Here is a 100048-nt window from a genome sequence, read left to right as displayed (position 1 = left end):
GGCTTGCCCCGCGTTGGGCTGCGCAGCAGCCCCAATAAGACCGCTGCGGTCTTTCAGGTAGATCCGGTACTCAGGTTTTAGGGGGGCTTCGCCCCCCAACGCGGGGCAAGCCCGCTCACCACAAAAAAGCCCGCTTGCCACAATAAGCTCGGCCTCATCCCGCGATTCAGCCCAGTTCTGCCAACCACGCCTCACTCAACCCATGAGGCTCGCCCTCGAACAAAATTTCCCACGGCCTGCGTGCTTGTTTATGGCAGCAGCAATTTTTTGTGGCGAGCGGGCTTGCCCCGCGTTGGGCTGCGCAGCAGCCCCAATAAGACCGCTGCGGTCTCTCAGGTAGATCCGGTACTCAGGTTTTAGGGGGGCTTCGCCCCCCAACGCGGGGCAAGCCCGCTCACCACAAAAAAGCCCGCTTGCCACAATAGGCTCGGCCTCATACCGCGATTCAGCCCAGTTCTGCCAACAACGCCTCACTCAACGCATGAGGCTCGCCCTTGAACAGAATCTCCAGCGGCGCGCTGGTGTCCAGGTGCCGATACAGCGCGCTGCGCTCGGCGAAGTCGCCTGCCAGGCGCACAGCGGCCGCTATGTACTCTTCATGGGTCTGTGCGATGCACCACGGCGCAAGGCCGACTCGGCGAAACAGCCCTTCGTCGATATGCTCGAACACTTGCGGGCCGGTCTTGCAGACGCCCGGCAGGCCGACGGTCAGCGCGTCGATGATGCCGTTGGTGTTACCAAACGGAAATGGGCTAAGGAACAGGTCGCAGCGGTTCAACGTGGCCATGTAATCGGCATAGGGCTGATGCGGGTACACCGTGGCATCGCCGACATATCGCTCGATCAGCCGCACCAGTTGCGGGAACAGCAGCCCTTGCGCCTGCCCCACCAGGAAGTGAAAACGCACGCGCTTGCCGCAGGTGTGCAACGTGCGCACGGCAATCGCCTCGCACGCGCGCAGGAAGGTCGGGTTGAGTTTCATGGTGGTGGCGGCGATGGCGACGTTGACCCACGGCGCATCCTCGCGCGGCAGCCGTGGCAACTGCACCGGAATTGCCGAGGGCCGATACGGCTGCCCGTTCGCCGGCAGTTGCAGCAGGCGTTCGGTAAAGCACGCGGGGTCGCCGACAAAATCCGCTTCGACGCTGATCAGGTCGATATGCCGCGACGCCGTGGTCGCCGGGTGCCCGAGGGCGGCCACCTGCAGCGGCGCGAAGCGCAGGTTGCTGGCGAACAGGGTGATCTGGAACATGCCGACACTGGGCATGTAGAACACCTCGGGCCGGCGTGCACCAGCGATGGCCGAGATCTGCCGCAGGCAGGCAAACAGGTCATCCGGCTCCGACAGCTCGATAAACTCATCGAACACTGCCCGTCCGAGCTCGTCCACGTTCGCCGCATACCCCAGCGCCACCACGTGGAAATCCCGCCGCGCCGCCTGCAACGTCAGCGAGTGCGTGCGGTAGATCGAATGCCCGCCGGAGAACCATTCGAGCAGCACCAGCATCAGCGGTTTGTCACGCACCGGCGCGGCAGCCGGGGGCACGCTGGTGATGCCCACGCTGGCGAGCTTGCGTTCGATCAACGTATTGATCGAGGCCTTGATGCGATGGCGCTCGGGCAAGTCGGCGTAGCTGCAGTGCATGTACACGTCGTGCAGTACGTTGAGCGGCAGCGTGTCCAGGCTGTCCAGTTGCTCCAGGCGCCCCGGCAGCCAGGTCAGCAAGGCCTCGCGCTTGGAGTGCGCGGCCGGGGTGCCGAGAAAGCGCGGCGACAGCAGCGCCATGCACAGCGCCGCCGCCAGCGTCGGGTTCTGCGCCCACAGCAGGTCCACGTCCAGCGGCAACTGGGATTCCGGCGAATACAACAGGCAGAACTTCACCAGGTCCTGCTCGGCCAGGCGGTAGTCACCATCGTCGGGCCCCAGCAGGTTCAGCGCGCGCAGGATGTGATCCGCATTGATAAAGGCACTCGCGGCAAACAGCGAGGACAGCCAGCGCTGCAGGTTGATCAACTGGCCAAAGCCCCCCGGGCTGAGGCTGAAACCGGGGTCGGAAAACAGTGCGGTGATCGCGCAGGTAATGCGCGTCAGCACGTGACTTTCCAGCTCGCCAGGACTGATTCCCGGCGACACACTGAGGGAAAACTGCTCGGACAATTTGCCGTAGTTGCGGTCGATCAGTTGCAGCAAACGCACCAGTTCACGCGCGCCGCCTTCATGGTCGCGGGTGTAGCACAGGTATTCGAAGCCCTCCAGGGAGAACAGCGGCTCGGTCATAGCGGTCGCTCCACGTCGATCTGCACCTCATCGGCGTCCCGGCTGCGAGCGGTGAGCGGCTGGCTCCAGGCGCCGCCGACCATCTGGCTCTGATGGTATTGGCGCGTCGGTTCGGTACGGGTCTCCAGCAGGTTGTTGTGGATCAAGCCGCCGCGACTGATCAGCACCGCGCCGTTGCCGGTGGCGGTGATCGACGCGGTGCCGTTGCCTTGGTTGAGGTAGTTGCCTGACGGCGTATCGAGGTCCAGGCGCAGGGTGCCGTCCACCACTTGCAGGGTGTTGGTGCCGTTGTCGAAGCTCAAGGCGGCGCCACTGGCACTGCGCGCGGTGACGGTAAGGTTGCCGCTGCCGCCGGTCATCACGTTGTTGAAGCCGCGCGCGTTAGTGGCGTTGAACGACAGCCCCGGCCCCGACCCTTGTGCGGTGCCTTGCAGGCGAATATCGCCGCTGCTGGAAAGCACATTGACGCCATTGCCCGCACCCGAGGCGCCGCTGCGAATGCTCAGGCCCGGTGCGCTGGAGGCCGGTCCCGAGTTGCCGTTCAAGGTCAGGTCGCCGTCCTGGGTGATCAGGTTGATCACCGAGCCGGTTCCGGTGGAGTTGACCACCGTGCCGGAGTCACCGGCACTGCGGCCCTCGATGAAGATATCGCCGCCCGCGCCCGCGTTCAGCGTCACTACGCCGGTGGTCGAAGCCGCGAGGAACACACCTCGGCCCGAATCCGCCGCGCCCTGCACCGTCAAGGTGCCGCTGCCGACGCTCAGGGTTTGCGTCGACGTTGTCGCCGTCGAGCACACCAGCACGCCGCTGCCCGACACGGCGCTGCCACGCAAGGTGAGGTTGCCACTGCCGGTGGTGGCGATGGTGTTGCTGGTGCTGAAGATGCGCGTGCCATTGCCGCTGCCGAGGTTGCTGCTGTCGATGTTGATGTTGCCGACACCCGAGGTCTGGAGTGTGCTGCCGCCAGTGAGCACGAAGGCATCGCCGGTGCCGGTGGTGCTGGCCTGCAGCGCAGTGATACTGATATTGCCGCCACCGGCATCCAGGGTGCTGCGGCTGATATTGATCGCGGTCGCCGTGGAGCCTGCGGCCAGGCTCGACGAGGTGGCGCCGCGCAAGGTGATGTCGCCGCCGCTGGTGCTGATGCGCGTACCGTTGGTCAAGGAAATACCCACGCCATTGCTGACGTTGGTGCTGGCCCAGGACGTCGCCGGGTCGACCGCGCCACTGATGGTGAGGTTGCCGCCGTTGGTGCTGATGCTCGCGTTGCTCAAGGCCACCGAGCCGTTGCCGCTGTTGTTGAAGTTGGACACCAGCGACACATTCAGGGTCTTGCCGGTGCCATTGCTGATGCTGGTGTTGGTCATCACGATATTGCGGTGGGCCTGCAGGGTCAGGGTCGCGTTGCCCACGCCCTTGACGTTGGACAGCACGTTGATGTCCCCCGAGGTGCCGGCGCCCGATGAGGTGGTCACCAGGATATTCGCGCCCTCGGACAACGACGCATTGAGCGTTGCCGAACTCAGGTTGGAACTGGCGCCGGCATTCGGCGTGAACGGGGAGCTGGACGACGTGCCGCTGCTGGCGCCGCTGGTGATGTTGATGTTGAACGGGTCGATCAGCCACGTACCGCCCTGCCCCGACACCGCACTCAGGTCGACGATGCCGGCGATGTCCAGCGCGTGCCCGGAGGTTTCCACCAGCCCGCCACGGCCCTGGCGGCCGGCGCCGCGCACGCTGATGTCGCCGTAAAATTGAGTGTTGTCCTTGGACCACAGGATGACTTTGCCACCGTCGCCGCTGCTCAAGGCATTCGCACTGATGCGCGCGTCACTGCCCATGAAGGTGCTGTCGGCCTGGTGCAGGTTGCCGCTACCCTGGTAATCACCGCCCATCAACACCGTGCCGCCGCCGAGGTCGCCGTCGGCATCGATGCGGCCGCTGTCGAACAGGCCGACATACTGCCCGGTCATGGTCACGTTGCCGCCGCGTTCACCCACCTGCTTGCCCGAGACATCGAGCACGCCGCCGTTGACCACCACGCCACTGTCGCCGCCATCGAGGATGATCCTGCCGTTGCGCTGTTGCAGGCTGCGCGCCTCGATCACGCCCTGGTTGTTCACCACATTGCTGAGCATGGCCTGGGAGTCGCGGGCGGTCATGGTCACCGCACCGCCGTTGGCGCTGAGCAGACCGCGATTGATCACGCTGGCGCCGATGGCCGGGTCGTTGACCTCGACATTAATCAAGCCGTCGCCGGTGAAATCCAGGGTGATTTTTTCACCGCCGCCGAGCACCACCGAACCCAGCCGCGCAACCACCGTGCCTTCGTTGCGCACCTGGCTGCCGAGCAGCGCCACGCTGCCGCCGTCCCGCGCGCGGATAGTGCCCTGGTTGACCACTGCACCGCCGCCCTGGCCGGCAAACACCTGCTTGCCGGCCATGAAATCGCTGTTGGAAATATTCAGCGAACTGGCGACCAGCCCACCGACATCCACCATGGAGCCAGCGCCAAACAGCACGCCCTGGGGGTTGATCAAGAACACCTGGCCGTTGGCATTCAGGTGGCCGAGGATCTGCGAGCCGTCGCTGCCGGTCACCCGGTTGAGCGCCACTGACGACGCGCCAGGCTGGAGGAAATTGACCTGGGCGTTCTTGCCGATATTGAACGTGTCCCACGTGGCGATCAGGCGGTCGCTGCCCTGGTTAACCGTAAGGACATTGCCGTTGCTGGTGATGGTGCCGCTGCCCGCGACCACCTGGCCGTTGGTGGGCAAGGCATTGTTGTCCAGGGCCAGCGCAGGCATCGGCACCAGGCCGTACAAGGCGCAGAGCACGGCAAAACTCAGGGGCTTGAGTACAGGCAGTGCGGTGTGACGGTGTTGTTTGCTCATGGCCTGCTCCTCAGAACGAATAGTTGATGCCAGTGCCGATGGCGCTGATGGTGGTGCCCACGCCCGGCGAGTAACCGCTGGCCGCGTAGACCCCGGTCAAGGCGAAGTTGTAGTTGGCCAGGGAGTTGTTTTTCAGCAGCACGTACTGGCTGAACACATCGATGTTCTTGGTCAGCTTGTAGTTGGCGCCGATGGCGTACTGGGTGGCGCCCATGCCATGGGTGTCGCAGTCGACGGCGGTGGCGCGGATCATTTCGCATTTGCCGGCCAGCGCCTTGCCGTAGCTGGCCTTCAGGCGCCAGGCGCCGATCTTGTGCGACACGCCGAGCAGGTAGGCACGGCGCCGGTACTCGGAGAGATCGCTGGAGGTGGTGCTGTTATTGATCACGCCGTCTTCGGAGTACGACAGGTCATCGGCAATCGCCGACACCGTGGTGTTGCCGAAGGTATAGGCCAGGCCGTAGCGGAAGCTGAAGTCATCCGAGGAGGTACCGTCGGTGACATGCGTGCTGCTGCCCACGCCCCGCGCGTTGCGGGCCAGGTTGGTGATGCCGAAGTAGTTGATGTGCCGTTCGGCCGCCACCACGGCGGTGAAACCCCGGTAGTTCCAGACCAGGCTGCTGCCGTAGATGTAGCCCTTGTCGACGTCGCTGGCAGCGCTCATGCCGTTGTTCGAGTAGGCCAGCTTGAGCTGCAGGCCGTTCCACTCCGGTGTCCAGTACTGCACCACGCCGGCCTGGCGCCGGTTGAACGCAGCGTCGCCATTCACCGAGGTGTCGTTGTAGCTTTGCGGGCCGTTGACGTTGGTGGACAAGCCGGCGCTGAAGCCCGGCGAGCCGATGATGTTGAAGTACGCGGCGCTGGTCTTGCCGTTGAACGGATCGAGGCTGGTGGTGGCTTCTTTCATCGGCATGTCCCACACGCCGTAGAGCAAGGTGCCGTAGTCGCCGTTATTGAAGGCCGCGCCGGTGTTGCGCAACTTGGTGCTGGGGGACGCGGATTTCACCACCGAGTCATCGTTGCTCTCGGTGTAGTTCATCGAGATGCCGTATTCGAGCTGCCACAGCAGCTTCCAGTCTTCGCTCAGGCCATAGCCGCCGTGCACACCGATGGCCGACACGTTGTCGCGGGCGCGCCAGAAGCTCGCCATGTTGCGCCCGTTGGGCGTAGCCAGGCGGCTTTGGTCGTTCGGCCCGGCCGAGGTCGCGCCACGCCGGTCGACGTATTCGGGGACAATGCCGATGCTGCCGTAGAACACCGTGTCGGTCTCGGCCACCTCGAAGTCTTCGCCCTTGGAGCCGATGTCGCTGGCCAAGCCGGCAAACGCCTGCGGCGAACCGGAGATCGAGAACCACAGGCGCTTGGCCGCGCGGTCGTCGCTGGTGGGGTCTTCACCCGGCGAAAACGCCAGGCTGGCGTTCATCACCAGGTCGCGGTGATAGAGGTTCAGGCCCACGCCATAGCCGTAGCGCGTGAGGGTATTTTCGCTGTTGTCCCACGGGTTCTTGTTGACCGTGACCTTGCCCGCATCGGCAAACAGCGTGCCCTCGGCAATCGCCCCGGACACACGCCCCAGGTACTTGCGCAGCTCCAGGCGGCCCAGCAGCCCTTCGTCGCCCGCCACTTCTCCGACCGGATACGCGCGCACGCCGTTGGGGCCACCGAGGCTGAGTTTTTCCGAAGAATCGAGGTTCTTGTCGGCCCACTGGCCGGTCAACGAACCGAACAGCGAGTAGCCGTTGCCCAGGTACTGCAGGCGGCTGAAATTCGCATTGGCCTTCTTGTAGCGTCCGGCAGCATTGGCGGTGAGCGCATCCAGCGCGGCGTCGGCAGGGGTGTTTTTATCCAGGTCGCCAATGCCATACGCCAGGCTCCAGGCATTGTTGCCCTGCCAGTCATCGCGCCAGTTGCCGTACAGCGTGGCACTGCGAAACACCGCAGATTTGTTCACGGTAAAACCGCCGGCCGAGTCTTCGAAACGCCGGTGATCCTCGGCCAGGTTGAAGCTGATGTTGCTGTCGCGCGAGCGCAGCAGCGCGCTGTTGATAAACACCGAGGACACCTCGGCGGTGCCGTCCGCATCCAGGCCCTTGAGGTTCTTGCCGATGCTGTATTCCAGCTCGGCGTAGTTGGCGCCCACCGAAATCCCGGTGGCACCGAGCGGCTGCTGGTAGCCGACGCCCTTGATGTCCAGGCCTTCGAAGGAGTTCTGCGAGGTGACGGTAAAACTGTCGCCAATCCCCAGTGCATCGTTGAGGCTGACGCTCGACGTGAGGCGGTTGGTGCCGGTGTAGTAGTTGCCGTAGTTGTCGATGGCGGCGCGGGCGGTCCAGGCGGTCATTTCGCTGAGCTTGAGCACGATGTCGGCCGCACCCGGCTGTTGCGAGGGACGCAGGATGGCGTGCACCGACACTCCGGTGATGTCGGACAGGCGCAGCAGCACGCGCTCCAGGTCCTGCTCGCGGATGATCGTGCCGGTCGGCAATGCGTTGACGAACTGCTGCTGCACACCGGGGCGCAGGCGCACATTCGCGTCCGGCAAGGCGCTGACCTGGCCGATCACTCCTTCGGAAACGCCCACGATGACCTGGCCGTCCTGGATGTCCTGGGCCGGCAGATACGCCCGCGCCACCAGGTAACCCCGCGCCCGATACAGCGCGGTGACTTGCGCCGCGGCTTCGCGCAGGCCGTCGAGGCCGAGGGTCTTGCCCACATAGGGTTGCAGCACGGCCTGCAACTGGGCATCGCTGAGTTCGCGATTGCCGTTCACCACGAAGCGCTTGACCTGCAGCTGCAAGGTCGAGGCGCTGGCAGTGGGCGCCGGCTCATCGCGCTGGCTTTCGATGTGTACACTACCGGGCGCTGCCGGCTGCGCGTTGTCCGTGGGACGCAGCACCGAGCGGCTGTTATCGAACAGGGTGCCGGACGATGGCAGCGTATCGGCCTGGGCATGGGCAGCGATCAGGGCAGCGGCCAGCAGCGACAACGCGCCAGGCCCCCAGGCGCGGGGCGCCCGGGTATACGGGAGAGGTTGGCTCATACAATGCTCTTATTGTTTTTATCGAGACGCGGCGTCAGGCAGCAGCGTTGAACTCAGGGAAACAGCATCCGCGCGACGGCTTTGTCACCCAGCAGGCGTGCCGCGTTGTGGCCGATCCCCGGGATCGTGTGCTGGGGATGGCGCAGGGGAATCTGCCATTGGCTGGCCAGGAACTGCTCGTAGCTCACGTAGTTCAACTGGCGATCCAGCCGTGTCGCGCCCTGGTAGCTGGCCCCGCAGGAGCTGTCCAGCACACGGCTGGTGGGGTTGTTGTCCTGGGCGCCGACCAGATAGGTGATGTCGCGCGCGGCATAGCGGGCAAACACCTGGCGGCTGGTCAGGTGCTGCTTGAGCAGGTACGCCGGCGCGCCGTCGAGGCCATAGCGGTAGCGGCTGTAGCTGGGGCACATGATGGTCACGACCGGCTTGAACGCGCCGTCCTGCAGGCGGCTGTCTTCGAAATACACGTAGCTCGACGGGCTGGCGACCACGTAGCGAATGCTCAGGCCATGGGCCTTGAGGCCGCTGTCGAGGTCATTCATCACCGCGTAGCGCTGCATCAACTGCGCGCCCGCCGAGTGGCTGACCATCACGATTTCCTTGAGCGCAGGATAACGCTGGCGATCGGACAAATAGGCGACCAGATCGTCCAGCACATGGAACGCCGGGATGCCCTTGTGGCCGTACTGCGATTCGATGCCGTGCATCCACTTGTCGCGTGGCCACAGCGGCATGTCATCGCTGATGCCCGAGTCGGTCGGCGTGAGGAAATTCGGCGCCAGCAGCAACGTGCTGGTGTTCTGCAGGCGCGCATTGCCGAGCAGCTTGCGGCCGGTCTTGAAGTACTCGTCGCCGTCACGCTGCACGCCATGCAGGATCACCACGGCGCGTTCGATGGAACTGGGCGGGTTGTACAGGTCGGCGTTGGCGTAGACCAGGAACGGGTAGGCATTGCCGTCATGGCCCAGGCGCAGCACCTGGCGCGCATCGGCCTCGGGCTTGTCGACGCTTTCGGTGTGCACATCGACCTTGGCGCAGCTGGTCAGCGTGCCCATCAGGGCCAGGGTGCCCAGCAGGGTGGTAAAGGGTTTCATGGAGGTGGACAGGCGTATGAACATGACCGGGCACTTCTCTTGTTTTTTTACGAGCCTATCAGTGCCGTCCACCTATGAAAAATATCTAAATAACGGGGTTTGGATACTTTAAAAATATGGCAGTCATTCGCTCACCGGCACCGGCTCGGCGATGGTCAGCAGCACCAGGAAGCTGGCGAACGAGCCGATGGCCATGAACAGGAACACCTGGGACCAGCCATAGCTGTCGAGCAGCAAACCCACCAGGAACGGTGCTGCCGCGCCGCCCAACTGCCCGCCCATGTTGACGATGGAGCTGGCAATCGGGAAGGTCTTCTTGGTCGCCAGGCCCATCGGGTAAACCATGTAGGAGGAGTAGCCGATGCTGATCAGCGTACCGGTGAGGAACAACAGCGCGGCATACAGCGTGGGGTCATTCGGTGAATTGATCAGGGCGTACATGGTGCCGACCGTGGCCAGCGCCGAAAGCATCATCCCCGGCTTGCGCCGCTTGCCCAGCACGCGGTCGGACAGGATCCCGCCGAGCAGGTTGCCGCAAATGGCGCCCACCCACGGCGCGGCCGAAACGAAGCCCATGTGCATGATCGAGAACTGCTTGACCGTCATCAGGTAGGTGGGAATCCACGACAACAGCACCATGGTGATGCCCACCTGGAAGCTGTAGCTCAGCGCGCAACCGACCACGTTCCAGGAGCGAAACAGGCCACGACTGGTGGCGATCGGCGCCACCGGCCGGACCCGGATAAACGTATCCAGGCGCTTGAAGTGGCGTTGGGCGCCTGCGGTTTTCTGGGTGATGACGTTGTTGCTTTCATCGGTGATATACGCCAGCTCGCCGGCGTTCACGAAACGGCTTTGCGCGGGCTGGTTGGCCACCAGGAAATACCAGGCGATGGACAGCAAAATCCCCGGTACGGCGAAGATGTAGAAAATTTCGCGCCAGCCCCACATCGCCACGATCGCCACGCACAACGGCGGTACGATCACCGGGCCGAACTTGACCGCCGCAAGGAAGATACCGGTGGCCGTGCCCTTCTCTTTCGCCGGGAACCACTGGTTGATCGTCGAGGCGATGCCAATCGGCAGCGGGCCTTCGGCAACGCCGAGGGCAAAGCGATAGATCTTCAGCGCCAGCACCGAATTGACCGTGCCCATCAGCGCAGTGAACACCGACGTCGCAATCATCGAAAACGAGAAAATCCTGCGCACCCCGAAGCGGCTGGAGGCAAAGCCCGAGGGAATCTGCGCCAGGGCGTAGGCCAGCAGAAACACACTCAGCAGCGCCCCGGCCTCGGCGTTGGTCATGGGGTATTCCTCGCGGATAAACGGCAAGGCCACGCCGAGGTTGGCGCGGTCGGCCGACGCCACGGTGTACACGAGGAAAAACAGCCCAGCGACGATCCAGCGAAAACGCGACGGTTTTTCAGTGGTGGAGTCCTGAATACTCATACGGAATACCTGATTTTATTATTGGAATGTGCCGTGTGTGCCGAATCCGGGGTGCAGGCTCCCGCTGAGGCGTGTTGAAAGCCTCACGTCAGGTGTTTCTTCGGGTCCTTGTGAATCTCAGGCAGGAGTCATTGCCCGGTCTCGTGGCGCCGACTCTAACGCATATTGTTTTAGTTTTGTATTTTTTTATCGACGAACGGGCGACTCGCTGCGGCGTGCCATAAAGCGCAGGTAGGCCATGCGAATATGGGTCTGCATGGCGTGCCGGGCCAGCTCGCCGTCGTTCTGCTCGATGGCGTAGGTGATGTCCAGGTGCTGCTGCAGGCTGCGCTCCAGGTCCGCCGGACGGTAGAGGAAAAACGAGCGGGTGATCACCGGCATGTCGATCAGCGTGGCGAGCATCGACTTGAGCCGTTGCGAGCGGGCGATCTCCAGCACCTGGCCATGAAACGCCCGATTGGCTTCCTGCACACGCAGGGTCACATCCGCACCTTTGCCGGCGATGGCAGCTGCCATCTGCTCGTTGATACGCTGCAACTCGGCCACGTCCTGTGGCGTCGCACGCTGGGCCGCGAGCATTGCCGCATGGGGCTCGAGCAGCTCGCGAAAGCTGAACATCTCTTCCAGATCCCATTGGGTCCAGCCGGCCACGAACACACCACGATTGGCCTCGATCACGGCCAGCCCGTCGTCCACCAGCTTCTTCAGCGACGCGCGCACCGGCGTGCGGCTCAGGCCGAACTCCTTGCCCAGCGGTTCTTCCTTGAGCTGCGTGCCGGGCTCGTACTGGCCGGCAATGATGCGGTTGCGCAAGGTCTCGTAGATGAGATCGTTGGCCATTTTTCCCTTCTGATCATTTGAATTTCAGCGGTTCTACCGTGGACGCCCCTGCCATGCAAGCAGTCGATTTCGTCACCTGCGCCTGGGCACCCTTCTGGCACTTTGTACAAAAATCGTTTGCAATCGGCCAAATTGTATTTTAATTGTATTGCCACCTGAATCCGGAGGCGACATGAAAATAACAATCGTAGGGCTCGGCGAAGTGGGCCGTTGCTATGCCCAGGCCCTGGCCAATACCACCACGGCGCAATTGCTGCTGTGTGAGCAACGCATTGCCCCGGCAGCGCAGACACTGGCGGATAACATCGGCGTGCCGATCCACTCATCCATCGGCGCGTGGCTGGCTGACTCGGACTGCGTGCTGTCCTGCGTGGTGGGCACCCAGTCGCTGGAGGTCACCCGCGAATGCCTGGCGCACCTCAAGCCCGGCGCCCTGTTCGCCGACCTCACCACCGCCGCGCCCGAACGCAAACGGATCGCTGCAGAGCAAGCCGCACAGCAACAGATCGATTACGTCGACGTGGCGATCATGGGCGCCATTGCCTACCTGCGCGAACAGACCCCGCTGCTGTGTGCGGGCGCCAAGGCCGATGCGCTGGTCGAATTGTTGAACGCGGCCGGTGCCCGCGCACGCGCCCTGCCGGCCAGCCAGCCGGGGGATGCGATCACCCTGAAGATCCTGCGCAGCGTGTTCACCAAAGGCATGGAGGCGCTGGCCGTGGAAGTGCTGCTGGCCGCCGAGCGCCAGCAATTGCGGGGGGCGCTGTACGAAGTGCTGGCCGATATCGACCAGGCGCCCCTGCCCGCCTTCCTCGAAATGCTCGTGTCGACCCATGTGGTGCATGCCACGCGGCGCCTGCACGAAGTCGAAGACGCCGAGCGCCAGCTCGCCTCGCTGGGCATCGCCAGCAGCGTGCTCGGTGGCGTGCGCCAGCGCTTCAGCCACAGCAGCCAGGGCCTGGCGGTTGAGCCGATCAGCGAAGAAAAACCCAGCCTCGACCAGGCACTCGCCTGGCTGGGCCGCCACACCCCTGCCGCCTGAAAAACCGACCTTCAATAAAAACGGAAAGCATCATGCCTATCACCCAAGACCAACTCGACACCCTCAAGCAATTGGGCACCGCCACCATCCACGAAGCCCAGGGCCAGACAGGCGCGCTGGACAGCGGACTGCGCCCGGTCGACCCGAGCCTGCGCCTGGCCGGCCCAGCCCTGACGGTGGACTGCCGCCCCGACGACAACCTGGCCATCCACTACGCCCTGACCAAGGCCAAGCCCGGCGACGTGCTGGTGGTGGACGCGAAGGGCTTCATGGAAGCCGGGCCCTGGGGCGATCTGTTGACCCTGGCCTCGCAGAAACTCGGGATCGTCGGCCTGGTGATGAACGGCGCCGTGCGTGACGCCAACGCCATCATCGAGATGGGCTTCCCGACCTTCTCGCGCGGCCTGAGCATCAAGGGCACCAACAAGTGCCAACCGGGCAAGGTCAACGTACCTATCGTGATCGGCGGCGTGCACATCAACCCAGGCGACATTATTGTCGGCGACCGCGACGGCCTGGTGGTGGTGGAGCAGTCTCGGGTCGAGGAAGTGATTCGCCTGAGCCGCAATCGCGAGGACAAGGAAGAGGGCATTCGTGCGGGGCTGGAAGCCGGCAAAAGCACCGTGGATCTGCTGGGGCTGGCGCCGACGCTGGAAAAATTCGGCATGCGTTGAGGTCGGCCGATTCGCCGCTAATGACGGTCAATCGCCAGGCAGAATAAAGGCGCTCCAAGGAGCGCCTTTATTCATTTCACCTTACTGCTCGCCGATGGATTTCACATCGGCCTTGGCAGCACCGCCAATCGCGATGCGTTTCGGCTTGGCCTCCTCCGGCACCACCCTGAGCAGGTCGATGCTCAGCAGGCCATTGGCGAGCTGTGCGCCCTGCACTTCGATGTGGTCGACCAGGCGGAACGACAAGCGGAATGCCCGCTGGGCAATACCCTGGTGCAGGTAAGTGATGCCCTCATTGTGTTCGCGCTTGCCGCCGGCGACGGTCAACACACCTTTTTCCACCTGGATGTCCAGGTCGTCCTCCACCAGGCCGGCAGCCGCGATGACAATCCGGTAGTGATCATCACCGTGCTTTTCGACGTTATGCGGTGGATAGGTCGTACCGGCCTCGCTGCGAAGCGCCGATTCAAAAAGGTCGTTGAAACGATCAAAGCCAACGGAGTGGCGGAACAGTGGGGCCAACGAAAGCGTAGTAGCCATTGCAAAATCTCCTGAGTTTTCTCCAAGTGATTTGAGCCGCGACCCGTCTTCGGCATCGCGTAAGACCTAAATAGGTTCAGGGGGAAAAATTTCAAGCGGCGAAACGATACTTTTTTTAGCGTGATTGCAGGGGGGGTTCATAACGTTAACGCCGACACGCCAAGCCGACGCCATTCAAAAGATTTTCTCCCTCGGAACAGGCACACGACACTGCCTGTCGCTTCACCTATAGAGGATGGCTTCAACGTCTATTTTCCAGCGTGGGGTGTCATCTATGAAGGCTCTAGCCTGCTTTGCCATCGGCGTAGTTGTCGGTGTGGTCGTGATGAAAAATAACCAAGCGTTTGAGGAATTGAAGAAAGAACTTGAGCGCGAAAAGCATCGCAACCCTCCCTCAGGCGTCGCGTGATGCAAACACAGTGATGGCAGACTGCCCTTGGCTAGACAGGCGGTTAGTGTTAAAACGCCATCAATGGAAATGCTTGCAAGTCGCCCAGCGCCTGCGAGCCATCAAGGTTGATTCGAGCATTGTCGTCCTATGTCAGATCCAAAAGACCGGCTGTTCAGGCACTTGGCCCTGCTACGCCTGATCCCACGCGAACCGCGCAGTATCTCCACAGCGCAGCTGTTGCAAAAACTCAAGGCCGAACAATTCGACCTCGACCTGCGCACCCTGCAACGTGACCTGACCGGGCGGCTAGGCCTGGACTTTCCTTTGCTCTGTGACGAAAGCCAACGTCCTTATCGCTGGAGTTTTCCCAAGGATACGCCGCAATTCGATCTGCCAGCTCTCGATACGCCAACAGCACTGGCGTTCGCCCTGGCCGAAAGCCACTTGGGCAAACTACTGCCACCCTGTGTATTGAAATTGCTAGCCCCCCATTTCGAGTTGGCACAACGTCAACTTCAGAGCTTGCAGCACAACACCCTGGCGCACTGGGCAAAGCGCGTACGTGCCCTGCCCAATGGTAAAGCACTGCAACCGGCAGCAGTGAACGATGCCGTGTGGTCCCAGGTCGCCACAGCGCTGCTCGAAGCACGACAACTTGAAATCGTGTACCAGAGCCGCAGCAAGGGCAATGACAAATGTTTGCGCATCCATCCCGCCGGGATGGTTTCACGACATTCGGTGAGCTATCTCCTGGGCACGGTCGTGGGTTACAGCGACGTGCGCCAATTTGCCTTGCATCGCATCCAACAAGCGACGTGCCTGGAAGTAGCGGCACAAGATCAGCCTGGCTTCGAAATCGATCATTACCTCCACGGCGGCGGCTTTAACAGCACCGGCCCGGTCGCGCAACACTCAATGATTGCCGACGTAGCCCCGACAATTGCCTGGCTGCTGAAAGAGACGCCGCTGAGCGCCGAACAAACTCTTACACCCCTGCCAGGAACTGATTGGCAACGGCTGCAGGCCCGCGTACCGGATGACCAGGAGACCTTCTGGTGGGTCTTCGGCCTCGGCGAAAGTATTCATCTTCACCAACCGACCTGCTGGACCCAGTCCATCACTGAAAAACTCAACAAGATGGTCGAGCTTTACACCCCGACTTATGCCTGCCAGGAGTCTAAATGAAACCCTACAACCCAGATGCCCATCATGACTTGACTCAAACGGATATCGCCCAGACCGCCACGGCCTTGGCCACTAGTGAGGTGGTCAGCCGTTTTGGCAGTGCCAATGCCGAGTACATCAAGGGGTTCACCGGCGTCGACAATGAAGTTGGGAAAACCCTGAGCAAAGGCCTCAAGGGCATCAGCACCGAGGGCACTGGCATCAAACATCGTGCAGGTTGGGCCGCAGAAGTGGCCAGCACCAGCCGCGACAACGCTGAAGCCATCATCAACAAGTCCGGTGAGCGCACGATTCGCAGCGATGACTTGAACCGCTACGGTATCCACACCGACGGCAAGTACCGCGAAGCGGTCGACCGCGTACGAGTGGATGCCAAGGGCAACATCATCTACGAAGCACAGACCAAGCTGGAGGCCAATGGCAACCGCGTAGCCAATCAGGTCAGCCACGAGGACCACAAGTACAGCAAGTATTTTGGAAAGAAACTCGAACTGCCCAGCGAGCAGGTAGACGACGCTCGAATCTACTGCCGCAGACGTGCCGCTGGCCTGCGCAAGCATGCTGAAACAGCTGAGCGGGAAGGCAAGACCGAGCTCGCCGAAAAATTCCGTGAGCGCGCCAGCAAATTCGACAAGCTGGAGCGTGAAGATATCGTCGACCTGGGTATCAGCACCGAGCAGGCCGTCGATTACGTGAAAAATCCAAAGGGCGAGACCCTTAAGGATATCGGCCGCACCAGTCACCGTGCGGGTGTCGAGGGCGCGAAAGTCGGCGCGGTTATCGGCGGCTCCATTTCTCTCATGGCTAACATCTTCAGTGTCGCCCTGGACAAGAAACAGCTGGGTGAAGCCGTGCAGGACCTGGCCGTAGATACCACCAAAGCCGCCGCTCTCGGCTACGGTACGGCTTTTGTTGGTGCTGCTATCAAAGGTGGTCTGCAGCAATCCAGCAGTCAGACCATGCGCACGCTGTCGAAGACCAATGCTCCAGCGATGGTCGTCGATATCTGCCTGTCTCTAGGCGACTCGATCAAGCGCTACGTCAATGACGAAATCAGCGAAGCTCAGTTACTGCACGAGGTGGGCGAAAAAGGCGCAGGCATGCTCTCCAGCAGCATGATGGCTGCGCTCGGCCAGGTGGCGATTCCGATCCCCTTCGTCGGCGCCGCGATTGGCGGGATGATCGGCTACACCTTGTCATCGATGTTCTATCACGTCGCCTTGGAAGCCGCCCAAGGTGTGGAACGCTCCCGCATGCACCTGGCGCGCGTACAGGCCATCGAGGCCGCTGCCCGCGAGCAGATCGCAGAGGAACAAGCTCGGCTGGAAGCTTTTACTCAAAGCGAAATCCCGCAACTGCAAAAGGCGACCCAACAGCTGTTTTCCACCACTGGCATTGCCAGCAGCAACGTCAACGACGTAGCGGCAGCTATCAATCTGTACGCCGGATTGCTCGGACAACAGCTGCATTTCCAATCGATCACCGAGTTCGACGACTTCATGGACTCGGACAGCCCCCTGACTCTTTAATCACCTTGCGTGCTTCAAAAAGGACGACTCACCGATGTTGATCAAACTGCTGTCCGACGCGGACAAACATCATTTACTGGACCTGGCCAGGTTGCTGTCAATTGCCGATAAACCTCTACTGTGGGACGGCAAGAGTGCGGAAGCACTTACCTCCGGTACCAATCTGGATGCACTGACAATCCAGGAAGGCGAGCAAGAATGCGAATTGATCGCCGACCTTGAAAAGTCGGTTGGCAAACGCTCGGACCTGACGGATTTCATGGCGTTCTTTGGCGACTCGATCAGCGTAAAAAGCCGCTTGATCGACGTACTGAAAACGTACCCCGTAACCAAGGCCGGCAATCCAGAAACACGTGTGCAAGCCGCGACCACCGTGCTTAAGGAAATATTGAAAGGCAAGTCATTCGAGTTGCCCTCAGCCCCCAAAGTGATTCTATTCGAGTTGCTGCTGGTGTCACTGCGCGACGGGCATATTTCCAGCATTGAATGGGCGCTGCTCAAGGAATTTCAACAGCACCATCGTTTGGAAGACTTCATTTTTGACGACCTGCTCGAGCGTGCTGAAACGCTGAATCAGGAAGTCAGCAAAACCATTTCGATCATCCTCGAGTAAGGAAACAGAGCATGCCAATTCCACTGATCATTGGTGCAGTTGCAGCCGCCGCCGGATTGTACGGTGCCGCGAAAGGCGTCAGCGGCGCCATGGACCATAGCAGCGCCAAAGACCTGAACAACGATGCCCGCACACTGGTGAATGACGCCAACCAGAAAGTGGAAGATCAACGCCAGAAAACCAATACCACCCTGGAAGATTATGGTCAGCGCAAACTGCGCGCGTTCAATGGGGTGGTTGCAGAGTTCATCGACACTTTTGAGCGGCTGAAAAACGTCGAGCTGTCGCAAAGCCCCGAATTGGACAAACTCAACGCTGGCGACTTCACCGGCAAGACCTTTACTGGGCTGCGTCAGGACTACCAGGCCCTTAAGGATGCCGGACTCGGACTGGGTGCAGGCATGGGCGGTGGTGCAGCGCTTGCTTTCGGTGCCTACAACGGCACCATGCTCTTGGCCACTGCCAGTACTGGCACTGCGATTTCCTCCCTGGGCGGTGTAGCCGCCACAAACGCAACACTGGCCTGGCTGGGTGGCGGCTCACTGGCAGCCGGTGGCTATGGTATGGCTGGTGGCATGATGGTGCTGGGCGGCATCGTGGCGGGTCCGGCGTTGGCGATCTTCGGCCATGTTCTGGGCAATAAGGGCGAAGAGGCGCTGAACACCGCTCGCGGCAATATGGAACAGGCTCGCACCTTGCGCGACCAGGCCGAATTGATGGCCAGCAAGCTCACCGCAATCGAGAAAGTGACGTCACTGGCAAACAGCACCTTTTCAAAAATCAGCTCGCAATTACGCCGAAGCGTAGGCGAGCTGAAAAAGGTCATTGAACAGGAAGGGGTGGATTACCGCAGTTTCTCCAAAGAGAGCAAAGAAGCAGTATTTGCCTCAGTAAAATTTGCACAATTAATCAAAGCGATGATCGACACCGCGATCCTCGACAAGGATGGCAACCTGGTCCTGTCGACCAAGAAGCGCATCCAGGATGTCGCTGCTGTGGCGAGCGGACAAAAACCCAGCCTGGACACTCCGGTAGCATAAACTCCACCACGCCCGCGCACTGGCGCGGGCGTTTCTCCAGGTACAAGGTATTGCTCACCGTGGACGCCTTCCCCTGCACCCAATGTGGCCTGTGTTGTCAGCACGTCAATATGGCACCGGAAACCCAATTTCTCGACCGCGGCGATGGCACGTGCCGGCATTATGAAGCAACGGACAAACGTTGCAGTATCTACAACGAACGCCCCTCCATCTGCCGTGTGGACCGGCAATACGGCGAACGTTACGCCCAACTCTACAGTTGGGAGGAGTTCGTGCACCTGAATCTTGTAGTGTGCGCCTCGTTGCAAGCCAATGAACAACAACTCATTGCGACCTTCCCAGTGAATTGAAGCCTGCCAGTTCAACGCGTCCACTGGGGGGCGCCCTCCTGGGCCAAAGGCAAACGTCCTGATCCGATCAACGCCAGGGTTGAAACAGTGACCACCGGCAAGTTCTTCAAGCAGCTCTGGCCAAATGGCCGGGCACTTGTTGTAGCAGAGGGTTGGTATGAGTGGGTCAAGGATCCTGATAATCCGAAGAAAAAGCAGCCTTACTTCATTCGCCTGAAAAGCTCTTTGCTCTGTGATTGAAGGCCTGCTTCCGTGCACGTAACGATGGCACAAAAAAAGCTCACACAATGTGTCCACTCCCGAGCTTGCAGCCCTTTGAATGACTGAGCGCATTGCACTGATCGCAGAAATAATCCACATGTATCTATTGACTACAAAATGATTCAGATGAATTATTAGGTCAACCCTTCACCCCAAGTCGCCGTGCCGGCAGGCACTCGAGGAAAATAATAATGAGCGATTTCAAGCTGACCTATTCCACGATGTTCAACCCGCCCTCTGAGTTGCACGATCAATTCGAGCGGGCGCTGGCTGCGCTCAAACACGACCTCGGACGCGATTACGGGCTGTTCATCGACGGCAAGCAGGTGTTCAGCCCGCAGAAGATCGAAAAACGCAGTCCGATCGACCAATACTGGTTGTTGGGGCGATTCCACATGGCACGGGAAGAGGACGTCGACACCGCCATGAAAGCGGCCCATAACGCCTTTCCGGCCTGGCGTGCCACACCCTGGAAAACCCGGATCGAACTGTTGCGCAAGGTAGCGCGACTGATCGAAGACCGGGTTTACCGGATCGCCGCTGCTGTCAGCCTTGAGACCGGCAAGAACCGTATGGAAGCCTTGGGTGAAGTGCAGGAAACCGCAGTGTTCTTCGACCATTACTGCGACTTGATGGAGCAAAATAACGGCTTCGATCACACCCTGCCCAACGACCCGCTGGACGACTTCACCAGCACCAATCGCAGCGTGCTCAAACCCTACGGTGTATGGGCCGTGATTGCGCCTTACAACTTCCCGTTTGCCCTCGCCGGCGGCCCCACCAGTGCCGCGCTGGTGACGGGCAATACCGTGGTGCTCAAGGGCGCCAGTGAAACGCCGTGGTCCGGCATCCTGCTGGCTGAATGCATTCGCGACGCCGGCATTCCCGACGGTGTTTTCAACTACCTCAACGGCAGCGGCAGCCTCGCCGGGCAAGCCTTGGTCGAGCATTCGCGCACGGCCGGTATCACCTTCACCGGCTCCTATGAGGTGGGCATGCGGATTACGCGGGCTCAACTCGACAAAGCCCATCCACGGCCCTGCATTGCTGAAATGGGCGGCAAGAATGCGGTCATCGTCAGTCGCCACGGCGATCTCGAACGGGCAGCGTTGGGCATCCTTCGTTCAGCCTTCGGCATGCAAGGGCAAAAGTGCTCGGCATTGTCACGCATCTACGTCGAAGAACAGGTCGCGGACTCATTGATCGCGCTGCTCACGGAGAAAATCCACGCCATCCAGATCGGCGACCCGGCTGTGCCCGGGAACTGGATGGGCCCGGTTTCCACTCGCAAGGCCTATGACGATTTCGCCGCCTACAGCACGCAACTGCAAGAGCACGGCGCACGCTTGATCACCGGCGGCGAACAGCTCAAGAGTGAGTCGTACGTCGCCGGTTTCTATTGCGCACCAACGCTGGCAGAAGCACCGCTTGATCACCCGCTGTGGACCGTCGAAATGTTCCTGCCGATTGTGATGCTCGCCCGCGTTAAAAACCTTGATACCGCCCTTCAACTGGCCAACGCAAGCCAGTACGGACTGACCGCAGGCTTCTACGGCAACGAAAAGGAAACCGACCTGTTCTTCGACACTATCGAGGCTGGCGTCACTTACGCCAATCGTCCGCAAGGGGCCACGACCGGTGCCTGGCCTGGCTATCAGCCATTTGGTGGCTGGAAGGGATCGGGCAACACCGGGAAAGCCATTGCATCGTTTTACTACTTGCCACAGTACCTGCGAGAACAATCCCAGACTCGTGTCGAGTAACCCCCCGCTCCATAGTATTTACAGAGGACAACGCACGTGCATAACAACCACAACAAGCATCTGCTCACCGCACTTCCCGGCCCCAACTCCCTCGCTATGATCGAGCGGGACAGCGCCGTCGTCTCACCGTCCTATCCGCGCGATTACCCATTCGTGATGAGCCATGGCAAAGGCGCCGAGGTCTGGGATGTGGACGGTAATCGCTTTATCGATTTCGCCAGCGGCATCGCAGTGTGCTCCACCGGCCACAGCCACCCGAAAGTGGTCCAGGCCGTGAAGGATGCAGCGGACAAATTCCTGCACATTTCCTCCGATTACTGGCACGAAGAACAGGTGCACCTGGCAGAGACCCTCAATCGCCTGTCGCCTTTCGGTGAGCCGGCCATGACGTTCTTCTGCAACTCCGGCACCGAGGCCGTTGAGGGCGCGATCAAGCTGGCCCGCTACGTCACCGGGCGTTCGCGGTTCATCGGTTTCATCGGCGGGTTCCACGGCCGCACCATGGGTTCACTGGCGTTCACGGCAAGCAAGTACACGCAACAGGCGGGGTTCTTTCCGAGCATGCCGGGCGTCACGCACATTCCTTATCCGAACAACTACCGACCGCTGCTGGCGGGTGAGGATCAGGGTGCGGCCGTGCTCAACTACCTGGAAAACGTGTTGTTCCAGAGCAACGTTCCGGCCAATGAAGTGGCAGCGATTCTGCTGGAACCGATTCAGGGTGAAGGCGGATACCTGGTACCGCCGGACGGGTTTCTTGAAGGCTTGCGCGCGTTATGTGATCGCCACGGCATCCTGCTGATTGCCGATGAAGTGCAATCGGGTGCAGGGCGCACCGGCAAGATGTTCGCCTGCGAGCATTGGGGCCTGAAGCCAGACATCATCACCCTCGCCAAAGGCCTCGGCTCGGGGCTGCCGATCGGCCTGGTCACGGCGAAAAAAACCATCATGCAACAGTGGAAGCGCGGCGCCCACGGCAACACCTACGGCGGCAACCCACTGTGCTGTGCTGCGGCGTCGGCGACGCTGGAGCTGGTCGAAAACGGTTTCATGGAGAACGCCGCGCAGATGGGCGAGTACTTGATGGGCCGTCTCGGCGAATTGCAACAACGCTACCCGGACCTGATCGGCCAGGTGCGTGGCAAGGGCCTGATGATCGGTATCGAGCTGATTACCGACCGCACCACCCGCAAGCCGGCCAAGGCTTTCGCCGACCGTTTGCTGCATACCGCCTACCGCAAGGGCTTGCTGCTATTGACCTGCGGTGTCAGCACCGTGCGCTTGATGCCGCCCTTGATGATCAACAAAAACCTGTGTGACGAAGCCATTGAATTACTCGACGCGGCACTGGCTGAAACCCTGAACGACTGACCACCATCACTCTCCGAGGAACGTAGACATGAAGAAGCTGCACGGTGTATTGGCTGTTGTGTTGAGTCTCGCGGCACTGACCGCCCAGGCCAGGGATTGGCAGGACATTCGCCTGGCGACGGAGGGCGCCTACAGTCCGTTCAATGAAATCGGACCGGACGGCAAACCGAGGGGCTTCGACGTCGACATCGCCAACGCTCTTTGTGAGCAAATGAAGGCCCGCTGTACGTGGGCGATTCAGGATTGGGACGGGATGATCCCGGCGCTGCTGGCCAACAAGTACGACGCGATTGTCGCCTCGATGACGATCACGCCGGAACGCAAACAAAAAATCGGTTTCACCGACAAGTACTACACCTCCTGGGTGCAACTGATCGCCAAGGCCGGGGCGCATTTTGACGCGGCGCAACCCGCGACACTCAAAGGCATACGCATCGGCGTGCAGCGCGAAACCACCCACGAAAAATTCGCCAATGAAGTACTCGCCAAGGGCGGGGCCGAGATCGTCAGCTACCCGTCGCTGGAAGAAGCCTTTATGGACCTGAAAAACGGCCGGCTGGACGCCACGTTGCAAGACACCATTCCGGGCGTCGAAGGGTTCCTGAAGAAACCGAATGGCCAAGGGTTTGCGCTGGTCGGGCAACAGCTCAACGACCCGCGGTACTTCGGTGACGGCCAGGGCATCGGCCTGCGCAAGGAAGACGACGATCTGCGCCTGGCTATGGACAAGGCGCTCAAGGAAATCATCGCCAACGGCACTTACGAAACACTGCGCAAAAAGTACTTCGACATCCCGATCCTTTGATCGTCGGCAGGCGCTACCGGCGCCTGTCTGTGCAGGAGCGATCGAGCGTTGATCGGCTGCTTCTGCACCTTTAACCCGTTAGTCCGAACAATAAGAACAACGCGGCTGCGTGATCAGCCGGAGGGTTTTGCCGTGTCTCGCGATCCACGTTTCAACATCCTTTTCGAGCCTGTGAAGATAGGTCCGGTCACGGCGAAGAATCGCTTTTTCCAAGTGCCGCACTGCAACGGCATGGGTTGGACGCAACCGCGCGGGCTCGCGCAACTGCGTCGGATCAAAGCCGAAGGCGGTTGGGGCGTGATCTGTACCGAAGAAGTCGAAATCCATCCGAGCAGCGATTGCTCACCTTTTCACGAGGGTCGCCTCTGGAGCGACCTCGACATACCGGCCCTGGCGCTGATGACCGAAGCCGTCCACGCATACGGCGCGCTGGCCGGCATCGAAATCATGCACCACGGCCCTTCATGCGCGAACTACGACAGCCGCGAGATACCCATTGGCCCTTCGCACCGCCCCATCACTTTCAACGCGCCGGTGCAGACCCGCGCCATGAGCAAAAGTGACATTCGCGAACTGCGCCAGTGGCATCGCCAGGCTGCACTACGCGCCAAACGCGCCGAGTTCGACATTGTCTACGTGTACGCCTCCCATGACATCGGCTTGCCGATGCACTTTTTGCAGCGGCGCAGGAATGATCGCTGCGACGAGTACGGCGGCAGCCTGGAAAACCGCGTGCGGCTCCTTCGCGAACTGATCGAGGACACCAAGGACGCTGTGGGTGACCGTTGCGCCGTCGCCGTGCGCCTTGGCGTCGAAGAGTTGTTGGGGCCGGATGGCATCGTCAGCGCCGAAGAAGGCCGCGACATCATCGCCATGCTCGCTGAACTACCCGATCTGTGGGACGTCAACGTCAGCAGCTGGGCCAACGACAGCGTGACCTCGCGGTTCAAACAGGAGGGTTATCAGGAAGAACACACCGCGTTCGTCAAATCCCTGACCAGCAAACCGGTGGTGGGCGTAGGCCGTTTCACCTCGCCAGACACCATGGTCAGCCAGATTCGCCGCGGCGTGATGGATTTCATCGGCGCGGCCCGACCTTCGATTGCCGACCCGTTCCTTCCGAACAAGATCAACGAGGGCCGCACCGATGACATTCGCGAATGCATCGGCTGCAACATCTGTGTGTCCAGTGACTATTCCAGCTCCAACCTGCGCTGCACTCAAAATCCAACAATGGGGGAGGAGTGGCGGCGCGGCTGGCACCCGGAAAAAATTCCGGTCCGCGGGTCCGACAAGACATTATTGGTCGTCGGCGCCGGACCGGCAGGGCTGGAGGCCGCATTGGCCGCTGCCAAGCGCGGCTATGAGGTGCACCTGGCCGAAGCCGGCGCAGAGTTGGGTGGACGGGTTTTGCGCGAATCCTGCCTGCCCGGTCTGCGCGAATGGGGGCGGGTTCGCGAATGGCGTATGGGCCAGTTATTACCCATGACCAATGTCAGCATCTACCGCATGAGCCCGATGAGCGCCAGCGATATCCTCGAATTTGGCGCGGGCCACGTTGCGATTGCCACCGGTGCCTACTGGCGTCGCGATGGCATCGGCAGGGCAAATGGCTGGGCCATCCCCGGTTTTGATTCTCCCGGCGTGTACACGCCGGATGACCTGATGGCAGGGCATCTTCCGGAGGGTCAGGTGGTCATTTTCGATGACGACCATTACTACATGGGCAATGTCCTGGCAGAACGCTGCGTCGAACTGGGCCTGAAAGTGACCCTGGTCACCCCTGCCCTGCAGATCGCCAGTTGGGCTGGCAACACCCTCGAATCGACCCACATCCTAAAGCGCCTGATGACGCTGGAGGTTGATCTGGTCCGGCATCACAACATCACCCGCTTTGAGTCTGGTCGCGTGCATCTGCGTTGCGAGATCAGCGGTCGCACACAGGTGCTGGCCTGTCAGTCGCTGATTAACGTCACCGCCCGCCTGCCAAGGGATGAACTGCATGAAGCGTTGCTCGGCCAGGGGGCTGCGCTGAGCGAAGCGGGCATCAGTACGGTCAGCCTGATTGGCGACAGCCTGGCGCCGGGCACGATCGCTGCGGCGGTGTATCAGGGTCACAAGTTCGCACGCTATCTGGACAGCGACCTTGCGCCCCACGAGTACGCACGCGAGCTGCCGTTGATTTGCACGCCTGCGCCCCTCTTTGAACAGTGAGAATACGAACATGCTTTATGGATATGCGGACAGCATCCTTGCGGGCGCCCTGGTCACGATCAAAGTCGGCGTGTTTTCTTTTGCCGTAGCGTTGGTGCTGGGTCTGCTGGTCGCCAACGCCAAGCTCTCAAAACACCGCTGGCTGGCCTGGCCCGCCACCGCCTTCACGTCGGTGATGCGCAGTGCACCGGACTTTGTCTGGTTGTTGTTTCTCTACTACGGCGGGCAGACCGCACTGAACCTGCTGGGTCAGCGCATGGGTTTTCAGGCGATCGATATCGATGCCTTCGCTGCCAGCGTCATCATTCTTGGGGTGATCTATTCGGCATACCTCGCCGAGACCTTTCGTGGTGCCTTCCTGGCGGTCGACAAGGGCCAGGCGGAATCGGCACAGGCATTTGGCTTCAACAGGTTGCAAGTCCAGATGCATATCGTCGTACCGCAAATGATGCGCTTCGCCCTGCCCGGCATCAGCAACAACTGGCTGGTGATGCTCAAGGCGACTGCCATCACGTCGATGGTCAGCCTCAATGAGCTTATTTTCCTTTCACGCTCGGCCGGTAAAGCCACCGGCCACGGCCTGGAATTGCTGATCGTCGCGGCGCTCATTTATCTGCTTCTGAGCACGGTCTCGGTCGTCGCCCTCAGGTTTATCGCTGCGCACTATGCCGCTGGCAGCAAGGAGATCACCCTATGAACTGGCATGTCGTGTTCGATAACCTGGCGCTGTTCCTGTGGGGAGACGGTACCCGTACCACAGGCCTGCTGCTGACGGTCGAGTTGTTCATCACATCCCTGGGGCTCGGCCTGGTGATGGCGATTCCCCTGTCGTTGTTGCGCGTGTCGAGCAACCCGCTGTTGCGAACGCCGGTCTGGTTGTTCACCTACCTGTTTCGCGGGACACCGCTGCTGGTGCAGATCTACATCATCTATTTCGGCCTCGCCGAGATCGGCTGGATCCGCTCCAGTTGGGCCTGGACGTACCTGCGCGAGGCTTACATCTGCGCGTGGCTGGCGATTGGTTTGAACACCGCGGCCTACACCATTGAAATCCTGGCGGGCTGCATTCAGAAAACCTTTCACGGCGAGATCGAAGCCGCCCGTGCCATGGGCATGAGCCGGTGGACGCAGATGCGCCACATCATCCTGCCGGGCGCGATGCGCCGGGCAATTCCGGCGTACAGCAACGAAGTAGTGCTGACCCTGCACTGCACCGCGCTGGCGTCCAGCATCACCTTGCTCGACCTCGCGGGTGTCGGCCGCTCGATCAGCATGCGCTACGCCTCGCCTTACGAAGCCTACATCGCCGCACTGGTGCTCTACGCCGTGTTCACTGGCCTGGTTTTCCTGCTGTTTCGCCTCGCAGAAAACAAATGGCTGGCGTACCTGCGCCCTCGGTCAACCCATCCATGACAAGACAGCCAGGCATGGCTGCAAAGGTGAACGACATGTCCAAACTCCAGGTCAACGACCTGCACAAACGCTACGGTCAGCACGAGGTGCTAAAGGGTGTTTCGCTAACCGCCAATGCCGGTGACGTGATCACCTTGATCGGCTCCAGCGGCTCAGGCAAAAGCACCTTCCTGCGCTGCCTGAACCTACTGGAGCAACCGCAGTCCGGCGAGATCATCTGGGATGGCACGCCCATCGCCATGAAGCGTACGCGTGACGGCAGCCTGCAGGCCAGGGATGCGCGCCAGCTGCAACGCCTACGCACACAGCTATCGATGGTTTTTCAGAGTTTCAATTTGTGGGCGCACCTGAGCGTGCTGGAAAACGTCATCGCCGCGCCCATGCGCGTGCAGAAACTGAGCCGGGCCGAAGCCACGGAAAAGGCCCTGCACTATTTGAACAAGGTGCAAATGGCCCCGGCGCGGTTCGCCCATAGCTACCCGTCGCAGCTCTCCGGAGGTCAGCAGCAACGGGTCGCGATTGCCAGGGCGCTGGCCGTAGAACCGGAAATGATCCTGCTCGACGAACCGACGTCCGCCCTTGACCCCGAACTGGTCGGCGAAGTGCTGACGGTCATCCAGAACCTGGCCAGCGAGGGCCGCACCATGATCATGGTCACCCATGAAATGAGCTTCGCCCGCGAGGTCTCCAGCCAGGTGATCTTCCTGCACCAGGGCCGGATCGAGGAGCAAGGCGCGCCCGCGAAGCTGTTCCGCTCGCCTGCCAGCGAACGACTTAAGGCGTTCCTTGGGACGTCGCTGCGCAGCCCTGAACCCTTTGCCACGCCTGAAAATAAACCATTTGTTTCATCAATCTAAAAAATCAAACAACCGAGACTAGTCGCGTTAAATCCCCATGACGGGTGACGCCAAGGAAGTGTCCGTATGACTCATATTTTTCACCGAAATCCTGCCCTGACGTTGCCCCTCGCCGTGCGTGGCGAGGGCTGCTACTTGATTGATGCCACCGGCCAGCACTACTTCGATGGCTCCGGCGGTGCGGCTGTGTCGTGCCTGGGCCACAAGCATCCGAAGGTCATCGCGGCGATGAAGCGTCAGATGGAAACGCTGGACTATGCCCACACCAGTTTTTTCAGCAGCGAGCCGGCGGAACAACTCGCCAGCCTGCTGGCCGGAAAAAGTCCCTCAACGCTGGGCAACGTGTACTTTCTGTCCGGCGGCTCGGAAGCCATGGAAACCGCACTGAAAATGGCGCGCCAGTACCACGTTGAGAACGGCCAGCCTCAGCGTTGTCACTTCGTGTCCCGCCGCCAGAGCTATCACGGCAACACCCTCGGTGCGCTTGCCATCGGCGGCAATCTGCCACGGCGGACGTTGTATGAACCGTTGCTGATGAAGACCACCCAGGTCTCACCCTGCTTCGCCTTTCGCTATCGCCTGGCCGATGAAAGCGACGCTGACTATATCGAGCGCCTGGGCCTGGAACTGGAACATACCTTTCTTGATCTGGGTCCCGATTCCGTGGCGGCGTTTGTCGCCGAGACGGTGGTGGGTGCGACCTCCGGCGCGGTAGCGCCAGTGCCGGGTTATTTGGCGCGGATGCGTGAAGTCTGTGACCGCTATGGCGTGTTGTTGATTCTCGATGAAGTAATGTGCGGCATCGGCCGAACCGGCAGCTATCACGCCTTCGAACAGGAAGGCGTAGTGCCTGACCTGCTGATTCTGGCCAAGGGCCTCGGCGGAGGTTTTCAACCGATTGGCGCCGTAATGGCCAGCGACCGAGTGGTGCAAACCATCAGTCGCGGCAGTGGCAGCTTCCAGCATGGTCACACCTACGTCGGCCATCCAATCGCCTGCGCCGCGGCCCTGGCGGTGCAACAGGAAATCATCGAACAGAACCTCTGCGCCACCGTGCGCAGCAGCGGCGAACTGCTTGGCGGGCTGCTCGACGAGCGCTTCGGCAAGCACTCCCATGTGGGTGATATTCGCGGCCGTGGCCTGTTCTGGGCCATCGAACTGGTGCAGGACCGCGATGGTAACCGGCCGTTCGCGCCGGGCTTGCGCCTGCACGCAAAAATCAAACAGGCCGCCCAGACACACGGCCTGCTGTGCTACCCCGGCGGCGGTACGGTCGATGGCGTCACGGGGGATCACGTGTTGCTCGCCCCGCCCTATATCAGCACTCCGGAACAACTGGCTTTCGCGGTCGACACACTCGCCGTGGCGCTGGATGAAACGCTCGCCATTCAATGACAACCACAAGAGGCATAGCTATGAATCACCGTTATCTGAACTCTGTGCTCCTGGCCTGCGGTGCCGCCCTGATCAGTCAGGCCGCGCTGGCTGCTGAACCACCACGTGCCCGGGACCTGGGCATTCCCTTTGAAGGGACGCCGGGGAAACTCAACGCCATTACCGACGTCGCCGGCGTGGAAGTCGGCCAGGTCACCCTCAACAGTGGCGAGGGCAAACTGGTACCAGGGAAAGGCCCGATACACACCGGGGTGACCATGGTCATCCCCCGTGGCAAGGCGTCGGTGCAAGCGGTGAACGGCGGGTTCTTCAACCTGAACGGCAACGGCGAAATGACCGGGCAATCGTATCTACAGGATTTCGGCCTGGTGTACGGCCCGATCGGCATTTCCAACACCAATGCCATCGGTCCGGTATATGCGGGGATTACCGAATGGTCGGCCAGGACGTTCGGCAACGCGATCTGGCCGGTGGTGGCGGAAACCTGGGACGGTCGCCTCAATGACATTGAAGGCTTGCACGTCAAGCAGGCGCATGCGATCAAGGCAATCGAAGTGGCCAAGGGCGGCGCGGTGCAGGAAGGCAACGTAGGCGGCGGCACTGGCATGGTGTGCTTCGGCTTCAAGGGCGGCATCGGTACGTCATCGCGTGTGGTTGAGGTCGATGGCAAGTCGTACACCGTGGGTGTGCTGGTGCAATGCAACACCGGGCAGCGCGACACCTTGCGCGTAGCGGGTGCGCCGGTCGGCCAGGAGCTGGCTGAAAAATGGCTGGGCTGTTTCCAGCCGGGTGTCGCAGAAACCGACAAGACACCGCATTGCCAAAAAAGCGGCGATGGGGGTGCGCCAAGTAAGGATCAGGGCTCGATCATCATCGTAGTCGCCACTGACGCACCGCTGCTGAGTACCCAGTTGAACCGCATCGCCAAACGCGCCTCGATGGGGCTGGCACGTATGGGTTCGTTTGCAGGGAATGGCTCGGGTGACATCATCGTGTCGTTCTCGACAGGTGACGCCATCAACGATGTCGAAGAAGAAAATCCGGTCACGGTCACCCAGTTCCCGAACGACAAAATTGACCCGGTGTTTAATGCCACCGTACAGGCGACAGAAGAAGCCATCACCAATGCCCTGGTAGCGGCTCGCGATATGACCGGTATCAATGGTTACACGTCATACGCCCTGCCCCACGGCGAATTGAAGGCGATCCTGAAAAAATACAATCGCCTGCAGCCCTGAAGCCAGGTCAAGCACCTCTAGAGGGAGGTGCTTGACAGGTTTATTCGACGTAAACGCTGAATTGCTTGAGTTGTGCTTCGCTGTTGGCGATTTTCTGGAGGCTGTCTTCACTGCCGTTGGCGACCAGCAAGGCCGCGAGCGTCTGGGACACCGCCAGCGCTGGAACCACCGAAGGGAAAAGCGATGGCGTGGCGTTGCGAACCACGATCAACACATCGGAAGGTGACGCTACCGGCGATACCGGGCTATCGGTGACCGCAACGATTTTGGCCCCGTGCTCGCGGGAAAACTGTACTGCACGCAACGCATCCTGAGCATAGGGGTGGTAGCTGAACACCACCAAGGCGTCTTCCGGGCCAATGCGCCGTAACTCATCGGCGAACGCTCCGCCAATGCCGCTGAGCAAGGTGGTGTTATTGAGAAACATGCCACAGACATAACTGAAGTAATACGCTGCGGGGAAAAGACTGCGCAAGCCAACAACGTAGATGTGCCTGGCGTTGGTCAGCAACGCATGTGCCGCAAGAATCTGCTCGTAACGTTCAGGGCTGAACGTGTCTTCCAGGTTGGCCTGCTCGGCACTTAACATCTCACTGATCAGCCCGGTATTCTGATCGCCCTTCGAGCGTTTGCGCAGAGCGTCAGCGCGCTGAGTGAACATCGAATCGCGCTCGGTCAGCCAGCGCCGAAAACAATCGCGCAGCTCTTCATAACCACCGAAACCTAACTGCCGGGCCAGCCGCAGCATCGACGCAGGCTGCAACTTGGCCATACCCGCCACCGTGCGCATCGACTGCAAGGCAACTTCGTTGGGATGGTCAAGAATGAAGCGCGCTGCGCGCTGAAGTGTCGGTGTAAGCGACTGAAAGGTTTCTTCAATGAGCTTGTCTAGTTGGTGCTTATCCATAGATCGCTTCGCCCCCAAATTCGCACGAATTCTAACATGCAGTGAGAAATCAACAGCACATTTCGTCCTCAACGACACACCTGCCAGCTTCAGAAATCAGCTGACTGCACCGCAATATTCAATGTCGTATCTTCGGTACCCTTCTGCTGCAAACTTTGGCGAAGAGCCATTAGATTCAACAACTCCAGCGAGGTGGGCCGGTACACGTTGCTGCGCATTCAAGCGCAGAACAGGCCTGATCTTGTAGATGATCAATGACTGCTTTTGGCCGATTGCTGTCTCACAAAAGGATCTCCTACGCTTGGAAGAATCGATCGGGGCGGCATGGGCAAAGGGCACTGGACGCCTTGTCATCGATGATTTCCTCGCTGACAAGGCGTCCCACTACCGCCGCCAAAGTAATTCCAGGGTGCATTGCACACACATAGACGCCGCCCACTTTTGGTAGATAACCGATCACGGGGATGCCATCGACAGGCATGGGCCTGAGTCCGACACAAGCCCATTCCGGTTCTATGGAAACAACACCATGGAGCTGGTTCTGGATTGCCTTGGCAGTTCGAAGCGCTATCGCTGCCGGCTGATTGTCCATGGTGTCGTCCAGGTAATCTTCTGCCGCCAGCAACGCACCATCTGAACTTTGCCGCACTTCCATTTCAGGGCTGGAGATTAGGGTGCGCACGAGGTTGGGTTGTGACTTGTAACGGATGAAAATGGCAGGCGAGGCCTCTATTGGCAGGGACACCTCGAGCATCTCTGTCAGCTTCGTGATGCCTGTCCCGGCTGCCAATACGACGATGTCGGCATCGATGATGCCTTTTGTTGTTTCGACTCCGGTCACCTTTCCATTCTGGGTTACAAACCCAAGCACTCGCGTCTGAGTGAGAACATTCGCCCCATATGCCTCGGCACCTGCGATTAACGCATGTGTAACTGTCACTGCCTCCAGCGCCCCCTCTTCAATCGCATATAAAGCCGACTGAGGAGGGGTCTTGAGATTTGGTTCAAGGTCGAGAATCTGGGATCGAGACACCAATTTTGCCGAAGCATCGTTACCGGGGATCGGCAGCGCTCCACTCGGCGTCATGCTGTAAGACAAGGCACCTGTCCATCTTATCTTCAGGCCAGGCAGCTGCGTTTCGAGTCGGCGATACTCCTTGATTGCAGAACCGCGCAGTTGCGCGATTGGGTCAGGGTCGGGGTGCGAGGTATTAATCCAAGCGAATGAACTGCCAGTCACTCCCGAAGCTATACCTTCAGCCTCGACCACGGTGACATTCGCGCCTTTACCTGCCAAGTGATACGCCAATGACGCGCCCACGATGCCTGCACCAATGACAACGACTCGTTTGCCCTGACCATCTCCCATATCAACCTCCGTTCTGTCGATGTGCCTATGGTACGACAGCTGAATGATTTCATGACATGAGAGCCTGATCGTTCAGAGCGCTTTTTGAGTGTCTGCTTCTGGCCGATTGCTGCCTTTCGCGAAGGGCCGCTCAGGGTCGATAGCACCCGTCGTGACGGGTAGCTACTACGGGCCGGAAGCTACCGCTGTGCCCTATCGGCAGCTAGTGCACTACCAATGATAACCAAGCCCCAACGTAAGTCCGAAATCTCCCTGCGCGGTGCCCGCACCTGTCGCACGATAGGTCCACTTCCCACCCCTGGAGCGCGCCGTCAATCCGATGGCCAAAGCGGGTTCACCCTCGTACACAGCCGTTGCCATTGCCACCATCGACTTGCCCGGCGAGGACGCGACCGGTAACCCGGCGGTGGCCATCACCGCCGCAATACCGGCGTACACGTCCTGCCGCAGGCTGCTGACGCTACGGTCGGTATAGGCGTTTGCCTCAGTTAGCGACCGATTGGTAGCTTGGTTCGAAAGCCGCGTTGCCTGGCGGAAATTGACAGCGTCCGTGCCTTGCGCAGCCTCGGCTGCATGACTGATCTGACGCTCGGCGCCATACGCACCGACTGCCACGCTACTAGCACGTGTGGCTTGGGAACCCGCCCCCAGCGCCACGCTATTTGTCGCGTTGGCGCCTGATTGCGAACCCAGCGCAGTACTGTGTTTCACCTGAGCAGTGGCGCCAGCACCGGTGGCGACACTGCGCTCGCCTTCGGCTTGAGTCTGTGCCCCGAGCGCAACCGATTGGCTATCCGGACGCGTGGATACATTGTCGCCGGCTTCGCTCGCATCCACGGCAATGCCGGAAGACTGCTGGCCCAATTGCTTGGTCTGCTGATTCACTGCCTCCAGTTGGCGCCCGTTGACGGCATCAAGGCTGGTGGAACTGACCTCGCCGTCCTCAACGCCACCAACCATGCGCGAGCCTTGGCTGCCACTGATGTCGACGTGGGTCCCATCAGCAATGCCGGCCAACTGTATGTCACGACTGACCGGATCCTGGCGGGCATGCCCCACCTCACCGCTGTCCATTTGCTTGCGCAGTGTTTCAGCTTGCGCACTGACGGCATTCGATTGGTTGTCGGTAGCCACCATACGGTCATCGAGTAGACCGAATGCCTGCCCAATGGAGTCGACCTTGATCGACTGAGCCTCGGCACCGTTCTCGCCAGACTGCGTCACTGCGTAGGTGGAAGGACTCGTCGAACCGTCGGCGTTCACATTCGCGGCGCCGCCCATGGCAGTAGCCAGGAACTCGTCATGTACTTTAGCGGCGCTCTGGATGTGCCCGAGAACCGTTTCGCCTTGGGCGATACCTTGCAGCCTGGCGGCTGACTGGTCCGCGACCTGGCCGGCAAGAGTCGCACTGGCGTGTGCTGCGACGGCGCCATCATGGGCAGTTGCAGCGGCGGATTGTGCGGCCTCGGCACTGCCCTTGGCCGCCTCCGCGCGGCTCTGTGCAATGGCAGCGACGCCAGTCGCACCGACGGCCACGCTTTGCGCCTGGTCAGCCATGGTTTTCCCAGCCTGGGCAACACTCTGGGCTGCCACCGCCGTACGATCAACGTCATCCAACTGGCCCTTGTTCACCGCATCAGCCTGTGCGCTACCGGAAGCCAACCGGGCGATGCGAGCCGGCTCGCTGGCTGAACTGCGGCCTGCGTTGTAGACCCCGTCAATACCACTCCACTGCAAGGTGTCATCGCGCAGGCCCTGGATGTTATCCACCAACGCGTCCAGCTCAGTGGCCTGGGTACGCACGGCATCGTTGAGCGTGGAGAGATTGCCCGCCACCGCGTGCAGCGCCTCACCTGCATTGTCGTGGCTGGTTGCAGGCTGAGCACTGCCAGCGGCTGCGATCATGGGGATGTTATAGCCAGGTGCCGTGGGCTGGCCTTCAGCGTCCACGGTAGCGCCACCTCCAAGCAGCCGAGTGATGGTCTCGCGACTCAGGCCCGCAGCTGCTTTTACCGCCGAGTCCAGGCGCTCTACCACCGTTTGCCCGCCGTCCAGGCCGCCGAGCTGAACCGCAGCCACATCAGCGGTGGACCGAGCGGCGTTGGCAGTAGCCTGGGCATTATCGGCCGTGCGCTGAGCGACCGAAGCGACGCCCAACGCCGTGTCGGCTGTCGTTTGTGCAGCAGCGGCACGATGACTTGCATGCGTCGCGACGCCTTGCGCCTGGTCGGCGTCTGACTGAGCTACGACGGCGACACTCATCGCATCGATGCTGGCGCTGTTCGCTTGCTGTGCTGTGGTGTGGGCCGTGTCGGCCATACGCTGTGCCGTGTTTGCCGCATCCAGAGACGCGTTGGCGCGGCTCTGGGCAGCCAGGGCCTTCTGATTGACCTGCGAGGCGCTCAGCAACGCATGGTCGGCGGCGCTCTGCGCGGTCTGCGCAGCCGTTTGAGCGGTGGATGCCGCACCCAACGCAGCTTCAGCGTTGGCTTGAGTCTCCAGCGCGGCATGCTGTGTGCCGGACGCCGCGGCGGAAGCGGTGTCGGCACTGCTTTGGGCCGCCTGGGCAGAAGCCTGCGCGACGGTGGCGACGCCTAGCGCCCGGCTGGCGGTAGTGTCGGCAGCGCTGGCTGCTTCTTGTGCTGTCGACGCGACGCCCAATGCGGTATCGGCGCTGTTGCGTGCGGCCATGGCAGTGATATTCGCACTGGCAGCCGAGCCCTGCGCAGCGCCTGCAGTGTTTTGCGCGGCATCCGCAGACCGCTGCGCCTGCAAGGCTGAAGACAACGCGAGGTCGGCAGTGCCTTGTGCCCCGTCGGTGGTGGCCTTTGCGTTTTCCAGCGCGCCCAACGCGCTGTCTGCACCACGCTGTGCGACATCGGCCAGGTCTTGAGCAGAAACGGCGGTGTCGTGAGCGTTTTTTGCGGTCCCTTGGGCATTCTGCGCATCGGTTTGCGCCGTGACGGCCGCTACACCTGCCGTGTCAGCTGTCTGCCGGGCGGTGGCTGCCGTTGTCTGGGCGGCGATCGCCGCGTTCAGTGCGGCGTTGGCTGAAACCTGCGCCGAGTCGACCGCGCCGAGTACGCCAGCAGCCGTGTCCTGGGCTCTGTCAGCCATGTCCTTAGCAACCTCACCGGCACCCTGGGCGGTCGACGCGACCCCCGCGGCCCGATCGGCGATTTCACGAGCGGCAGCCGCTGCATCCTGTACCGCGTTCGCGGCGCTCAGTGTCTGGTCGGCAGTGGCTTGCGCGGTTTCAGCGGCCACGTCGGCCTCCCTGCCCACGAGCAAGGCCGCATCCGCAGCGCGCTGTGCACCATCGGCCCTCTCCTGTGCACTTGAAGCCGCAGTGGCAGCCTGGTCCGTCCGGTCTTGTGCATCCGCTGCAGCGGCCTGCGCCGAAGTGACCGCATCCGAGACGGCATCAGCCGAGCGCAGGGCAGCTGTCGCGGCAGCTGCAGCCTTGTCCACGACATCTCCCACTTCCTTGACACGGGTTTGCGCCGCGCTGGCCAGAGCCTGCGCCGTCGTAGCGCTGGCGTGTGCCTGCGTGGCGGCGCCTTGGGCGGTCTGGGCCGAATGCTGAGCGCTTGCGGCAGCAACGTCGGCACGCTCAGCTACCGCCTGCGCGTTGGCGGCGGTCGTACCGGCCTTGCTGGCGGCGCTTGCCGCCGCACCGGCGCTGACCTGGGCCAGATTGGCGGCGGCGAGTGCGCCAGTTGCCTCCTGGGATGCATTGTTGGCCCGCGCCAACGATGAGTCGGCGGCATCCTTTACCGCCAACGACACCTGACGAGCCTTGTCCACGGCAGCATAGGCGGTGTCAGCCGCTTGTTGCGCGCGCATCGCGCTGCTTTCAACAGCGTCCAACTGACCTTTGTTGACGGCGTCGGTTGCCGCTACGCCGGCAGCCATATTGATAATCGAGGTGGGCACGCCGGCGTCCCTGTCGGCGTCATACGCACCGGTCTGTGGGTTCCAGTAGAACCTCTTGGTCGCCCTCAACACTTGGGCTTTTTCCGAGATATCCATGACGGAATCGAACACTTCCCCCATGCGCCCATCAGTGACTTTGTGCGCCTTATCCAAGGCCGCCAGCGACCCCAGCAGCGTGGTGGGTGGCGGTGTTCCCTGGGCGAGGCTGGTCAGCGCAAGCGGTGCCGACACTATCCGGTTGCCCTGGGCCAACGGGCCGCCCCCCAAGGCCTGAGCCACCGACTCAGCGGCCGTGGTCTCACGTGTGCCGAGACGGCGGATCGCCTCATATCCCGAGAACAACTGGGTACCATTAATGGCATCTGTACTCGTGGCGTTCACCGCCCCTGGAGCTACAAAAATCCATTGGCGCAATCGCGCCGCACTGCCGCCGCTGACCGTGGCGACCGCGCTGTTGCGATCGAAGGAGTAGACGCGTCCATTGAGGGTCACGGCCGCAACTTCGCGCAGATCGTCAGTGGCCGAGAAGCTGCCGAGCGCGACACTCGCCCTCTGGGGGGCCTGGGCGCTGTAACCAAGTGCCAGGCTTTCCAAGTTGGATGCGCTCGCGCTCCTGCCGATCGCTACCGAGTTGTCCCCTCGTGATACTGCGAATCGCCCGCCGGCGAACGAACTCGCACCGCCCGCCTGCGCGCTCGCGCCGAGTGTAGTGGCATACTCACCTGAAGCAGTGGATGCCGAACCGAATGCAGTACTGAACGTATTGGAGGCCGTAGCGGTATTGCCGAACGACAGCGCATAGGGGTTCCGGGCCCTGGCGGTAAGACCTAAGGCCATGGTCCAGGCGGCCGTACTCTGGGCACCGCGGCCGAAGGCAAAGCCGTTATCAGTGACAACCGGGGCGCCAACTTCGATGCCGGAATGGCCAATCGCGATGCTGCCGTTGACACCTCCCAACATCAGCCGCCCACTGTTGATATACAGCTCCCCGCCCAAGGAAAGCGAGGTTGCACCAACACCCGGCGTTTCTGACGGCCGATAGAACATCACGCTCTCGGTTTGACCACCCTTGGCGTTCGAGTCGCACTGCCCCGACTGACCATCCTTGAAATTCAAGTTTTCGTTCAAATAGGCTCTGTCGGCCCCGGTGCCTGCAATATAAATATTCTGGGGGTCATTGAGACTGACGCATTCGCCGCTGTCATTCGCATTGATGTGTACACCGTTGCCTGCACGGGCATCAGACACGCCCAGCAGCGCCGAAACCCCGGTAAGGGTCAGCAGGCCGAGAGTCGGCCAACCGCGTGATGTGACCGCAAACTCGGGGCAGTAGAAGCCGCGAATGAGGGAGCGAAGTGAGTTGAGAGGAACAGCATGCGGACAAGCGACCTGCGAATCGAAACGCAATGTGACTTTCACGATGACTTACCTGAGACATTGACGGATGCGTCGAACCGAAACAAGGCACCACGGCAATCCGATGGCTGAGACGGGTTCCACGAGTGGTAGCCGCTACGACAGCGGGCAATGATTACTGAGGGTTATTGTGGACAGTGAGGCTGGTGGAGAACATCGGACTGCTCCTAAATCGGCAGGGAGGGTCAGACCCTCGACCTGCCGATATCAGGACCTACCATTCGTAACCCACGCCAACCGCCAGCCCGACACTTCCTTGGGCACTGCCCGAACCATTGGCCTTGTACGCCCAACGACCATCCTCGGTGCGCCCCGAGAGGCCGACGGCCAAGGCTGATTGCCCCTCGTATACCGACGTTCCCATGGCCACCATGCTCCTGCCCGGTGTCGACGCCACAGGTAAGGCTGCCATGGCCATCGCTGACGCGATGCCGGCGTAGGCATCCTGACGCACTGCACTGATCTGGCTGTCGGTATAGGCATTGGCCTGTCGTAGGGTACGGTCAGCGGCCTGGTTGGAGATCTGCGTGGCCTGGCCGAGATTGACGACATCGGTCGCCTCGCTGGCGGCTGCTACGTTGGTGATTTGCCGCTCCGCACCCGGCGCACCCACTGAGACGGTATTCGCCCGCTGGGCCTGGGAGCCGGCGCCAAGCGCGACGCTGCTCGGCGCATCGGCCTTGGCACCAGCCCCCAGTGCAGTGCTGCGAGGCGCTTGGGCCACAGCACCTGCCCCCACCGCAACGCTGCGCTCACTGCCGGCCTGGGCGTTGGCCCCGATAGCCACGGCCTTGCTACCCGGCGACACCGTTGCCTTTTCATTGCCTTGGGTGTCAACGGCGATGCCGGAGGCTCGTTGCGTCAACTGCTTGACCTGCCGGTCGACGGCGTCGAGTTGTCGGCCATTGACGACATCGGTGCTGTCGACGCTCAAGGCACCCTCCTTCACACCCGTCAGAACGCGAGGTCCCTGCGTACCCGTGAGATCGACACGAACGCCGTCAGTGTCGCGCGCCACCTGGATTTCCCGGTTGAGGGAGTCCTGGCGAACCAGGCCGACCTGACCGTTGTTCACCTGCTCGCGCAAGCTGCCCATGTTCGCTGTGGCCTTGTCGGCCTTGGCGTTGACTGCATTCAGCGACGCGTCGAGTGTTTCGATCGCCTGCCCGACGTTGCCGGCCTGGACCTGACCAACCGGGCCACCCTCAGAGTCGATCCGGGTCACAGCGTAGGCCGGTGGTTTCATGGAACCATCCGCGTTGACAGCAGCGCCACCGCCCAGCGCATCAGCCAATGCCTGTCGGCCTGCGTGGTTCGCTGACTGTATGCGATCAAGCACGGTTTCACCCTCCTCCAGCCCCTGCAATTGCGCTGCTGCGCGCTCCGCCACCTGGCCAACCTGAATGGCGAGTGTGTGAGCAGCGTTTGCGGCCTCACGCACGTCGGCAGCAGTGCCGCCAGCGGTATCGGCAGCATGTTGCGCGGCATCAGCGGCGGTCTGGGCGAAGGCAGCAGCAACCATCGCGCCATCCGCCGTCCCCTGGGCCCGAACCGCTGCCTCCTGGGCCACGTCAGCGGCGCTGCCGGCCTGCGATGCGGTGGTCGCGACGGTATCGAGTTGCCCCTTGTTGACAGCATCGCTTGATGCAACACCGGCCGCCAGGTTACCGATGCGTGCCGGCTCACTGCGGTCCGCGCCACGCCCCGCGGTATAAGCGCCGCTGGCCTCGTCCCACACAACGCTATCGTCACGCAGGGCCCGGACGTCCTCACCCAAGGCGCCGAGTGCCGCGCCCTGGCGGTTCACGGCGGCGTTGACTGTGCCGGCATTGTGGTCCAAAGCCGTTAGGGCAGCGCCCACGTTGTCATGGAGTCGAGGAGCGGGCTGGATGCTGCCATCGGCATTGATCTGACTGATGGCATAGGCTGGCGCCGTCGGCTGGCCATCGCTACCCACGGTGGAACCTCCTCCCAGAGCCTTGGCAACGAACTCACTGGCTACACCTGCGGCGCTTCGGATAGCCGCGTCAATGCGCTGGACGACCGTCTGGCCGTCGTCCAGGCCCTTGAGCTGGCCGGTGGTGATATCGGCGGTGGCCTTGGCCGCATCAGCGGTGTGTTGGGCGGCGACCGCCCCGTTCTGGGCATTGCTTGCGGCGTCCAAAGCGTTGTCGGCGCTGGCCTGTGACGTTGTCGCGGCCTGCAGAGCATCGTTTGCCGAGCGACCGGCGGCGTCCGCCGTGCTCTGGGCCTTGTCCGCCACATTGCGTGCAGACGTGGCCGAAGCCAGGGCGGTATCGGCGGAGTTCTGCGCGGTTTCAGCGGTTTTCTGCGCGCCGGAAGCCGAGCTCAATGCCGTGTCAGCCGTGCCTTGGGCAGCATCTACGGCGTGCTGTGCCCGGGCCGCCGAAGCCAATGCGCCGTCAGCGGTGCCCTGGGCGTTACCGGCCGCGCTTTGCGCGCTGGCTGCAGCGATCAGCGCTGCATCGGCCGTGCCTTGGGCCTTCTCGACCGCCTGATGCGCCGTGGAGGCCGTGCTCAGTGCCTGGTCTGCGGTGGATTTGGCGGCGTCGGCCGTGCGCTGTGCCGTGGAGGCAGCACCAAGGGCGGTGTCCGCCGTGCCTTGCGCGGCATTTGCGGCCTGTTGTGCACCAGCCGCCGAACTGACGGCGGCATCCGCGCGATCCTGAGCCGATTGAGCGGCAGTCTGCGCCCCTGTCGCCGTTGCCAATGCCGAATCCGCCGCGCTTTGGGCCGCGTTGGCGGATTGCCCGGCACCCTCGGAGGCGCTGAGCGCCTGATTGGCTGTAAGCTGCGCGGCATCGGCGCTTTTCTGCACCACGGCGGCCTTGTCCAGCGCCGTCTTAGCGGTGCCTTGGGCCACGTCGGCAGCCTTGTGAGAGCTGGCGGCTGCAGCCAAGGCGGCATCGGCGGAGCCCTGGGCGGCCGTAGCGGTTTCGCCGGCTCGAACAGCCGTGCCCAACGCCGTATCGGCAGAGCCCTGCGCAGCATTCGCGGCTTGTTGGGCGCTGGAGGCCGTGGTCAGCGCGGTATCGGCAGTGCCTTGGGCCGTCGCGGCGCTTTTTTGCGCTTCAGACGCCGAACTCAGTGCTGTGGTGGCTGCCCCTTGTGCGGCTTCGGCCGTCTTCTGGGCAGTGACTGCCGAGCCCAGGGCCGTGTTGGCGACACCCTGTGCGGTTTCGGCCGTCTGTTGTGCAGTCGCAACGGCCTCTTGCGCCTGTTCGGCGGTTCCTCGGGCAGAGTCTGCAGTTTTCTGGGCGTCAGCCGCGGAGTCCAGCGCTGTACTGGCCGTCCCTTGCGCCGCGCCTGCGCTCTTTTCGGCGCTGTCGGCCTTGGCCAAAGCGGCATCGGCAGCTGCTCGCACACCGTCTGCCGCCTTACGGGCATCATCGGCACCGGCCAACGCCGAGTTCGCCTTGCCCTCTGCTGCCTCTGCAGTTCGCTGCGCCGTCGTTGCGGAATTCGCCGCCACGTCCGCTGCCGCCTGCGCGGCCTCGGCCAGTTGCTGCGCACCGCTTGCCGAACCCAGTGCCGAGTTGGCAGTGCCTTGGGCAGCATCAGCTGTCGCCTGTGCGGTTGATGCGGCTCCCAGCGCGGCAGTAGCAGAGCCTTGCGCGGTGTCTGCGGTTTTCTGTGCTGCATCGGCCGAGCTGGCGGCATCCTTGGCGGTGCTCTGCGCATTATCTGCAGTTGCCCGTGCTCCCGCCGCCGTTTGCAGGGCCGCGTCGGCCCCCTGTTGCGCTGTATTTGCCTTTTTGCGGGCTGCGGCGGCGGTGGCCGGCGCCGCGCTGGCACCAGCCAGCGCGCTACCGGCAAGGCTGTTCGCATTGTTGGCGGTACTTTCCACGGCGTCCAACTGGCCCTTATTTACCGCGTCAGTTGCAGCCACACCTGCAGCCACATTGGCAATGCGGTTCTCAGGGCTGGCGCCTTCACTGGCCGTGTAGGCCTGCTGGTCCTCGCTCCAACGCAAGTATTTCTCGGCCATCGCCAAACGAACTTGCCCTGCCGTTACATTGGCCAGTTGATCGACATCATTCAAGGCTTCCTGCGTACCTTTATGGGCCTGATCCAGGGCCTTGATCGCCCCCACCACCGATGTGGGCTGTGCCACGCCAGTGCCCAGGCTGGTCAGGGAAAAGGCCGGCAGCACCACTTTGCCGTCCTTGACCGCAGTACCCTCACCGAGGGCATCCGCCACGGACTGAGTGGCCACCAACTCTCGATCCCCGAGCTTCTGGATCGCATCGTATGCAACGAATAACTGGGCGCCATTGACGCCATCGGTGCTGGTGTTGCTTACCGCCCCGGGGGCCATGTTGATCAGTTGGCGAGTCTGGCTGGCATTACCCAGGCTGACCACGCCCATGGCCGACGTACTATCGACACTGTAGGCAGTGCCATTGATCGTCACCGGCGCAACCGCCTTCAGGTTTTGCGTCGTTGAGCCACTGCCCAGTGCAACGCCGTAATTATGTTGCGCGCTGGCCTTGTTGCCCAAGGCAACCCCTTCATTACTGCTGGCCGTCACGCTGGCCTCGGAGCCCACCGCAACGCTGTGGGTGCCGTCCGCTTTGGCGTCGCGACTCGCGGCAAAAGCCCCGCCGCCACTGGCCGATGCACCGGCGCCCACAGCCGTGGCCCGCTCTCCCGCCGCCGTCGTATTTGCGCCGATAGCCGTGGCGTACTGATTCGAGGCCTGGGCGTTATAGCCGAATGCGTGGGCATAGTCAGCCAGGGACTTGGCCTGGAACCCCGCCGCCATGCCCCAGCGGCCGAGGCCTTGGGCCCCATGACCAATGGCAGCCCCGTCGGCGCGGGCTTGAGTACTCTCGTTACCAATCGCCATATTGCCGCCGGGCTGCCCGAGGATCACCCGACCGCTGTTGACGAACAGTTCGCCGCCCAGGGTCAGAGAGGTCGCCCCTACGCCAGAAACGCCCCCTGGACGGTAAAACAGTACCGAATCGGTCTGCGAACCCTTAGTCGCGGAATTACACTTGCCCGAGGCCTGATCCTTGAAGATCAGGTTTTGCGCCAGATACGTCGCGGCATTGCCATCGTTGTTCTGCGGATCATTCAAACTTACGCACTGGCCGTCCGCATTCGCGTTGATGTGCACACCATTCCCGGCATGGGCTGGTGCACTCAGCAATGCCGTTATGCCGGTCAGGGTCATGACCCCCCATATCGCCCAATCCAGTTGAGGGCGTGGTGACTGACAAGCACCAGGTGCATGGCAATAACGCATGCGAACCCAGTAGCGAATCGGATTTAACGGAGCTGATAGCAGGAACGCAAACGGCAAGACTGAACGCGACGTGACTTTCACAATAACTCACCCTGTAGCACACACATCGTCAGGTATGAGGCCTCACGAAGTGACATTGAAGCGCAGAAACAACAGCTGTCGGCGACAGCGTGCATGCACTCGTTCTGTAATGCCCGCACATGCTGCGAGCCGCCATGAATCGGGGTGAATTCTGTAGAGCGCTCGCAAATACCGATATCGGACTGCTCTTAAATTTCGGATCAGCGCAGACCGGAACCCGGACAGGGTTCAGCCACGATTTAGTCCCAGTCTTATATTTCTCTCACACCGCCTTTGCTCAAATGTGGCCTCACTACAACCACCGAGCATCAACAGATGGCAGCCCAAGTCATCGTTCCCTCCGAGCGCGCCCTGCAAAGCCTGGTCATCCTGGCCAGTGACGAGCAGTACGCCCATCGCGTAGCCACGCAGCTCAACGGGAGCCCCCTTTTTCATATCGAACACATCGATTCGTTGAGCGAGTTGATGACACGCTTGCGCAAGCAGCCTGTCGACATCATCGTCGCGCAGGTTCACGCCGACCATGTCGACAGCTTGATGCTGCCGTGCTGTGTCAGCGACCTGAATGCTTCCGGGCTGCTTTGCAGCATTCCGCATATCGTCTGGACCGCCCAGCAACAATCCGAGCTTGCGCTCACCCCCGGTTTACTGACCGCTGGTGTTGAGCAGGGCTGGACCCACACCCTTAATGGCGTCTCGAAGGCAGCCCTGGCTTCCCATGCACGCCTGGCCAGGGCTTCAGGTATTCGGGTAGAGATTGCTGTGGAGCAACAACCCGAGCAATTCCTGGCGGTAATCAGTCAACTGGCACATACCGCTCATCCGTCGCCGCGCAGTCCACACGAGGAAAAACTGGAGCAACTGCTGAATGACGATGAGGTGGTAGCAGCCCTCGCTACCGGCGAAGGATTAAGGGTGGTCTACCAGCCCCAATACGACCTGGCGACACGAACGATCGTCGGCGCGGAAGCCCTGATCCGCTGGCACCACCCACGTCATGGGGATGTGCCACCCTCGGTCCTGATCCCGATGATCAATCAGCTCGGGCTGGATCTATTGTTGTTCAGCTTTATCGAGAAGACCGTGATCGACACCCTGGGTAAGTTGAGCCGTGCAGGCATTGAAATCCCCATCGCCATTAACGCTTCAGCGCGAACGCTCTGCGCCTATGGCCTGGCCACACGGCTTGCGCAAAAGATGCATCGGGCGGGGTTGCCCTGTAAACGTCTCAAAATCGAGCTGACCGAAGACCTGGCGCCCGATAGCGAGCTGGCCCTCTCAGCCTCGATCACTGCTTTGCGCGCCAAAGGCTTTCCGGTGTCCCTGGACGACTTCGGTGCCGGCGCCGCGACGCTGTCCCTGCTGTCACGAATGCCATTCGATGAGATGAAGATTGACGGTGCCTTGGTGCGTGCGGTGGGCCAGTTCGCGCAATCGTCGGAAATCATCTCGGGTATCGTCGGTCTGGCCCAGTTATTCAATATCAACCTGATCACCGAGGGTATTGAAGATACCGAGACTATCGAGTTGCTGAGCAAGCTGGGCTGCAACACCGGGCAGGGCTTCGCCCTGGCCCGGCCCATGGAGAGCGATGTCTTCCTGAGCATGATCACCGCATAGGAATGCGTTCGCGTCCATTGAACCTGTAAACGTCACCGCGCGCGTGCCGGACACTATCACGGTACGGTTCAACGATATTTATACCTTTGCTGGAGACGAGTTGATAGATGGTCTTTAATCGATTAGTTACCCGGCTACTTTCGAGTGTCCATTGGCAACCATGAAAACCATACGCATAGCGATCCTTGATGATCATGCAGTGGTACGCCACGGCCTTGTCAGCCACCTCGTCGAAGAGTCATCCATCGAGATTGTTGGCGTATATGAAACCAGCCGTGAATTGATACGCGGCATGGCGACAATACCTGCCAACGTCTTGCTGCTGGACTTTGCTCTGGGACGGGATGAACTGGACGGCGTCTCCCTGATTCGCGCCTTGCGAAGCCGCTTCCCTGACTGTCGTATCCTGGTGCTGTCGAGCCATCACGAGTCGGCCACCGTGTCGCTTGCCTTGCGTGTCGGCGCGCGAGGCTTTGTAGGTAAAGATGAAGGGCTGGGAAGCCTGGTGAAGGCGATTCGTACCGTTGCCTCGGGCGCCATCTATCTGAGTGCCGACATGTCTTACCAAGTGGCAGACGCAGCCAGGTCCGGTGAATCAGAGCAAACGCCGATCAGTGACAACGCTTTGCAGCGAGCGGCATTGTCGGCTCGGGAGCAGGAAGTGATCCGCTGCTATCTGGAAGGCATGACGGTGACGGAGATCGCCGAGAAGTTCAATCGCAGCATCAAGACCATCAGTACGCAGAAGGCCATGGCTTTTCGCAAGCTTGGGGTCACCTCTAATAACGGCTTGTTCAAGATCATGAAAACCCTGGACTAGCCATGATGATCAGGAGCCGCGTTCGTTGGATCGCCAGCCTGTGCCTGCTGCTGGCAGCAATATCGGCAAGCGCCGGCGTGCTGCCTCCCAGGCCGGATCTAAGCGATGAAGAGCGCGCCTGGATCCTACGCCACCCGGTATTGCGAGTTGCCGTCGTCGGCAACCTTTCGCCAATCGAATACGTGGAGAACGACCGACTCAAGGGGTTGTCGGCTGAATACCTGCAGCTGATTTCCCAAAAGACCGGCATGAAGATCGACTATGTTTCCGCCCACTCAATCCAGGAGCGCATAGAGCTGTTGATAACCGGTCAGGCTAACCTTATCTCCACCATCAGGCTTAATGGACCAGGTGGTAAAGACCCCCGGCTGCTGCTGACTTCAGCCTATTTAAATACCACCACGATTATCGTCACCCGCATCGGAAGCCGGCCTCTTTTCGAGGCCGAACAGCTGGACGGGCTGACCGTGACTCTGCCGTTCTTCGATCGCTACAGTGATTTCCTCGCGACGAAGGCACCTGGGGCGAAATTGATCATCGGCGGCAGCGCCCTGACCATGCTGCAGCAAGTTGCAGAAGGGACTGCTGATGCTGCGGTTGCCACCGAAGCCTATCTGCTGCCATATCTGTATCGACAGTTCCAGGGCCAGTTGCAGATATCCGGAGTGATCACCGGTATGGCCTCGCAAATTGGCATGAGCACTCTAAAAGATGAGCCTTTACTGCACTCAATCATTCAGAAGACGCTCGACTCGGTCACCCCTGACGAAGTTCGCGCTTTGCACGCCAATTGGCTGCTCGAACATGCCACGCAGGACCTGCCGCTGAAGGAAGTTATGTCCCACTACCCTCATGAGATCGCGTTAGTTGTCCTGGTGGTATTGCTATTGCTCATCACAATTTACCAAACCCAGCGGATGCGTCAGCGCGCCGAGCGAAATGAGCGGGAAAAGGCGATGTTCCTGGCAGTCATGAGCCATGAAATACGCTCGCCTATGAACGCGGTGGTGGCTGCCGTCGAACTGTTGTGCAACACGCCGTTGGACAAGCAACAACAGCACTTTGCCGACCTGGCCAACCATGGCGCACAGTCGTTACTGAGGTTGCTCAATGACGTACTGGATATTTCCAAGCTTGATGCGGGGCAAGTCAAGCTTGAATATGAGCCGATGAACATCGGCACCTTGGTGCATAACGTCGTTGACCTGCATCGCTTGCGGGCCCGGGAGAAGCATTTATCGATCAGCGTCAATGGCGAATCCCACCTGCCACTCTTGATGCTCGACAGTACCCGCCTTGGCCAGGTGCTGCACAATCTGCTGTCCAATGCCATCAAGTTCACCGAAATCGGCGGCGTGGAAGTTGCTTATGCGATCAGTGACCTGCCTTCGTCGCGCGACAAGCAGCTGCGATTGACCGTCACCGATACCGGTATCGGCCTGAGCCCGGAAAGCCAGGCGCGCCTGTTCCAGCCTTACAGCCAGGCAGCACAATCCTATAAGCGCTCAGGTGGCACCGGCCTGGGGCTGGTCATCTGTCGCGACCTGCTCAAACTTATGGGTGGTACCCTCACACTGGACAGTTCGCAAGGAAAGGGAACGCGCTTTGAACTGTCGATGACCGCAGAGTTGGCGCCGCCCGGCGCGACGGAGGCTGAAACCGTGCTCCCCGCCACGATCCGGTCAGAGGCATCCGCACCAAAGGCCTTGCGCATTCTGGTCGTGGAGGACACCGTCGCCAACCAGGCGGTATTGCAGGCACAGATCGAGGGCTTCGGCTGCACGCCGGTGATCGCCAGGGACGGCGCCCAGGCCGTGGATTGCTTCGAACAAGGCACCTATGACCTGATCTTGATGGACTGTGACCTGCCGGACCAGGACGGCTACTCGCTGACGCGCCTGTTCCGCATGATCGAACAGGATGCCGCGCAAACGCGCTGCCCCATCATTGCGATCTCCGCCTCTACGGGCAACCAGCATGTCGCCCGGTGCTTTGATGCCGGCATGGATGGCATCCTCAGCAAGCCGATCAGCCTTGGCAAGTTGCAGGATGCAATCGAGTTATGGTGCGGCGTGACCCTGACGTTACTGCCACACCCCTTCGCCCAACGGCAACCTGTGGGCCACCAGCAGATCCTTGAAGCATTGGAACGGGATCTACTGGCGCTGCTTGAAGGGATGGTTCTGCGCAATCTGGAACCGGCCCTCCACGCAGCCCACCGTCTTCACGGCGCAGCACTCAGTGTCGAATGGCCAGATGTGGCCCGCCAAGCGGGACAGCTGGAGGCCCTTCTCAGGACTGCCACGCCGTGGAGCGACCCAACCTACGCCACGACCTTACAGGAACTGCTTCTTGCGTTTCGCTCCACCAGCTTCAGTCACCCCGTTTTCGACCCGCCCGCCCCCCCTCCAGCAGATTGAGATTCTGGTCTGTGAATTAAGAGCAGTCTGATTTAATTCACCGCCCTCCCCTCCGAAAATCGGTCTTGTCAGCTAAAGACAACTCAACCACTCCCAAGGCTTGAATGATGGATCCTTTGCACGAGATTCAAAGACGGCAACTAAGGCTGATAGAGTCCGCCTCCGTTAACGAAGCTTGCGCCGTTGACTTACTGAGTCTATTGCGCAAGTTGACCGCGGCTGAAGCCAGTAATGTCCTAAATATCGTCACGCTGCTGCAAAGCGAGGCGGAATTTTTGCGCGAACTTTCAAAGGAAATGGCCACGCGAGAATATGAGGCACTGATCAGTTAAACCCCTGCCAAATTTTTCCATCCCGGCAGAGAAGCTGTTCAGCTTTGTCGCTCGAACTGAAGGTAGATGTTGGAACTGCCAGGGCGATTCAGATTGCTCAACCGGTTGAAAGGATCGTTGGAGTGAATCAGCGAGAGATTGGGAATGCAGGTCTGGGAGATGATCTGTTCGGCCCGGGTCTCATTATTCGCGATCAGTTGATAAGTGCCCCCTGGCGCTTCATGCGAAAGCGCGTAGAAAGACGACAGCGACGGCTGATTATCGAGATCAATAAGTAGGGTTCGAAGACCTGCATCGGCGCAGAACGCACCTAGGTTGGCGCCTACCGTGGTTTTACCCGGTCCGCCCTTGGTTGAAACGATTGCTGCGATTTTCATACTGCTTGCCTCTGAATCGAAGGATTAGAGACAGCTTCATAAAGGTCAAGCTATAGGCTGATTGTCAGGAGAAAACGCCCTGAACGAAAAAAGCCTGCATCTCTGCAGGCTTTTCTCAATATCTGGCTCCACGACCTGGACTCGAACCAGGGACCCAATGATTAACAGTCATTTGCTCTACCAACTGAGCTATCGCGGAATGCGCCGTATGTTACTGATTGAAAAGGAGAAGTCAAGCTTTCTCTGGTATTTCAAGTGATTAAACCGGATGACCGGTTGCGAGCCGGTGCTCCTTTGCCAGTTCCAGCCAGGCCAGGGCTGCCGGTGGCAGGTGGGCGTTGGTGCGCCAAGCCAGGGCGATGTGCCAGTCGGTGTGGGGTTCGTCCAGGGGGATCAGGGCGATGCCGGGGTGTTGGTGTTTGTGCGCCAGCATGCGCGGCAGGAAGGCGACGCCGAGGCCGGCGGCGACCAGGTCGACGATGAAGTCGATCTGCCCGCTGCGTGCGGTGACCCGTGGCGTGACGCCTTTGCGCTCGCAGGCGGCGAGGATCTTGGCGTTGAGGGCGAAGCCGGCTTCGAAGAGGATGAACGGTGAATCGGCGAGGTCGGTAAAGTCGATGCGTGAGCGCCGCGCCAGCGGGTGGCTGATGGGCAACACCGCCATCAGCGGTTCATTGCGCACGGGCTGGTAGTCGAACGCTTCATCCACCGGCAGCAGCAAGGCGGCGAGGTCGACCTCCCCCGCTTCCAGGCATTCGCGCAGGCGTTTGCTGCCGTATTCGGTGAGTTCGATGTCGATGTCCGGGTAGCGGCTGCGGTAGGTGGCGAACATGGTCGCGAACAGCACGCCGCAGCCCACCGGTGGCAGGCCGATGCGCAATACACCGCGCTTGAGGCCGCGCAAATCGTTGATCTCGGCCACCAGGTCGTTGCGTTCGGCGAGCAGCACCAGGGCCCGGCGATAGGCGATTTCGCCGGCGGCGGTGAGTTCGTTGCGGTGCCCCAGGCGGTTGAGCAGTGGCGTGCCCAGTTCGTCCTCCAGGGTTTTGACCGCCTTGCTCACGGTGGACTGGGTCAGGGAGACCACCTCGGCCGCCTGGGAGAAACCGCCCTGGCGGACCACTTCGACAAAGGCGCGCAGTGTTCTGAGGTTCATCGGTATTCCCTTTGCGACTGAATGCCAGTGATAAAAGTTGTTTTTATCATGCCATAAATTTCCTTATCCTCAAGCCACCTTGCCTTGTGGAGACACTGTTGATGATCATCTCGTCCGCTTCCGATTACCGCGCCGCTGCCAAACGCAAGCTGCCGCGCTTTCTGTTCGACTACATCGATGGCGGCGCATACGCCGAGCACACGATGCGCGCGAACAGTTCGGACCTGGCCGAGATCAGCCTGCGCCAGCGCGTCCTGCGCAATGTCGACAACCTGAGCCTGAAAACCAGCGTGTTCGGCCAGGAATTGGCGATGCCGGTGATCCTCAGCCCCGTCGGCCTGACCGGCATGTACGCGCGACGCGGTGAAGTGCAGGCGGCTAAGGCGGCGGCCAAGCAGGGCATTCCCTTCTGCCTGTCGACGGTGTCGGTGTGCTCGATTGAAGAAGTGGCGTCGCAGAGCCCGCAGGCGATCTGGTTCCAGCTGTATGTGCTAAAGGACCGTGGCTTCATGCGCAATGCGCTGGAGCGCGCCCAGGCGGCAGGGGTCACCACGCTGGTGTTCACGGTCGACATGCCCACACCTGGCGCGCGCTATCGCGATGCGCATTCGGGCATGTCGGGTCCTTTCGCGGCACAGCGGCGCATGCTGCAGGCCGTCACCAAGCCACAATGGGCCTTCGATGTGGGCCTGATGGGACGTCCGCACGACCTCGGCAATATCTCCAGATACCTCGGCAAACCGACGCACCTGGAAGACTACATTGGCTGGCTGGCCAACAACTTCGACCCGTCGATCAGCTGGAAAGACCTGGAGTGGATCCGCGAGTTCTGGAAGGGCCCGATGATCATCAAGGGCATCCTCGACCCGCAGGACGCCAAGGACGCCGTGAGTTTTGGCGCCGATGGCATCGTGGTCTCCAACCATGGTGGCCGCCAGCTCGACGGCGTGCTGTCCACCGCCAGGGCGCTGCCACCGATTGCCGATGCGGTCGGCGATGACCTCACGGTGCTGGTCGACTCCGGCATCCGTTCCGGATTGGACGTGGTGCGCATGCTCGCCCTCGGCGCCAAGGCGTGCCTGCTGGGCCGCGCGACTGCCTATGCACTGGCTGCCGATGGCCAGCACGGGGTGGAGAACCTGCTGGATATCTTCGCCAAGGAAATGCGCGTGGCCATGACCCTGACCGGCGTCACCTCGATCGACCAGATCGACCGCACCACCCTGGTCTAGCCCTGCTGCTCGACGATACCGCGCGCCTTGAGGTGCGCCAGTTGCTCAGCCGACAGGCCCAGCCGCTGCCCGAGGATATCGTCGGTGTGTTGCCCCAGCATCGGCGCCGGCCGTACATATTCCACCGGCGTCCCGGACATCTTGATCGGGCTGCCGACCATGGCGAAATCGGGATTCTGCGGGTGGGGGATTTTCACCATCAGGTTGCGCGCGATAACTTGGGGCTCTTCCAGCGATTGCGCGATGGAGTTGATCGCCCCCACCGGCACCTTCGAGGCGTGAATGCACGCCACCCACTCATCGGCCGTACGCCCGAGAAAGTGCGCCGAGAGCAACTCGACGATCTCGACGCGGTGGGCCACGCGGTCGGCATTGCGGCGAAAGCGCGGGTCATCCGGCAGGTGCGGCAAGCCGATGCTCTGGCACAACGCGACGAACTGGCTGTCGTTGCCACAGGCAATGATGAAGTCGCGGTCGGCCGCCCGGAACACCTGGTAAGGCACGATATTGGCGTGGGCATTGCCATAGCGCTGCGGCACCTTGCCCGAGGCCAGGTAGTTCATGCTCTGGTTGGCCAAGGTCGCGACCTGCACGTCGAGCAAGGCCATGTCGATATGCTGGCCGACGCCTGTGCGCTCGCGGCTGAGCAGCGCGGCCTGGATCGCCACCGTGGAATACAGGCCGGTCATCAGGTCGGAAAAGGCCACGCCGACTTTTTGCGGACCGCCACCCGGCAGATCGTCGCGCTCGCCGGTGATGCTCATCAGGCCACCGATGCCCTGGATGATGAAGTCGTAGCCCGGTTCTTCGGCACGCGGGCCGGTCTGGCCAAAACCGGTGATGGAGCAGTACACCAGACGCGGATTGATCTCGGCCAGGGTCGCGTAATCCAGGCCGTAGCGCGCCAGGGAACCGGCCTTGTAGTTCTCGATCAACACATCGGAACTCGCCGCCAGTGCCCGTACCAACTCCTGCCCTTCCGCACTGGCCAGATCGATGGCCACCGACAATTTGCCGCGGTTGGTGGACTGGTAATAAGACGCCTGCCCGGACGACTCGCCAGTGTCGGTCTTCATCCACGGCGGGCCCCAGCCGCGTGTGTCGTCACCGCTTTGCGGCCGTTCGATCTTGATCACTTCCGCGCCGAGGTCCGCCAGCACTTGCCCACACCACGGGCCGGCCAACACACGGCTTAAATCCAGTACCCGCAAACCTGTCAATGCACCCATTGTTCTTATCCTGTGAGGTTGGGAAATCAGCCGACTGCCGGCTCTTCATGGCGCAGGGAAATCCCCAGCAACGCCCGCCGCCGCAACCAGGGGCTGGGGCGGTAGCGCGGGTCATGAGTGAGTTCACTCATGCGCTGCAAAATTGTCAGCAAACGTCGCGGGCCAAGTGCATCGCCCCAGGCCAGCGGGCCGTTGGGATAGCCCAGGCCCAATTGCACCGCCTGGTCGATATCGGCGGGGGTGGCGATCCGTTGCTGCGCGATGTCGCAGCCGAGGTTGACCACCATCGCCAGGGTGCGCTGGGCGACAAAACCGACACTGTCACCGATCACGGTCACCCCGACCCCATCCGCCGCGAGCAAGGCATGCGCGGCATCACGCATGGCAGCAGCGGTCAGTGGGTTTTGCATCAGGGTGCGCTGGCGCGACAGGTCCGTCAGCACATCGATGCACACGGTGCGCGCCGGGTCGGTGTCGAAGTGCACCGACGCGCTGGTCGCGTCCCGCCCATAAGGTGCCAGCAGGCACAGCGCTTCTGGCGACGGCTGTGGCGTGCTTTCCAGCTGGGCGCCGAGGTCGATCAGCAAGGCACTGAGGCGCGCATGGTCTTCGCTGTTTTCGGTGGCGATCCACACCGGTGGCTGTTGCCGCACCGTCGGTACGGGCTGAGGCTGCGGGGCGTCCACCACCTGACCGTTTTCATAGCGGTAGAAACCCTGTCCGGTCTTGCGCCCGAGGCGCCCGCCCACCAGCATCTGCCGGGTCAGCGGTGACGGCCGGTAGCGCGGCTCCTGGTAAAACTGGGTGTAGATCGATTCCATCACCGGGTGTGACACGTCCAGGCCGGTGAGGTCGAGCAGTTCCAGCGGCCCCATGCGGAAGCCGGCGCCGTCTCGCAGGATGCGGTCGATATCGCCCCGCGCGGCGATGCCTTCGTCGAGCATCTTCAGGGCTTCAGTGCCATAGGCGCGCCCGGCATGGTTGACGATGAAGCCCGGGGTGTCCTTGGCGCGCACGCCGCGATGGCCCATGCGTGCGACCAATGCGAGCAACGCGGTGGCGACGTGCGGCGCCGTGGCCAGCCCGTCGATGACTTCCACGACGCGCATCAACGGCACCGGGTTGAAAAAGTGCAGGCCCGCCACGCGTTCCGGGTAGCGGCAGCCGGTGGCGATGGCGGTCACGGACAGCGAGGACGTGTTGGTGGCGAGGATGCAATGCGGGCTGACAATGCCTTCCAGCTGTTGCAGCAGGCCGCGCTTGGCGTCGAGATTTTCGACGATGGCTTCGACCACCAGATCGCAATGCTGCAGGTCATCGATAAGCTCAACCACCTGCACGTTGGCCCACGCCGCATCCATCGCCGCCTGGCTGATCTTGCCCTTGCCCACCAACTTGGCAAACGTGGCGCCGAGGTTGTCGCGGGCCGCTTGCGCAGCGCCGTCGCGGGCATCGAACAGGCGCACCGCCACACCGGCTTGAGCGGCGATCTGCGCAATGCCCGCGCCCATCACACCGGTGCCCACCAGGCCCAACGTATTAAGGGTGTCGGTCATGCTTATTCCCCCCGGTATTCAGGCGTGCGTTTCTCGAAGAACGCCGCAGCGCCCTCCTTCTGGTCCTTTGAATCGAACAACAACTGGAAGGCCTTGCGCTCCAGTACCAGCGCACTTTCCAGCGGCAGGTCGGCGCCGGCCAACATCACTTCCTTGATCTGCTCGACTGCCAGGGGCGGCAGTGCGGCAATCTGCGCCGCCAGCTCCAGCGCCCGAGGCAGGGTCTGGTCGTCGCTGACGACTTCGCTGAGCATGCCCATCGCCAAGGCTTCTCGTGCGCCGACCATGCACCCGGTGAGCGCGATGCGCATCGCCTGGAACTTACCCACCGCGCGGATCAACCGCTGGGTGCCGCCCGCTCCCGGCATCAAGCCCAGCTTGACCTCCGGCTGGGCAAACCGCGCCGATTCGCCGGCGACGATCAGGTCGCAATGCATCGCCAACTCGCAACCGCCGCCCAGGGCAAACCCGTTGACCGCGGCAATCACCGGCTTGGGGCAACGGCTGATGGCTTCCCACAGGTACTCGGTGTGGCGTCGATACATATCGATTGCGCCTGCGCTGGCGAACTCTTTGATATCGGCTCCGGCGACAAAAAACTGCGCGCCACCGGTCAGCACAATCGCACGCACCTCGCGGCGTTTGGCGAGTGCCCGAAAATGCTCGGCAAGGGCCTCACGCACCTGGGCATTCAGGGCGTTCTTGACCTCGGGGCGATGAATACGGACCACGGCCACGCCGTTGTCGTGGACGTCGAGGGTTACCACGGGTTGGTCTGCGCTGGTCACATTCACTCCTGCTGCAACGTTCTTGTTAGTCGGCCTGTCACTTGTTTCGCTGTGCGAAATAACATTCCGTATTTAGCCATGATCATAAGTATCGACCCTGCAGGTGTAAACGCAAAACCCCCAATCCATTTGAAAATAGCCGCTAACCCGCTGTTTAAACAGGTGTTATCAGCAAGCGTCGGAAAACCTCAACATCTTGCTTTGTTTCGCTGTGCGGAATAGAATTTTGTTTTGTTGATTTTATAAAAAAATGAGGCTTAACATGCGCCGTCAAAACGCGGACCCGGATAGCTCAGAAGTCCCGGCTGGCAACCACGCTTTCGAGCATGTGTTGATTGACCCGATGAACAACGATGAGGAGGAAGACAAGGACCGCCAGTTCGTCACTGCGCTGGCCCGTGGCCTGGAACTGCTGCGCTGCTTTACGCCCAGCGAGAGTGTGCTGGGCAACCAGGAACTGGCGCGCAAGACCGGGCTGCCGAAACCGACGATCACCCGCATGACCCACACGTTGACCCGCTTGGGTTACCTCAAGCACCTGCCGCAGTCAGGCCGGTACCAGTTGGATGTGGGCGTGATGGCCTTCGGTTACGCGATGCTGTCGAACCTGTCGATCCGGGCCGTGGCCCACCCGTTGATGGAGACGATGGCCAAGTACGCCCAGGCGGCCGTTGCCATGGCCACCCGGGACCGCCTGGACATGGTCTACCTGGACGTGGTCCAGGGCGAAGCGAACATGACGATGCGCCGCCAGGTCGGTACGCGCCTGCCGTTGCACTTGAGTTCGGCAGGCCGCGCCTGCCTGGCGGCGATGCCGGAAAACGAGCGCGAGTTCATGCTCGACCATATCCGCCAGCGTCATCTGGAGGACTGGCCGACACTGCGCAAGGGGCTGGAACGCGCGTTCAGGGACTACACCGACTTCGGCTATTGCATGTCGATCGGAGAGTGGCACCGCGATGTAAACGCCATCGCCGTACCGCTGCTGCACCCACAACATGGCTTGCTGGCGTTCAACTGTGGCGGACCGAGTTTTCACCTTTCCCGGGAGAAACTCGAAGACGACATCGGACCGCGCCTCAAGCACATGGTGAACAATATCGTGGCCGCCACCCGCTAGCTGGATCGGTGTGCGGCCTCGGCAGATTGACGATAACAGGCCCGCTGAACGGGCCGCTGAGGAATGCACATGATCCGAGACCCGCAAACACTTCATATCCTGGTGGATGCCATTGCGCAGTTCGTCAACGAAGCGCTGATCCCACGGGAAAACGAAGTCGCCGAGACCGATGAAATCCCGGCGGACATCGTCAGCCAATTCCAGGAAATGGGCCTGTTCGGCCTGACCATTCCCGAAGCCTACGGCGGCCTGGGGCTGACCATGGAAGAAGAGGTGACCATAGCCTTCGAGCTGGGGCGCACCTCCCCCGCCTTCCGCTCCTACTTCGGCACCAACAACGGTATCGGCTCCATCGGCATCCTGCTCGATGGCACCGAAGCGCAGAAGGCGCATTACCTGCCGTTGCTGGCCAGCGGCGAGCTGCTCAGTTCGTTCTGTCTCACCGAACCGGACTCGGGCTCGGATGCCGCCTCGCTGAAAACCACCGCGGTGCGCGACGGCGATCACTATGTGATCAACGGCACCAAGCGCTTTATCACCAACGCGCCCCACGCCGGGATTTTCACGGTGATGGCCCGTACTGACACGGCGATTCGCGGCTCGGGCGGTATCAGCGCATTTATCGTCGAACGCGAAACACCGGGGCTGTCGCTGGGCAAGCGCGACCACAAGATGGGCCAGCAAGGTGCGCACACCAGCGATGTGATCTTCGACAACGTGCGCGTTCCGGCCAGCCAATTGATCGGCGGCGTCGAAGGCGTGGGCTTCAAGACCGCGATGAAGGTCCTCGACAAGGGGCGCCTGCACATCGCGGCCGTCAGCGTGGGAGCGGCAGAGCGCATGCTCAACGACGCGCTGAACTACGCCATCGAACGCAAGCAATTCGGCCAGCCGATTGCCGAATTCCAACTGATCCAGGCCATGCTCGCCGACAGCAAGGCCGAGATCTACGCCGCCCGTTGCATGGTGCTCGACGCCGCGCGCAGACGCGACGAAGGCCAGGACATCGGTACCGAAGCCTCGTGCTCGAAGATGTTCGCCACGGAAATGTGCGGGCGGGTAGCCGACCGTTGTGTGCAGATCCATGGGGGTGCCGGCTATATCAGCGAGTACGCCATCGAACGGTTTTACCGGGATGTGCGCCTGTTCCGCTTGTATGAAGGCACCACGCAAATCCAGCAACTGGTGATCGCCCGCAACATGATTCGCGCGGCGCAGCGCTAGGACTCACCGCAATACCCATACCCAATGCCCTAACAACTACAAACAAGGTATCGCTATGGAAGTCGCCGCATCGGCGGGCGCGTTGTCGCCTGCCAAAAACCACCTGTGGATCATCGTATTCATCTTTTGCTTCCTCGGCCTGCTGATCGATGGCGCCGACCTGATGCTGCTGTCCTACAGCCTCAGCAGCCTCAAAGCCGAGTTCGGCCTGAGCAGCGTCGAAGCCGGCAGCCTGGGCAGTTTCACCCTGGCCGGCATGGCCATCGGCGGGATCTACGGCGGCTGGGCCTGTGACCGTTTTGGCCGGGTGAAAACCGTGGTGTGGAGCATCGTGCTGTTCTCTGTCGGCACCGCCATCCTGGGCATGACCCACAGCTATTGGCAGTTTGCGAGCACGCGGTTTTTCGCCTCCCTCGGCCTGGGCGCCCTGTACGTGGCGTGCAACACACTGATGGCCGAATACGTGCCGACGCGCTATCGCACCACCGTCCTCGGCACGCTGCAGGCGGGCTGGTCGGTGGGGTATATCGTCGCCACCTTGCTGGCCGGCTGGATCCTGCCTGAACACGGCTGGCGCTGGCTGTTCTACGTGGCGATCATCCCGGTGATCCTCGCGGTCCTGATGCAACGCCTGGTTCCGGAACCCCAGGCCTGGCTGACGGCCCGCGCCGAACGCGCCCGGCAGAAAGCCGATGGCACCCGGCTCGCGCAGAAGAACAAGCCCGACGGCATGTTCAAACTGATTTTCAGCGATCCAAAAGCCAGCCGCATGTTCCTGCTCTGGGCCCTCACCGCAGGCTTCCTGCAGTTCGGCTACTACGGCGTGAACAACTGGATGCCGTCGTACCTGGAAAGCGAGCTGGGGATGAACTTCAAGTCGATGACCAGCTACATGGTCGGCACCTACGCGGCGATGATCTTCGGCAAGATCCTCGCCGGCCTGGCGGCGGACCGCCTGGGTCGGCGTACGGTGTTTGCCGTGGGTGCGCTGGGCACCGCGATCTTCCTGCCGGTGATCGTGCTGTTCCAAAGCCCCGAGAACATCTTGTGGATGCTGGTGGTGTTCGGCTTCCTGTACGGGATTCCCTATGGCGTCAACGCCACCTACATGACTGAAAGCTTCGAAGCCAAGTTTCGCGGTTCGGCAGTGGGTGGGGCCTACAACATCGGTCGCATCGGTGCCGCCGTGGCGCCAGCCGCCATTGGTTTCCTGGCATCCCACGGCTCCATCGGCGTGGGCTTTCTGGTGATGGGCGGCGCGTACTTTATCTGCGGGGTGATCCCGGCGCTGTTTATCCGCGATAAACAGTTCGATCCACAAAAACAGTAAAGCCGAGCGGGCCGGTGGCAGCGCCGGCCCTGGTTTGCCAAATAACTGGCGTCAGTCTTTGCTTACCGGTTTAACCTCAAAAGAAGGCGATTGATTTATAAAGGTTTTAATTTAGTTAAAACCAATTGGCATGGATCTGGCTCTAACCTCTTTCAAGCAGGTTACGCGATGACAAGACGTGCGGCAGTGCCCAGGGGTTATAACCCACTGTAAAGCGGTTTAAACTATTCCCATGTTTTACGGAACTGAAGGAACAGTAAGACGCTTGGCACTCGCCACTCTCATCGAGCCTGTAAGACAGCCAAGTGCTTAGAGGCCGATCGTTTATGAAAACACCCACCCAGACCAACGCAATTGACTTCGACAGTGCCAAATTGCAACGCCTGGGCTTTGGTCAGCCGTCCCTCCTGCCGCGCCGTCCCATCACCCTTCTGCAACTTCGCCAGCAACTGGGCATGCAACTGCAGACCAGCCTGGAACCGGAGCGCATCCTCGCGACGTTTTTCCGCGAGATCCAGCGCCTGGTGCCACTGGACGCCCTGCAATATCGCCACGCTGCCAGCGATCTGCGCCTGGAGTTCGGTCATCGCGGCCACCATTCGATGAGCTATAGCCTGAGCCACGAAGGCGAGCACCTGGGCGAGCTGATTTTCCGGCGCAACCAGCGCCTGCTGGAAGAGGAACTTGGCCAGCTGGAGTCGCTGCTGGCCACTTTGCTCTACCCGATGCGCAACGCCCTGCTCTACCGCGCCGCCACCCGCAGCGCGCTGCGTGACCCACTGACCGAGACCGGCAACCGGATTGCCATGGACCAGACCCTGCAACGGGAAATCGACATGGCACGTCGTCACCTGAACCCGCTGTCGCTACTGATGCTGGACATCGACCACTTCAAGAACATCAACGACACCTACGGCCACGCCGCCGGCGATAACGTCCTGCGCGCCGTCGCCGGAGCGATCAAGGCCCAGTTGCGCAATGTCGACATGGTCTTCAGGTTTGGTGGGGAAGAGTTTCTGATCCTGCTGTCGAACACCGGCCGGGATGCAGCCGCAATGGTCGGCGAACGCCTGCGCCAGGCGGCACAGGCCCAGGATTATTTGGCGGAGGGTAAACGGATCGAATTGACGGTGAGCCTCGGCTGCTCGACCTTGCTGGCCGCCGAGTCTGCGGAAAGCCTGCTGCGCCGGGCCGACAACGCCTTGTACGTGGCCAAGCGCGAAGGCCGCAACCGCCTGGCGATGGCAGGGTAACCCCCACCACCGCCTTTACATCAGGCTTCGCTGGCCACCCGCGCCGGGCGCTCACGCACCAGCACCGCTGGTTTTTCCTTCTCCAGGCGCATGCAGCTTTCCAGGAACAGGTACATGTAGTCGTAGCTCTTGCACACGGCCTGGCGCAGCTCAACCTGCAAGGCTTTGCTCGGATTCATACCGGCCAGGGTGCAGATGATTTCCAGCGCCTCCCACGGGTGGGCGTCATCGTACTGGGCATGCATCTTCAGCCACTTCATCGCGCGCTTGCGGTCTTCCTCGGGGAAAGCCGCCGCGTAGACACCGGTGGAACACACCACCGCCGACCACTCCCCGGTCGCCCCCTCGATCGCGTAGTTGGTCGCGGCGATGGCCACGATCAGCGAATCGGCCGAGCTGGTGTGCCAGCACCAATGGCTGAGCGCGTGCAGCTCCGGCGGCACGTTCTGCGCCTGCAGTTCTTCGAGGCTGACGCCATGCGCGCGGGCCCAATGCACCCAATAATCGGCGTGGTTCAGTTCCACGCGAATGTTGCGCATCAGCCAGCGTCGCGCCATATCCTCCCCAGGATGGCGGGCAAACTTGGTCTTGGTGAGGTTCTGCGCCATGTACAAGGCAAACTGTTCCACCACGGGCCAGCCACCGATCAGGTAGTGACGCAGGGTCTTGGCGCTGAGCGTGTTATCGCGCATGCGCTGGTACAGTTCGTGTTCGACAACGCGCCGCTTGCTCTCGCTACAGTCCTGGATCAGTTGTTGCGCCCAGGCGGGGTAACTCGAGGCTTCCATAAGCGGGCCGGTTCTGTTGAATGTGTCGATCACTGTCGGGCTCCTTTTTAAGTGTGATGTACAGACCAGCAAAGGTTTCAGCGGAATGTGCCGGGCGCCTTGAATAACAGGGGCTGCGGCCGCGAAGGTCGACACTGCAGACTATCAAAGGTAAACAACTGCGGTCGTTCGATCAGGTAACCCTGAGCGTAATCCACCCCAATCTCGAGCAACGCCTGTTCGATGTGCGGTGTTTCAACAAACTCTGCAATTGTGCGCTTACCCATGACGTGGCCAATGTGATTGATCACTTCAACCATCGCGCGGTTAATCGGGTCGTCCAGCATATCCTTTACGAAACTTCCATCGATCTTCAGGAAGTCTACAGGTAAATGTTTGAGATAAGCGAATGAGGACATTCCGGCGCAGAAGTCATCCAGCGAGAAATGACAGCCTAAGGCCTTGAGTTCATTAATAAAGCGGATCGCACTGCCCAAGTTTGCAATTGCACTGGTTTCAGTAATTTCAAAACAGATCATGCTGGGCGGAATACTGTAAGTATGAAATTTCTCACGCAAGAATCCGAGGAAGTCATCATCACCGATAGTAATGCCTGACAGATTGATCGCACACATGGCCATCGGACGCCCCGGACGTTCATGCATGCAGGCGGCAATCAGCTTGAAGACATTCTCGACCACCCAGCGGTCCAGGGAGGTCATCAGACCGTAGCGCTCGGCCGCCGGGATAAAGCTGTCCGGCAGGATGATGCGCCCGCCCTCATCGTGCAGGCGCAGCAGGATTTCTATATGCCCGTTGCCGCCGTCAGTGTGCCCCAGCGGCATGATTTCCTGGGCGTACAGGCAAAAGCGGTTTTCTTCCAACGCCATGTGCAGCCGCTGCACCCAGGCCATTTCGCCAAAGCGCACCGACAGTTCCGAGTCATCGGCGTGGTACACCTGCACGCGGTTGCGGCCCTTTTCCTTGGCCATGTAGCACGCCATGTCAGCCGCCCGCAGCGACGTTTCAAGGGTGGTCGGCGTGTGCCCGATGTGCACCAGGCCGATGCTGACGGTGGTCATGAACGGCCGGCCCTTCCACACGAAGTGCAGGCTTTGCACGGTATGACGCAGGCTCTCGGCGATTTTTTCCGCCACCGGTGCCGGGCAGTTCTCCAGCAGGATGCCGAACTCATCGCCGCCCAGGCGGGCCAGGGTGTCGCCTTCGCGCAGGTCCGACTGCAACAGTGCGCAGATATGCCGCAACAGCTCGTCACCCGCCGCATGGCCGCAGGTGTCGTTGACCAGCTTGAACTGGTCCAGGTCGAGAAACATCAACGCATGCCGCCCGCTCTGCGCGCCCCCGGCCGGGTGCAGCACCTGCTCCAAGCGGAACTCGAACTCGCGGCGGTTGGCCAGGCCGGTCAGGGCGTCATGAGTTGCCTGCCACGACAGGTTGGCGATGTACTGGCGCTCCTGGGTCATGTCGTGCAGCACCAGCACCGCGCCCGTGACCTTGCTCGCGCTGCGGATCGGCGCGCCCACCAGGTTGACCGAAACGGTGCTGCCGTCCAGGCGCTGGATTGTTTTCGAATGCTCGCTGCCGCTGCTGAGCTGGCCCTTGACGATGTGCTCGATCAAGGTGAAACCGTCGGGCTGGGCATTGTCATCCAGCAAGTTGAACAACGCCGCCAGCGGCAGGCCCTGGGCCTGCGCCGTGTTCCAATGGGTCAGCGCCTCGGCCGCCGGGTTCAGGTAGGTGATGCTGCCTTCGACGTCGGTGGTGATCACGCCATCGCCAATCGACTCCAGGGTGATCTGCGCCCGCTCTTTCTCTTCCTGCAGCGCATCGGCAAAGGCATGGCGCTGGGCCAGGAGCTTGTGGGTACGCAACAGCGCCAGCACGATCAAGCCCAGGGCCGTGGTCAGGTTGGTGATCAGCAGCAGCCGCAGGATCATCCGCGAGCCTTCGCCCAACGCGTCGCTGAACGCCTTGGCGGCGGGTGTCACGCCTTCGTTGATGGCAATGATGTGCGCCTTCCATTGGCGCACATCATTGGCGTTGACCTGGTCACGGCGGATCGCCTGGTGCATCTCCCGGGCCAGGTCATCGAGCTGCATCAGGTAGCCATCGCCCACCGTCCACAGCTCGATGGCTTTTTCCAGGTAGCTGAAATGCCGGAAATTGAGGTACAGCCAGATCAGGCTGGAGACGTCATCGGGGTGGTTGCCGCCCTTGAGGATGCCCAGGCGGGCGGCAGCAAGATCGGGCGTGGGCCGATCCAGGGCGATGCGCAGCTCATGCCCGCCCTAGGGCACGGCAATCGCCTGCTGGTACTTGAGATAGGTGGATTCGTCACGGTTGTCGGCGTAGAGCGTCAGGTAGTAGATCGCGTCTTTCTGGCCCTTCGACCACAGGCTTTCACCGGCCACGTAGCCGCGTACCGCTGAAAGCACGTAGAGACTGACGCAGCCCAACAATGCCTGAAACAGAACGACGGCGATGAAGGGCCACACAATGCCCAACAGCCGAGGCGTTCCGAGAGTCCGCTTTTGCTTCATGAAGTCCCTTACACATGCACTGCCCAATACGCACGCGAAAATCCGCTTCCGATAGCTAAGCCTAGGCTAAATCAACGCACTTGCTGCAAGTGTCCATATAGCTTGGCGTACAGGCCGCCATCGGCAATCAGCTGCTGATGATCGCCGTCCTCAGCAATATGACCGCCGTCGAACACTAATACTCGATCCGCTTGCTTAACCGCCGACAAACGGTGAGCAATGATCAGTGTAGTACGGCCACTGAGAAACCGTGCCAGCGCCTGGTGCAGGTTGTATTCGGTGGCGGCATCGAGGGCGGAGGTCGCCTCGTCGAGGATCACCACTTTCGGCTCGGCGAGGACCATGCGCGCGATCGCCAGGCGCTGGCGCTGTCCGCCGGAAAAGCGCACGCCAGAGCGCCCCACCACACTGTCCAGACCCTGCGGCAGGGCTTTGACGGTGGCGTCCAACTGGGCAATTTCCAGCGCCTGCCAGCAGGCCTGGTCAGTGCGTTCGCGCCCCATGGTCAGGTTGGCGCGAACGGTGTCGTTGAACAGCGCCGGGTGTTGCAGCACCACCGCGACGTTCTCGCGAATGGTCTCCAGGCCGATGGCCTGCTGGGTCGCTCCGCCGAAACGGATACTGCCGGCCTGCGGCGTGTACAGCCCGAGCAGCAACTGCACCAGGGTACTTTTGCCGCCGCCGCTGGCGCCGACAATCGCGACCTTTTCACCGGGAGCGATGGCAAGGTTCAACTGGTTGAGCACCAGGTCATCGCCATAGCCGAAGTCCAGGCCGCGGACTTCGATGCCGACGGTTTCGCGGCCGCTGAACGGGTCTTCGCCGCCCGCATATTGCGGCTCGTCGGCACGCGCCAGCAGCTCGTTGATCCGCGTCAGCGCGCCGCCCGCAGCGTAGTAGGCGTATTGCAGGTTGAGCAGTTGCTCCACCGGGCCGATCATGAACCACAAGTAGCTGAATACCGCGAGCATCTGGCCAATGGAAAGGTCGGAAAACAGCACCGTCAGCATCGCCGCCGCCCGGAAGATGTCGATACCGAACTGGAACAGCAAGCCACTGGCGCGGCTGGACGCGTCGCTTTTCCATTGCGAATTGATCGCGTAGTCACGCACTTCCTGGGCGCGCTGGCCAAGGCGTCCGAGGAAGAAGCCCTGGCGATTGCCGGCGCGTACTTCCTGGATCGCGTCCAGGGTTTCGGTCAGCGCCTGGGTGAAGCGCGAGGTGCTGTCGTTTTCGAGCTTCTTCAGGTGTTTGACGCGCTTGCCCAATTGCACCGTGGCGTAGATCACCAGCGGGTTGAACAGCAGGATCAGCAAGGCCAGTTGCCAATGCATCCACACCAGGATGGCCGAGGTGCCGACCAGCGTGAGCATGGCCACCAGGAAGCGGCTGAGGGTTTCGCCGACGAACTTGTCCAGGGTGTCCAGGTCGGTGACCAGGTGCGTGGTCACCGTGCCGCTGCCCAGGCTTTCGTACTCGCCCAGGGAGATGCGCTTGAGGCGTTCGATCAGGCGCACGCGGATGCGGTACACGATGTCCTTGGCCAGCCGCGCAAACAAGCGCGCCTGCACCACGTTGAACACCAGGGCGCCGCACCGCAGCGTCAGCGTCACCAGCAGCATCAGGCCGATATAACCGGCTGCTTTCTGCCAGCCCAGGGGCAGCGCATGGTTCATCACCTTGAGCGCGGCATCGCCGTGGCCCAGCAACACTTCGTCCACCAGCAACGGCAACAGCAAGGGAATGGGCACGCTGCACAGGGTCGCCAGCACGGCAACGCCATTGGCGATCCACAGGGATTTACGGTGCCGCAAGGCCAGGCGGCGAATTTCCGCCCAGGTCAGTCGGTCGACGCGTTTGGGTTGCTCATCGGGCCGGTCATACACAGGCAGCTCGCTCCAGCCAACGGGCGAGCAAGGGCGACAGTTCCGACAGCGGCTGGTAGCCGTTGGTCAGCAACGCGAGCTGGCCATTGCGTTCGGCCAGCAGCGTCGGGAAACCGGCGATGCCCAAATCCTGGACCCAGGTGAAATCGGCGGCGGTCGCGGCGTGCTGCTCGGCACGGTCGAACGCACCGGCAAACTCGATGCGCGGGATGCCGGCCTGCTCGGCCAGCTCCACCAGCACGCTGGCGAGGGTCACATCGCGACCCTCGACATAAAACGCGCGCTGGATCAGCCCCAGCAGTGTCCACGCGCAATCCGGCGCCAGGCTGCGCGCGGTGACGATGGCGCGACAGGCCGGCTCGGTGTCATAGACAAACCCGTCGGGCAACGCACCTTCGCGCTTGAACGGCTGGCCGGTGGCGTCGGTGACGGCCTGCCAATGCTCCAGGATGTAGCGCCGGGTGGTCGGTTCCAGCGCCGCGCCGCTGCCGGTTCGCAAGCCGCCCACCACCAGGTGCAGTTCCACCCCGGCCGCCTGGGCCTGCTCTACCAACGCCTGCGCCACCGGGGCAAAGCCCCAGCACCAGGAACACATCGGGTCCATTACATAGAGCAGGCGCGCGGACATGGGTCAGGCCTCGGAAGGGGTTTGCTTATAGTTGAAGCCAATCGGGTGCGGCATGTTGCGGGCCTTGGCCAGCTCGATCTGCTTTTGCCGGTCGATCGCGCTGCGACGGGTCTTCTCCGGCAGCTTATCCCAGCAATGTGGACAACTGATGCCGGCCACATAGTGCTCGGACGCGCGGTCTTCTACGCTCACCGGTGTGCGGCAGGCATGACATTGATCGTAGTCGCCTTCGCTCAAGTCGTGGCGCACAGTCACGCGATTGTCGAACACAAAGCAGTCGCCCTGCCATTTGGTTTCTGCCTGGGGCACCTCTTCGAGGTACTTCAGGATGCCGCCCTTGAGATGGTAGACCTCATCGAACCCTTCGCTGAGCATATAGCTCGAGGCCTTCTCGCAACGAATGCCGCCGGTGCAGAACATCGCGACTTTCTTGTGCTTGGCCGGGTCGAAGTTGGCTTTGATGTAGTCGGGAAATTCGCGAAAACTGGTGGTTTTCGGGTCGATTGCGCCTTCAAAGGTGCCAATCGATACTTCGTAGTCGTTACGCGTGTCGATCAACAGCACTTCCGGATCGCTGATCAGCGCGTTCCAGTCTTGTGGATCAACGTAGGTACCGACTTTTTTGTTCGGGTCGACGCCTTCGACACCCAGGGTCACGATCTCTTTCTTGAGCTTGACCTTGGTGCGGTAGAACGGCTGGTCGTCGCAGTACGATTCCTTGTGGTCGATGTCGACCATGCGTGGATCGTTCTTCAGCCACGCCATCAGCCCGTCAATGCCTTCGCGGCTGCCGGAAACGGTGCCGTTGATGCCTTCTTCGGCGATCAGCAAGGTGCCTTTGATGCCATTGTCGACCATTGCTTGCAGCAATGGCTCGCGCAGGGCGACGTAATCTTCCAGGGTGACGAACTTATACAGTGCCGCCACGACAATCGGTTGAGTCATGGGTGTTCTCTCCAGGTGGCTACCCTCGTAAGGGGTGAACCGGATGTCGGCAGCTGCGGGCTTTTAACCGCGAGCTGCCAGTAAACGCAAAAAAAACGCGCCGACTGGGCGGCGCGTTGCGGATTCTAGCAAAACCCCGATGCGACTGCATCGACACTCAATCACCGATATTTCCTTGACGCCCTCACGGCATTGGCTGACCTCGGCCCAGACCACCTGCGTGATAGCGTCTTGCGTCGCCCATGGGACCCGCCTTTGGACAGTTTTATTGGAAGATCGATTGATATGGACACCTCAAATCCAAGCAGTCCGCTACTGGCGCAACTGGTGGAACACCCCGTCACTCCTGGCGCAGGGAGGGTCGATTTGAGTACCGCCTTGAATAGACTCAACCTCGCCAGCGTCTTCGACATTGTCGACCAGCCCAAGGCGGAATTCATCCGTCAATTGGCTCAATACACTGATGACGATGGCGCCCAGGCCTACGAAAATGCGCTGTCCTACGCCACCCAGTTGCAATGGCTGCACGACCAACAATCATTGAGCCCGCGCCCTGCCCCCTCTCACAGCAAGCGCGACCTGGGTTCAAAGGCACCCAGCCCGCTCAACGAGGACTGGGGGAATGTCTGTCACCCGGAGGCCATCGCCGCTATCGACTCACCGGTTGCCTACCTGCGCACGCTGTTTCTTTTTGCAACTCAACTGGAAAAAAAAACCGCGGCAACCAGTAAAAAAAAAATCCTGTTGAGCCAACGACGTCCGGACCTGGGACGCTTATTGATCGACCACGACACAACCTTTTCTCAACGCCCCCTGCTGACACTCATTGATGAGATGTTGCACATGCAGATCCAGCTCCACCATCCGGATAAGGACTTGCATCAACAACTCAGCAGAGCGCGCTACCCCATGGCGTTGCCTTACCACCATCATCATCGCCAGTGCCAGCTGGCACTCTCGGGAACCCGGTACTCCCTGGGTGAGTTGAATTATCGAATCAGCAAACGCTTGCCGTTTGACGACGCCAGCAGCGCACGCTATGCCACGGTCACAAAGCCCAATGCCAATACCCAGCGGCTGCTAGGTGAACTGAGCCCGGAGCAGCAAAAGCTCTTGGCGCAATCGCTTGTCCCGGAAGACACTTTGTATGAAATCTACTACGGCCGGCCTCGGAAACCGCCGACCCAGATGGCAATCCCACTGGAAAACCTCGACGTCTTCTTGAAAAGTACGGCGTTGAACAGCCTCCAATTGCAGGCACTGTTGGCGCAAAACAGTTTCGCTCCCCACGCCTCTCTCTCGACCAAGGGCCAGATACTGCCGACCTTTGGTGCGCGCTACGTCAACGGTACTGGTGACCCGCCCATGACTGTGGAGGGCATCTCCACCAGCAGGCCAACCGCGCAACTGCTGAATACCTCGCACGACCGGTTTGATCGCATGCAACGGATGATCCGCCTGCAACAGTGGGTCAATCTGCCTTTCGTCGAGCTGGACACTTTGATCGTCAGCGCCATGGAGTGTGAGGGCACAGCCAACTCGAGCCTGCGCATCAGCCCCAATACCCTGCGCGCACAAGGCGTCTACCGCTACCTGAGTCGGCACTACGCCCTTAAGCCTTTGGAGTTTTCCGCGTGGCTGCATCGCTTGCCCGTTCAGGCCAGCGCCAATGAGCAGCCGCTGTTCGATCAAGTGTTCAACCGCACAGCGGTGTCCTCGCAACCCCTGCCGCTGGACGACCAGGCCTTCGATTCACACACCCGCCAGCAACTCTGCGCCGCGCTGACGTTGAGGGACACGCCGGATTCACTGCAATTGCTCATCGAGGCCACGCCGGCCCCTGTCGCCCGAAACCTTGCCACGTACTCCGCGATCTATCGGCAAGCGCGGATCGCTCAAGTCTTCGGCCTTTCTGTTTTGCACTGCAAACAACTGGCTGACGTGCTCGGCCCGTCGACCTGGGCGTCGCTGGTCACCCCCACATTACGCATCAAGAAAGCCGCTCCGATGGATTTTCTCGATGTGCTGATGCAAATGGACTGGGCCGTCACGTGGCTCAAGGCCTGCGGTACCAGCGTGACGCAGCTGCGCCAGCAATTGCTGCTGGAACCCATTACTGACAGCCCGGCACTGCAACGCGGGGTCGACCTGCTGAGACAGGGGCCGCACTCATGCATCCAACAGTTCCTGGAAAGCCCGGAGCCGGCCGTCTACAGCAGTGAGCTGAAACTCTACTACGGCCAACATTTTGTGCCTGAGCCTGAGCCTGAGCTGGCACCGGTACACCTGATCCTGCTGGTTCCAGACATCACCACATTGTTGTCCTTGCCGGTTAACGGCACGTCGCTACGTCAATTGCTGCTCAACCCTCATTGGCTGGACAGCGAGATGACGAAAGGGGCGCTGGTCGAGCTGAACCTGGGCACGCTTTATCTATTACAGCGTTTCAGAGACTGCTGCGATACGTATGGCCTGGCGCAGGACAGCCTCCTGGCGTTTTTCCAGGGTGCCAACAACAACGGGCCGCAAAACCCCAACGCCCAGCTGAGTCAATGGTTGGGCTGGGACGAACGCGAGCTGCGCGTGCTCACGGCGACCTTGCCCTCGGGCATGGTCAGGTCCATGGACCAACTGGATTGGATCATGCGCTGCCGGCAAGCCTGCACCCTCACCCGACTCTCCAGCCAGACCCTGCTCGACACCAGCGAACTGGATATCCAAAGCGACTTCAGCAGTTGGCAGTCCGTGGGTGAAGCCGTCGTCGCCGCACGTCAATAACGCTGCATCTCAATCAGCAGACTCAAGGAATGACTATGTCTGAGAACCTCGACCAACGGCTTAATGAAGCCAGGCGTGATGCCATGCTGAGCTACTATCTGGCTCACTGCATCAGCGCCGACCTTAAAGACGCGTTGCAGACACCCAACGACCTGTACGACTACTGGCTACTGGACGTACAAGTCAGCGAAGCAGTGCCGACCAGCCCGGTCGCCAGTGCGATCACCAGCCTGCAACACTACATAAACCGCATCCACTCAGGCCTCGAACCGGGTTATGAGACCCCGGGCATGTCGACCCTGGCCTGGCAGAACTCCCTGCACACTTACCCCCTTTGGAGCGCCAGCCAGCAACTGCGCTATCACCCGCAAAATTTCCTCGACCCCACGCTGCGCGAGGACAAGAGCGACAGCTTTGCGCAACTGGAAAACGAACTCCAACAGCATCGACTCCAACCCGACACCGCACTGAAGGCCGTGCAAGGCTTCCTGTCACGGTTCGAAGAGGTCGCCAGCATTCAAACGCTCAATGGCTACATTGATGGCAATGTCGGACAGTTGGAGACCAGCACTTATTATTTCGTCGGCAAGTCCGCCACCGACAGCATCTATTATTGGCGTTCGCTGGACCTGTCCAAACGCTCAACCGCCAACCCCGACGCGCCCGCACCTCTGGCCTGGACAGACTGGAAACCCATCAACCTGACGTTTGGCGCCGATACACCGGCCCACAGTATCCGTCCCGTCCTGTTCAATCAGCGGCTATTTATGGTTTGGGCCGAGATCATCAAGCCTGCCCCGCACCACTCCTTCAAGGCACAGGGCAATGGCAATGGCAATGGCGACAACGAAGAGGACGGGGATGAAAAACAACGCCAGGCTGAATGGCTGAACAGCCAGTTCGTGAAGTTTCGCCTGTGCTTTTCCTATAAAAAACTGGATGGCACCTGGAGCTTTGCGCACACGGGACTGGAAGAGCACTGCGTCACGCGGGGTATCAACGCACTCACGCCAGCGCAACTTATCGGCATCACGCAGACCATTGCCGTAGTCGATAGCCGCTCTCCTCACACCCTGTTCCTGGGTATACGCGCCAACACGCTGAATCATGGCAGCGATCAAATGGGCGAATTCTTCCAAGCCATCAGTATCGATCAGTCATTGAGCATAAAAATCGTCGCCAGCGCAGGCAGCCCCGGCCGCTACAAAATCGTGCCAGGTTCAGCCGTAGCGCAGGAAGCCCTCCGATTGCTGGAAGCCTATGAATCCACACAAAACACGCCACTACAGAAAGCGTTGTTGGGCGGCGTCGACAAAGACAACCTGTTTTCCAGCGTGTTACTTCCGCCGTTCGCTCACCAATACTTCCGTCTGTTTTTCGATATAAACAAAGACAACTTACAGTTCAAGACACGCCTGGCGCAGGAACAAGACGAAAGAACGGTAGTCCTGGACGCTCAAACACCCCAGATCGAAGATCAGCGAACGTGGGACTTTGAATCCAAAAGCACAGCCATAGTCGCCACCGATACAGCCACCACCGCCTTTGATCCCGCCACCAACGAATTCGTCTTCACCTCAAGAATCGTCAGGCCCTTTCTGCAGACGTACAGCATCACCCTTGCATCCCGGTACTCCGAGATGAGCATTACCCTGAGCACCCAGTCGGCGTTGCATGACTCGACCTTGGCCGAAGTTGAACTCATCAGCGGTTCGGTCATCAGGATCGACTGCGCGATACATCCCAGTGCAGACGCCACGTATCACTCGATGTTCTTTAAAAACCCCAAGACCGGAAAAAGCTATTCCAATGCCATTTATGACAAAGACTCCATATTGTTCAGGCTTGAGAAAGAGATGAAATCAAGGCCGGACCCGAGACCCGGGCATACCGACCAATACCTTCCCATCTTCGAATACTCCCTGGCAGGGAAGTTTCTCAACAAAAATGCATTCCTCCACTTGTATACCCATCATCAGGATCCCTTCCTGGTGATACTCGATCGTTACAGCGGCTACCACCTGCCAGGTGATGAAGTCGCTAACCCAAAACTGCACTTCGTGAATGACGTGAGGCTGGAGCTGGGTAACACTTTCACGCCGACGTTGCGTTTCTACAAGCACGTCATCATGCAATCCAAACTGAAGGACGTGCCCACTCCGCAAGCCATTAATAACAACACTGCCCAAATCCTCAACGACTCGGACCTCGATCACGAGAGTCTGGTAGGCGCCTCCCCCGAACTCGCAGTCGGGCACCTGGCAAGTACGCGGGTAAAGTTACCCAATGAGCAACCCGCATCAGCCATCACGCTGATCCATGGGGTCATCACGCTTGAGAGCAGAGAGAACCAGGTGACTGTCCTCGGCTATGCACTCAAGGCCATCAAATGCGCCCTTGCCACCTCCGTTGCCGTCGACAAGCCCGCGCATTCCCCACGAATTACGCGCCAACAGCAAAACACCGGAGCGACCCACGAGTGGATTGATTTTTCCACAAGCTTCGCCCCGAGTGTCCCGGCCATCCGACTCAACACCACGGTGGCGAGTCAACTGACCCAACATTCCACGGTCAGCTTCGACCCAGTATTTTTACGCTCCCCCGATGACTGGACGGAACCGGCACTGACTGCGGACGCCACCCCCGAGCCCCCGGATTTCCAGGGCGCGCACGGTAAAAATTTGCGCGAACTGTTTATCTACTTACCCTGGACCATCGCCCATTACTTCAACCAGCAGCAGCAATACGCTCACGCCCAGACCTGGTTGCACGCCCTGTTCGACCCACTCCACCCAGACACCGGGGCCCTCAGTGCCCTGCCAGGCAACCCGGTAGAACTGAGCTTCGCCTGCCAACACCCCGAGAGCCCGCATTACCTGGCTCTCAGCTTTCCGACATACCTGCGTAAGGCGCTGTACCACCTCAATGTGGATATCCTGATCAACCGGGGCGACGCGGCTTATCGCCAAGTGAGCCCCGACAGCCTGGCCGAAGCCAAACTCTGGTACATCCAGGCGCAGAACCTGCTCGGCATGCGCCCGACGGTCACACGTGCCGATACCTGGACCTCCCGCACCTTGGACGCACTGGCGACGGTGTCCTCCCAGGCCATACGCCAGTTGGAACATCAACCCGAATACACCACCGTACTGTCCCGGCACTGCAAGACCACAGGGCAACACACTTGGCTCATGGACAGCCCCTATTTGTTCCGCCCGCTGAACACGCAACTGGTCGCACGCTGGGACATATTGGAAAGTCGCCTGCACGGGCTTCGCCATCATCTGGACATTTCCGGCAAGCCATTGCGCCAGACACTCTTTGCGCCCCCCTTGTCCACCGCCGCCCTGCTGACGCGAAATGCACAGGGCGCTGCGGGTGACGCAAGTACATTGCCACTGGTCCGTCCTGAAGTGGGTCACTACCGGTTCCAAGTCATGCTGGGTCACGCCTTGAGCGCGGTCGACAGCCTGGCGCAGTTTGGCACCACCCTGATCACCTTGATCGAGCGCAAGGAACAGGCGCACTACCTTGAGGTGCAACAGCAAAACGCCTGGCAGCTGGCCGAACTGGTGTTGACCCAACAGACCCAGGCCGTTGCCATCGATGAAAAAAACAAAGATGCCCTGCGTCGCAGCCGAGCAATCGTCGAGGGGCGACTGGACTACCTGACACGCCAGCTCAGCGAAGGCATCAGCACCGGTGAAATTTCGGCCGGCCAACACTATCTGGAGAGCGCCGCCTGGGAGAGAAAAGTCGCGATTGCCGGTATAGGCGCCGGCGCCGCCATGCTGTTGCCGAATATCTTCGGCACGTCGTCCGGAGGGATGCGTTGGGAGGGGGCGTTTCATGCCTATCAGGCCTTCGCCCAGGGCGAAGCCAACATCGCCCGCGCCAACGGTAACGAATTGGAGCGCACTGAACAGTTAAATCGTCGCGCTCAAGAATGGGCCCACGCCGAACAACAGGCTCGCCTGGAACTGGCCCAGATCGACACCCTGCTGCTGGTACATGCCGAGCAGGAAAAAGCCACTCGCCTGCAACTACGCAGTGCCCACACCGCACTGGCCCAGGCCAAGTCAGCCTACCAATTACTCGGCATGCGCTTTACCGGGACCCAGCTCTATCAATGGCTCACGGCCCAACTGAGCACGTTCTATTACGCGCTGTATGACAACGTCCACTCCCTGTGCCTGGCCGCTGAAGCCTGCTGGCAGTACGAAACCACCGACAGCCGGCAGTTCTTTCAAGGTGGGGCCTGGCATCACACCTGCCGAGGACTGCTGAGCGCGGAAAGCTTGAAACTGAACCTGGTGAAGATGAACACCGCGTACCTGCAACACACACCTCGCGAGCTGGAAATCAGCAAAACCATGTCACTGCGCCATCGCCTGATCGAGTGTCAGGTCGCGACCGGCCAACAGACCTTCGAAATCACCGCGCCTGCCAAAACCTGGACTGAACATAAAGCGCAATTGGTCAGCAGCGGCACCATCAGCTTCGCCCTGACTCAAGCGCTCCTGGATGAGGACTACCCTGGGCAGACCCTGCGCAGGATCAAGCATGTCAGCGTCACACTACCCGCCTTGCTAGGACCTTATGAAGACATCAAGGCAACACTGACCCAGACCCGAAACGAAATCCAGATGCCCGATGGCACCCTCAGGACCGACTTCAGGGCACACCAGCAAATCGCCTTGTCACGCGGCCTGGACGACAACGGCCTGTTTACGCTCAACTTCGACAACGACCCACGCTACCTGCCGTTTGAATACACGGGGGCGATATCGTGCTGGCGCTTGAACTTTCCCAATCCGCTGCAACAAAAAAACCTGCTTGAATCCATCACCGACATCATCATTCATGTGCGCTACACGGCCAGGCCTGGCAGGAGTGAAACATGAGCACTCAGGCGAATGAATCGCCCCTCAAGGTGCCGTCGCTGCCTAAAGCCAGCTCCGCCATCGAGGGCGTCGCCAAAGGCTGGGGCAACGTGGGCGCTGATGGCACGGCGACTTTTGAGGTTGGGTTGCCGATTTCCACTGGCCGTGGTTATGCACCTACGTTGTCGCTGATCTATCGCAGCACGGCGGGTAACAGTGCGTTCGGTTTCGGCTGGGACGTCAATCCGGGTGCCGTCACACGGCGTACCCAGCAGGGCGTCCCCGATTACACCGCAGCCGATACATTCCAGGGTCCGGATGCACAGCAATGGATGCCCGAACGCACCGCCGCGGGCACGCTTGTCCAGACACAACGCGACAGTTTTGACCACGTGCCGCTAGGCCGCCACTACGTCGTCACGCGCTACTTTCCCAGGGTCGAACAGCGCTTCGAGCGCGTCGAGCATTGGCGTTCAGAGGGCGATGCGGCCGGGTTCTGGCTGATCCAGGCGGCTGACGGCAGCCGCCATGTGTACGGCAAAACGCCTGCGGCGCGTATCGCTGATCCCGATAACCTGAGCCATGTGGCGCAATGGCTGCTTGAGGAAAGCCTGAACCCCCATGGCGAGCATATCGGTTACCAGTACCTGGCCGAGACCGATACCCGCACGGAACCCCATGACAGCCGGGCCCAGCGTTATCTGCATAAAGTGTGTTACGGCAACGTCATGGCGAGGGAAAAAGAGACCCTGTATTTGCTCAAAAATGACGATTTGTCCCGTCAGGCGTGGCACTTTTACCTGCTGTTCGACTACGGTCAACGCACCACCGCCAACGACAAGTTGCCTTCCTACGACGCGCTCAACCCGTGGCTTCCACGCGAAGATCCGTTTTCCAGTTTCATCTACGGTTTTGAACTACGGACACTGCGACTGTGTCGGCAAATCCTGATGTTTCACGCCTTCGCAGATGCACCCGACATGGGCCCCTCCCCCGTCTTGGTCAAACGCCTGCGGTTCGAACACAAAACCTTTCCCAACGGGCTCAACACCTTGCTAGCGGTACACGAGCAGGCCGTTGACGCCCAGGGAACGCTCACCAGCCTGCCGCCGCAAGAATATCTGTATCAATACTCAGGCCTGAAACTGGATGCCCGCCGCTACCAGCGTTTCGTGGACGTGCCCGGTCTCAATGACGGCCAGCGCTATCAACTGGTGGATCTATTCGGCGAGGGCTTACCGGGAATCTTGTACCGCGGTGATCAAGCCTGGTACTACCGGGCACCCGAGCGAGATGAGGCGTCTACAGGCGATGGGGTGACGTACGCTCCCGCTCAAGAACTGCCGGCTATTCCCGTGGCGGACGGTTCACGCCCGGTCTATCAGGCCTTGCTCGATATCGACGGTGACGGTCGGCTGGAATGGGTCCTGGCCCGACCGGGCATGAGCGGTTTCTTCAGCCTGGCCCCCCAACGGAAAGACGCGGGGTTCGTACGGTTCGATGCGTTCCCGGTGGAGTTCTTACATACCCATGCGATATTTGCCGACCTGATGAGCAGCGGCTTGGCTGATATCGCACTGGTAGGCCCGCGTAGCGTGCGCCTGTATGCCAACCGGCATAGCGGTTTCCAGCAGGGCATCGAGCAGGCGCACACGATCGACGGCGACGACTTACCGTCCTTCCTCGGTTCTTCCGCCGACTGGGTTGGCTTCAGCGACATACTTGGCAGCGGCCAGCAGCACCTGGTGCGTATACGACACAACGAAATCAAATGCTGGCCCAACCTGGGCCATGGGCGATTCGGCAAAGGGAGAGTATTGGCCACCTTGCCTTTCAGGGAAACGACGTTCAATGCTTCCAACGTGTTGCTGGCGGATCTGGATGGCTGCGGTGCCAGCGACTTGCTGTACCTGACGACCCATGAGGTACGCATTTTCACCAACAAGGGCGGCAATGGCTTTGCCAAAACCCCGTTGGTCTTACCCTGGCCATCAGGCGTTCAGCATGACGCCTTATGCCAGGTGAGCGTGGCGGACCTGCAAGGCAACGGTTACGCCAGCCTGATCATCAGCGTCACGCACCCACACCCTCGCCATTGGCGCTACGATTTTTTTGATAGCAGGCCTTGTCTACTCAGCATTACCAACAACAATCTGGGCGCACAAGTAGAGGTGAGCTACCGCAGCAGTGCCCAGGAATGGCTGGACGAGAAGAGGCAGCACCAGGCCGAAGGCAGGCAGGCCGTCTGCCGATTGCCCTTCGCACTGACCCTGGTTAAACGCCAGAGGCAGCGCGATGAGATCAGTCATCACACACTGACCCAGCATTTCAGCTATCGCCAAGGGTTTTACGACCCCCATGAACGCGCCTTCCAGGGTTTTGGCTTGCTGCTTCAAACCGACATCGAGACCGGCACCCATGACGCGCCCGGAGCAGGGACGCAAACCAAACGCTGGTTTCACACCGGCCAGGCGCTGGATATGCCCAAGGACGACTACAGCCAGCACGACCCTGACGCCATCACGCTCGGCCGCACTTTGCTGGCGACACATGATGCCCCCCAACAGCCGCAACCGACCGACCATCACGACCGCGTGATCGCGTCGCCCACGCCACCGGAGACACAGGCGGCAACCTACGCGCTCAGGGGCTTGCCGCTACGGGTGGAAGTGTTCGCCCTTGACCCGGCCAACAGCACACCCTATTCGGTGCAGCAGTACCGCTATCTGGTCCGTCGGTTGCCCCCGGCATCCGGCTCGCAACCCTGGCCGCGAATGCTGCCGCTGACGCTGGAGTCCGTGCATTATCAGTACGAACAGGTGCCCGATGATCCGGTCTGCGAACACCAGGTCAACTTGCGCTGGGATGCCTACGCCAGCCTGGTCCACAGCGTCACGGTGCATGGCGCGCGGCGCAAGACGGTCAGTGACACACCACCGGCACTGCTCGAGGATGAGCATCAGCGACAATGGTGGCGTGACACCCACGACCCGGCTCAGCAGGTGTTTTATCTGCGCGAAACCTTGGCGCAGTGGATTCATCAACCCAACGACGACCAATGGCGATTGGGACTGCCCTATCGTCAACGCAACAACGCCTGGACCCTGCCTGACGGGCAGCCACCTGCGGGGTTGAACGCATCGGCTATCCGCTACGAGATATTGATCGACCGGCTTTCAGGTCCACTGGGGCCACAAGCACCGCGCGAGCTGAGCGGCTTGACGATCCAGCACTACCGCGAACCGGGCGGCAAAGGGCAAACCTTGACGCCTGGAACGGCAAACTTCCAGGGGCTGGCGGATTATCAAGAAAGCGCTGAACTGGCCCCCAACGCGCTCCAGGCACTGGAGAAAATTCCCGACATGCCCGGCCTACCCGCCGAAGACCTGCCGAGCCGCCTGGGCCGAATCGGTTACCGGCCCATGGCGCTGTTTTTTCATGCCAATGACCAGGAACGCCAATCGTCCCCCCTCTGGTCGATTCGCCGTCAGTTTCCGCGCTACTTCAACGCCAAACACTTCTTTCGTCTACACACTTGGCGCCTGACTCAGGCCGAGGGAGAAACCACGCTGACCTATGATCCTTACGGGCTTCAGGTCATCCAGGTCAAACAACCCGACGGCTGCATCACCCGCGTCCAGCATGACTACCGCCTGCTCCAGCCGATCAGCATCACCGATCCAAACGGCACGACCGAGCAAGCGCTCTACGATGCGTTCGGTCGCTTGCTCGCGACCAGCATCAACGGGCAAGCATCGGCAACGTCCGTGGGCTTCGGGCCATTGTCGGCGTATCGACGGCCGGTAGACGCATCCATCGAATCCGCCATTCAAGCACCCGCAACGATCCTCGGCGAGGCCGCCCGTGCCTGGCTCTACGACCCATTCAGTTGGATGGGTTCGATCGCCCCGACGGACAGGCAGGCGCACTGGGTCACCCAGCGCTATGTCTCACCAGACGGGCACATACGCGCCACCGCCCGGTTGCGCCTGAAAAAAAAGGCCAGCGCCTTGAGTGCGAGCGAGAAAGCCTTGTCCGACTTGATCCAGAAGGCCCAGCGCGAACCCGCCCGAAGCCTGATGTTGGCAGCTGATCGCTATACCCACGATCAGGAACAGCTCATCCACATGAGCCTGGTCTCCCATGACGGCTTCGGGCGCATCTTGCAAAGCAAACAACAAGCCGAGCCGGGGCCGGCCTGTGCGGTGGGCGCCAACGCGGACCTGACGGTCAAGGACGGCGCCCTCCAGACGGTTCAGGCTGATCCGCGCTGGTGTGTCAGCGAACACACCGAGTACAGCCCCACGGGGCGGATCATGCGGGTACATCGCACCTATTACGCCGACCGCCACCGGTACATCGACGGTCAGTCCCTGCAGCAGTTCCTGCCTGGCGACAGGCAGTTCAATGACCCCCTCGGCCGCCCCACCCGCACCCTCACCGCCAGGAAAACACTACGGCAAATCACCTACTGGGCCTGGTACACCGTCAGCGAGGATGAAAATGATACGTCTGGAGCGCAGGTAGACCCCTCGGCTGAACACTGAAGCCAGGGGAAGCGTGGCCGTCTCACCGTTCAGAGACGGCCAAACTGCTTTGTTCACTCAACGTGCCGCCGTCCGTGAAGCCCTGGAACTGGCGGGTTTATAGCGACGCCACGCGGAGGAGTCGGACTCCCAAGGGGCGTCGACCCGTTGTTGATGCCGATAGAACGTCACGCGGCCTGCCAGTTGCTGTCGATGCCGATACAGCCAGCGCAGCTCAGAACCCGTGGCAGAAACCGCGGACTTATTGATCACAACGTCCATGTCCAGATCATCCAGAGCAAAGTGCGCCTGGCGCAGGCTCTGAGGGTCCGTCAGCGTCTTCAACGCCGACTTGCTGGCGCGGCTGACCAGCTTGTGCTGGAACGCACTCAAGTTCACATCTATGTAGCCTTCAAGGGTGCGTTCGAAGGAAGAGTCACTGGAAGAAAAATCACTGACGAATTTCTTCGCGAACTCCCGGTTGGCGGTGGTCGATGTGCAGCCCGAATACTTGGACACAATAGCGCCATAGAATTGCCGTGCGACCTGCCCCCCTTGCTCTGCGATCGTTTGCTCATACTCGGACTCGCCGATCCTGTCGAGCCCGCGCCGAATGTACGCGTCGACACTTGCGGCCAGCGCCGCAGTTGCAGCCCCCATCTCCTCGACGCCGAAATAGGCAGCCATGATGTCCCCGCGTGCCGTCAGCTTTGACCAGAAGCTGCGATAGATCCGCACGGTGTTGGCCAAGCCGAAAAGAATATCGCCTCGACTGGGTTGGAATTGCTCGCCAAAAGACACTTGCCCGCCATCAACATCCTTGAACAGCAAGGGGTTGCCCAGGGTCATCGCATACAGGTTCAGGCCGTCCACGTCGCCCAGCGGGTCCGGGCTGATCCAGCGTTGCAGCCACGGCGCGTAATACCGCGATCCGTAGTAATACAACCCTGTCGCATCGCGCTCCTTACCTGCATAGCGGCGAACCTTATAGCGAGCTCGCTGCGTATCGTTGGTAGCCCACCACGCCGTCGCGCCATAAGGATAATAATGCTCCTGGCTCAGCAACTGAGCCTGCTCGTCCAGTTCCAGCAAGCTGCTATTGAGGTGATCGAGGAGGCTGAATTGCATGTGCTCGTCATTCATATCGCTGGGGCGACCCTGCTCCCATTGCAACACCGTGACATGACCGCCGCCGATATCGATCTCCAGCACGTTCAAGCGCTTGCCTGCTTGTACATGCAGGCGCAAACCCGGCAAGTAGCATGTCAGTTGTGTATGGGGTTTCCCCGCGACCTGCTGGCTTCTGATTTTGGCTGCCCGTTGGCCCTGGCCGTCGTAGAGGTAACTTTCCACATCCGGATCACCCTGCTCACGCCACACCTGAGTCACATGGGTGAGCTGATTCCGCACGTCCCAGCCTAACTGTTGGCCGCTGCCGAGCACGTGTTGGTTGCCATTGGCATCAAACATCATTGCCCATTGCCGCGGTGCACCGTCAGTCACCGGCAAGGCGCGATTGCTGCCCGCAGCGACACGCATGTCCCGAGTATGACCGGCTCCGCTACTCGGCACATGGCGAAGGCTCGTCAAGTTGCCATGTTCATCGTAACGGTAATGTTGGGTGTAATTGCGCCAGGGCCCGGTGTCAGTTGCACCGAACGTCACCCGTCCCGGCGCCGCCTGGCCACCGCTGTTGCCGGCATTTTCCCGACCGGTGGCCTGGGTCAGCTGGTACAGACTGTCGTACTGGTAGCGGTTGACCGCATCAATACGCGCATTAGTGTGCCATTGCGTCGGCTGCGCCTGGTCGCTGAGGCTGAGGATGTTGCCGACCGGGTCGTACTCGTACACAAGGTCCTGTAAAGGCTTGGCGGCCTCGCCCTTGCGATGCACCGTCAGTTGCAACAGACGATTATCCTCAGCGGCGTATTTCGCCAGCTTGGTAACGCCATTGCCCATCCGTTCGGAAATCACCAGGCCGCTGGCGTTGTACACGCGCTGGTTCGTCAAAACCTGGCGCGTGCCCCCACGGAGGGTCAGCGCAACCTCCTTCAGCCAGCCTTGCTGCCCATAGAGCCAGTGCCGACGATTGCCCTGGGCGTCGACCTGCTCCAGCTGCGCGCCCAAGGCATCGTAGCGCCAAGTCGTAGTATGGGCCTTGGGCTCCAGCTGTTCGGCTTGTTCGTCATGACTGGATGGCCAGTCAACGGCCGACGCATCCAAGCGAAACCGTCGAGTCTGCTGCGTGACGCTTCCATCGATCCCGTACTCATCCATCACCAATACACCGGCCGGGTCCGCGTGGCGAATCAGCCGACCACAACGGTTGCCGGCCGCCTCGGCGGGTTCGGCGGCCGCATAGGTCAGGCGCTCGACACAACGCGGCCGCGGCTCATTCGCTGCCTGTTCAAACACGGCCACTGGGCGTAACAGGCGGTCGTAGCGCCGCTCGTGATGAGCTAGACGTGAATCCCAGCGATGCAACAGCTGCCCTGCTTCACCATGTATCAGCAGGCGCCAGCCGGCATCGGCGCTCTCGGTGCGCACAGGCTCGCCCGACAGGCTGTAAATGGTCGACTGTGACGCCACACCCGCAGCGCCACGCGCAAATTGCCGCGGGTCCCACTGGCTGAGCAAAAGACCATTGGCCCCAAAAACCTGGCGGGTGACCCGTGCCTGCGGAGCCTGCGTCACGCTCTCACGATGATAGTGAACAGCACGCACAGCCAGCCCGCGGGGATCCCTGGCCTTCAAGGTCGGTGTATTTCGATGCAAAGAAGTGGACATAAACTCATGACCTGATCAGCTAAGGTCAAAAAAGTCTAGGGAACCCCTTTAGGGCGTGGGGGGTACTGCGAGGATGTTTTATGTGTCTAATTACAGGCACAGGATATGGCAACCTGCGAGCGCGAACGCGCCGCGCCCGCAGGCCTTGGGCTGCGGGCTCAGTGCCCGCCGGCGCAGGTCGGCGAGGCCGGGGCTGCGTCGATTTTCGCCCATTCTTCAGGCGTGTAGGTGTGCAGCGCCAGCGCATGAAATTCGCTCATCAGGTCACCCAGGGTGGCGTAGACCTTCTGGTGGCGCTTGACGCGGTTGAGCCCCTCGAACTGCGGGCTGACCAGTACGGCCTTGAAGTGCGTTTGCAGCCCACGGCTGTGCATGTGGCTTTCATCCAGCACGCTCAAGTGGTCCGGGCCCAGGGCGGCAAGTGCCGTTTCGATACGCTGTTGCATGCTCATTCCTGCTTACTTCTTCTTGGCCGGTGCGGCGGCTTTTGGCGTCAGCTCGTTGGTCATGTCTTCCAACAGCTTGTTCACCACCGGTACGGCGCTTTCCAGTTTTTCCTGGGTCATCTGGGCCGATTGCTGGGTCAGCTGCGGCATTTTCTCGAGGACTTTCTTGCCCAGTGGCGACTGGTAGAACGCGACCAGGTCCTTGAGCTCGGATTCGCTGAAGTTGCTGGTGTAGAGCTTGACCATGTCCGGTTTCAGCTTCGGCCAGCCGATGGCCTGGTCGAGGGCGGCGTTGGCCTTGGCCTGGTAGCTGTCCAGTACGGACTGCTTGGCGGCAGGCGCCTTGGTCTGTTCGAAACGCTGGGCGAACATTTGCTGCACTTGCATGTACACCGGGGTACCCAGCTTGTCGGCGTGGGCCAGGGTAAGGAAGGCTTCGGCACTGGCGTTGTGGCTGGCGGTATCGGCAAAAACCTGGCCGCTGGCGCAAACCAGAGCAACCGCGGTACAGATGGCACGAAGACGAGTCATCGAGTTTCCTTTTCTAGCAGGCGAGGTAAGACCCCAAGGGCGCCCATTCTGCGCCTAAAAAACGCTGCGGCTCAACCCCAGGCCTTGTACGGCCTGGATTGGCACGGGATGAATCCGATGAAAAGTCTTTTAGGGAACCCCATAGGCCCATCAAGGCCTAAACTGCGCAAACGAACCTGAAGGAGTGTGCCCGATGAGCCGTATCGAAACCGACAGCCTGGGAGAAGTCGCCGTCCCGGATGACGCTTACTGGGGCGCCCAGACCCAACGTTCGCTGGTGAATTTCGCCATCGGCGAGCAGCGCATGCCACTGGCGGTGCTGCACGCCCTGGCCCTGGTGAAAAAGGCCGCCGCGCGGGTCAACGACCGCAATGGCGATTTGCCCGCCGACATCGCCCGCCTGATCGAACAGGCCGCCGACGAAGTGCTCGCCGGCCAGCATGATGACCAATTCCCGCTGGTCGTCTGGCAGACCGGCAGCGGCACCCAGAGCAACATGAACGCCAACGAGGTGATCGCCGGCCGTGCCAACGAGCTGTCGGGCAAGACCCGCGGCGGCAAGAGCCCGGTGCACCCCAACGATCACGTCAATCGCTCGCAAAGCTCCAACGACTGCTTCCCCACGGCCATGAGCATTGCGGCCGTGCAGGCGGTGCACACCCAGGTGCTGCCGGGCATCGCCAATCTGTCCGGCGGCCTCGCGGAACTCGCCGCGCGGCACATGAAACTGGTGAAGACCGGCCGCACCCACATGATGGACGCCACGCCGATCACCTTTGGCCAGGAACTGTCAGCCTTTATCGCCCAGCTTGACTACGCCGAACGCGCCATCCGCAGCGCCCTGCCCGCCGTGTGCGAGCTGGCCCAGGGTGGCACCGCCGTCGGCACCGGGCTGAATGCGCCGCATGGTTTCGGCGAGGCGATTGCCTCCGAGCTGGCCGCGCTGTCCGGCCTGCCGTTTGTCACGGCGCCCAACAAATTCGCCGCGCTTTCCGGACACGAGCCACTGGTGACCCTGCACGGCGCGCTGAAAACCCTGGCCGTGGCCCTGATGAAAATCGCCAACGACCTGCGCCTGCTGGGCTCGGGCCCACGCGCCGGGCTGGCCGAGGTCAAGCTGCCGGCCAACGAGCCCGGCAGTTCGATCATGCCCGGCAAGGTCAACCCGACCCAGTGCGAGGCGCTGTCGATGCTGGCCTGCCAGGTGTTGGGCAACGATGTGACCATCGGCATTGCCGCCAGCCAAGGGCACTTGCAGTTGAACGTGTACAAGCCGGTGATCATCCACAACCTGCTGGAGTCGATCCGCTTGCTGGCCGACGGCTGCAACAACTTCCAGGAGCACTGCATTGCCGGGCTCGAGCCCGACGCCACGCAAATGGCCGAGCACCTGGAGCGCGGATTGATGCTGGTCACCGCGCTCAACCCGCACATCGGCTACGACAAGTCGGCAGAGATTGCCAAGAAGGCCTACGCCGAAGGGCTGACGCTGCGCGAGGCCGCCCTTGAACTGGGCTACCTCACCGATGCAGAGTTCGACCAGTGGGTTCGCCCGGAAAACATGCTGGGCGCCTAAGACGCCATGCGCAGCCGCCGGGCCTTGAGCCCGGCGAGCAGCGAGGGGGCCAGCGCCACGGCCGCCGAACCGAGCATCACCACCAGCGCGCCGAAATATCCCAGCGCGTTGATTTCTTCTGCCTGCACGTAGTCCGGCCACAGCCAGGCTGCCAGCGCCACCGCGACAAACGTCACCAGCGGCGTCAACGCCAGCGTCGCACTGACCCGCGAGGCCTCCCAATGGGCCAGGGCTTCGGCAAATGCGCCGTAGGCCACCAAGGTATTCATGCAGCACGCCAGTAACAGCCAGCCTTGCAATGGGCTCAGGTCCAGCGCTTCCAGCGGATGCGCCCAGGGAGTGAGCAGCACCGCGCAGGACAGGTAGATCACCATCATCACCTGCAGCGAATTCCACACCGTCAGCAACTGCTTCTGACCGAGGGCGTAGAACACCCAGATCGAGGTGGCGAGCAGGATGGTCAGCACGCCGGCGGTGTAAGTGCCGACAGACGTGAGCAACTCCTCCAGGCGCTGGTTGAAAAACAGCCCAAAACCCACGATCAACACCACCAATCCAAGCACCTGCCCCCGGCTGAAACGCTCCTTGAACACAAACACGCTGGCGACCATCAGAAAGATCGGCCCCATCTGCACCACCAACTGGGCGGTGCCGGGGCTGAGCATGTTCAGGCCCACCAGGTACAACACGTAGTTGCCGACCAGCCCGCACACCGCCATCGCCACCAGCCAGCCGCCCTTGGGGCCGAGCACTTTGCGGCTGGGCAGGCGCTTGGTGGCCGCCAGGTACAGGAACAGGCAACTGCCGGCGACCGTCAGGCGAAACCAGGTGACGGTGACCGGGTCCATCACTTGCAAGACCTGTTTGAGTTTGACCGGGAGGATGCCCCAGAGCAGCGCGGTCAACAGGGTCAGGCAGAAACCGTAGACCCAGCGGCCGGAAGAGATGTGCATGAGTGCCCCAGATGCCAGAGGAAGTGGAACGGGCATTCTAGGGGCAAGCAGAAGGATTGGGCTACGGCGCAATTCAATTGTAGGAGCCGGCAAGCCGGCGCCTACATTGGCGGGTGATCTAGCGGACGGCCTCGAACAGACCGGTGGCGCCCATGCCGCCGCCCACGCACATGGTGACGATGCCGTAGCGCAGGTTGCGCCGCTGCAGTTCCCGCACCAGGTGCCCGACTTGCCGCGAACCGGTCATGCCGAACGGATGGCCGATGGAAATCGAGCCGCCGTTGACGTTGTACTTGGCGTTATCGATTTCCAGGCGATTGCGCGCATACAGGCACTGGGAGGCGAACGCTTCGTTGAGTTCCCACAGGTCGATGTCCGCCACCTGCAAGCCACGCGCCTTGAGCAGCTTGGGCACCGAGAACACCGGGCCGATGCCCATTTCGTCCGGCTCGCAACCGGCCACGGTGAAGCCGCGGAAAAACGCCTTGGGCTTGAGCCCCAGCGCCAGGGCTTTTTCCAGGCTCATCACCAGGGTCATCGAGGCCCCGTCGGACAACTGCGAGGAGTTGCCCGCCGTCACCGAGCCGTCTTCGGCAAACACCGGCTTCAATCCGGCAAGGCTCGCCAGAGTGGTATCCGGGCGATTGCAATCATCGCGATCGACTACGCCATCAAGGACCTGCACCGCGCCGGTGTTCTTGTCCTCGACCTTGTACTTGACCGCCATCGACACGATTTCATCGTCGAACAACCCGTCGGCCTGCGCCTGGGCCGTGCGCTGCTGGCTTTGCAGCGCATAGAGGTCCTGGTCTTCGCGGCTGACATGGTAGCGGCGCGCGACGATTTCGGCGGTCTGGCCCATGGGGAAATAGATCCCCGGCACCTGCTCTTTGAGCAGCGGGTTGATCAGGTTGTCGGTGTTGACGCTTTTCATGGTCAGGCTGATGGACTCGACGCCGCCGGCGACGATGATGTCGCTGCAACCCGAAGCAATCTGGTTGGCCGCAATCGCAATCGCCTGCAGGCCCGACGAGCAGAATCGGTTGAGGGTCATGCCCGCCGTGCCGGTGCCCAGCTGCGAGAGCACCGCCACATTGCGACCGATGTTGTAGCCCTGGGCGCCTTCGTTGGAGCCGGCGCCGACGATGCAATCCTCGACACTGGCCGGGTCGATGCCGTTACGGGACAGCAGTGCGTTGACGCAATGGGCCGCCATGTCATCCGGGCGGGTCTGGTTGAACTTGCCGCGAAAGGACTTGGCCAGGCCGGTTCGCACACTGTCGACGATCACTACTTCACGCATGGGCTACCTCGATCTTGTCGTTGTTGGGAGATCAATCGAGAATAGATCCGCGCCCGCCCGGCCGCGATGATCATTCACCTGGCATATACAAAAGCATGGGGTGGTGCGCGGGTTTGTAATGGGGGGGGGTTGTTGGGCAGTGGGGTTGTTGTGCAGAAGTCTAGTTGTGCAGGAGGTTGTTGTGCAGCGGGTTTGTAGTGCAGAGAGTTTGGGTGGCCGGGCCCTTGTGGTGAGCAGGCTTGCCCTGCGTTGGGGCGCGGAGCGGCCCCGGCCCAGGCACTGCAGTGCTTCAGTTAGAAGGGGTGGGCAGGTTTTGGGGCTGCTGCGCAGCCCAACGCGGGGCAAGCCCGCTCGCCACAAAAAAGCGTGCTCTCCACCGTCCACTAAAAGCTGGCTGTCCACCACGCGGGTTTGTAGGGCAGAGGGTTTAGGTGGCCGGGCCCTTGTGGTGAGCAGGCTTGTCCTGCGTTGGAGCGCGGAGCGGCCCTCACCCAGGCAGCGCGGTGCTTCAGTCAGAAGACGTGGGCAGGGTTTAGGTGGCCAGGCCCTTGTGGTGAGCAGGCTTGTCCTGCGTTGGGGCGCGAAGCGGCCCTGACCCCAGGCACTGCAGTGCTTCAGTTAGAAGGGGTGGGCAGGTTTTGGGGCTGCTGCGCAGCCCAACGCGGGGCAAGCCCGCTCGCCACAAAAAAGCGGGTTCTCCACTGTCCACTACAAGCTGGCAGTCCACCACGCGGGTTTGGAGTACAGAGGGTTAGGTGGCCAAGCCCTTGTGGTGAGCAGGCTTGTCCTGCGTTGGGGCGCGAAGCGGCCCCGGCCCCAGGCACTGCAGGGCTTCAGTTAGAAGGGGTGGGCAGGTTTTGGGGCTGCTGCGCAGCCCAACGCGGGGCAAGCCCGCTCGCCACAAAAAAGCGGGCTCTCCACTAAATACCAGCTTTGTCCACCATAGCTGTCCACCACAAGCCAGCTCTCCACCCCAAGCCGACTGCCTCGCGCTTATTTCTTTTTCTTCTTGTCGTGCTTGTCGCTTTTCTCGAATGCTTCTTCCAGCGCGCGGTTGATGGTGCGCAGCACTTTTACCCGCGCCCAGCGCTTGTCATTGGCTTCCACCAATGTCCAGGGCGAGACCTCGGTGCTGGTGCGGTCGACCATGTCGCCGACGGCGGCGCGGTAGTCGTCCCACTTTTCGCGGTTGCGCCAGTCGTCTTCGGTGATCTTGAAGCGTTTGAACGGGATTTCTTCGCGGGCCTGGAAGCGTTCCAATTGGGTTTGCTTGTCGATCGCCAGCCAGAACTTGACCACGATCACCCCCGCATCGCGCAGTTGCTCTTCAAAGTCATTGATCTCGCCGTAGGCACGCATCCAGTCGGCCGGGGTGCAGAAGCCTTCGATGCGCTCCACCAGCACGCGGCCGTACCACGAGCGGTCGAACACAGTGAACATGCCGCGCGCCGGGATCTTCTGCCAGAACCGCCACAGGTAAGGCTGGGCGCGCTCATCCTCGCTCGGCGCCGCAATCGGCACGATGTGGTACTGACGCGGGTCCAGCGCCGCCGCGACACGCCGGATCGCGCCGCCCTTGCCCGCCGCGTCATTGCCTTCAAATACGGTCACCAGGGCGTGCCTGCGCATGCGCTTGTCGCGCATCAGGCCGGAGAAGCGGGCCTGCTCGGTAATCAGCTGTTCTTCGTAATCGTCCTTGTCCAGGCTCAGCGTCATGTCGAGGCTGTCGAGCAGACTCTTCTGGTCCACCGAGGCCAGCAGCGGCGCCGGGTTCATGCCGCTGGCCTTGCCCTTGGGCTGCTTCAGGGCATTTTGCAGGCTTTCGAGCAGGATCTTGCCCACGGTCAGGCTGCGGTAGTGCGCATCGACGCCTTCGATCACGTGCCACGGCGCGTAGTCGCGGCTGGTGCGGCGCAGGATGCGCTCGCCAAAATGCACGAACTTGTCGTAAGTCGCGGACTGCTGCCAGTCCAGCGGGCTGATGCGCCAGCTGTGCAACGGGTCGTCGGCCAGGGCCTTGAGGCGCGCTTTCATTTGCTTCTTCGACAGGTGGAACCAGAACTTGAAGATCAGCGCGCCTTCATCGCAGAGCATTTTCTCCAGGCGCTCGGCCCCGGCGATGGCCTGGTCGAGCCGCGCGTCCTTGATCTCGCCATGCACCCGGCCCTGCAGCATCTGGCTGTACCAGTTGCCGAAAAAGATGCCCATGCGGCCCTTGGCAGGCAATTGGCGCCAATAGCGCCAGGCCGGTGGGCGGGCCAGTTCTTCGTCGGTCTGCTGGTCGAAGGTGCGCACCTCGATCAGGCGCGGGTCCATCCATTCATTCAGCAGTTTGACCGTCTCGCCCTTGCCGGCCCCTTCAATGCCGTTGATCAGGATGATCACCGGGAAACGCTTTTGCTGCTGCAGCTCGTACTGCACCTCCAGCAACGCTTCGCGCAGGGCCGGGACTTCGGCGTCGTAGGTGTCTTTGTCGATGGCGTGACCAATTTCGGCAGATTCGAACATGGGCGGCTCCGTTCCAGAATTCAGCAAGACTAGCGGATTGGGCAACGACACGCGGGAGGAAATTCCACTGCCGCTTGCCATGGATCAATGCGTTGGTAGTTGATCGGCTAGAATGGCCGCCTTGCCGTTGCCTGCTTCGTTGATGATGAGCCGCCCATGACCCCCGTATTGCCCAACGCCCAGCTCGACTGGGATGACCAAGGTCGCCCGCACTCGCGGGTGTTTGACGACGTGTACTTCTCCGATAAGTCCGGCCTTGAAGAAACCCGCTATGTGTTCCTCGAGCAGAACCGCCTGCAGGAACGCTTTGCGGCGCTGCCGGTGGGCGGACGGCTGGTGATTGGCGAGACCGGCTTCGGCACCGGCTTGAATTTTCTCTGCGCCTGGCAGTTGTTCGAACAGCACGCCGTGGCCGGTGCGCGCCTGCATTTTGTCAGCGTGGAAAAATACCCGCTGAGCCACGCCGACCTGCAGCGCGCCCTCGCCCTCTGGCCACCACTGCAGCCCTTCGCCGAGCAACTGCTGGCCCAGTACATCGCCATTCATCCAGGCTTCCAGCAACTGGTGCTGGATAACGGCCGGGTGACCCTGACCCTGCTGGTCGGCGATGTCATGGAGCAATTGCCGCAACTGGACGCCCAGGTCGACGCGTGGTTCCTGGACGGCTTCGCCCCGGCGAAAAACCCCGAGATGTGGACCGCCGAGCTGTTCGCCGAACTGGCACGCCTGGCAGCCCCCGGCTCGACCATCAGCACCTTCACCAGCACCGGCTGGGTACGCCGCCTGATCAACGCCGCCGGTTTCAAGATGAAGCGCACGCCGGGCATCGGTCATAAATGGGAAATCCTGCGCGGTGATTTTCTCGGCTGGCCCGCCGAGACGCCCGCGCCGGCTGCGGTCAAACCCTGGTTCGCGCGCCCTCCCGCGCTCCATGGCGAGCGCCACGCCCTGGTGATCGGTGGTGGCCTGGCCGGTTGCGCCAGCGCCGCCAGCCTGGCTGCACGCGGTTGGCGCGTCAGCCTGTTGGAGCGGCATGAGGCCCTGGCCCAGGAGGCCTCCGGCAATCCGCAGGGGGTGCTGTACCTCAAGTTGTCCGCCCACGGCACCGCCTTGTCGCAGATGATTGTCAGCGGCTTCGGGCATACCCGGCGCCTGCTGGAACACCTGCACCGGGGGGTGGATTGGGATGGCTGCGGCGTGCTGCAACTGGCCTTCAATGCCAAGGAGGCCGAACGCCAGGCGCAACTGGCCGGGGCATTCGCTCCGGACTTGCTGCACCTGCTGGACCGGGATCAGGCCCAGGTGCGCGCCGGGGTTGGCCTGGAGCATGGCGGGCTGTTTTTCCCCGAAGGTGGCTGGGTGCACCCGCCCGCCCTCTGCCAGTGGCAGGCACGCCACTCCGGGATCAATGTGCTGGCCCATCACGAGGTGCTGGAGCTGCGCAAAGTCGACGACCATTGGCAGGCCTGGGACGGTGAGCAGTTGCTCGCCAGTGCCCCGGTGGTAGTGCTGGCCGGTGCCGCCGAGGTCAAGCGTTTTGCTGCCAGCGCCGCGTTGCCCCTCAAGCGTATTCGCGGGCAAATCACCCGGTTGCCCCAGACCGCCGACAGCCAGGCCTTGGCCACGGTGGTGTGCGCCGAAGGTTATGTGGCGCCACCACGCCTGGGTGAACACACACTGGGGGCCAGCTTCAATTTCCACAGCGATGACCTCGCCCCCACTGCTGCCGAGCATGCCGGCAACCTCGAGCTGCTGGAGGAAATCTCCCCGGACCTGGCCCGGCGCCTGCAGGCGGCCAGCCTCGCCCCGGATGCCCTGGAAGGCCGTGCCGCATTTCGCTGCACCAGTCCGGATTACCTGCCGATTGTCGGCCCGCTCGCCGACCCCGAGGCCTTCGACCAGGCCTACGATGCGCTGCGCAAGGACGCCCGCCACGCCCCGCAAGCCGCCTGCCCGTGGCTGGACGGTCTGTACGTCAACAGCGGCCACGGCTCGCGGGGCCTGATCACCGCGCCGCTGTCCGGCGAGCTACTGGCAGCCTGGCTGGACAACGAGCCGCTGCCCCTGCCGCGCAGTGTGGCCGAGGCCTGCCACCCGAACCGCTTCGCGGTGCGGGCCTTGATTCGCAGCAACGCCGTGAAAAATCCGCGCTGAGCGCAGGCTCAGTGCACCGTTGGCAATGCACAGCCACCCAGGTCATCCAGCCTCAACGCCTCCTGGGTCAGGCGTTCAAGCTCGGCCGACTCCGCCCGTTGCCGGTCGTCACTGATCTGATCGATACGCTTTTTGTAGGTGGCGTCATCCAGGGCTTCACGCTGCTCGAACAGCGTGTCCGAGCGGCTGATGAATGGTTCGTTCAAGGTTTCAAACGAGCCGCTCTGGGTCTTTTTCAAGTAGTTTTGCCACCACGGTAGATTCGCCAGGTACTTCAGAAGCAGCGGCGAAAGCTCAGCCTCCTTGACCTGCGCTTCGGCCATTCTGAGCATGTTCTGGGTGACCCCGCCGAGGCTGGCATAGCGCATGTGGCGAGGCTGCCCCGGCAAGTGCAGGCGCTCGACCAGGCCAGTCCGATAGGCCAGGCTGACCTCCAGCGGGTCGACCGTCGGATGCGCGACACTATGGCGACGGGCGATGGACGCCAGCCGATCGAGACGAAACAAGCCCCTGCCCAAGCGCAGCAGCGGCCGGGTCTGCGCTTCGCCCGTTTCGACCTGTCGCACCGCTTTGCGGACCAGAACCAGTACCTCCACATTACTGAAACTGTCGGCGGCGCTGTCATCACAGTTCAACGGCGTGGCGGCGAGTTCGAACACTTGGCCGCGCAACTCGACATCCTCTGCCGTCGCTTCCAACACGTTCCAGACGCGCCGGTGCAGGTCCTCTCGCACGTGCACGCTGTCTGCGGTATCACTCAGCCCTGCCAGCAGCTTGAACAGTCCGTCGCAAGCCGGCTCATCGCGAAGCCCCAGCCAGATCTCGGCTTGCTGCGCGTGCCCCGCCAGCCGTTCATCCCCCAACCACAGGGCCTTGGCCCGCTGTTCGTGTAACCGGCCAATGTCATCTTCAAAAAAACCCATGCCCACCCCCGTCTCGTCGCGGTAATGGTTCAGTAGCTGTCGGGTGCCGGCATCCAGCGGGTTTTGCTCCAGGTGGATGTTCTCGGGCTTGCGCTGCTCGGTGTCGAACAACCACGGCGGCAAGCTGACGATATCGTTGGCGCGCAGGTCGAGTCGGTTCAGGTGGGGAATGCGCATAATGCCGGTCGGCAGGCTTGTCAGCCGGCAATTGCGCAAGGCCAGGGTCTGCAGATCGAGCATCTTGTAGACCACCGGTGAGTCCAGCAGCGGGTTGTCGTTCAGGTTCAGCACTTGCAGCGCCTTGAGGTCGGCGAGTTTGGTGCGGGTGTACTCGGTCAGTTGCAGTTGGTTGTGGTCCAGGTACAAGTGACTGAGCTGCTTCATTTGCTGGAGCACTTCCGGCAGCCGCGTGATGCGGTTACCCGTCAGTTCGAGGAAATTCAGGCCCTTGAAGTGCTTGAGGAAATACCCGACGTCGTCGTTGAGCCCCATCCGCTTCAACGACAACTGCCGGACATGCCCGAAATGGACACCTGGCGGCAGGGTCGGCAAGGCGCCAACGGCCATGCCGTCAAGATTCAGGATCGGGACCTGGCGAGCCGCCACATCCCGACTCAACGTCGCGTATTGCCAACTGCGCTTGATCGCTTCTGCGGCCTGATGGCGCGCCAGGCGCAGGTCAAGCAGGGCCTGGTCGGATTGTGCGACCTTGTCCTTGGTCCACAGCTTCAGGGCCCGATGCAACGCCTCATATTGTTCTTCAAGGGCACGCACGGCTTTGGCGCGGGACAGGTGATCGGAGCCCAGGGCTTGCAGGAAAGTCGCGATGCGCGAGTCATCAAACAAGGGGTAGAGCTTTCTGACCTTGCGCATCAGGCCATGGGGATATTGCTGCCACCCCATCGGCGTGGCCTGCACGCACGACAGGGCCGGTTCCTCAGGCAGCGCTCGTTCCGGCCACAGGTAACGGGCCATCCGGCTGCGCTCATCCTCGGCCTTACCGATAAGGGTGTGGCGCAAGCGACTGGCCATTTCGTTTCCGTCGAGTCCCATTGCCTCGATGTGCTCGGCGGACAGGCAGTCGAGCAGTGCCGTGTAGAACCCTTCCGGACCACCGGCCAGCGCACCCAGCGACACCCCCTGCCCATCGTGGGCGCGAAAGCCCTTCGCCGACTGAACCAGCACACGCGTGGCGGCGGCCTCTGTATCGCCCACCTGGGCGAGAATATCGCCCCGCAAGCGCTCACGGCGCACTTGCAGCACCAGGTCCTCGGGCCAGCCCGGCACCACGCGCAGCAGGCCGGTGGCGATGCGGCGGGTGGCATCGGTGGCCACCTCCGGTACGTACAGGCCCATCAGGGCCTCGTCTTCGTCCAGCGCCTCCTCGGTCGCGCGCGCCCATTGGCGCAGGCGCAGCGGCACGCGCCGGGTATGACGCAAGCGCAGGCGCTCGGCGGTGGAGGCTTCACTCATGACTTCCCAGGCGAGCCGAATAGGCAACTGCGGATGACGGTCCTTGAGCAGCCCATGATCCGCCTGCTCGGTGAAGTCGGCATGCGCTCGCAGCCGTTCATACACCGCTCGATGATGCTGCTTGAGCGATGCCGCGAGGCGCCGCGCCAGGATCGCTTGCGCCTCGCCTGGCTGAAAGGCGCCGCCCAGCAGTGTCACCTTTTCTTCATCGTCCAGGGCGGCCAGCAACGTCGGCAGGATCTGCCCGCTTTTCAGTTGCTGCGTAGTCAGGTGGATGCTCAGGTCTTCGTAGTCGAAAGGCGCAGTGTCAGGGTGACGCTCAAGCACATAGCCTTCATCGTCCAGCAGTTCGAAAAACCGCCCTTTGGGCCAGCCGTCCATCAACGGCAGCGCCTGCATCTGCACGTGGGCGGTCGTCGCGTCGAGGGGGGCTTGATGGTCCATTTGCCAGATCAGGTCGCGAATACTCTGGTTCTGCCGCATGCGCTGCGCACAATCGCGCAACCGTTCCGGCAATGGCAGGTTGTCCCTGGCCAGTTGCTGCAGGCGGGGCAAGGTCATATCGGTAATGGCGGCGATTTGGCGCAATTGTTCCGGGGTAAAGGACTTCAGGCTCGGGTCGAGCCGCCCCAGGATGTATTCGACACTTTCCCACTCATAGGGACGCTCGAACGAGAACTGCCAGCCGCCCTGGAAGTTGTGGCTCACCGGCGGCTGATACGCCGAGGCTCGTCGCGGGTGCACGGCTCTCCACCGGCCGGTACGGGCATCGAAGGTGATCGAATACACCGCACCGTCGATATTCACGTAGGACTGGCCGTCGACCTGATACACCCCTCGCGGACCGGCAACCCGGCCGTGCAGCGACAGGGACTGCTGATAGGGCTCGGGACGGGTACGCCATAACCGCGTGGATTGGTCCGGCATGCGCACACCTTCGACTTTCTCGTACAGCCGCGACGTGGCAGGGGTAGATCGCCACAGCCGCCCCACCACGCTCGTCCCCGCCGCGAACAAGGCCATGGCGGCCAGATTTTCAGCGACGTTGGTCAGGTGCCTGAGCGCTTCGTGCTTGTCTTGGTGGACCCAATCGTCCACCCCATCGAAGACCTCCCCAAGAATCTGCCCGACCGCCACGCCCATCATCAGTTGCCCGATGACCGGCACCATCAACCCCGCGACATTCAGCAGGGTCAGGCCGATATCCAGGTAATTCTGGACGCGCTCCTTGCGCGCATCGTCATCGGCCTGGGCGTTGGGCACCGCCAGTACCAGGGCATCGAGGCGTATCTTGCCGACACAGGCATTGAAAAAAAACGTCGACACATTGCTGGTTACCGCCAGCGGCTCCACCCGTATCAACGTTTTGTTCTGGTCAAAGCGCTGAAAAAAATCGAAGCGCTCAGACTCATCCAGATAGCCGGTGAAAAACGTTCGATAGGAGCCGACCTGGAGTTTGAGCGTCAGGTAGACCTTGAACTGCTCCAGGGACTCATAGCGGTACCACGGGCGCACCGGCTCATTGGGCATGTACACCACGATCGGTCCGCGGGAAAGACCCTCGGCCGCCGTGCTGGAAAACACCAGCACGCCCCACAGGCAAGCCCCGTCTATGTTCAAGCCCTGCCAGGTCAAAGGTTGGCGGTTGAACCACACGTTTGGAACCTCGGCGGCTGGCAGGTCGAGCCTGACCACGTCGAGCAACAACGCACGGGTGGGGGCGTCGATATCGCCCTTGCCATAGGCCACATGCAGGTCGATCTGCATGTCCAGGCAGCGAGGCTGGCCAACCTCGCTGACCGCCGGGTTATAGCCCCGGCCAGTGTCCAGTTGGCCCTCACCGGGAGCAGGCAGGTTGAACACTTCACGGATATGCGCCTGATAAGCCGCGCCCAGGTTCAACTCGCGACAGTAACCGACAAAGGTATGCGCGGTGGGGTGTTGCGCAATCGCGCGCTTTGGCCCGACACGCACGACCGCGTTGATCGGTAGCCCGCCCACCGCGGCCGAGGCGTCGGAAAAGTTCTGCATGGCGGCCTGCAACAGGCTGTGCCGCTCCAGGTTGATGGTCTCGATCAGCATGCCGCCAAGGTCTGCACTCACACCGCTGAATGAACGCCGGGGCAGATCCAGGGTGTCATTATCGATGTCCAGTCCAGCCAGGCCTTTGCTCGCCAGGAAGGCGCCGAGCCGTTCGCGGCAAAACTGATCCAGGGGCTTGAGGCGGCGCAGCAGCCGCTGCAGTTTTTCCCGCGGCCGTTCACTCAGCGCATGCGCCCGCTCGATGCCGTGCAGCACCTCGGCATCAGCCTTGACCAACCAGGCCGGCAGTTGCTCATACAGCACTTGCGCCTTGTCCAGGTCGCCGGTGACTCCGAGCAGCGCGGCCATCGTTTCATCCTGAGTCACAGGCGCGACGGCCTGGCTCAAATCAACTGTTTGCGTCATTAACAACGTTCCTTCATTGCGTTGAACAATGACGCAGCACGATAAGCCCACCCTCCTCGCCAAAGGGTTCAAATAGTTGCGCGTTCAAGCACTGGAGCGCCCTGGTTTTTGTACCTGAACGTGATCTGGTTACCGCCACGTTGGCCCACGCCACGCGGGCCGGGGGGCACTTCGCAGGCAGGGGCGGCCGTTTGCCATATAACTTATTGATCTAAAACTCCGCACATGGGCGTGGGGTCAGTCCCTAGGTACCCGCTGTATTGGCGCGTGCATTTCTATCCCTCCCCAACGGAAAAACCGGTAAGGACTCTATGTGCGGATTAGCTGGAGAATTACGTTTCGATCACCAACCTGCCGACCTGGCAGCGGTGGAACGAATCACCCATCACTTGGCGCCACGCGGACCTGACGCGTGGGGCTTCCATGCCCAAGGGCCGATTGCCCTGGGCCATCGACGCCTGAAAATCATGGACCTGTCGGACGGCTCCGCCCAACCGATGGTCGACGCCCAACTGGGCCTGTCCCTGGCGTTCAACGGCGCGATCTATAACTTCCCGGAATTGCGCCAGGAGCTTGAAGCCCTCGGCTACGCCTTCTATTCCGGTGGCGACACCGAAGTGCTGCTCAAGGGCTATCACGCCTGGGGCGAAGCCCTGCTGCCCAAGCTCAATGGCATGTTTGCATTCGCCATCTGGGAGCGCGATGCCCAGCGCCTGTTCATCGCCCGCGACCGTCTCGGCGTCAAGCCGTTGTACCTGTCGCGTACCGGCCAGCGTTTGCGCTTTGCCTCGGCCTTGCCGGCGCTGCTCAAGGGCGGCGATATCAACCCGATTCTCGATCCGGTGGCGCTCAACCATTACCTGAACTTCCACGCCGTGGTGCCTGCACCGCGCACCTTGCTGGCAGGTATCGAAAAACTGCCGCCGGCCAGCTGGATGCGCATCGACGCCGACGGTACCACCGAGCAGAAAACCTGGTGGACCCTGCCCTACGGCCCGCACGAGGATGAGCGCAACCTCACCCTCGAAGACTGGACCGACCGCGTGCTCGACAGCACCCGCGAAGCCGTTGCGATCCGTCAACGCGCCGCCGTGGATGTCGGTGTGCTGCTGTCCGGCGGCGTCGACTCGAGCATGCTCGTCGGCCTGCTGCGTGAAGTGGGCGTGCAGGACCTGTCGACCTTCTCCATCGGGTTTGAAGACGCCGGCGGCGAGCGTGGCGACGAATTCCAGTACTCGGACCTGATCGCCAAGCACTACGGCACGCGCCACCATCAGTTGCGCATCGCCGAAAGCGAGATCATCGAACAATTGCCGGCGGCCTTCCGCGCCATGAGCGAGCCGATGGTCAGCCACGACTGCATCGCCTTCTACCTGCTGTCGCGGGAAGTGGCCAAGCATTGCAAGGTGGTGCAGAGCGGCCAGGGTGCCGACGAGCTGTTCGCGGGTTACCACTGGTACCCGCAGGTCGACGGCGCCAGCGATCCGTATGCGGCCTATCGCGAAGCATTCTTTGACCGCAGCTATGACGACTACGCCGCCACCGTCGCGCCGAAATGGCTGACCGCCAACGACGCCGCCGGTGACTTCGTGCGCGAACATTTCGCCATGCCCGGTGCCGATGCGGCCGTGGACAAGGCGTTGCGCCTGGACAGCACCGTGATGCTGGTGGACGACCCGGTCAAACGCGTCGACAACATGACCATGGCCTGGGGCCTGGAAGCGCGTACGCCGTTCCTGGACTACCGCCTGGTGGAACTGTCGGCCCGCGTGCCCGGCAAATTCAAGCTGCCCGACGGCGGCAAGCAAGTGTTGAAGGAAGCCGCGCGCCGGGTGATCCCGAGCGAAGTCATCGACCGCAAGAAAGGTTACTTCCCGGTCCCCGGCCTCAAGCATTTGCAAGGCGACACCCTCAACTGGGTGCGCGAGCTGCTGCTCGACCCGAGCCAGGACCGTAGCCTGTTCAATCCGGCCATGCTTGACCGCCTGCTGACCGATCCGCAAGGCCAACTGACCCCGCTGCGCGGCTCCAAGCTGTGGCAACTGGCGGCGCTGAACCTGTGGCTCAGCGAACAAGGAATCTGATTGATGAAACCCCATGCAGCGGCTTACAGCCAACGCTTGCTCAAGGGCCAGGCGCCAACCTACGAGCGCCTGCAAGCCCGACTGGCCGAAGATGGCAGCCCGCTGGCCGCCGAGCCGATTGCCGTGCATTGCGGCTGGGGCCGGTTGTTGATCGGCCATACCTTTCCCGACCCCGCGAGCCTGGCCGAGGAACTGCTCAACGAGCAGCCTGGCGAGCGCGACATCGCCCTGTACGTGGCGGCGCCGCAGCAGATCCTCGGGATCGATCCGCAGCAGTTGTTTCTCGACCCCTCCGACACCCTGCGGCTGTGGTTCAGCGACTATCGTCCGGCCACCCGGGTGTTTCGCGGTTTCCGCATTCGCCGGGTGCAGACCGAGGCAGACTGGGCGGCAGTCAACCAGCTCTATCAAGGGCGGGGCATGTTGCCGGTCGACGCTGAGCGCCTGACCCCGCGCCATCAAGGTGGCCCGGTGTATTGGTTGGCCGAGGATGAAGACAGCGGCGCGGTGATCGGCAGCGTGATGGGCCTCAATCACCAGAAAGCCTTCCACGACCCGGAAAACGGCTGCAGCCTCTGGTGCCTGGCGGTGGATCCGCACTGTACGCGTCCTGGCGTCGGCGAAGTATTGGTGCGCCACCTGGTGGAGCACTTCATGAGCCGTGGCTTGAGTTACCTCGACCTGTCGGTGCTGCACGATAACCGCCAGGCCAAGAACCTCTACGCCAAGCTCGGCTTTCGCGCGCTGACCACCTTTGCGATCAAGCGCAAGAACGGCATCAACCAGCCGTTGTTCCTCGGCCCGGGTCCGCAGGCGGGGTTCAACCCCTACGCGCGGATCATCGTCGAAGAGGCGCACCGACGCGGCATCGATGTGCAGGTAGATGACGCCGATGCCGGCCTGTTCACCCTGAGCCATGGCGGACGCCGCGTGCGTTGCCGCGAGTCGCTGAGCGACCTGACCAGCGCGATCAGCATGACCCTGTGCCAGGACAAAAGCCTGACCCACAAGGTATTGAAAGCTGCCGGATTGAAACTGCCATCGCAGCAACTTGCGGGCAGCGCCGATGACAACCTGGAGTTCCTCGACGAACACCAGCGCATCGTGGTCAAGCCGCTGGATGGTGAGCAAGGCCAAGGCGTGGCAGTGGATCTGCAGACCATTGAAGAGGTGCAGCAGGCCATCGAAGCGGCGCGCCAGTTCGACAGCCGCGTGTTGCTCGAAAGTTTCCACCAGGGCCTCGACCTGCGCATCCTGGTAATCGGCTTCGAGGTGGTCGCCGCCGCGATCCGCCGCCCTGCCGAAGTCACCGGCGACGGCCAGCATTCCATCGGGGCATTGATCGAAGCCCAGAGTCGGCGGCGCCAGGCGGCCACCGACGGCGAAAGCAAAATCCCCGTGGACGCCGAGACCGAACGCACCCTGCAGGCGGCCGGCTACGACTACAGCAGCATTCTGCCGCGGGGCCAGACCCTGGCCGTGCGCCGCACCGCCAACCTGCACACCGGCGGCTGCCTGGAAGACGTCACCGCCATCCTGCACCCCACGCTGGTCGACGCCGCCGTACGCGCCGCCCGCGCCCTGGACATCCCCATGGTGGGCCTGGACCTGATGGTGCCCGCCGCCGACCAACCGGACTATGTATTTATCGAAGCCAACGAACGGGCCGGCCTGGCCAACCATGAGCCGCAGCCGACGGCGGAGAAGTTTGTGGACTTGTTGTTTCCCCATAGCCAGCCGACCGCTCAATAACCCAGTGGAGAGCCGGGCTGTTGTGGTGAGCATGTGCGTGGTGGCAAGCAGACTGTGTCTGGCAGACAGGGCTGTTTTGGTAAGCAGGACTGTCATGACAGGCAGAACTGTTGTGGCAAGCAGGACTGTCATGACAGGCAGAACTGTTGTGGCAAGCAGGACTGTCATCACAGGCAGAACTGTTGTGGCAGGCAGGGCTGTCATGACAGGCAGAACTGTTGTGGCAGGCAGGACTGTCATCACAGGCAGAACTGTTGTGGCAGGCAGGACTGTCATGACAGGCAGAACTGTTGTGGCAGGCAGGACTGTTGTGGCGAGCGGGCTTGCCCCGCGTTGGGCTGCGAAGCAGCCCCCATCCAGGCGCCGCGTTTTTCCAGCCAGAACTGACTGGCAGGTTTTGGGGCCGCTTCGCAGCCCAACGC

The 100048-nt window shown here is 61.5% G+C and carries 59 protein-coding genes, 1 tRNA gene and 3 pseudogenes; 34 read left to right on the top strand and 29 right to left on the bottom strand.

Translation table 11 applies throughout. The features are described 5' to 3' along the window. Nucleotides 1-445 precede the first annotated feature (445 nt). The 6 genes from QMX97_RS07360 to QMX97_RS07335 all read right to left on the bottom strand — a co-directional run bounded on the left by QMX97_RS07360 (nucleotide 446) and on the right by QMX97_RS07335 (nucleotide 11595). Nucleotides 446-2278: a peptide transporter gene (locus QMX97_RS07360; protein ID WP_282396628.1), complete on the bottom strand. Its 1833-nt coding sequence runs from the start codon at nucleotides 2276-2278 to the stop codon at nucleotides 446-448. Continuing rightward, complete coding sequence (locus QMX97_RS07355) at nucleotides 2275-5172, bottom strand: filamentous hemagglutinin N-terminal domain-containing protein (RefSeq protein ID WP_282396627.1); 2898 nt, start codon at nucleotides 5170-5172, stop codon at nucleotides 2275-2277. The genes QMX97_RS07360 and QMX97_RS07355 overlap by 4 nt, the downstream gene beginning before the upstream one ends. A gap of 10 nt (nucleotides 5173-5182) precedes the next feature. Further along, a complete protein-coding gene (locus QMX97_RS07350) occupies nucleotides 5183-8212 on the bottom strand; it encodes a porin (protein WP_282396626.1) in 3030 nt (1009 codons plus the stop codon). A gap of 53 nt (nucleotides 8213-8265) precedes the next feature. After that, nucleotides 8266-9330: a hypothetical protein gene (locus QMX97_RS07345; protein ID WP_282396625.1), complete on the bottom strand. Its 1065-nt coding sequence runs from the start codon at nucleotides 9328-9330 to the stop codon at nucleotides 8266-8268. A 99-nt stretch (nucleotides 9331-9429) separates the two neighbouring features. Further along, nucleotides 9430-10755: an MFS transporter gene (locus QMX97_RS07340; protein ID WP_120449262.1), complete on the bottom strand. Its 1326-nt coding sequence runs from the start codon at nucleotides 10753-10755 to the stop codon at nucleotides 9430-9432. Nucleotides 10756-10941: 186 nt separating this feature from the next. Beyond that, nucleotides 10942-11595: a GntR family transcriptional regulator gene (locus tag QMX97_RS07335; RefSeq protein ID WP_106803106.1), complete on the bottom strand. Its 654-nt coding sequence runs from the start codon at nucleotides 11593-11595 to the stop codon at nucleotides 10942-10944. A gap of 172 nt (nucleotides 11596-11767) precedes the next feature. Between QMX97_RS07335 and QMX97_RS07330 the strand changes: the two genes are divergently transcribed. Both QMX97_RS07330 and QMX97_RS07325 read left to right on the top strand, forming a co-directional pair. Then, complete coding sequence (locus QMX97_RS07330; protein ID WP_282396624.1) at nucleotides 11768-12637, top strand: NAD(P)-dependent oxidoreductase; 870 nt, start codon at nucleotides 11768-11770, stop codon at nucleotides 12635-12637. Then, nucleotides 12607-13311: a 4-carboxy-4-hydroxy-2-oxoadipate aldolase/oxaloacetate decarboxylase gene (locus tag QMX97_RS07325; RefSeq protein ID WP_348775365.1), complete on the top strand. Its 705-nt coding sequence runs from the start codon at nucleotides 12607-12609 to the stop codon at nucleotides 13309-13311. The genes QMX97_RS07330 and QMX97_RS07325 overlap by 31 nt, the downstream gene beginning before the upstream one ends. A gap of 81 nt (nucleotides 13312-13392) precedes the next feature. On the opposite strand, the gene QMX97_RS07320 is transcribed toward QMX97_RS07325, so the two are convergent. Next, nucleotides 13393-13851, bottom strand: coding sequence for an Hsp20 family protein (locus QMX97_RS07320; RefSeq protein ID WP_065904350.1), 459 nt, complete (start codon nucleotides 13849-13851; stop codon nucleotides 13393-13395). Nucleotides 13852-14125: 274 nt separating this feature from the next. Here QMX97_RS07320 and QMX97_RS07315 point away from each other — a divergent pair, with 274 nt between their 5' ends. The 16 genes and pseudogenes from QMX97_RS07315 (at nucleotide 14126) to QMX97_RS07240 (ending at nucleotide 30276) form a co-directional block, all read left to right on the top strand. After that, nucleotides 14126-14260 carry a hypothetical protein gene (locus tag QMX97_RS07315; RefSeq protein ID WP_256595071.1) on the top strand — a complete coding sequence of 45 codons (135 nt, stop codon included), beginning with the start codon at nucleotides 14126-14128 and terminating at the stop codon, nucleotides 14258-14260. A gap of 129 nt (nucleotides 14261-14389) precedes the next feature. Next, nucleotides 14390-15427 (top strand): WYL domain-containing protein, encoded by a 1038-nt coding sequence (locus QMX97_RS07310; protein ID WP_282396623.1) that lies wholly within the window; start codon nucleotides 14390-14392, stop codon nucleotides 15425-15427. Further along, a complete protein-coding gene (locus QMX97_RS07305; RefSeq protein ID WP_282396622.1) occupies nucleotides 15424-16956 on the top strand; it encodes a hypothetical protein in 1533 nt (510 codons plus the stop codon). Before QMX97_RS07310 ends, QMX97_RS07305 begins: the two co-directional genes overlap by 4 nt. 34 nt (nucleotides 16957-16990) lie before the next feature. Then, the gene (locus QMX97_RS07300; RefSeq protein ID WP_282396621.1) at nucleotides 16991-17569 is read left to right on the top strand and encodes a hypothetical protein; all 579 of its coding nucleotides are present in this window, start codon (nucleotides 16991-16993) and stop codon (nucleotides 17567-17569) included. Nucleotides 17570-17580: 11 nt separating this feature from the next. Then, entirely contained in the window at nucleotides 17581-18609 is a 1029-nt protein-coding gene (locus QMX97_RS07295; protein WP_282396620.1) for a hypothetical protein, read from the top strand. 59 nt (nucleotides 18610-18668) lie between these two features. Continuing rightward, nucleotides 18669-18959, top strand: a complete 291-nt coding sequence (locus QMX97_RS07290; protein ID WP_282396619.1) for a YkgJ family cysteine cluster protein — start codon at nucleotides 18669-18671, stop codon at nucleotides 18957-18959. Between the two features lie 3 nt (nucleotides 18960-18962). Next, nucleotides 18963-19181: pseudogene (locus QMX97_RS07285) on the top strand (SOS response-associated peptidase family protein); the annotation flags it as partial. A 230-nt stretch (nucleotides 19182-19411) separates the two neighbouring features. Continuing rightward, nucleotides 19412-20983: an aldehyde dehydrogenase family protein gene (locus QMX97_RS07280; RefSeq protein ID WP_282396618.1), complete on the top strand. Its 1572-nt coding sequence runs from the start codon at nucleotides 19412-19414 to the stop codon at nucleotides 20981-20983. Nucleotides 20984-21019: 36 nt separating this feature from the next. After that, complete coding sequence (locus QMX97_RS07275; protein ID WP_282396617.1) at nucleotides 21020-22354, top strand: acetyl ornithine aminotransferase family protein; 1335 nt, start codon at nucleotides 21020-21022, stop codon at nucleotides 22352-22354. Nucleotides 22355-22382: 28 nt separating this feature from the next. Then, the gene (locus QMX97_RS07270; RefSeq protein WP_282396616.1) at nucleotides 22383-23159 is read left to right on the top strand and encodes an ABC transporter substrate-binding protein; all 777 of its coding nucleotides are present in this window, start codon (nucleotides 22383-22385) and stop codon (nucleotides 23157-23159) included. Nucleotides 23160-23291: 132 nt separating this feature from the next. Further along, on the top strand, nucleotides 23292-25373 hold the full coding sequence (locus tag QMX97_RS07265; protein ID WP_282396615.1) for an FAD-dependent oxidoreductase: 2082 nt from the start codon (nucleotides 23292-23294) through the stop codon (nucleotides 25371-25373). Next, the gene (locus tag QMX97_RS07260) at nucleotides 25363-26070 is read left to right on the top strand and encodes an ABC transporter permease subunit (RefSeq protein WP_282396614.1); all 708 of its coding nucleotides are present in this window, start codon (nucleotides 25363-25365) and stop codon (nucleotides 26068-26070) included. The genes QMX97_RS07265 and QMX97_RS07260 overlap by 11 nt, the downstream gene beginning before the upstream one ends. Then, nucleotides 26067-26786, top strand: a complete 720-nt coding sequence (locus QMX97_RS07255; protein ID WP_282396613.1) for an ABC transporter permease subunit — start codon at nucleotides 26067-26069, stop codon at nucleotides 26784-26786. Before QMX97_RS07260 ends, QMX97_RS07255 begins: the two co-directional genes overlap by 4 nt. A gap of 35 nt (nucleotides 26787-26821) precedes the next feature. Next, the gene (locus QMX97_RS07250) at nucleotides 26822-27643 is read left to right on the top strand and encodes an ATP-binding cassette domain-containing protein (protein ID WP_282396612.1); all 822 of its coding nucleotides are present in this window, start codon (nucleotides 26822-26824) and stop codon (nucleotides 27641-27643) included. A 66-nt stretch (nucleotides 27644-27709) separates the two neighbouring features. Beyond that, nucleotides 27710-29038 carry an aspartate aminotransferase family protein gene (locus tag QMX97_RS07245; RefSeq protein WP_282396611.1) on the top strand — a complete coding sequence of 443 codons (1329 nt, stop codon included), beginning with the start codon at nucleotides 27710-27712 and terminating at the stop codon, nucleotides 29036-29038. A 20-nt stretch (nucleotides 29039-29058) separates the two neighbouring features. Further along, a complete protein-coding gene (locus QMX97_RS07240; RefSeq protein WP_282396610.1) occupies nucleotides 29059-30276 on the top strand; it encodes a P1 family peptidase in 1218 nt (405 codons plus the stop codon). A gap of 40 nt (nucleotides 30277-30316) precedes the next feature. Here the strand turns inward: QMX97_RS07240 and QMX97_RS07235 are convergent, their stop codons facing one another. From QMX97_RS07235 to QMX97_RS07220, 4 genes are all read right to left on the bottom strand, one after another. Then, entirely contained in the window at nucleotides 30317-31255 is a 939-nt protein-coding gene (locus QMX97_RS07235) for a MurR/RpiR family transcriptional regulator (protein WP_282396609.1), read from the bottom strand. 223 nt (nucleotides 31256-31478) lie between these two features. Beyond that, nucleotides 31479-32552, bottom strand: coding sequence for an FAD-binding oxidoreductase (locus QMX97_RS07230; RefSeq protein ID WP_282396608.1), 1074 nt, complete (start codon nucleotides 32550-32552; stop codon nucleotides 31479-31481). A 210-nt stretch (nucleotides 32553-32762) separates the two neighbouring features. Further along, the gene (locus tag QMX97_RS07225; protein ID WP_282396607.1) at nucleotides 32763-37907 is read right to left on the bottom strand and encodes a YadA-like family protein; all 5145 of its coding nucleotides are present in this window, start codon (nucleotides 37905-37907) and stop codon (nucleotides 32763-32765) included. A gap of 211 nt (nucleotides 37908-38118) precedes the next feature. Then, on the bottom strand, nucleotides 38119-43104 hold the full coding sequence (locus QMX97_RS07220) for a YadA-like family protein (RefSeq protein ID WP_282396606.1): 4986 nt from the start codon (nucleotides 43102-43104) through the stop codon (nucleotides 38119-38121). A 468-nt stretch (nucleotides 43105-43572) separates the two neighbouring features. Here QMX97_RS07220 and QMX97_RS07215 point away from each other — a divergent pair, with 468 nt between their 5' ends. The 4 genes from QMX97_RS07215 (at nucleotide 43573) to QMX97_RS07200 (ending at nucleotide 48449) form a co-directional block, all read left to right on the top strand. After that, nucleotides 43573-44877, top strand: a complete 1305-nt coding sequence (locus QMX97_RS07215; protein WP_282396605.1) for an EAL domain-containing protein — start codon at nucleotides 43573-43575, stop codon at nucleotides 44875-44877. Nucleotides 44878-45037: 160 nt separating this feature from the next. Then, on the top strand, nucleotides 45038-45697 hold the full coding sequence (locus QMX97_RS07210; protein WP_065904342.1) for a response regulator transcription factor: 660 nt from the start codon (nucleotides 45038-45040) through the stop codon (nucleotides 45695-45697). Nucleotides 45698-45699: 2 nt separating this feature from the next. Further along, a complete protein-coding gene (locus tag QMX97_RS07205; protein ID WP_282396604.1) occupies nucleotides 45700-48117 on the top strand; it encodes an ATP-binding protein in 2418 nt (805 codons plus the stop codon). A 107-nt stretch (nucleotides 48118-48224) separates the two neighbouring features. Continuing rightward, entirely contained in the window at nucleotides 48225-48449 is a 225-nt protein-coding gene (locus QMX97_RS07200) for a hypothetical protein (protein WP_065904340.1), read from the top strand. 89 nt (nucleotides 48450-48538) lie between these two features. On the opposite strand, the pseudogene QMX97_RS07195 reads toward QMX97_RS07200, so the two are convergent. The 3 genes and pseudogenes from QMX97_RS07195 to QMX97_RS07185 all read right to left on the bottom strand — a co-directional run. After that, a pseudogene (locus tag QMX97_RS07195) lies at nucleotides 48539-48826 on the bottom strand (ParA family protein); the annotation flags it as partial. A gap of 123 nt (nucleotides 48827-48949) precedes the next feature. Next, a tRNA-Asn gene (locus QMX97_RS07190) sits at nucleotides 48950-49025 on the bottom strand. A gap of 60 nt (nucleotides 49026-49085) precedes the next feature. After that, nucleotides 49086-49982, bottom strand: a complete 897-nt coding sequence (locus QMX97_RS07185; RefSeq protein ID WP_065904339.1) for a LysR family transcriptional regulator — start codon at nucleotides 49980-49982, stop codon at nucleotides 49086-49088. A 101-nt stretch (nucleotides 49983-50083) separates the two neighbouring features. On the opposite strand from QMX97_RS07185, the gene lldD reads away from it, so the two are divergent. Continuing rightward, nucleotides 50084-51214: an FMN-dependent L-lactate dehydrogenase LldD gene (gene lldD, locus QMX97_RS07180; protein ID WP_106803090.1), complete on the top strand. Its 1131-nt coding sequence runs from the start codon at nucleotides 50084-50086 to the stop codon at nucleotides 51212-51214. Here lldD and QMX97_RS07175 read toward each other — a convergent pair. Genes QMX97_RS07175 through QMX97_RS07165 form a run of 3 tightly spaced genes read right to left on the bottom strand, consistent with a single transcriptional unit; the run spans nucleotide 51211 to nucleotide 54787 of the window. After that, complete coding sequence (locus QMX97_RS07175) at nucleotides 51211-52443, bottom strand: CaiB/BaiF CoA-transferase family protein (RefSeq protein WP_282396603.1); 1233 nt, start codon at nucleotides 52441-52443, stop codon at nucleotides 51211-51213. The genes lldD and QMX97_RS07175 overlap by 4 nt on opposite strands. Before the next feature lie 26 nt (nucleotides 52444-52469). After that, a complete protein-coding gene (locus QMX97_RS07170; RefSeq protein ID WP_282396602.1) occupies nucleotides 52470-53999 on the bottom strand; it encodes a 3-hydroxyacyl-CoA dehydrogenase in 1530 nt (509 codons plus the stop codon). Between the two features lie 2 nt (nucleotides 54000-54001). Continuing rightward, a complete protein-coding gene (locus QMX97_RS07165) occupies nucleotides 54002-54787 on the bottom strand; it encodes an enoyl-CoA hydratase (RefSeq protein ID WP_106803087.1) in 786 nt (261 codons plus the stop codon). 250 nt (nucleotides 54788-55037) lie between these two features. On the opposite strand from QMX97_RS07165, the gene QMX97_RS07160 reads away from it, so the two are divergent. The 4 genes from QMX97_RS07160 (at nucleotide 55038) to QMX97_RS07145 (ending at nucleotide 59714) form a co-directional block, all read left to right on the top strand. Continuing rightward, nucleotides 55038-55907 (top strand): IclR family transcriptional regulator, encoded by an 870-nt coding sequence (locus tag QMX97_RS07160; RefSeq protein WP_065904331.1) that lies wholly within the window; start codon nucleotides 55038-55040, stop codon nucleotides 55905-55907. Between the two features lie 69 nt (nucleotides 55908-55976). After that, the gene (locus tag QMX97_RS07155) at nucleotides 55977-57131 is read left to right on the top strand and encodes an acyl-CoA dehydrogenase family protein (RefSeq protein WP_065904329.1); all 1155 of its coding nucleotides are present in this window, start codon (nucleotides 55977-55979) and stop codon (nucleotides 57129-57131) included. A gap of 55 nt (nucleotides 57132-57186) precedes the next feature. After that, entirely contained in the window at nucleotides 57187-58461 is a 1275-nt protein-coding gene (locus tag QMX97_RS07150) for an MFS transporter (protein WP_282396601.1), read from the top strand. A 326-nt stretch (nucleotides 58462-58787) separates the two neighbouring features. Then, nucleotides 58788-59714, top strand: coding sequence for a GGDEF domain-containing protein (locus tag QMX97_RS07145; protein WP_282396600.1), 927 nt, complete (start codon nucleotides 58788-58790; stop codon nucleotides 59712-59714). A gap of 20 nt (nucleotides 59715-59734) precedes the next feature. On the opposite strand, the gene QMX97_RS07140 is transcribed toward QMX97_RS07145, so the two are convergent. From QMX97_RS07140 to QMX97_RS07120, 5 genes and pseudogenes are all read right to left on the bottom strand, one after another. Then, a complete protein-coding gene (locus tag QMX97_RS07140) occupies nucleotides 59735-60535 on the bottom strand; it encodes an iron-containing redox enzyme family protein (protein ID WP_065904324.1) in 801 nt (266 codons plus the stop codon). 44 nt (nucleotides 60536-60579) lie between these two features. Then, nucleotides 60580-63042 (bottom strand): annotated as a pseudogene (locus tag QMX97_RS07135) (EAL domain-containing protein). A 71-nt stretch (nucleotides 63043-63113) separates the two neighbouring features. Then, on the bottom strand, nucleotides 63114-64928 hold the full coding sequence (locus QMX97_RS07130; RefSeq protein ID WP_065904319.1) for an ABC transporter ATP-binding protein: 1815 nt from the start codon (nucleotides 64926-64928) through the stop codon (nucleotides 63114-63116). Continuing rightward, a complete protein-coding gene (locus QMX97_RS07125) occupies nucleotides 64921-65523 on the bottom strand; it encodes a DsbA family protein (RefSeq protein WP_177343946.1) in 603 nt (200 codons plus the stop codon). Before QMX97_RS07125 ends, QMX97_RS07130 begins: the two co-directional genes overlap by 8 nt. A 36-nt stretch (nucleotides 65524-65559) precedes the next feature. Continuing rightward, the gene (locus QMX97_RS07120) at nucleotides 65560-66501 is read right to left on the bottom strand and encodes a rhodanese-related sulfurtransferase (protein ID WP_033900937.1); all 942 of its coding nucleotides are present in this window, start codon (nucleotides 66499-66501) and stop codon (nucleotides 65560-65562) included. A 285-nt stretch (nucleotides 66502-66786) separates the two neighbouring features. On the opposite strand from QMX97_RS07120, the gene QMX97_RS07115 reads away from it, so the two are divergent. From QMX97_RS07115 to QMX97_RS07105, 3 genes are read left to right on the top strand one after another with little or no spacing between them, the layout of a single operon-like run. After that, the gene (locus QMX97_RS07115) at nucleotides 66787-69279 is read left to right on the top strand and encodes a Tc toxin subunit A (RefSeq protein ID WP_282396599.1); all 2493 of its coding nucleotides are present in this window, start codon (nucleotides 66787-66789) and stop codon (nucleotides 69277-69279) included. Between the two features lie 29 nt (nucleotides 69280-69308). Next, nucleotides 69309-74183 (top strand): neuraminidase-like domain-containing protein, encoded by a 4875-nt coding sequence (locus tag QMX97_RS07110; RefSeq protein WP_348775364.1) that lies wholly within the window; start codon nucleotides 69309-69311, stop codon nucleotides 74181-74183. Next, on the top strand, nucleotides 74180-78709 hold the full coding sequence (locus QMX97_RS07105; RefSeq protein WP_282396597.1) for a SpvB/TcaC N-terminal domain-containing protein: 4530 nt from the start codon (nucleotides 74180-74182) through the stop codon (nucleotides 78707-78709). Before QMX97_RS07110 ends, QMX97_RS07105 begins: the two co-directional genes overlap by 4 nt. A 57-nt stretch (nucleotides 78710-78766) precedes the next feature. Here QMX97_RS07105 and QMX97_RS07100 read toward each other — a convergent pair whose 3' ends face one another. From QMX97_RS07100 to QMX97_RS07090, 3 genes are all read right to left on the bottom strand, one after another. Beyond that, on the bottom strand, nucleotides 78767-81475 hold the full coding sequence (locus tag QMX97_RS07100; RefSeq protein ID WP_282396596.1) for an RHS repeat-associated core domain-containing protein: 2709 nt from the start codon (nucleotides 81473-81475) through the stop codon (nucleotides 78767-78769). A 158-nt stretch (nucleotides 81476-81633) separates the two neighbouring features. Beyond that, complete coding sequence (locus tag QMX97_RS07095; RefSeq protein WP_065904311.1) at nucleotides 81634-81927, bottom strand: BolA family protein; 294 nt, start codon at nucleotides 81925-81927, stop codon at nucleotides 81634-81636. A gap of 6 nt (nucleotides 81928-81933) precedes the next feature. After that, a complete protein-coding gene (locus QMX97_RS07090) occupies nucleotides 81934-82452 on the bottom strand; it encodes a DUF2059 domain-containing protein (RefSeq protein ID WP_025855033.1) in 519 nt (172 codons plus the stop codon). A gap of 193 nt (nucleotides 82453-82645) precedes the next feature. Between QMX97_RS07090 and QMX97_RS07085 the strand changes: the two genes are divergently transcribed. Then, entirely contained in the window at nucleotides 82646-84028 is a 1383-nt protein-coding gene (locus QMX97_RS07085) for a class II fumarate hydratase (protein WP_282396595.1), read from the top strand. On the opposite strand, the gene QMX97_RS07080 is transcribed toward QMX97_RS07085, so the two are convergent. The 3 genes from QMX97_RS07080 to pap form a co-directional block, all read right to left on the bottom strand. Then, entirely contained in the window at nucleotides 84025-84981 is a 957-nt protein-coding gene (locus tag QMX97_RS07080) for a DMT family transporter (RefSeq protein ID WP_282396594.1), read from the bottom strand. The two genes, QMX97_RS07085 and QMX97_RS07080, sit on opposite strands and share 4 nt — an antisense overlap. Nucleotides 84982-85099: 118 nt before the next feature. Next, complete coding sequence (locus QMX97_RS07075) at nucleotides 85100-86284, bottom strand: thiolase family protein (protein WP_201145616.1); 1185 nt, start codon at nucleotides 86282-86284, stop codon at nucleotides 85100-85102. Nucleotides 86285-87277: 993 nt separating this feature from the next. After that, the gene (gene pap / locus QMX97_RS07070) at nucleotides 87278-88792 is read right to left on the bottom strand and encodes a polyphosphate:AMP phosphotransferase (RefSeq protein ID WP_282396593.1); all 1515 of its coding nucleotides are present in this window, start codon (nucleotides 88790-88792) and stop codon (nucleotides 87278-87280) included. A gap of 156 nt (nucleotides 88793-88948) precedes the next feature. Here pap and mnmC point away from each other — a divergent pair, with 156 nt between their 5' ends. Then, complete coding sequence (gene mnmC / locus QMX97_RS07065) at nucleotides 88949-90946, top strand: bifunctional tRNA (5-methylaminomethyl-2-thiouridine)(34)-methyltransferase MnmD/FAD-dependent 5-carboxymethylaminomethyl-2-thiouridine(34) oxidoreductase MnmC (RefSeq protein ID WP_282396592.1); 1998 nt, start codon at nucleotides 88949-88951, stop codon at nucleotides 90944-90946. Between the two features lie 8 nt (nucleotides 90947-90954). Here mnmC and QMX97_RS07060 read toward each other — a convergent pair whose 3' ends face one another. Beyond that, the gene (locus tag QMX97_RS07060) at nucleotides 90955-95790 is read right to left on the bottom strand and encodes an NEL-type E3 ubiquitin ligase domain-containing protein (RefSeq protein WP_282396591.1); all 4836 of its coding nucleotides are present in this window, start codon (nucleotides 95788-95790) and stop codon (nucleotides 90955-90957) included. A 311-nt stretch (nucleotides 95791-96101) separates the two neighbouring features. Between QMX97_RS07060 and QMX97_RS07055 the strand changes: the two genes are divergently transcribed. Then, nucleotides 96102-97874 (top strand): N-acetylglutaminylglutamine amidotransferase, encoded by a 1773-nt coding sequence (locus QMX97_RS07055; protein WP_282396590.1) that lies wholly within the window; start codon nucleotides 96102-96104, stop codon nucleotides 97872-97874. Between the two features lie 3 nt (nucleotides 97875-97877). Further along, on the top strand, nucleotides 97878-99626 hold the full coding sequence (gene ngg, locus QMX97_RS07050; RefSeq protein WP_065904291.1) for an N-acetylglutaminylglutamine synthetase: 1749 nt from the start codon (nucleotides 97878-97880) through the stop codon (nucleotides 99624-99626). The last annotated feature ends 422 nt before the right edge of the window (nucleotides 99627-100048 follow it).

The sequence above is a fragment of the Pseudomonas sp. PS01298 genome (assembly GCF_029959745.1).
Taxonomy (GTDB): domain Bacteria; phylum Pseudomonadota; class Gammaproteobacteria; order Pseudomonadales; family Pseudomonadaceae; genus Aquipseudomonas; species Aquipseudomonas aylmerensis.
This window is presented reverse-complemented; position numbering and strand designations above follow the sequence as displayed.

Coding starts and splice junctions, on each gene's coding strand:
- QMX97_RS07360 (WP_282396628.1), bottom strand. CDS start 2,278: ATGACCGAGCCGCTGTTCTCCCTGGAGGGCTTCGAATACCTGTGCTAC.
- QMX97_RS07355 (WP_282396627.1), bottom strand. CDS start 5,172: ATGAGCAAACAACACCGTCACACCGCACTGCCTGTACTCAAGCCCCTG.
- QMX97_RS07350 (WP_282396626.1), bottom strand. CDS start 8,212: ATGAGCCAACCTCTCCCGTATACCCGGGCGCCCCGCGCCTGGGGGCCT.
- QMX97_RS07345 (WP_282396625.1), bottom strand. CDS start 9,330: ATGTTCATACGCCTGTCCACCTCCATGAAACCCTTTACCACCCTGCTG.
- QMX97_RS07340 (WP_120449262.1), bottom strand. CDS start 10,755: ATGAGTATTCAGGACTCCACCACTGAAAAACCGTCGCGTTTTCGCTGG.
- QMX97_RS07335 (WP_106803106.1), bottom strand. CDS start 11,595: ATGGCCAACGATCTCATCTACGAGACCTTGCGCAACCGCATCATTGCC.
- QMX97_RS07330 (WP_282396624.1), top strand. CDS start 11,768: ATGAAAATAACAATCGTAGGGCTCGGCGAAGTGGGCCGTTGCTATGCC.
- QMX97_RS07320 (WP_065904350.1), bottom strand. CDS start 13,851: ATGGCTACTACGCTTTCGTTGGCCCCACTGTTCCGCCACTCCGTTGGC.
- QMX97_RS07315 (WP_256595071.1), top strand. CDS start 14,126: ATGAAGGCTCTAGCCTGCTTTGCCATCGGCGTAGTTGTCGGTGTGGTC.
- QMX97_RS07310 (WP_282396623.1), top strand. CDS start 14,390: ATGTCAGATCCAAAAGACCGGCTGTTCAGGCACTTGGCCCTGCTACGC.
- QMX97_RS07305 (WP_282396622.1), top strand. CDS start 15,424: ATGAAACCCTACAACCCAGATGCCCATCATGACTTGACTCAAACGGAT.
- QMX97_RS07300 (WP_282396621.1), top strand. CDS start 16,991: ATGTTGATCAAACTGCTGTCCGACGCGGACAAACATCATTTACTGGAC.
- QMX97_RS07295 (WP_282396620.1), top strand. CDS start 17,581: ATGCCAATTCCACTGATCATTGGTGCAGTTGCAGCCGCCGCCGGATTG.
- QMX97_RS07280 (WP_282396618.1), top strand. CDS start 19,412: ATGAGCGATTTCAAGCTGACCTATTCCACGATGTTCAACCCGCCCTCT.
- QMX97_RS07270 (WP_282396616.1), top strand. CDS start 22,383: ATGAAGAAGCTGCACGGTGTATTGGCTGTTGTGTTGAGTCTCGCGGCA.
- QMX97_RS07255 (WP_282396613.1), top strand. CDS start 26,067: ATGAACTGGCATGTCGTGTTCGATAACCTGGCGCTGTTCCTGTGGGGA.
- QMX97_RS07250 (WP_282396612.1), top strand. CDS start 26,822: ATGTCCAAACTCCAGGTCAACGACCTGCACAAACGCTACGGTCAGCAC.
- QMX97_RS07245 (WP_282396611.1), top strand. CDS start 27,710: ATGACTCATATTTTTCACCGAAATCCTGCCCTGACGTTGCCCCTCGCC.
- QMX97_RS07240 (WP_282396610.1), top strand. CDS start 29,059: ATGAATCACCGTTATCTGAACTCTGTGCTCCTGGCCTGCGGTGCCGCC.
- QMX97_RS07230 (WP_282396608.1), bottom strand. CDS start 32,552: ATGGGAGATGGTCAGGGCAAACGAGTCGTTGTCATTGGTGCAGGCATC.
- QMX97_RS07220 (WP_282396606.1), bottom strand. CDS start 43,104: ATGACCCTGACCGGCATAACGGCATTGCTGAGTGCACCAGCCCATGCC.
- QMX97_RS07215 (WP_282396605.1), top strand. CDS start 43,573: ATGGCAGCCCAAGTCATCGTTCCCTCCGAGCGCGCCCTGCAAAGCCTG.
- QMX97_RS07210 (WP_065904342.1), top strand. CDS start 45,038: ATGAAAACCATACGCATAGCGATCCTTGATGATCATGCAGTGGTACGC.
- QMX97_RS07205 (WP_282396604.1), top strand. CDS start 45,700: ATGATGATCAGGAGCCGCGTTCGTTGGATCGCCAGCCTGTGCCTGCTG.
- QMX97_RS07200 (WP_065904340.1), top strand. CDS start 48,225: ATGGATCCTTTGCACGAGATTCAAAGACGGCAACTAAGGCTGATAGAG.
- QMX97_RS07185 (WP_065904339.1), bottom strand. CDS start 49,982: ATGAACCTCAGAACACTGCGCGCCTTTGTCGAAGTGGTCCGCCAGGGC.
- lldD (WP_106803090.1), top strand. CDS start 50,084: ATGATCATCTCGTCCGCTTCCGATTACCGCGCCGCTGCCAAACGCAAG.
- QMX97_RS07175 (WP_282396603.1), bottom strand. CDS start 52,443: ATGGGTGCATTGACAGGTTTGCGGGTACTGGATTTAAGCCGTGTGTTG.
- QMX97_RS07170 (WP_282396602.1), bottom strand. CDS start 53,999: ATGACCGACACCCTTAATACGTTGGGCCTGGTGGGCACCGGTGTGATG.
- QMX97_RS07160 (WP_065904331.1), top strand. CDS start 55,038: ATGAGGCTTAACATGCGCCGTCAAAACGCGGACCCGGATAGCTCAGAA.
- QMX97_RS07155 (WP_065904329.1), top strand. CDS start 55,977: ATGATCCGAGACCCGCAAACACTTCATATCCTGGTGGATGCCATTGCG.
- QMX97_RS07150 (WP_282396601.1), top strand. CDS start 57,187: ATGGAAGTCGCCGCATCGGCGGGCGCGTTGTCGCCTGCCAAAAACCAC.
- QMX97_RS07145 (WP_282396600.1), top strand. CDS start 58,788: ATGAAAACACCCACCCAGACCAACGCAATTGACTTCGACAGTGCCAAA.
- QMX97_RS07125 (WP_177343946.1), bottom strand. CDS start 65,523: ATGTGTTCCTGGTGCTGGGGCTTTGCCCCGGTGGCGCAGGCGTTGGTA.
- QMX97_RS07120 (WP_033900937.1), bottom strand. CDS start 66,501: ATGACTCAACCGATTGTCGTGGCGGCACTGTATAAGTTCGTCACCCTG.
- QMX97_RS07115 (WP_282396599.1), top strand. CDS start 66,787: ATGGACACCTCAAATCCAAGCAGTCCGCTACTGGCGCAACTGGTGGAA.
- QMX97_RS07110 (WP_348775364.1), top strand. CDS start 69,309: ATGACTATGTCTGAGAACCTCGACCAACGGCTTAATGAAGCCAGGCGT.
- QMX97_RS07105 (WP_282396597.1), top strand. CDS start 74,180: ATGAGCACTCAGGCGAATGAATCGCCCCTCAAGGTGCCGTCGCTGCCT.
- QMX97_RS07100 (WP_282396596.1), bottom strand. CDS start 81,475: ATGTCCACTTCTTTGCATCGAAATACACCGACCTTGAAGGCCAGGGAT.
- QMX97_RS07095 (WP_065904311.1), bottom strand. CDS start 81,927: ATGAGCATGCAACAGCGTATCGAAACGGCACTTGCCGCCCTGGGCCCG.
- QMX97_RS07090 (WP_025855033.1), bottom strand. CDS start 82,452: ATGACTCGTCTTCGTGCCATCTGTACCGCGGTTGCTCTGGTTTGCGCC.
- QMX97_RS07085 (WP_282396595.1), top strand. CDS start 82,646: ATGAGCCGTATCGAAACCGACAGCCTGGGAGAAGTCGCCGTCCCGGAT.
- QMX97_RS07080 (WP_282396594.1), bottom strand. CDS start 84,981: ATGCACATCTCTTCCGGCCGCTGGGTCTACGGTTTCTGCCTGACCCTG.
- QMX97_RS07075 (WP_201145616.1), bottom strand. CDS start 86,284: ATGCGTGAAGTAGTGATCGTCGACAGTGTGCGAACCGGCCTGGCCAAG.
- pap (WP_282396593.1), bottom strand. CDS start 88,792: ATGTTCGAATCTGCCGAAATTGGTCACGCCATCGACAAAGACACCTAC.
- mnmC (WP_282396592.1), top strand. CDS start 88,949: ATGACCCCCGTATTGCCCAACGCCCAGCTCGACTGGGATGACCAAGGT.
- QMX97_RS07060 (WP_282396591.1), bottom strand. CDS start 95,790: ATGACGCAAACAGTTGATTTGAGCCAGGCCGTCGCGCCTGTGACTCAG.
- QMX97_RS07055 (WP_282396590.1), top strand. CDS start 96,102: ATGTGCGGATTAGCTGGAGAATTACGTTTCGATCACCAACCTGCCGAC.
- ngg (WP_065904291.1), top strand. CDS start 97,878: ATGAAACCCCATGCAGCGGCTTACAGCCAACGCTTGCTCAAGGGCCAG.